Here is a 115075-nt window from a genome sequence, read left to right as displayed (position 1 = left end):
CACCGTGTCGCGGGTGGCCGACATTATTCGCGGAATGGGCATTCGCATTCAGGCCCGCGGTTCAGGGGTCGGGTCGGTGCTCAACTATGCGCTGCACACCTCCTCGGTCGAACCGATCGCGAACGGCCTGCTCTGGGAGCGTTTTCTCTCCCCCGAGCGCCAGACCCTGCCCGATATCGACATCGACGTCGAGTCAGCGAGGCGGCACGATATCTACCGCGAGGTCTTTCGCGCTTTCGGCAGCGACCGGGTCTCGCTCATGTCGATGACCAACGCCTACCGGGGCCGCGGCGCCGTGCGTGACGCCGGCCTCGCGCTCGGCCTGCCCGACGCCCAGATCAACGTGATCGCCAAGCAGATGTGGCGGTTCAACGCCCGCGACTTTCGCCGCGCCCTCGAGGAGAAACCCGAACTCGAGGCCCTCGCCACCGAGGTGCGCGAATCGCAGCAACTCGATCTGCTGGTGGACCTCACCGCGAAACTCGACCGGCTCCCCCGGCATATCTCGGTGCACCCCTGCGGCGTGATCCTCTCCGACGCGAGCCTGCTCGACCGCACCCCGGTGCAGGCGAGCGGCATGGGCCTGCCCATGTCGCAGTACGACAAGCACGACATGGACCCGATGGGCCTGATCAAGCTCGACATTCTCGGCGTGCGCATGCAGTCGGCCATGGCGCACGCTGTTGAAGAGCACCACCGGCTCACCGGCGAGAGTATCGACCTCGACCGGGTGCCGCTCGACGATGCGAAAACGTTCGAGCTGATTCGTTCCACCCGCACCCTCGGCATCTTTCAAATCGAATCCCCCGGCCAGATGGAGCTGGTCGGCAAGCTGCAACCCGAGGTGTTCAACGACCTCACCGTGGAGATCTCGCTGTTTCGACCCGGCCCGATGAAAAACAACATGCCGCTCAAATATTTGCAGGCCAGGCACGGCGAGGTCGCGCCCGATTACATTCACCCCCGGTTCGAGCCTATTTTGCGCGAAACCAAGGGCGTCGTGATCTTTCACGAACAGGTCATGCGGTTGTTCGACGAACTCACCGGCTGCGGCCTCGGCAAAGCGGATGTCTTTCGCCGCCACCTGGGGAAGCCGGAGCAACTCCCCCAGATCGAGGAGTATCTGCGCGAGAAAGCGCTCGCCCGCGGCTTCAGCGTGAAGGTGATCGACCAGATCTGGACGGTGCTTGCGGGGTTCGGTAGCTTCGGCTTCGCCAAGGCGCACGGCGCCGCCTTCGCCCTGCCCACCTACCAGTCGGCCTGGCTGAAAACCCACCATCCGGCCGCCTTCCTGGCCGGGCTGCTCACCCACGACCCCGGCATGTGGCCCAAAGACCTCATCGTGGCCGAAGCCCGGGTACTCGGGGTGCCGGTGCTCCCCCTCGACGTGCAGTCGAGCGCGCTGGATTACCGCGTGGAAGATCTCGCCGACGGGAGCCAGGGCATCCGTTTGGCGCTGCCTGAGCTGGTCGGCAGCACCGAAGCCGAGCGGGCGCGCATTGCCCAGCACCAGCCGTTTGGGTCGCTGCAGGACTTTCGTGACCGGGTGCACCCCCGCAGGCGCACGTTCGAAGCGCTGGCCCGGGTCGGCGCCCTCGACACGTTCATCGGCTACGACCGGGCCCGGCGGCACGAGCTACTCGCGCACATTCAGTCGTTGCGCGGCACGGCCGTGGTCATTCGTGCCGACCAGCTCGCGTTCGAGGTGGAGCTGCCGGTGCCGCGCTACTCCGGCGACCGTGCGGGTGCCATCACCTCGCTCGAGCTGCGCGGTCGAACCCAGACCGACCTGGAGCTGCTCGATCTGAACCTGGCCGTCGGATCACACCAGATGAAACGCTTTCACTCACTGTTCAAGGAGTTGGGGGTGACGCCGGCGAGCGAGCTCGGCAACCTGCCCGGCGGCACCGAGGTTCTGCTCGCCGGGGTGCGGCGGGCTACGAACACGCCGCCGATGCGCGGCGGCCGCCGCGTGGTGTTCATCAGCCTCGACGACGGCACCGGCCCGGTCGCGAACGTCGTGTTCTTTCACGACGCACAGGAACGGGTGGGCGGGCAGGTGTTCCAGACCAATTACATGCTCGTGCGCGGTCGAACACGGCGCTCCGGCGCCAAGGGAGTGTCGGTGACCGGGGAGAATCTGTGGAACCTGTTCGATGTGGCCCGCCAGGTGAAGGAACGCCACGCCGTTGAACGCGCCGCCGCGGAGGAAGCAGCCATTGCTGCCGCCTACGCCGCCGAACTTGCGGCGCATCCGTTGCTGCGCACCCCGGCGCAGCAGTCTTCGGGCGGCGGCACCCTGCACCAGCTCACTGCGGCGCAGAGTGCCTAGCCAACAAGCGGCCGGCACCGCTGGCCGGGCGCTACTGGCCCGGCGGCGCCGGAGCAGTCTCCGGCGGGGCGGGTGCGGCCGGCGGAGCCACCGGCGCCACGACCGGTGGCGCCACGACCACGGGCGGTGGAATGTACTTGGGGGCGAGTTCGTCGAAGGCATCACCGCCGTACTTGGCGTTGACGACCGACATCACGACCGGCCACATGCGGTGCCGCGCCGTCGCGATCTGGTCACGCCCAAAGAACTGCCGCCGCTGACTGAGTGATCCCGTCACACTCACCACGGCGACTACCGTGGCCACCTTGGTGCTTGCGCCGCTCATCCAGGTGTCTTTGGCACCATCCGTTGTTCCGGTCTTGCCGATCATCGGTACATTCGGTTTCGTATTCGAGTTGGATTGTTGTCCGGTGCCGCTCGTCATCACCCGGTGCATGGCGTAGGCCATGCCGGCGGCGACCGTCGAATCCACCGATTGCGTGCAGACCGACGGCGGCACCGCGACCTCCACGCCGCCGCGGTCGACGATACGGTCGATGGCGATCGGCGAACAGGTGACGCCCTTATTGGCGATGCCGGCGAAGGCGACGGCCATGGTCAGCGGCGCAACCTCATTGGTTCCGATCACGGTTGCTGCGGACTGCGACAGCGGGTTACCGTCGGCCCGGTGCACACCGAACGCCTCCGCAGTTTTGCGGATACCGCAGAGGTCCAGCCGCTTCGCCATGCCGATGAAGCCGGTGTTGATTGAGCCGACGGTGGCTTGCAGCGCACTGTAGTTGGCACCGGATTCGTTGGCGTCGTTGCGCGGGTTGAAGGGTGGTTTCTCCTTGTCGTAATTCTGGGTCCCGAGGCAGCTGTCTTGAAAGGTGCCCCAGTTGGACTTGCGCCGGGAGTCCACGCGTTCGTTGAGCGAGTGCCCTTCTTTGAGCCATTCGGCCAGGGTGAAGACCTTATAGGTCGACCCCGGCTGGAAACCGCTCGAACCGCCCTCGGCGAAGTCCGTGGCGTAGTTGATTCCGGTGTAGTTGGCACCGGTCGCCTGCACCGTGGGGTCCTGGCTGTAGTCCTTGTTCTGGGTCATGGCCAGCACCCGGCCGGTGCCGACCTGCACGCTCGTGATCACCGCGCCCACGTCCCCGCCGGCGTAGACCTTGGGAACCTGCTGATTCATGGTGGTCACGGCCGCGCCCTGCACGTCGAGGTCGAGGGTCGTGTAGACGTCATAGCCGCCTCGGCGAAAGTTGAGCATGCGGGTGGCAGCGTCGGCGCCGAAGGTGGGATCGGTCTGCAGAATCTTGGTCACATAGTCGCAGAAGAACGCGTTAGCTGCGGCGGTCTGGCAGCCGGTGCTGGGTTCGGTGATCACGGGTTCGACCGGTGCCGCCAGGGCCGCTTCGTAGTCGGCCTTGGCGATCTTTTTGTAGCGCAGCATCTCACGCAGAATGTAGTCGCGGCGCTGCTTGTTCGCGGCGTAACCGTTGGCGGCCCCATTGGTCTCGCTGGCCGGCTTGTCGAGCTGGAACTTGACCGGGTTGTTCACGATCGCCACCAAGCTGGCCGCCTGCGGCAGGGTGAGGTTGGCCGCGGTGCTGTTGAAGTAATAGTTGGCGGCGGCTTCGATGCCATAGACTGTGCCGCCGAAGCCGGTGATATTGAAATACTGCTGCAGGATGTCGCGCTTGCTGTACTTCTTCTCGACCCCGATGGCGAGCCGCATCTCTTTGAGCTTGCGGTCGGGCGTGGTCTCGGTCGCCGCGGTATAGCAGGCATCGTGCGCGCGCTTGTCGGTGATCACCTCGCACTTCTGCACCAGCACGTTCTTCACGTACTGCTGAGTAATGGATGACCCGCCCTGGGTGTCTCCCCCGGCCACCGTCGTTGCCGTGGCCCGCAGGGTGCCCTGCAAATCGACCCCGCCGTGCTCGTAGAACCGTGGGTCTTCTCCCGACACCGCGGCATCCTTCGCAAACTGGCTGATCGCATCCCACCCCACCTCGATGCGATTCTGATCGTAGAACGAGGCGAGCAGTTCGAAGGTTCCGTCACTGCGGGTCGCAAAAATGTCGCTCTTCTGCGAGAGGGGCTCGATGTTGATGTAGCCGGGCAGATTCTCGAACACCGAAATGGTATTGGTGGCAGCCATACCCGAGAGCGCAACGACAGGGGTTACCGACACGGTGACCAGAATGCCGGCCACCGCGCTCATCGCGACGAACCCGAGCATCCCGCCGAGAACGCCGTGCAGAGAACGCCGCCACGATTGGGCCGCGCCGGCTGGAACCTCGGTCACTTGCACCACGTTTACCCCAAACTGAGTCGATCAGTGCGAGAGCCAACGCCTGCACATCGGTTGCCAATTAATTGTCATGTTAGTCACCTGTGGGCTCGAATGTGACCGGCTGGCCGATCTGAGAATGTATCGGCTTGATACCGGTTTGTGAGTAGTATCCGGTGAAGGCTCGGGAGGTAAAGGAATGCGAACGTTCGGCATTGAAGAGGAATTCATCTTTCTGAAGCCGGCAACCCTGCAGCCGGCGAACGTCGGCGACGAGGTGCACGCCGAGCTCCTGGGCCGTTCACCGGTGTCCCGATTCATCAGCCACGAGTTTCTCGCCTCGCAGATCGAACGGTCGACGTCGGTGTTCGACCGCTTTGAACAAGCATCCGCTGACCTGCTCGCCTTTCGATCACGGCTGGCGCGCGCTGCCGTGGCCCGCGGGGTGCTCGCGGCCGGCGTGGGCGCGCCGTTCCAGACCGAGGGCTGGCCTGAGGTGACCGATGTGGAGCGCTACCACACCGTCGAGACCGAATTTCGGGGGTTGGTGCCGGATCACCTCATCAACGGGCTTCACGTGCACGTGGGCATTCCCAGCCGTGATGCCGGGGTGCAGGCGCTCAACCGGGTGCGCGTTTGGCTGCCGACGCTGCTCGCGCTGGCCGTGAATTCGCCGTTCTGGCACGGAGCCGATACCGACTTCTCCAGCTGGCGGAGCGTGCACATGCGCCGGTGGTCCACGATCGGAACCCTGGAGAGTGCGCTGATCGTGACGGACGAGCTGCTGCGCTATGCCGGCGATGCGATTGACGAGGTGGGCAATCGCGAGCGAATTGTGGGGCTGCTGGCGCGGGCGCGGCGACTCGGGACCGGAGCCGAACGCCAGCGGGCCGCCATGAGAAGCGGCGGGCAGCCGGCGCTGGCCGCCCTGCTCAGGCAGGCGCTGACCGCGCACGACTAGATCTTCAGCGACGGGTGCAGCTTGGCGATCGACCAGATCTTCATCGAACGACTGGCGAAGACCGAAACGGCGAACGCTCCGATTCCGAAAGCGATCAGGGCGAGAAGGTCAACCAGAATCGCGCTCGTGAAGCCCTCGGCGATGAGTCGTCGCACGCCGTCGACCGCGTAGGTCATCGGCAAGGCCGGGCTGATCCACTGGAAGAAGCCGGGCGACGTCTGAACCGGGTAGGTGCCTCCGGCCGAGGCCAACTGCAGAATCAGCAGTAACAAGGCCACCAGCCGACCGCGCCCGCCGAGCAGGGCGATCAGGCTGTGGTGAATGGCCGTGAACACGAGCGCGACAATCACCGTGAAGGCGGCGAGGGCCGCGAAATTGGCGGCTTCCAGCCCCACCAGAAAGTGCAGCACGGCGAGCAGAAGTCCGGCCTGCAGCAATCCAAACAGCAGCCCAGGGGCGAGGCCGGTCAGCGCCACCCGCACCGGCCGGGCAGTGGATGCGACGGCCTGCGGCGACAGCGGACGGAACAGAAAGTACATGCCGATTCCGCCGACCCAGAGCGCGAGCGGAATGAAGTACGCCGCGATGCCCTCGCCATAGAATCCGACGGCATTCTCGCGCACATGCTCCGCGGCAACTGGTTCGGAAGTCACCGCGGCGAGTTCGCTGGCCTGCGCGGACGTGTAGCTCGGCACCTGCGTCACGCCCGACTGCAGCGAGGTGCTCAGACTGTCGGCACCGGTCGCGAGCTGGCCGAGGCCGTCGGCGAGGGTGCTCGCGCCGGTGCTGGCGGTCGTCGCGCCGGCGGCCAGCGTGCTGGCGCCGGCCGCAGCGCTGTCGGCACCGATGGCGAGCGAGGCAGCACCCGCGGAGAGCGATGCCGCGCCGGTTGAGACGGATTGGGCTCCGACCGAGACGCTCGACGCTCCCGTGGCGAGGGTCGCGGCGCCGTCGGCGAGCGTGCCGATGCCGGCGACGAGTGGTGTCGCGCTCTGGTTCAGAATGTTGGCCCCGGCTACGACGGTCGCGGCGCCCGCCGCGAGATCCGCGATCGATCCGCCGCCGGTGGCGAGGGCCGCGTTCAGCTGGGTCAGGGTCCAGTCAGGGTGCGCAGCCGTGAGCGCGGCGATCGTGCCGAGAGTCGTGGAAACGGTTTGGGTACCCGCCGCCAGCCGGGCCGTGGCGGTCGGCAGTGTGCTCACGCTCGCGTCGAGGGTGGCCGCGCCCGTCGCGAGCGCTGCCGATCCGCTCGCGACCTCCGCCGCACCGTTCGCCACACTCGACGACCCGGTGGCCAGGGTGCTCGCGCCGGTGGCGAGGGTGTGGGTGCCGGCGTCCACTTGGGACACCCCGCTCGCGAGCGTGGCTGCGCCGTCGGAGAGGGTGCCGAGGCCGATCACGAGTTGCGCCGACCCGTCGCTCGCGCTCGTGGCGCCGTCGCTGAGGGTGAGTGCGCCGTTGGCGGCCTGAGCGAGGCTGTCGTGCACACTCGTGAACCCCAGGTAGACGTTGTCCAGGTAGGTCGCCGAGATGGACGTCGACAGCTCGGTGCGTATCGCGGCGGTGACCGATTTCGTGACCTGCCCCACGATGAAGTTCGAAGCGTCGTCGGTGTACACGCGCAGGCGGGCCTGCTCGGGGGCGAAAACGGATGCTGCGGTGCCGGTCGTCGTGGCGGCGGGGTTCACAGCGCCGGGGTTTGCAGCGGTCGAGGCCAGGGTGCTCGAGAAATCGGCGGGAACGACGAGCACGGCGAAATTCTGGTTATCGGCGAGCGAGCTGCGGGCATCCGCTTCGCTGGTGGCACTGCTCCAGGTGAAGCCAGCACTGTCGCTGCCCACGAGGGAGTCGACCAGGCCGGCGCCGGCGTCAATGGTCTGCTCGCGGCCGTCCGTGCCGGTGACGTTCGCGGCCATGTCGTTGTTGACGATGACGGCGTGTAGTTCGCCGATGTTGCCGCTCGTGTTCCAGTTGGCCGAGAGATAGACGCCGCCATAGATGGCGGGAACGGCGGCGATCATGAGCAGCGCCACGATGGCCAAGCGGGAAGACCGAAACCGGGACAGCTCGATGCTGGGCAGTGAAAACATCTTGGCCACGGTTCAGGCCTTCCGGGTGGACGCGGTCAGGGTGCGGGCTGTGAGGGTGCGGTCGGCGGAATCCAGGTCGAGCAGGTACACCGGGCGGGCTGGCGCGGGGTGGACGTCGGCGCCGACGCGTTCGAGCATCTCGACGAGCTCCTTGGGGTCCTGCCCGCTCGCCGCGATCGTGAGATCGTGCCAGCCCGCCATGCGCAGAACGAGCAGTGCGGCCCAGGCGCGGGTGCGGTCATCCGTGTCGCGCAGGGTGTCGACGTCATCGACGATCAGCAGGCGTGGCCGGCCGATCAGGGCCAGGACGACGCCGAGCACCGCACGATCGAGCGGTTGCAGGTCGACGATGCGATCGGTGCCGGTCAGTCGCGGCAGGCCGGCATGACGTTGCTCAAGGATTTCGCCGGCCCGCGCATCGACCTGACGCAGCAGCGCGTTCACCCGAACCAAGCAGAGTGCCACCGTTTTCTGGCTGACCAGCGGTTTCCACCACGGTTGACGGAGCACGAGGGCAGCCGCGATCTGGCGCTCAACCGTGAGATCGTCGTCGAGGCGGTTTACGATCGGCGTCTCGGCGAGGGCCGACAGGTGCCGCACCTGCCCGCCGCTCTGGCGCAGCGGATGTCCGAACACGGTCGCCGTTCCGGCGAACCCACGCAGGCGGCCGGCCAGAGCGAGCAGCAGCGCTGTCTTGCCCGAGGCGAACCGGCCCGACACGACGAAGAGTGCACCGACCGGAATAGCGAGGTTAGTGGCGCCGATCACGGTCTGGCCACCGTTTCGAATCGTGAAGTTGCTCGCTCGGATGGCGAGGGCGATTTCAGTCGAGTCGATAGCGGGGGTCGAAGCGGAGTCGAGGGTCATGCAGAGTTCCATCCAACGTTGGGTTGTGCGGGGCGCAATGCCGCCGTAGTATTTTCAATACCGAGAGTATCCAATACCCAAAGTATCCGCTTGTCAACGGCAATCCGAAAGGCACTCATGGACGAGACGCCAGGCACGACACCCGAGATGGCATCAGGAACGGCTCACGCTCGTGGCACCTCGCGCGTTCTCGCGGCCGACTCCGCGTTGGCACCCGAAACGTCGCCCAATCTCGCACCAGCCCTCGCGCGCGACGCCCCGCCACCGGCTCGCAAACGGCCCCTGCGCACCGACGTACGTGCGGATATTCTGCGGGCGGCGACCGAGCAATTCTTCGAATCCGGCTACCTCGGAACCAAACTCGACGACGTGGCGACGCGGGCCGGGTACACCAAGGGCGCCGTGTACTCCAATTTCGGCTCCAAGCAAGCCCTATTCGGATCGATCCTGAATGAGCGCTTGGCTACCCTGCTCAGCGGGCGGCTCGCGACCATTCTCGGCGACGAGATACGGCTCGACGACGCGGCGCTCGCCCGCATCGCCCGCCGTCTGGCCGAGACCCTGGTCGAAGATGGCCCCTGGCACCTGCTGCTCATGGAACTGGCCGTTCATTCGGCCCGCAACCCCCAGGCCGCGGATCTCTATCGCCAGAGTCGGCAGAGCGTGCGCCTCGCCCTCGGCGCGGTGATCCTTGAACGCGCCGACCAATTCGGCATCGACCCGGCTGCCCACCGGGTGGACGTGCTCGCTCCCCTCGTTATGTCGGCCACCAATATCTTGGCGCTCGAGCGCATTCTCGACCCGGACTACTTCACGAACGACGTGCAGTCGCGCATGATCGAGGCGCTCCTCGTGGGGACTCTGCGATAGTTTTTAGCGCAATTTGAGCCCCGCCACCAGCCTGTGGAGAACTTAAACGGGATTGTAGCAATCCGGTCTACTGTGGCCCCATGCGAAATCCGTCGCGCCGCCGCCCGATGCACACTGCTGTGCTCAACGCTCTCCTGCTGTCTGTGTCCGTTGTTTTCCTAAGCGGATGCATGGCCGCTCCCGCCCCGCCCGTCCCGGCAACGCCGGTCGCCGTGGCTAGTCCCGAGCCCACCGTGACTCCCCCGGTCTTCGCGTCGAACGACGAGGCGCTGGCGGCCGCGACCGCCGCCTTCGGCGAATATCAGTCGATGTCCAACACGATCGCCCACGAAGGCGGAGCAGATCCCGAGAGAATTTCCGATTTTGCAGTCGGGAAAGTTCTCGAGTCAGATCTGGAGACCTATGCCGAGTTCCGGGCTGGAGGACTCCGTATGGTTGGCGATCTTGCATTCGACTCGTTCTCCATCCAGAGTGCGGATCTGTTTTCAGGCGCAGTAACCGCCTATGTATGCCAAGACGTAAGAGAAACGGATGTGGTCGATCTGGGGGGCACAACTGTCACTGCCCCTGGTCGTCCTGATAGCTACCCATTGCAAGTTTCCTTAACTCACGCTGCCACCTCCAACCGACTCCTCGTCGAGAAATCAGACTTATGGTCCGGCAAAAACTTCTGCTAATTCTCCTGGTCGGTCTAACCACCATGTTTCTTCCGATACCAGGCGCCGTTGCCAGCCTGCGCACTGCCGCATGCACGTCACTTGAGAGCGTGCTCGCTACTTGTCCACCAAAGGCGGACGTCACGGGTCCAGGCGTTGACCTATCAGCCGGGTACGGAGGAAGTTCGGGTGACGGAGCGGGCGGCTCCGCCGGCCGCTCCGGGACAGGCTCAACGGTGGTCGAGATCTGCGCACATCCCACAGGGCAACTGACGTCCGAGCAGGAGTGGACGCTCTGTGGCTCCGGCGACTTCCCCGTTGTCTCACGGCACCCCGAGTGGCCCATCACCCTCGCCGCCCCGACAACGCCCTGCGCCATCTGCTCCGCCGCCACCATCGTCACGGTCACCGACCTGCAGAACTTCCCCGCGCCCGCTGCCCCAACCGGTATGGAACCCAACGGCTGGGCGATCGTTGGGCTGGCCGCGAATTTCTGGGCGACAGCCTCCGCTCAGATCGGCGACGGACTCCTGCTCGGCCAGCCAGCCCAGGTTCTATTCACACCGATCGGGTACCGCTGGAATTACGGCGACGGCAGCGCCGCATCGAGCCCCACCGGCGGAGCCAGCTGGGCCGACCTCGGCCTGGCCGAATTCTCCACCACTCCCACCAGCCACAAATACACCGCCAAGGGCACCTACACAACCACCCTCACCGTCGACTACCGAGCCGACTACAGCTTCGGCGACCAGGGCTGGCGACCCGTCGAGGGAATCGTCTCCGTGCCGTCAGCTCCGTTCACCGTCGTCGCGGCGAAGGAATCCACCGTGCTCGTGGCTGAAGACTGCAACGCCAACTCCCACGGCCCCGGCTGCTGACGCTCCGGCCCGCGTGGCGGCACCCCTTACAGATCAGGGCACCCCTACCCAAGGGTGCCCTCATCGGCAAGGAGTGCCGCGATTGGCGAGCCCGCCCGCCGTCTGCGGGTTCGACTCGAACCGGGGCCGCGGGCCACGTTGCCTACGGCAGCAGGCGGTCCGCGGCTTTTTTCGGCAGCCGGGCTGCCGCAGCGCGGGCGATTGCTGCCGCCGCTTCGTCGGCAACTGCGTCGAAGTCGACGCCGTTGATCGAATCAGAAACGGATGCTTCCGCTGCCGACCGTGCAGCTGCGGCAGCGGTCGCCGCCGAGGCTCCAACCGACGGTGACGACGCTACTGAAGGCGCTGCCACTGAAGGCGCGGTAGCCACCGAGGGCGACGCGGCGCCGGTCCCGGTCGAACGCGACGACGCACCAGCCGACGAAGCAGCGGGCGAAGCAGATCCGCCGGCGCGAGCGGGCGCGGCGTTCCGCAAAGCGGCTCCCGCCGTTCCGCCGAGCAGCCCACCGAGGAGGTCCTTGATGCCGATTCCCATGGTGGAGCCGAGCACGGCGTCGACCTCGCTGAAGCCCGACGCGACGTTCTTGGAGAGTTGGCTGGCACCATCCGTTGAAATGACGGTGAGCTGGTCGATGTTCCCCATTGGAGCGGCGAGCTCGTGTGCGATCTGCGGGAGCATTTCGACCAGACGCAGCTGGATGAGCGCCTCGGACTGCTGGGCGACGGCCTCGGCGGAGAGCCGGGTGGCCGTTGCCTCTGCGGTACCCCGGGCGAGGATGGCGTCGGCCTCGGCCTGGCCCTCCGCGCGAGTGGCGTCGGCGTTGGCGACACGGCTGTCGCGATCGGCGGTGGCCTTGGCGACGGACGCCTCGGCGGCCGCGATCGCGGTCACCCGAATTCGGTAGGCATCAGCGTCGGCAATGGCGTTGACCTCGGATTCCAGCTCGGCCTTGCGCAGGCTGGCGCGACGTTGAGCGGTGAGCTCCTGCTCTTGCACGATGGCCTGCTGTGCCTTGGCCTCGGCGAGAGGCTTGGATGCGGCGGCCTCAGCGGAGGCCTTATCGGTGTCGAGCTGCAGGGCGGCCTTGCGCAGGGCGAGCGTGTTCTGCGCTTCTGCGATGGCCTGCTCGGCGGTGATCAGGGCTTCCTGCGACTCTCGGTTGGCGACGTGCTCGGCAACCTCGGCCTGGCGGCGAACCTTGGCCTGCTCTGCACGACCGATGTCGCGAATGTAGTCGTTCTCGTCGGTAATACCCTTGATCTCGAAGGAGTCAACGTCGAGGCCCTGGTTGGCGAGCGACTCACGCGCGGTGGCAAGCACGGACGTGCCGAGCTCGTCGCGCTTCTGAATGACGGTCATCACGTCGGTCGCGCCGATCGAGGATCGCAGCGAACCGCTCAGTACCTCCTGCGCGAAGCCGTCGATGTTCTTGTCCTGCCCGAGGAACCGCTGGGCGGCGGCGCGGATCGCTGCCGGGTCGTCGCCGACCTTGACGATGGCGACGGCTTCAACCGAGAGCGTGATGCCGTTGCGATCCTGCGCCACGGCAGTGATCTCAATCGCCCGGCTGCGCAGGCTGATCTTGAACGCCTTCTGGAAGAACGGGGTGATGAACACACCCTGTCCGTGCACGACGCGCTGGCCGGATTCCTCGAGCGTGGCACCATCGACGATGGTCTTGCGGCTCTTCTTGCCGGTGATAATGAGGGCTTCGTCGGGCCCGGCATTCTTGTAGATGGTCTTGGCGTAGATCAGGCCGATGAGCAGAACCACAATGATCGTGAAAATGATCCCGGGGATCGGGCTGAACAGAAAATCGAGCATGGAGTCCTTCCGAGGCGCAAGCGCATACATCGTTTCGGCGATCCGGTCGAGCGACCTCGGCGCCGAGCTGTGCATCCAGTCTCGCAGGCCACGGCACCGGATGCGAAAGATGTCGACAATCCGAGTCTGCCGTTGTGCCCATTTCGGCCTGCCAATCGCCGTTTCACGGCGCCCGCGCGCGCCCAGTTCACGGCGCCGCGGGAGCTGCGCCACGACCCACGGCGACGCCCCCGAATCCCCCTGGCCTACCCGTCGATGAAGTCCGCAGCAGCGCGCAGGAACGCGGCAGCCGCGAGGGCGCGAGCGGCGGCATCCGTTTCGCGCGAGCCGGCGCTGCCCGCCATTCCTGCCGGGCCAGCGGATGCCGCGAGCGGGTCGATCCCGCCCGCGGCGACCCCGCCCGCGCCAATCCCGCCCGCGCCGACCCCGGCTCCGACCCCGGTTCCCACGCCGGCGGCCGCGTCAAGCAGAGCCGAAATAGCGCCCGGAATCGTTGCGGAGCCGGACCCAAAGCCCGAACCCGAGCCCGCACCGGCGGCGACCCCGCCCGCGGCCGAACCAGCACTAGTAACACCGGCAGCAGATACCGAACCAGCACCGCCAACCAGAGCCCCCAAAAACACCCGCGACTTCGCCGCCCGCGGACCATTGAAGTCCGGGTTCTGCCGCGGCTGGCTGGAGAATGCCTCACGCACCTTGGCCAGGAATTCGGCGTTGGTCAAACGATTCGCGCTCGGAACCGCGAGCAGGCTGGCCGCAACGGTGAAGTTCCCGTGCCCGCCAGTTTCATACGCGACCTCGGTGGGCTTGCACGCACTGAACAGCACTTCCCGGGTCAGCGCCCGCTTGCCGGCCCGAGCGGGCGCGCCGCGCTTGGCCCGATAGTTCCTGCTCGTCTGCTCATCGGGGATGATGAACCGCGCCCGCCGCCCGTGGGGAGCGGATGCCGCACTCAGGTCGGCCACATCGGCCGGCTGCAGCTGCAACCGGCGCTGACCATCACCGGAGTGGCAGGAATCGAAGAAGGCCGTGAGGCTGACGCCGTCGGGCAGCTGGTCGAAGATCTCGCCCAGGTCGTCATCGATGATCAGGTTGCCGTCGCGAAAGTCGATCGGGCAGAGCGCTTCGTCGTACTTCGTCTCCTCGTTGCCGGCCTCGGATTCGTCGCCGTCGAGATCGTCGACGTAGGTGCCGTGGCCGGCGTATTGAAAGACCAGCACATCGCCGGCGACGCTACTGGCGACCAGGTCGAGCAGCCCGAGCAGAATGTTCTGCCGGGTCGCCTCCGCGTCGAGCAGGGTGCGCACCGCGAACCCGGCGATGCTGAATTGCGCAGCCCAGGCCTCGGCATCGGCTACGCAGCCGTAGAGGGCATCGCCGCCCGGATAGGCGTTGATGCCCACACAGAGCGCCTGGTGAGTGCCGACCGGTCGTGGCGCTGCCGGGCCTGCCATAGGCCAAAGTTCGTCGCCGAGATCCCGAGTGGCTGGGAACGACTGGATGCGCGAGCTGCCGGTGACCCGGCGGGCGACGCTGTCCATAGTGGGAATGTCGTTGTCGAAACCGCCGTGACTGGTCGAGGTGCTGCGGCTGGTGAGCGGGCCGCTTGGCGTCTTCGACCAGATGATATCGGCCGCCCCACCGACCCCGGGCGACCCGCTCGCGCCGGACAGCCCGAACAGCCCAGCCAGCACGGGGTCGGCGCGCAGGCATTCCTCGAGTCCGAGGATGGGCGAAAACTCCTCGGGTTCGAACGACGCCCGCACTAGGTAGAGCAGGGACTTTCCGTGGGCGCCGAGGCAGGTGTCGTCGCGTTCGAGTTTCTCGGTCATGGTGAACATGGCGAGGGATTCCACGCCGTGGCCGACCAGGGGCACGATCTGCTTCTCGAAGACGTCGGTGCGCACGGCCGGCGCGAGCAGGCTGAGCGTTTCGATGGCCGGCACCCCGGCTTTCAACGCCGTCGGCAGAAAGAAGGAGTGAAAGATCGACCCGGCGCTGTGCCCGACGGCGTGCACGGTGATCGTGTCGGGATGCGCTGCGCAGTAGGCGCCAAGCGCTTCGGCCACGTAGCGGGCGCCGCCGTCACCGGCCGGGGCCGCCTCGGCCGAACGCTTCATCTGCCCCCAGATCGCCTGGCCCTGCCCGAATCGGGCCGCCAGTTCGAGTACCCGGTCCTTTGCATCGTCGAGCCAGCCGCGGCGACCCTGCGCCCAGTCTCCGACCGCGCTCGTGATGGCCCCGGCGAGGCTGGTCTCCCAGACGAAGTGAATCGGGTAGACGCCGTTCGATTTCCACCAGTCCACCTGGGTGGCCGCGATGCGCAGCCCGGATTGCTCATCGACGAGCCCGCCGTGCGCGTAGAACACCACGGGAACGACGCCGCCATGCTCGGCCACAAAGGCCGGCAGGTGGGTGGCGAAGATGGCGTCGACGTCTTTCTTGGTCGTTGTGAACGCCCCGGTCGACGAGAAAGTGCCGCCGCTGAGGTTGACGACGTGCGGCCGTAGTTTTCGGCTGGCCGCGCTGGCTTCCGATCCGGAGGAGATCGTGCGGTTTCTCTGGGAGAACCCCACCCTGCTCGCGGCGGCGAGAATCGATCCGACCCGGCCGATCGCGGTCGAACGGGTGCGCCCCACCCTGCGCGTCGGCCCCGACGGTTTCGTCGTGTCGGAGATCGGCGCCACCTTCACCCAGGAGTTTCGGCTGAGCGCCGCTGAAGCCCGCAGCCTGGGGCTCGCTACCCGGGCACCGGTGTTCATTCGCGGCGGCGGGCAACTGCGGTTCGACGAGGGCGGGCGCCTCAGCTTCGCCGCCCTCAAACCGATTCTCGATCCCGACCGCCAGCGCGCCAAGCTCGCCGCCGCGCAGCTCGCCACTCGCCCAGCGAATGCCGCCGCCCCGCCTGTACCGCCGCAGCCCAGCCCGCGAAAAATCGCCGCGCCGCCCTCCGAGGTCTCGGCCGACCGTCGGCCGACCTTTCATCCCTGAGGTTCAGAACGCCGTGCCCCACGCCGTCGACTTTCCCAAAGCGGATGCCTCCAGCTGCGCACGCTGCGCGAACTTGCGCGCCCGCAGCTTCGCGTTGACCTGTTTGATCACCTCACCACGGCTCGAACCGGACTGCAGCGCGTCCAGCAGAAAGTGCGTGAACGCGCCGTTGTACCGGCCGTCGAAGTTGGCGTCGGCGGCGGTCTGGTCGGCGCGGCAGGCGGCGAACAACACCGGTTTGGCCGCGGCCTTGGAGGTGCGAACCAGGTCCCGCAGGGTACGGGTGTCGGCGCCCTCGGCTTCGGCGCCGTCCCGACCGAGCGGTGTCGGCGGCGGCACGAAGCGCGGGCGCCGGTCGTCGACCGTGGGCACGAGGTCCATGGCGCGCAGCCTGCTGCCGCTGTGACAGGTGTCGAGGATCACATCGACCAGCACCCCCTTTGGCAGCCGGGCAAACAGGTCGTGCAGTTCATCGTCGACGATGAGAGAGCCCGGGTCCCACGCGGCACCGTTCTGCCGCAGGTCGTAGGTGGCGAAGGCTTCGTCGACCTGGTCGGCTTCGTCGCCGCTCGTGTCGGGCAGCTGCGTGCCGTGGCTCGACATGGTGAAAACGATGTGATCGAGGTGCTCCCCCGGCGCGTTCGCCCGGTCCAGCGCCTCGGTCATCGCGCCGAACGCAGCGTCCTTGGTCGCTGCCTGGTCGGTCAGCACGGTGATGCTCGCGTCGGCGAATCCGAAACCCGAGGCGAGCAGCTCCCTGACATCGTTGGCGTCGTTCACGCAGCCGTTCAGCCAGCTCGCCATCGGCAGATTCTCGAACTTGTTGATTCCCACGCAGAGAGCGAATTGAGTCATGATGGTCCAAATCTGACAGAGCCAACACAAGCGGATGCCGCGGGTGCCAGCTGCACACTCCGCGCGAACCGAGGGTAGCCGCAGGGGCGTTACCGGCGAGTTACTCGGGCGCCGCGCTCGCGGGTGCGAAAGCATCCGTTTTGGGGGTATCGGCATTGACAACCGAGCCGGTGCTGGCCATTCTGGGCGGTAGCAGCACCCGCTGTCTCGTTGCGGGTCCGCTGTGTATTCTTTCGCGGATCGAGCACTCATGGGATTTTCGGCGACACCCGGCTAGGATCTTCACGTGCTGGGCCACTGGCAGTTGCGCTACAACGGCCTTCCGGTCGAGGTCGGTGCACGTCAGAAGCGGCTGCTCGCTGCCCTCGCCCTGCTGCACCCCCAACCGCGACCCGTGCTGGCCGCCTTGCTCTGGCCCGACAGCCCCGAGCGTCAGTCGGCCGGAAACCTGCGGGCGAGCGTCTTTCGCATCTCGCATGAACTGCCCCGACTCTTGAGCGCGACTGATCCTCCGCAACTCGACGCCGCGGTGCGCGTTGACCTGCGCGAGGTACGGGAATTGATCACCGAGGTCACCCTGAACGGCGCACGATCGGTGACGCCCGAATCGATCGATTTGCTGCAGGAAGCCAACCTGCTGCCGGGCTGGTACGAGGAATGGGTGATCGACCAGCAGGATCACCTGCTGAACCAGCGGGTCGATGCGCTGGAAGCCCTGGCCCGCTGTTACCTGGTCGCCAGCAGTTTCAACCGCGCCCTGGGAGCGGCACGGGCAGCGGCGCTTGTCGCCCCGCTGCGGGAAAGCGCCCAGCACCTGCTCGTACGCTGCCACATCGCCGAAGACAACTACGCCTCGGCGGTGTGGGTGTACCGCAGTTTTCGGGCCCACCTGGGGCGGGAACTCGGGGTCGAACCGTCGGCCCATTTCGCCGAGCTGCTCGGGCTGGAACCTGCGATCGCCGACTCCCGCCTGCTGGTGCGGGCGATGAAAACCAGCTGAGCTCACAGGAGGTTCTCACTCGGGGCCAACTTATGATCGACCGGTGACTGAAACAGCCCTCCCCCGCCCCTTCCGCCCCCAGTCCCGCTGGGTACGCAGCGTCGGGCTCATGATCTTCTTCAGCCGCTGGCTGCAGGCACCCCTCTATATCGGCCTGATCATCGCGCAGATCATTTACGTGATCGTGTTCATGGTTGAGCTCATCAACCTCGGTGGTGACGTCTGGACGTCACTGACCGTTCCGAGTAACGACGGCGGCATCCACGTTGAAGAAGCCGCGATCATGCTCTCCGTGCTCGGCCTGATCGACGTCGTGATGATCGCGAACCTGCTGATCATGGTCATCATCGGCGGCTACGAAACGTTCGTCTCGCGCATCCGCTTAGAGGGTCACCCCGACCAGCCGGAATGGCTGTCGCACGTCAACGCGAACGTGCTCAAGGTGAAACTCGCTATGGCCATCGTGGGGATCTCGTCGATTCATCTGCTCAAGACGTTCATCGAGGTCGGCGATCTGGCCGCGCGCGGCACGCCGGTGGATTCGAACCCCACCGAGACCATCACCGGCAACGTCTACACCTGGGACGGCGTGCTCTGGCAGGTCATCATCCACATGGTGTTCATTCTCTCCGCCATCGCCCTGGCTTGGATCGACCGAATGTCGCAGGCCGGGCATGCTGCTCCGGCGTTTGCGCCGTCACCGGTGCACGGGCCCACCGTCGCCCCCGGGCCGATCACGGCTCTGACTGCCGCACCCATCCGGCGCGAACTCGCGCCCGCGGCATCCACCGGAATCGCCCTGCACCTGACCCAGCTGGGTCAGCTCCGCGACGCCGGCGTTGTAACGGATGCCGAATTCCTCGCCAAAAAGACGGAGTTGCTCGCCCGCTACTAGGAGGCTGATTCAGAAGGTCATGAGGCCGTGGGCGCGAAACTGGCCGCGCACCCGCTCCTGCAGGGCGGCGTCCGGCGGTTGCACGCCGTGCAGCGGATACGGGATGGCCAGGCGGTTCCACTTGTCCTCGCCCATCTGGTGGAATGGCAGCACCTCGACCCTGGAGACGTTGGGCCAGCGGGCCACGATCTCGGCGACGGCGTCAACGTTGTCGATCGCGTCGGTCAGCCCGGGAACGAGCACGAACCGAACCCAGACATTGGTGCCGCGCGCGCTCAGCCGGTCGCCGAACGCGATGGTCGGTGCCAACTCTCGCCCGGTCACTTCACGGTAGGTGTCGGGCAGGCCGGACTTCACGTCGAGCAGTACGAGGTCGGTGTGATCGAGCAACTCGTCCGACGCGCTTGTGCCGAGATACCCCGAGGTGTCGAGGGTCGTGTGCACGCCGAGCTCATGGCACTCGGCGAACACCCGTGCGACGAATGCCGGTTGCATGAGCGGCTCCCCGCCGGACAGCGTCAGACCGCCTCCGGTCGCCGCGAACACACCGAGGTAGCGACGGATACGGGTGAGCACATCCTCAATCGGCGTGATCACGCCGTCGTGCTTCTTCCAGGTGTCCGGGTTGTGGCAGTACTGGCAGCGCAGCAGGCAGCCGGAGAGAAAGTAGGTCAGCCTGGTGCCCGGCCCGTCGACGGCCGTGACGAGTTCCCAGGAGTGCACGCTCGCCACCCGACCGTCGCGGATCGCGGCCAGATTCTCGTGGTGCTTCTTGGTCGCCGGAGCGCCCGTCGCGCGGGTGGCGGTGTGGGCGAGGTCCAACTGGTGCAGGTCAGCAGTGGTGGAGGCGCGGGCCACGGATGCTGCGCGCACGGCCCGGCTCACGGCATCCGCTCGCGACGGCCCGTCTGAGGTTCTCTTTACCGGCACACCCAGGCGGTGTGGACCGACATTGACCGCGGCACCCACGACGTCAGACGCTCGTGTGGAAGGTGCGGCTGATTACGTCGAGCTGCTGCTCGCGGGTGAGGCGCACGAAGTTCACGGCGTAGCCCGACACCCTGATGGTCAGCTGCGGGTAGTTTTCGGGATGCAGCATGGCGTCTTCAAGGGTTTCGCGGTTGAGCACATTGATGTTGAGGTGATACCCGCTCGCGAGCGTGTAGGCGTCGATCAGGCCGACGAGGTTGGTGATCTGCTCCTCGGGCGTGTGGCCGAGACCGGTCGGCACGACCGTGTTGGTCAGGGAGATGCCGTCTTGCGCTTCGGAATAGGGCAGTTTTGCCACGCTCAGGGCCGAGGCGAGCATGCCGTGTGTGTCGCGGCCGTTCATCGGGTTGGCTCCGGGAGCGAAGGGCGCTCCGCCGCGGCGTCCGTCGGGCGTGTTTCCGGTCTTCTTACCGTAGACCACGTTCGAGGTGATGGTGAGCACCGACTGGGTATGTACGGCGTTCCGGTAGGTGGGGTGCTTGCGAATCATGGCCATAAAAGTCTCGACGATGGTGACCGCGATCTCGTCGACCCGGTCGTCATCGTTGCCGAACGAGGGGTACTCGCCGTCGATCGTGTAGTCCACGACGAGGCCGGTGTCGTCGCGCACCGGACGCACGGTGGCGTACTTGATCGCGGCGAGGGAGTCGGCGGCGACGCTGAGGCCGGCGATGCCGCAGGCCATCGTGCGCAGAATGGTGCCGTCGTGCAGGGCCATCTCGAGCCGTTCATAGGCATACTTGTCGTGCATGTAGTGGATGCAGTTGAGCGCGTCGACGTAGGTCTCGGCGAGCCATTCGAGGCTCGCGAGGTAGGCGGCCCAGACGGTGTCATAGTCGAGCACGTCCCCGGCCAGCGGGGCGGTGACCGGCGCGATCTGCTCGCCGGTCAGTTCGTCGCGACCGCCGTTGATGGCGTAGAGCAGCGCCTTGACGACGTTGACCCTGGCACCGAAGAATTGCATTTGCTTGCCGACCCCCATCGGCGAGACACAGCAGGCGATGGCGGCGTCGTCGCCCCAGGCCTCACGAATGATGTCGTCCGACTCGTACTGAATGGCCGAGGTGTCGATGGAGACCTGCGCGCAGAAGCGCTTGAATCCCTCGGGCAGAGCGTCGCTCCACAGCACCGTGAGGTTCGGCTCCGGCGCCGGGCCCAGGTTGTACAGGGTCTGCAGAAACCGGAACGCGGTCTTCACCACGAGGGTGCGCCCGTCGAGGCCGATGCCACCGAGCGACTCGGTGACCCAGGTGGGGTCGCCGGAGAACAGCTGGTCGTATTCCGGGGTGCGCAGAAATCGCACGATACGCAGCTTGATCACGAGGTCGTCAATGAGTTCCTGCGCCTGGCTCTCGGTCAACACTCCGGCCTGAAGGTCACGCTCGAGGTAGGCGTCGAGGAAGGCGCTGTTGCGGCCGAACGACATGGCGGCACCGTTCTGCTCCTTGACCGCGCCGAGGTAGGCGAAGTACAGCCACTGCACCGCTTCGGTCGCCGTTCGTGCCGGCCGGGCAATGTCGAACCCGTAACTGGCGGCCATCTGAACGAGTTCTTTCAGGGCCCGCACCTGCTCGGCGTTCTCCTCCCTTGCGCGGATGATCTCTTCCGTGCTCGGCTGCTCGTCCAGCGTCGCGCGTTCGATCTTCTTCGCCGCGATCAGCGCGGTCACGCCGTAGAGCGCGACGCGGCGGTAGTCTCCGATAATGCGGCCGCGACCGTAGGCGTCCGGCAGCCCCGTGATGAGGTGACTGTGCCTGGCCCGCTTGACGGCCGGCGGATACACGTCGAACACGCCGTCGTTGTGGGTCTTGCGGTACTTGGTGAAGATCGTTTCCAGCTCGGGCGAGACCGGGTAGCCGTAGGTCTCGAGGCTCGTCGCGACCATGCGCCAGCCGCCAAACGGCATGATGGCGCGCTTGAGCGGGGCATCCGTTTGTAATCCGACAATGATCTCGTTCGGTCGGTCGATGTAGCCGGGTGCGTGCGCGGTGATCGATGCCGGGGTCGTCGGGTCGACGTCGTAGACGCCGAGCGCCCGCTCCCGGGGAAACATCGCCGACAGGCGAGCCCACAGGCCCAGGGTGCGCTCGGTCGCCCCGGTCAGAAAGCTCGCGTCTTCGGTGAACGGCGTGTAGTTGCGCTGAATGAAATCGCGCACGTCAATTCCGTGCTGCCAGGGTCCGGCGGTGAAACCGGCCCAACCATCATCGATGCTGGGAGCGGCGGAACGCGGGCTGTCAAGGAGGGTCATACCTCCACGCTAGCGACGGGGCCGGCGGCTGTCTCGGGCCGTAAGTCCCGACTTTTCCGTCAGCGGATGCTTACCGTTTCAGCCCCGGAAACTGGTCGTCGCGCCATTCGTCGGGCAGCCGGGTGCCGGCGGCGGCCGCATCGTCTTCGCGCTCGCGCAGCTCGACCCGGCGAATCTTGCCAGAGATGGTCTTGGGCAGCTCGAAGAATTCCACCCGGCGCACCCGCATGTAGGCGGGCAGGCCGGTGCGGGCGTGTCGAAGTACGGCTTCGGCGGTCTCGGCGTTCGGTTCCCAGCCCGGGGCGAGGTGGATGTAGGCCTTGGGAATGTTCAGCCGGGTGGAGTCGGGCGCGGGAACGACGGCGGCTTCGGCAACTGCGGGGTGTTCGAGCAGCACGCTCTCCACCTCGAACGGTGACACCTTGTAGTCGCTCGATTTGAACACGTCGTCGGTGCGGCCGATGAAGGTGAGGTAGCCGTCGGCATCCACGTTGGCGACATCGCCGGTGTGAAAGAAGCCGCCGCGAATGGCGTGCGCGGTGAGGTCGGGTTCGCCGTGGTAGCCGCTCATGAGGTTGACCGGGCTCTGCGAGAGGTCGAGGCAGATCTCGCCCTCGTCGGCGGGCAGCTCGGTGATGGGGTCGAGCAGTTTGATCGAGACGCCGGGCAGGGGCAGCCCCATCGACCCGGCTTTCAGCACGGATCCGGGCCCGTTTCCGACGATGGCGGTGGTCTCGGTCTGGCCGAATCCGTCGCGGATCGTCAGTTTCCAGCCGTTGTCAATCTGCCGGATGACCTCGGGGTTCAGTGGTTCACCGGCCGAGAGCAGTTCCCGGAGGGCGGCGGGGCGGGCGCCAACATCCGTTTGGATGAGCATGCGCCAGACCGTGGGCGGCGCACAGAAGGTGCTGACCCTGGCGCGATGCAGCTGCGCAATGAGGGCGTTGGGATCGAACTTGGAGTAGTTGTAGACGAACACGGTGGCTTCGGCGATCCACGGGGCGAAGAAGCAGCTCCAGGCGTGTTTGCCCCAGCCGGGCGAGCTGATGGCGAGGTGCACGTCGCCGGGGCGGAGGCCCAGCCAGTACATGGTGGACAGGTGGCCGACCGGGTAGGAGGTCTGCGAGTGCAGCACCATCTTGGGTTTGCTGGTCGTGCCGGAGGTGAAGTAGATCAGCGAGGGGTCAGCGGATGCCACGACCGTCTCGATGGGCTCGGGCGTGACACTGTAGGCATCGGCGAAATCGGCCCAGCCGGGTTGCGGGGCACCGACGCCGATGCGTCCGTAGTCGCCGGGAACGTCGTCGAATTTGGCCGTGTCGGACGAGTTGGCGATGACGTGAGTGACGCCGCCGCGCTGCACCCGGTCGCTCAGGTCGTGCGAGGCGAGCACGGCGCTCGTGGGCATGATGACGGCGCCGACCTTCATGATGGCGAGCATGGCCTCCCAGATTTCGCGCTGGTTGCCAAGCATGAGCATGACGTGGTCGCCGCGCCGCACGCCCTGATGGCTGAGCCACGTGGCAACCTGGTCTGACCGGTGAGCCATCTCGTCGAACGTGAACTTCTGCTCGCTACCGTCTTCTTCGACGATCCACAGCGCTATCTTGTCGTTGCCGCGGGCGAGCACATCGAACCAGTCGGTGGCCCAGTTGAAGTGGTCTCCCACGTCGGGCCATTCAAATTCCTGCGCGGCGCGGGCGTGATCGTCGCGCAGGGCCAGAAGCTGGTCGCGGGCCGCGCGGTAGTTGCCGGTGCTCGTGTTGGTGTTCGTGCCCACCTGGTGAGTCATACGCCGTTGTCTCCTCGAACGAGTCGCCAGAGTGAAACGGCGACAGTCCATTCTGGCAGTGCTCGAGGTCGGACCGCACCGGGCCGATAGTCTGCGAGGGATGACATCTGAAAACGCGCCCGTCCTGCCCGCCATGATAACGGCCAACGAGATATTCGCTCGGGTCGACTACCGCGCCGCTGTTCGGGCGGTGCAGAACGCGCTCCTCGGCGAGCTCGACCCGGCACAGGATTTCGCCCGGCAGGTGCTGCCGGTCGCAAGCGGCCAGCTGCTGCTCATGCCCACCGAGGCGCCGGATTTCGTCGGTATCAAGGTGGCCTCGGTCGCTCCGGGTAACCCGGCGCTCGGCGTCGAGCGCATCCAGGGCGTCTACCTGCTGCTCGATGCCGCGACGCTGACCCCGGTCTGCCTGCTCGATGGCGCCGCGATCACGACCCTGCGCACCCCGGCCTTGTCGGCCGCCGCCGGCGATTACCTGGCTCCGGCTACCGTGGAACACCTGGTCGTGTTCGGATCGGGGCCGCAGGCCTGGGGCCACATCGAGGCGATGTGGGCCATCCGCTCGATCAATCGAGTCACTATCGTGGCCCGCGACCAGGCCCGTGCCGAGCTGTTCGCAGCTCGGGTGAGCGCGACCGGGCTGCCGGCCCGGGTCGGCATCGCGGCCGACGTCGCGACGGCGCAGCTCATCGTGTGCGCCACGACCGCCCGCACTCCCCTGTTCGATGGGTCGCTGGTGCCCGACGACTGCTGCGTTGTCGCGGTCGGTTCGCACGAAGCGGATGCCCGCGAGCTCGACTCCGCGCTCCTCTCCCGCGCCCAGGTTGTGGTCGAAGACCCGGCGACGGCGCTGCGCGAGGCCGGTGATGTGATCATGGCCCTGGCCGAGGGTGTGGTCCGGCCGGGAGACCTCGTGCCGCTGCGTGAACTGGTGATCGGTGCGATCGCCGTAGATCTGGGTCGGCCACGCATCTTCAAGAGCACGGGAATGTCTTGGGAAGACCTGGTCATCGCGACGGCGGTGCATCGGGCCGGCGAGCTGTGAAGTAGAGACACGGCTTATCGTTAGGGGTGACCTTCTCCATTCGTTCCTTCGTGCCCGCCGATCTGCCGCGCCTGCTCGCGCTCAACAATGAGGCCGTTCCCGCGGTCAACGAGCTGGATGCCGAGGCGCTGGCTTCGCTGGCGCTGCACAGCCACCTCGCGGTCGCCGTTGTCGACGACGATAATGTCGGCACGGTGCTCGGCTTCGCCATTCTGTTCGTCGCCGGAGCGGAGTACCAGAGCGAGAACTACCGCTGGTTCTCCGCCCGGTCCAGTGATTTTCTCTACGTCGACCGCATCGTCGTGGCCGACGGGTATCGCGGGCAGGGCCTCGGCCAGGTGCTTTACGACGCCATCTTCCGCGCTGCCCGCCGTTTGGAGCTCGCCGAAGTGCTCTGCGAGGTCAACCTGGAGCCGCGGAACCCGGGCTCCCTCGCCTTCCACGACCGGCTCGGCTTTGTGGAGGTCGGCCAGCTGTCGACAAAGGGCGACACCGTTGTCGTGAGCCTGCTGGCGGCGTCCGTTTAACCCACGATTAACCAGACGTTCGGGTGGCTGCTGTGAGCTGCAGGATGCGCTGCGCCCGACCACGCATGGCCCCATCGACCATCTCTCCAGACCGCAGGGTCGTCACACCACCGGCAGCAAGCGCCATCAGGACCTCATTCGCCCAGGCCAGATCGGTCGAGTTCGGCTGGAAGGCTGTGCGAATAACCGCGAGCTGCACCGGATGAATTGCCACTCGCCCCACGAGTCCAAGGGCCGCGCCGCGTTGCGTGTCGCTCAGGAGTCCCGGCAGGTCGGTGATGCCCGGCCACGCTGAAATCATGGGCGCGGGGAGCCCCGCTGCCCGCGCGGCCACCACCAGGCGAATGCGCGCAAACTCGAGCACCTGCGGCGAAGACGAACCCAGATCGCTTGCCAGGTCGGAATCGCCCAGCGCGAGCCCAGCCGTGACCGGATGCTCAGCCAGGGAGAACGCTCGTTCCAGCCCCAACGCTGTCTCGATCAGCGTGGTGACCTGATAAAACTGAGCGACGGCATCAAGTTGCGCAACGCTTTCAGTTTTGGGCAAGCGAAGCGAAAAGCGCTCCGCGACCGGCAGGAGCGCATCAAGGTCGTCGTCGCAGTCCGCAGTGACGCGCACTTGAATGCGCGGGCCACTCGACTCACCTCCCGAATCGTCCCGTGCCAGCAACCACTCGACCACATTGCGGCGGGCCTGCGCTTTGTCACCGTTCGGAACTGAATCTTCTAGGTCGAGAATGACCAGGTCGGCACCGCTCGCAACGGCCTTGTCAAACCGTTCCGGCCGGTTTCCGGGCACATACAGACCGGCAATGAACACCGACTGATCGTCGGCCACGGCACTCATATGATTCCCCGCTCACGGAGCTGTTCAAGCTGTTCGACGCTGACGCCGACCTCGGCGAGCACCTCGTCTGTGTTGCTGCCGTGGGCCCTGCCGGTCCAGCGGATGCTCCCCGGGGTCTCCGACAGGCGAAACAGCACGTTTTGCATCTTGATCGGTCCGAGCTCGTCGTCGTCGACCGATTGCACCGTGCCCAGAGCCTGATATTGCGGGTCCGCGATGACCCCGCGCACGTCGTAAACCGGGGCGATGGCAGCTTCGGCCTGCTCGAACGCGGCCAGGACCACTGTTGCCGGCCGTGCGGCGATCCAGGTTGACACGGCAAGATCGAGCTCCACCGCGTGCTCCGCGCGTTCGTGCCCCGAGCCGAACCAGGGTTTGGCGACCAGATCGGGGCGGCCCACGAGATGGAGAACGCGCTCCGCGATTGACTGCGAACTCGTGCTCACGGCCAGCCAGGTGCCATCGGCACTGCGATAGACGTTGCGCGGCGAATTATTTACCGACCGGTTTCCGGTGCGTTGCTGAACGGCGCCGAGCTGGTCGTAGGCGGTGATCTGGCCGCCCAGCAGCATGAGTATGGGTTCGATGATGGCCATGTCGATCACCTGACCGGCGCCAGACGTGGCGACACCGCGCAGCGCAACCATGATCGCGTAGCTCGTCGCCAAGGCGGCGACACCGTCGGCCAGGCCGAACGGCGGCAGCGTGGGTGGACCGTCTGGTTCACCGGTGAGGGCGGCGAACCCGCTCATCGCTTCGGCGAGCGACCCGAAACCGGGCCGGGCCGAATAGGGACCGAATTGACCGAACGCGGTAACGCGGGCGATCACGAGTTTGGGATTGGCCGCGAGCAGACGCTCCGGCCCCAGGCCCCAGCGTTCCAGGGTCCCGGGGCGAAAATTCTCAATGACAACGTCCGCGTCGGCAACGAGTCGCAGCAGCAGGTCGGCACCGTCCGGCTGGCCGAGATTCAGGGTAACGGTGCGTTTATTGCGGCCCAGAGTCTTCCACCATAGGTTGACGCCGTTCTTGGCCGGGCCATGCCCCCGCGCGGCATCCGGTTTCATCGGGTGTTCAATTTTGATCACGTCGGCGCCGAAGTCACCAAGGAATGTGGCCGCGAGCGGCCCGGCGAACAGGGTCGAGATGTCTAGTACCCGAATGCCGGTGAGGGGCGCGTTCATGATGTGCTCCCTGCGGCAAGGTCCCAGCACACGCGAAAGCCGATGTTCTCCGACCGATCCAGTCCCAGACCAGGGAGCAGAAACTTCGCCGTGAATTCCCGTTCGCGCGGTCCGCCGTCGAAATACCAGTCAGACCCAGCCGGTTCGTGCGAACTTCCGCCCTTCAGCATGACGAAACGGGTGATGCCGTCGCTGTGCTCGCTTTCCGTCCAGTTCCAGACAAGTGGGTGCAACCGGCCGAGCGCCGGATCGGCGGCCGCAACCTGCCACTCGAACTCGGACGGCAGCCGACCGCCAACCCAGTGGGCATAGGCCCGGGCATCGGCCAAGTTCACCAGCGTGACCGGATCGGTGCCAGTAGTTGGCCGTAGACCGGAATCCGGGTCGCCGAGAAAACGATTCGGAATTAGGGGACGATAGCCGGTGGCCTCGAGAAATGCCTCAAACTCGGCAACAGTGACCTCCGTGGTGGCGACGGCGACTGAGCTAAGCAGCACGGTCATCGTCTCCTCGCGGTCATCGTGCAGTCGCGGAGGGAGCGGCTTCCACTCGTCGACGTACGGTGCGCCCTGATAGAGACCGGTCTCTCGGCGGCGATAACGGATGCGTAGCGTCCGTTCGCCGGCACGGACCGACACCGTGTGAGCGGGTGCGAGGCCAACCGTCGCTGTAGCGGGCGGCGGTACGCGCACAGCGGCGCGGGCTGGAAAGCTGGAGGTGGGGGTCGGGTGCGCCGCAGAATCCGCATTCTCGGCCTGCAGCAGCGCGGCCAGCCACGACGGGTCGGGGCCGGTGACCGCCACGACAGCAGTAATGCCCCGCGCGGGCACGGTGACGGCGGTGCCCTCAGCGTCCAGGACCGCGCCGGTGCCAAGATCGATCAGCCGTTCCGGCAGCACCGTGGCGGGCCCGGTGCCGCTGAGAACGGGGCCGTGGTAGTCAGTGCCAGAGCGGTTGACAATGGTCCACAGCGTCAGTTCAGGGGTGCGAAACCGGCTGACGTAGACCCGGGCGGCCAGCGCCGGCTCGGCTGCGTCGATCAACGGCATCCACTCGCCGTCGACGAGCACATCGCTGAGCGCGCGTTGCAGCCTCAGCATGCGGCGCAGGGTGGCCTTGTCGCGCTCGTTCCAGCCGACCCAGACGCCGAAGACTGCATCCCAGATGAGCATGCCCGTGCCGTTCATGAAGCTGGACTGCAGCTCGGCAGCGTGGTCGCGGTTCCAGCGACGGGTGTGATGCATCATGTGGCGCCGCTCGTACCAGTGCGCGCGCAGAACGCCGGGCGCTTCACTGTCGGCGAACCACTGGGCCCAGCTCAGGTGATGATCTTCGATGCGTGAAAGCTGGATGCGCGATTCGCCCTCGAGTACCTGCGGCGGGTCCGCTGAAATCAGGGCGTTGATCAGGTCGGTACCGCCCTCCTTCATCGTGTCAAGGAAGACGCCGTCGACGACGAGTTCGCCGACCAGGCGCGCGAGCTCTGCGGGGTCGTCTCCGGGGGCGCGACGGGTTCCCGTGTCCCACGGGTTGTAGTTGATGAATACTTTGAGGCCGTTTCGATGAAACTCGGAAACGAGGTCGGCTATGCCCACAACATCACGGTAGAAGTCGAACTGGTTGCGGTCATCGATGCCGATGATCGGATACGCATGCCAGAGCACGATGCCGTCGAATCCGCCGTACTCGGTTGCGCCGGCCAGGAAGGCGTCCACCGTGAATTGACCGGTCGTGTGGTCGTAGAGTCGTTCGTCCCAGAGCCAAACGAGGGCGACGCTGAAGCAGGTGCGCGCCCAGCGGGAATTATCATCGTCGTAGGCCGCGCCGCTGTAGGCGAGACGGGTACGCGCGGTCGCACGCCATTGGGTGAGGCGTTCCCGCCAGGCCGGCCACTCGGCCGCGTCGTCCGGTGCCGAGAAGATCTTGACCACGTCACCGGCCGCATCATCGATTCCGTCGGGGCCGAGCATGGTGGGCAAGTCGATTCCACGTGCGACCAACGGGTTGAATTCGTTGGTGTTCGCCTCATCGGCGTCAAAGACAACGCTCATGACCGGGTCACCTTTGTGGACGCCGACTGCGCCGTGCGGGCCACTGCCAGGGTGCGTGTGGCGAGTTCGTCGAATCCGATCTGGTTGAATCCGGGCAGGCTCGTGCTGAGCCGGTTCTTTAGGGGGGCGATCCAGCGTTTCGACAGACCGCCCGCACCGGTGAGCGCGCCGGTGATCGACCCAGCGGTGGCACCAGTCGAGTCGGTGTCCCAGCCGCCGGTGACCGCGAGGGTGATGGTGGTCTCAAAATCGCCGGCCCCGCGCACGAGGGCGAAGGCCAACAAGGCCGCATTGTTGAGCACGTGCACCCAGTGCAGCTGACCGTACTCGGCGTAGAGCAGATCGAGGGCCGCTTCGGTGTCGAGCTCGGAATGGGCGAGATCGATGCCAAACCTGATCGCCGCGGCGTAGCGGCTGCCGGGCGGGACGACGCCGAGCGCGGCGGCAAGTACCTCATCGACTGTGGAAGCCACGAGCGCCGTGGCCGAGGCGGCCGCCACAAACATGGCGCCATACACGCCGTTGCGGCGGTGGCTCAGTCGTGCATCGCGCCAGGCGAGCTCGGCGGCAAGTAACGGGGCTCCGGGATTGACCCAGCCGTAGACATCCGTTCGAATCTGGGCACCGATCCAGTCGCGGAACGGATTCTGCACCGCACCGGCCACCTCAGGCTCGTAACCGTCGAGCAAATTTCGGTAGGTGATGCGTTCGGCCGTGAAGACACGGCCACCGGGCAGGTTGGCCAGCCAGCTTTCGGCGACGTCGCGGGTGGTGAAGCCGCGGCCGACCTGCTCGAGCAGGTTGAGGGCAATGAGCGGAAAGTTGAGGTCGTCGTCTTCGGGCATGCCGTCGATGTTCTCGGCCAGGCTGGTTGGCTGGCTGCGGCGGTTCCACGGATACTGTTCGGCGATCGCCGGGTCAAGGCCGACCTCTGTGAAGTAGGAGGCGATCGGCCAGTTCGCGGTCGACTCAGCGATTAACCGGATGCCGTGCCGCGGGATCTTCTCGACCGGCTTACCGAGCAGACAGCCAGCTGCCCGACCAAGCCAGGCACCATGAATACGGTCGTACAGGATGTCGGAATCGACACTTGCCGCCGGACTGGGCGTGCGGGCGTCGGTTGCCGGGAGAAGGGCACGTATTGCCGTGAGATCGTCGGGCTCGGCTGCGGCGAGGCGTTCAGGAAGGGCCAGTTCGTCGATTTCTTGCAGAAGCTGCCGTGCCAGCCGGCGTAACTCGGGGCTCGCCGCATGGGGGGTGGCGCCGGTTACGGCGGCCAGTCGGGAACCGCCGGCTCGGCTCCACCGCTTACCGAGGTCGCCGACGGTACGACCCTCCTCGACGGCGGCGTTCAGGGCGTGGGCGACGAGGTCCTCCGGCTGTGACCAGCTGAGCCGAAGCGGACGGGTCTGGGCCTCGGGAGTCAGCCCGGCTGGCGTGGGCACGGTCATCGAGTAACGGCGCCGTGCAAGTCAGGCGTGGCCGGTGCCGGAGCCATCAGCGCGGTCATCGTCGCACCGCGGCGGGCCACTCGTTCCTGGTCGCGTGCCCAGATCTCCCTGCTGACCGCGGCCATAGTGGCCGCCGGAGCCGCGAGGTCGATGCGACTGGCCGTGGCGATGGTCTCCCGCCACTCCAGGGGTACGTTGTCGACGCCGTTCAGAGCCCCGCAGATGGCGCCGGCCATGGTGGCGATGGAGTCGGAATCGCGTCCGTAGTTGACTGCGCCTAGAACCGCATCGGAGTAGTTTCCCGCCCCGACGACGAGCATGCCGAGCGCGATCGGAAGTTCTTCGATCGATTTCGTGCGGTTGGGGATGCGGGCGTCGCGGGCTGGTTTGCGATAGTCGTCGCCGACGGTGTCGAACGGGGTGACCGCGCGGCGGAGCGGGCCAATGGCCTCACGCCAGTCAGTGATTCCGTCGGCCTCGGTGACGACGGCGTCAATCGCATCGCGGGTGCCGTCCTTGGCCAGACGCAACGCTGTGTCAATAACCGAGCTGACGGATGCCTCAGGGCGCATGGCCTCGGCCACTGCGGCCGCAAAGACCCCCGCGGCTTCCCGACCGTAGCTGGACTGGTGTGCTCCGGCAACGTCGATACCCTCCGCGTAGGCGGTGTCGGGCGAGCCGGCATTGGCGATGCCGATCGGGGCAACGTACATGGTGGCACCGCAGTTGACGATGTTTCCGACGCCGGCCTCGCGCGGGTCAATGTGTCCGTAGTGCAATCGGGCGACGAGCCACTTCTCGGCCAGGAAGATACGGTGCAGGAGCAGAGCCTCGGACTCCAGTTCCGGAATCCAACGCTTCTCGCCGAGCAGAAGCGGAACAAGGTGATCGGCGATGGAAAAGGCGTCGAGGTGGTCCCGCACGGTGGCGTAAACATCTACCAGGGCAGTGGTCATGAGGGTGTCGTCGGTGATGTGACCATCGCCCTTGTGGTACGGCGCGATGGGGCGTGCATTGCGCCAATCTTCGAGGAAAGGCCCAACAATGCCGCCAATGTAGCCGCCGTAGCGCTTCTGGATGGCCTCCGGAGTGTTGCCCTCAGCGGCACCACCGAGGGCATCGCCCACGGCCGCGCCAGCCAGTACGCCGGTCGCTTTGTCCTGCAACAGATCCATCGAATTCTCCAAGCTTGTGAACGAAAGATTACAATTCTTGGGATGTCGGCGGCTCGTCACACAGTCTGTAACGAGCCACCGACATACCCGGTCAGGGCGCTATGCCCTACCGTTGGTACTGGTCAGCCGGGAATTAGCCGATGCTGGCGAATCCGTCCTGCAATTGCGCTTGCAATTCCTCGGTCGTGATGGCGTTCGCGAAGTACTGCTGAAGCGCTGGAGTGGCGATCTGGTCCTTCCACTGCACGTAACCCACAGCCGACTGGAACGGGGCCATCGCAAGCGCCTCGCCCGACTTAAGGATCTCAGCCCAGCCGCCATCGCCGCCGGTCTCGCTGAGTAATGCGGCGCGGCCGTCTTCGGTCGTCGGAACCAGCCAGTCGCCCTGGCCAAGAGCAGAGAGGTTCTCCGCGTCGGCGAAGAACTCCACGAACGCCGCAGCCTCCTCGACGTGCTCGCTCTCGGCTGCCACCGACATTGTCTGCGGGTTGGCGGCCTGAGCGGTGCCAGCGGAGCCGGCGAGCGGCGGCAGCACGACCCAGTTGAAGCCTTCCGGCGCCGACTCCGTCATCTGCTGCGAGTAGAAGTTGCCACCGAAGAACATTGCGTAGTCACCGCCGAAGAATCCGGGCAGTGCGTCGGTCCCGCTGAGGGTCATCGAGACCGGCTCGATCGACTTGTCGTCGTAGGCCATGGCATGGATGCGCTCTGGTACCTCGAGCTCGGCATCGCCAACCGCTATGGTCGATGCGCCATCTTTCGTCTCGAAAAAGGTTCCGTCGAAGCCGAGGCCCATGTTCATGACCGTAGCGGTCGGCGATTTCAGTCCCCAGCCGACGCCGTAGGTGCCGTCGGCGGTTAGCTCACTGGATACCGTGGCGAAATCGTCCCAGGTCATTTCGTCGCCGACAGGCAGTTCAACGCCGGCCGTGGCGAAAGCATCCGCGTTGGCGAACACGACGTAGGACTGCAGTAGTGTCGGCACGCCCACGATCGAGCCGTCGCTGGACGTGACGGTCTTCCAAATGTCATCGGTGATGCCGTTTTTGAGGTCATCTCCGAGGTACGGGCTGAGGTCGGCCAGGTATCCCTGCTCGGCGAACCCGGCGATCGCGGCGGACTCGTAGTGGATGATGTCCGGGGCGGTGCCGCCCTGGAACTGGGTCACAAGCTGGTCCTGCACGTTGTCCCAACTCCCCTGGGTGATGTCGACCTGCACATCCGGGTTTGCGGCGTTCCAATCAGCGACGATGCTGTCCGTGGCGGCGATGGTGGTTTCTTGCCAGGCGAGACTCTGAAACGTCAGAGTAATCGGTTCCCCGCTACTGTCGGCGGAATCCGTGGCTCCGCTGCAGCCGGCCAGAAGGCCGGTGACGGCCAGGAGGCCGACGCCGACGGTGATGGCTTTCTTCATGGACTTTCTCCTTGTGTGTGAGTGCCGCAGCGCACATCACTGTGTGCCGCGTTGAAACGGGTGACTTTCGGTGCAGGGTGGTTATCCCTTGACGGCCCCGCTGAGCAGCCCAGAGGTGAGTCGTTTCTGGATGAGAGCGAAGAACGCAAGACTGGGGATGGTCGCCAAGAGTGAGGCGGCGGCGAGCTGGCCTAGCTGAACCTGTCCTTCGGCGCCGACAAACCGGGCGAGGGTGAGGGGCAGGGTTTGCAGGGCTGGATCTTGGATGAGGACGAGCGCGAAAAAGAACTCGTTCCACGACGAGATAAAGGTGAACATGCTCGTGGCGACGAGACCAGGCATGAGCAGAGGAAAGACGATCGAACGCAGGATACGAAACTTGGACGCACCGTCCATCGCTCCCGCTTCTTCGAGTTCCACGGGGATGCCGGCCACGTAGCCCTGCAACATCCAGAGCGCAAAAGGCAAGGACCAGACCGCGTACACGATAATGAGGCCGAGATGCGAGTTGAGCAGATTAATCTCGCGCAGTACGAGGAACAACGGGATGATGATCAGGATGAAAGGGAAGACTTGGCTGAGCAGGATCCATCCGGTCGCGATGCCACGCAGCTTGGTGCGAAACCGAGCAAGGGCGTAGGCCGCCGGAAGCGACATCAGCGTGACGACAATAGTCGTCGACAGCGCGACGAACAGGCTGTTGCCGGCGGCCGTGAACAGGTCGGCTTTCTGCACGGCCGCGACGAAGTTGTCGAGGGCGAACGATTCCGGCAGAAAGGACTGGGTCGGAGAGCTGAGTTCCCGCGGCGTCTTGAACGATGCCGTGAGCAGCCACAACAGCGGGAAACCGAGAAAAATGATGTAGCCCGTGAGTGCGAGGTACTGCAGGGTGCGGGCGGGCCAGCGAGTTCTGGTGGATTTCATTTGCTTTCTCGCATCTGCGACCGAAGGTAGAAGAACAGGAAGAACGCGATCACGATCACCATGACGTTGCCCATCGCCGAGGCCAACCCAAAGTTTCCGTACCGGAACGCCTCGTTGTAGGCGAAGAGCATTGGAAGCATGGTTTCACCGCCAGGCCCGCCGGCCGTGAGCACAAAGACCAGGGCGAAGGAGTTGAAGTTCCAGATGAGGTCGAGCGTCGTGATCGCGATGATCACCGGCTTGAGGGCGGGCAAGGTCACATGGATGAACCGTTTCCAGGCCCCGGCCCCGTCAATGGATGCCGCTTCATGCAGTTCGGTCGACACCGATTGCAGCCCGGCGAGGAGAACGATGGTGGTCTGTGGCATGCCTGCCCAGACCGCGACGACGATCACTGCGGGGAGGGCTGTGGCGAAGTTGCCGAGCCAGTTGATTTCACCGGGCAGGCCGACCGAGCTGAGCATGTCGTTTATCGGCCCATACGTCGGATTCAGCATGAGACGCCACATGATCGCGATAATCACCGGAGGCATAGCCCACGGCACGAGCACGAGGGTACGGGCGAGCCAGCGCATCTTGATGTCGAGGTTGAGAAGGGTCGCGAGGCCGAGGGAGGCCAGAAATTGCAGCACGGTGACGGACACCGCCCAGATCATTCCGATACGGAAGGATTTCCAGAACAGCTCGTAGCTGAGCAACTTGATGTAGTTGTCGAGTCCATTGACTGACGTCGTAGCGTTCAGGCCGGCCTTGGCGTCGGTGAACCCGAGCAGAATGCCCTGAACGAGCGGATAGACGCTGAAGATGACCACCGGGATCAACGCGGGCAACACCAGCAGCCAGGCATCGCGGTTCTTACCGCGGTGAGAGGGAGAGCCCTTGGGACGTTTGCTGGTGGCCCGAGCTTTGATGAGCGTCATCCGGCCACCACCGAGGACTCACGCACGACCAGCGTCGGCGAGACGACGACGCTCTGCACCGGGCGATCCGGGTCGTCGATGCGTGCGAGGAGTAGCTTCGCCGCTTTGCGGGCACGTCGTGCCGATCCGAGATCGACACTGGTCAGTGCCGGGTTTGCGAGTTCGGTAATGTCCGTGTTGTCCATGCCGACCAGGGCTATGTCCTGCGGAACCCGAAGTCCACGCCCGACAATGATTTTCATTGCCGCCACGGCGAGCAGGTCGTTGGAACAAACAATGGCGTCTGGACTGGACTGGTTGAGCAGTGCTGTCGTCGCAGCGAGTCCTGCATGATAGGTGAAGTCGGTGGCTTCGACCTGCAGGTCGCTGGTGACGGGCAAGGCAAGGTTGGTCATGGCTTTGAGATACCCGGCGAGGCGGGCTGTCCCGGGCACCGTGTCGAGTGGACCGTTGAGGAAGGCGATGTGACGGCGACCTTGCTCATACAGGTGTTTGACGGCGAGTCCGACGCCCTTGCGAGAGTTGGCCCGCACATTATCGACCGCGACGCCCTCCGGAAGTGAACCGATAATGACCAGCGGAAGGCGACTGGCGCGCACCTCCTCGATCAGATCAGGAGTGACTCGCAGGGGGCTGAGGATGAGCCCGTCAGCGAAGCCACGATTGAGGTTCTTGAGCAGGTTGATTTGGTCGGCGGGGTCACTGCCGGTGGACGAAAGCACGAGCCGAAACCCAGCGGAGGCCACGACCTCGTTGACTGCGTGCATCATGGACACGTAGACCGGATTACCGACGTCAGCGACGGCCAATGCGATCTGCTCGGTGCGACCGACCTTGAGGGATCGGGCGGTGGCGTTGGGGACGTAGCCTAATTCTTCGGCCGCTGCGCGAACGCGCTCGGTGATCGATTCCGATGCCGGTAGCCCGTTGAGTACCCGGGACACAGAGGCGATCGACACCCCAGCGCGTTCGGCGACGCGCACGAGGGTTGACTTGCCAGTACTCACTTGAAATCCCGATCTTCGTTGAAGGGTGCGTGCCTGCACGCTAACCGCCGTGGCCATAGTTCTCAGGGGTGTTAGCCCGGAAACCCGCCACGACGGTAAACGTTTACAAGAACGATTACACGGACACTATCACTCTCGATGCGGTCGACGCAAGAACTCGCCCAACTAGCCCGCAAATTTCCCCTTCGAAGCCCGTAGCCGACCCAAGTCACACCCATCAGCAGGAGCAGCGCCGACAAAGCTGCCCACCGAGCGGCGTCGACGCTGGCAATAACCAGACTGCCTATTGTGACGGTGGGTGCTGGTACGGGCGGTGCCGTACCGTCTGGCACAACGGCTGCGATATCAGCAGGGGCGCTGACCGACGCGGTCACGACCGCATCGAAGGGAATCGTAGTGAGGAACACGTCACCGGCCCCGGCGTTCTGCACGCCTGACACACTGCCGAAGGTCACGCCCTGGATCCAGGTCGATCCGCCCCCGGCGATGAACAGGTTCGCCTCGTCATAATCATCGGCCCCGTCTCGCTGGGCCGAGCCCAATTGGGTGCGCTCGACTATCGCCCCGGTCGGGTCGAGCATGAGAGCGAAGACATCAGTCCCGCCGGCGATCGGTCCGGTTCCGAGATTCCCATTCGTGTGGCCGACAACGAGGAGCCGACCGGCGGCATCCGTGGTGATCGCCGCACCGCGGTCGTCCGCGGCTGATCCGTCTTGTGTCGTACACTCACCGATTCCGTCGTCGGCCACGGCGGTCACGAAGATATCTGCTTCTCCGGCCGATCCAGCGGCCAGCGAGCCCTGCGTGAAGCCCGTCGCGGCTACACCGGTGACGGTCGTGACCAGACCGGAAACCTGGTCATTCTCTACGGTCCCAAATTGATTGGTCCAAACTAGTGTGCCGGCGCTGTCGAATTTTGCAACCCAGCCGTCATAGCGCCATCACTAGATTGTCCCGGTAGGACGTTGCCTGCCGTGCCTCCGACGTACACGCCGCTGTCTGCCGCCGCTGAGACCGCGAATCCCTTGTCCTCGCTGGTACTGCCGAACTGGGTGGACCACAACACGGCACCGGCCGTATGGATGCGAGCCAGAATTGCATCCTTATCGCCCGCGTTGGTGCGCTCGCCGACCAGAACTCCACATGTGTAGCCCGTCACGAAAGCTCCACCGGCGCCGTCGGATGCGACGCCGTAGATCCGATCTGCGGGCGCGTCCGAACCGAACGTCGTGCGCCAGAGCTCAGTGCCGTCGGCATCGATCTTCACCACAAGGCCGTCGTCGTTCTCACCCGCATCGTGTCCCTGCCTCATGAAGCCGGCCACGATGACCGCTCCGTCCTAACCATCCACGACACCGTAAGCACGTTCGTTGAAAGCAGACGCAATGGGGGTGAACCACACCTGGGCCCCATTCGCATCGTGTTTCTGCACGAGCACGTCGAGCCCGCCCTGTCCGGTCGAACCGAGCATTGCATCCGCTGCGTTAATTGCCTGGATCACACTGCCGTCGCTGCGTCCGAGAACGCCACCGGCACGATCACCACCGACCGACCCGAACTGGAGGCCGTCGGATTCCGGCCGTTCCTCGGTGCGCAGGTGTGCGGCTATGTCGACCAGACCCTCACGAAAACCTTGCTTCCATACTTCCCAGTCATGACCTCCGTCGTAGACGCGCAGTTCGGCGGTGATTCCCGCGACCCGATTGGCTTGGTTATACAGGGTCGCCGCCTCGTAGTCGAGGTCGTGGATGGCATCTTCCGGCAGCGGGTTAGCATATTCATCGTCACCCACGGCGATGAACAGGTGCACCGGCATCGCCGGATCGAATGCGGACAACGTTTCCGGGTAGTTGAGAGCCTGATATCGGTCCTCGTCGTAGAGGGTTGTCCCCACGCCGTAGGCGCCGAGCACCCGAGTCGAGGAATCGACCGGCGTCGACGGTACGTACACGGCTGGACTCAGGATGATTCCCACCGAAAACAGATCCTGGTGAGCGGTGGCAAACCGCAAGGCGCCGGCACCCCCCATGGAGTAGCCACCCACAGCGCGGGCCGCGCGGTCGGGTAAGGTACGGAAACTCGCATCAATGTGCTCGAGCAGGTCGCCGGTAAAGGCCGTTTCGACCGCCACGCCCGGAGTCGATCCGTCGGCGGTCCCAGTGTGCTGCGAATCAACATAATAGTTGCCGCCATTGCTCCACGGCGCGTCGGGCATGATGACGATCATCGCCGGAATACTTCCCGCCGCTGTCAACTCGTCGATGTCGCCGATTTCCTGCTGCCAGGCGGCCTGGGTGTCACCTCGCCCATGCAGCAGGTAGAGCGACGGATATCGTATCGAGCTGTCGGCGTCATATCCGGCGGGTAAATAGACCGTGTAGTCGATGGGGCCACCAATGGCCGCGCTGGCGACCGACCCGGTTGTCAGCCGGCCGTCTACGGCCTGCGCTTCACCTGTCGTCGACAGGACCGATGCCGCAACCAGGCCCGACGTCACGAGCTCGCCCATTCCCTTTTTCCACTCCATTGTGGTTCCTTTCGATGACCCTGCGACCTGGATCGCACAGTTGCCGGACAGGTGTATCCCGAGCCCGGCCATACGCACGAGGCGTGATCGCACAGGCGTGCACGCGCGGGGTCGCACATGAATTTTTAGTAAACATTTACGACAACGTTTACAGGAACTGTAGTATGCCGCGACGCGCCCGACAAGCATGAAGAATGATTGCAGCGACGCTGGTCGCTTCCAGATCAGCCCTCAGTTTGCGAGGAAGTCTGACGGGGCAGCTCGAGGCGTTCGAGAATAGCCTGCAGATCGCCGATCATGGCGAGCTGACGATTGTTGATCTCCAGCAGCGCTTCGATGTCGGTCTTGGCCGCGATGTTCGTATCGAAGTCGTGCTGGGCCAGCGCCGCGGCGATCGCATCCTGCCGCTTGGCCGAGATGAGCAGAATCGCGCCCTGCAGACCGGCGAGCATGCTCAGGAACAGATTGAGCAGAATGAACGGGTACGGATCCCAGCCGGACGCGAACGAATTCGCCACGGCCCAGAGGATCATGAACAGCACGAAGCCGCCGACGAACCGCCAGCTGCCCATGGAGTTGCGCATGGTGTCGGCGGCCCGCTCCCCCGTGGTCAGGGATTTCTTGTGCTGCTGGTGCCAGGTGACGGTGAGTCCGCGGCGGGCACTCGCGGTCTTCGGTGCAAGGGGCGGCGCCGAGGCAAGACTCGGCTCGGCCGCGGCCGGCCCGGGGGTGCCGGGCGCGGCATTTGTTGACACAGTATTCATGGGCACAGTGTATGTCTGCGGGCTTCAAGCGCTCTCGTGGGGGCTGACACGGCAGCGAATGCACAGCCCGCAACAAATCTCTGTATACACAAATCCTTCTCGTTGAGAACACCATTCGGGCTCGCCTTGAGTCTTCTGCGATAGAGTCCGTCGAAACGGGGACAGACGAACTGCTCTGTATACATACTTTGTCTAGAAGTTCAAGGGGGAGCGGAAAAATGCTATCGCCCCCTATGGTCAATCTGACGCGAGTTATCGCTTGCGCAGAACCAAGCCAAGGGACAACCCTCGATGCGAATTACCTGCCCGTTTTGCAAGTCTCAGGCCGACCTGAAACCCAACCCCGCGCAGGCCCTGCGCATTACCCTTCCCCTTTACGTTCTCAAGTGCACCGGTTGCGAACGCACCAGCATTCGCGTTGAACCCGTGCGTCGGGCGCACACCCTCGCCTCGGCCTAACTGCTCGCTGGTAGGCGATTTCTTCGTCCAGGGTTCAGGTTGAGCCTGGGATGCCGGCAAAGGTTGCCGGCGGTGTCACGTCGTCGTGGGTGCCCCGGTTGTCTACGAGCCAACTCAGCGGGGTCGACTATCGCTGTCGGGCACCGCTGTCGGGCACGGGCGGCGCGGAACTGGCGCAACAGTGTTGCGTCGGGCAATGGGTAAGTGCGAATGCTTGGGGCGCATTCGCGAAGGAGAATCGCTCATTACTTCGACATTGCACGGCTGACGCCAAGACGGTACTGCGGTGAAACACGAATGATCGTCCTTGTGCTGCCTGATGGCGGTCGCAGTAATGTTGACGAAATTGGATCGGTCGGGCAACTTTGGTGCCTGGAGCATTTGTGAGATTCTATCGCTTTTGCGTTCGATTCTTGGTAGAATTGGCGTGAAGGAGGCAATGGCGCCCATGTTCATGGAAAACCCGAGTGAGTCCAGTTCGAACCCCGTCGTTGCGGCGGTAGAGCAAGCTCGGGAGATTCTGTTGGCGGCGTTGGGTGGGGTGTCGTTCGGGCTGCTGGGTGATGAAGAATCGTTGACCATGTTGCTAGCGTTAGAGAGCGTGGGCCGGGTCGTCGACGGAGCCCGGGTGCTCTCCACGTCGGACGTGCTGCGTCGCTCCGAATACTTCGATGCTGACGCAGCGAAAGCCGCCGCCCAAGCTGCTATTGATCAGAGTGCGGCCGCTCCAAGCGTGGCGGGTGCGGCCGCGGCTCTGGCTGCGCCGACGCTGGCCCGTCGGCTCGGCTGTCGCAGCGGCGTCGAGCTGGTCTGCGCCCTCGCCCGGCTATCCCGCAGCGAAGTGCGTCAGCGGTCAGCGCTCGGCGAGAAAGCCGGCCAGCGGATGCTCCTCGGCCGCCCGCTCGCTCCCACCTACCCCGTGCTCGGCGGCGCCCTGCAGAGCGGGGAGCTCGGGCTGGAGCAGGCCCGGGTGATCGTGCAGGTGCTTGACGGTCTGCGCTCCTCCGTGCTGGTGGAGGACCTCGACCGGGTCGAGCGCTCCCTGGTCGCCAGCGGCTCCGGGGCGATCACCCCGGAGACTGAGGGGCTGCCCGGTGCGGGCATCGCGTTCGCGCCGGAGTGGCTGCGGCAGCAGGGCATCCAGTGGAAGGCACGCCTCGCCCCCGATGGCACTGCGCCCGGTGAGACTGCGCCGGAGCGGCGCAGCTGGCTCACCTTCGGCACCCTCAATAACGGCGGCTACAGCCTCAACGGCTGGTTCACCACCCTCGACCGTGCCATCATCGGCAACGTTTTCGACGCGTATCTGTCCGCCGCGGCGGCCAACCCGGTCCCCGGGAACGATACCCCCACGGCCACCCCTGCCACCGATGTCATACCCCGCACCACGGTTGAGTTCCGGGGGACCGAACCCTCCGACGCCAGCACCAACGGCACCAGCAACGAGGCCGAAACCCAAGCAGAAGCAGAAACCGGGGTCGAAGTCGAGGTCGAGGCTAACCCCCCACCTGGCCCGCACGGTCCGTGCCCGCAGCAACCCGACGACACCCGCTCCCGCGGTGAGAAGCAAGCCGGCATTCTCCGCGCCGTGTTCGAAGCCGCCGCCCGGCAGCCGGGCACCCCGACCATGGGCGGTGCCGCCCCGACCGTGCTCGTGCACATCAACATCAACGACCTCCTCGACGGGCGCGGCGCCGGGTGGATCGACGGCATCGACGGCCCGCTCACCCCCAGCCAAGTCGACGAACTGATCTGCGCCGGCGGCTACCAACCTGTGCTGTTCGGCCACACCGGCACGATCCTGCACTTGGGCACCAGCAACCGATTCTTCAGCGCCCAACAGCGCCGAGCCCTCGCCGCCCGCGATGGTGGCTGTGTCATCCCCGGCTGCACCGTGCCACCCCATCTCACCCAGGTTCACCACGTCGTCCCCTGGCGCCAGGGCGGCCCGACCGATATAGATAACGCCGTGCTGCTCTGCAACGCCGGCCATGCCAGCATCGATACCTCCGGCTGGGACATCGAGATGCGAGACGGCCGCCCCTGGGTGCGCGGACCGTTCGTGTTCGACCCTACCCAAACATGGCGCCCCGCCGGCCAAAACCGCGCCGCCACCCCCGCCGAGAAACCCAACTGGGACAAGTAAGCCCGAGCGGCCCGAGGCACTCGACCGACGGAATGGCTGGGCGGCGCAGACCGCCACCGCAAGACCGTGGCGGTCTCGGCAGGCTCGACCAACGGGTGGTGGCGTTTTCGGAGACTGGGTGCGGCGATTACTATGGCGGTTGCGACGGGCATCCGTTTAATGCGTCCCGGTCAGCCCAACCGGGCTACCGGCATACTGAGTCTCATGGCCAACTCTCCATCGGGCGATTCAATGCTGACGCGACTCGTGAGCATCTCGGCGCCTTCGACGCCACACGCACCGCGATGACAGTTTCGACCCTGGCCCGGCGGGTCGACATTCCGTTGGCGACCACGCACCGGCTCGTTGCACAGCTGGTCGAGCAGCGACTGCTTGAACGTGCCGACACCGGCGAGGTGCGGCTCGGCATTCACCGCCCGGGAAACATACCGGGTACCGACCGATCAACTCGGTGCGGTGGCGCTTCACACTGTGCCGATCAAAGTCATCCGCTAACGCGACAACGGATAAGCGGATGCGCGGCACCGGCGCATCCGCTTATTTCGTTGTCGACTAGTCCTCGAACCGGGCGTAGGTGAGGGTCTCGCCGCGGGCGCCGCCCATCCAGACGTCCTGGCAGGCGGCCTTCATTTCGGGCAGGCCCTCGATGATGGTCGCGAACACGTTGCCGGGAACCCAGCCGCTGTCGCCGTTGATGAGCAGGTTGTTGCGGTCGTAGAACACGGCGAGGTCGACGATGGTGCTGAGCTCCTTGGGACCGCCGCCCACCTCGTAGCCGTGCGAGGGGGTCTGCAGGTCGTTCGCCGAGAAGGTGAAATAGCAGACGTCGCCGGGGATCGGAGTGATCGTGGTGTTCTCAGGCCCGGGTTCGGCGGGAGCGAAGGCCGGCACCAGGTTGTAGATCTCGTTGCGGGCGTACTTGCCGTGAAAGACCTGGCCGGAGAGGGGCAGGGCGTCCCAGACAGCATTGCTCGTGCGGGGCGCCTCGTCGTCGAGGAGAATGGCCTTGCAGCTGACGCCGCGCTGTTCCAGGGTGATGGTGATGTAGCGAGCCACGGGGGTCCTTATCTGTTGGGGTTGATACCGGCCGGCCACTGCGCGGCCTGTTCGTAGGCGGCGGCGACCCGCAGGATGCGCGCATCCGCGTGGCGTGGCCCGACGATCTGCAGGCCCACCGGCAGGTTCTCGCCGGTCACGCCGCAGGGCACCGTGATCGCGGGCTGCTGGGTGAGGTTGAACGGGTAAGAGTACGGGGTCCACGAGGTCCAGTCCGGCGAGGATGAACCGGCCGGAACATCCACACCGGCTTCGAACGCGGTGATCGGCAGGGTCGGGGTGAGCAGCACGTCGTACTGTTCGTGCAGCAAGCCCATGTCGTGACCGAGTTTCATGCGCACCGCGGTCGCATCGAGAAAGTCGCTCGCCGAGAAATCGTGGTGGCGTTCGAGCGCGGCGAGCAGGCCGGGATCGATGCTCTCGCGTGCTTGGGGCCCGAACGGCTCGAGCACCTTGGCCGCGCCGGCGAACCAGAGCACGTGGTAGGCGTCAACGGGGTCGCTCCAGCCGAGGTCGAGCTCGGTCACCTCTGCGCCAAGGCCCTGCAGCACGGCAACGGCGGTGCGCACGGCAGCCTCAACCTCGGGATCGTTGCTGCCGTAGCCGAGGTTGGAGCTGAACGCGATGCGCATTCCCTGTACTCCGCCATCAAGGCCCGCGCTGAACGAGTCGCGCGGAGCCGCGAGCGACGACCAGTCGCGCGGGTCGGGGCCGGCGAGCACGTCCAGCATGAGGGCGGCGTCCGCGACCGAGCGGGCGAGCGGGCCGGCGTGGGCGAGGGTTCCGAACGGGCTGGCCGGGTACAGCGGAATGACCCCGTAGGTGGGTTTGAGGCCGACCACGCCGGTGAAGCTGGCCGGGATGCGTACCGAGCCGCCGCCATCCGTCCCCACCGACCACGCACCCATGCCGGCGGCGACCGCAGCCGCGCTGCCGCCGCTCGATCCGCCGGAGGTTTTGGACGTGTCCCAGGGATTGCGTGTCACGTCGGTGAGCGGGCTGTGGGTGACGCCCTTCCAGCCGAATTCCGGGGTCGTCACCTTGCCGAGCAGCACCGCACCGTTCTCCCGCAGTCTGGCGACGGCGGGCGCGTCTTCGGTCCATTCGTTGCTGCCCGGTGTGATCAGCCGGGAGCCACGCAGGGTGGGCCAGCCACGGGTGAGCATGAGGTCCTTGATCGAGGTGGGCACGCCGTCGGCGAGCCCGCGGGGTGTTCCCGCCTGCCAGCGCGCTTCGGATGCCCGCGCGTCGCTGAGTGCGGATTCGGCGTCGACCAGACACCAGGCATTGATCGCCGCGTTGCACGTCTCGATCGCGTCAAGGGCAGCCTGCGTCACCTCCACCGGCGAGACCTCGCGGGCACGGTAGGCGGCGACCAGCTCGGTCGCGGTGGCCCATTCGAGTGAATCCATGAGTGGCTGCTCCTTCTGGAAGCGCGGATCGAACCTGAAAACGACCCGTGCGCGAGATTGTCGACAATCCTCAAACTATCACAGTGGGGTCGATTCTTGTAGTATTGTCTACATTCTAATGATGATTTACGCAGGGAGATCCAGATGAGCGTCACCGTCGGCATGCTTTACCCCGGCTTCGGAGCCGAAGATGACTACCCCTTTCTGGAGCAGGTGCTCGGCGGGTACGCCCGGCTTCCGCTCGTGCACACCTCGGTCGGCGTCGATGCCCACGAGGTTAATGCCCTGCTCGACCTCGGCAAGAGCGCACGCTTGCTCGAGGGGTCTGCCGCGCTGCGGGCATACGCTCCCGACGCCGTGATGTGGGCCTGCACCTCCGGCAGCTTCGTGTTCGGCTGGGAGGGCGCCCACCAGCAGGTCGCCGAGGTCAAGGCGGCGCTCGGCGTGCCGGTGTCGTCGACCTCGCTCGCCTTCGTCGAGGCGGTGCGCGCCCTCGGCCTCACCACGGTTGCCGTCGCCGCGACCTACCCCCACGATGTGGCGCAACACTTTGCCCGCCTGCTCGGTGACGCCGGAATCACGGTGCTTGAACTGGTCAGCCACGACATCAAGACGGCCGCCCTGGCCGGCGAGCTCGACCACGACGGCGTGCTGGCGCTCGCCCGCAGCAACGACAGCCCGGCGGCGCAGGCCATTCTCATTCCGGACACCGCCCTGCACTCCGCCCGCTGGATCAACGAACTCGAAGCCGCGCTCGGCAAGCCCGTACTCACCGCCAACCAGGTCACGGTGTGGCAGGGACTGCGTCTGGCCGGCGAAATCCACCCGACCGACGACCTTGGCACGCTGTTTCGCGACGCGGCGGTCCTCCCGGCCTAGCGGAGCACACCTTCGTTGGATGGGCGCACGATCAAGACTGCGCCTGGCCAGCAAACTTGCACCCGGAACGCAAATAGGCGGATGCGCCGCCCTACGCGAGCAGGCGCTGCCCGGGCCCGACCGCAGCCAGTCCCAGTGCTCGCAGCGCGGCCCACGCGGTGACCTGGTTGGCCGAGATGATGGGTTTGCCGAGCTCGAGTTCGAGCGGCGCCAGAATGTCGTAGGTGGGCAGGTTGGTGCAGCTCACGAAAATCGCTTCTGCCTCGGGCACATCGGCATTGCGGATGAGCTCGATCGCCGTGGCGTAGGGCACCTGCCAGATGTTCTCGCCGAGGCCGAGCGAGGACTGCGCGACCACCAGGCGGCCGCTCTCGGCCAGGTACACGTCGAGCAGCGAGGCCAGGTCGGCGACATACGGCGTGACGACCACGAGGCGATGCACGGCCAGATAGTCGAGGGCGTCAACGAGGGCCCCCGACGTGGTGATTCCACGGGGCGCTCCCCCGCATTCCATCGCGGCCGAGATTCGGTCGGAGCCGGCCACCCCGTTGACGAAGCTGCCCGAAGTGCAGGCGTACGCCATGACTTCGGGGCTGACACCGCTGAGGTTGCGAGCCGCCGCCAGGATATCGGCCGTGTCGCTGACCTCGAGGGCGAGCTCGACGCTGACCGGCTCGTCGACGAAAACCGTGCGGGTGAAAAACAGTGAGACTTCGGGCGGCATCCACCGCCACAGCTCACGGTCCAGGGCCATGTCGAACGGGCAGATGACGCCGATTCCGCGTTGGCGCAACGGACCGACGGTGGGCGGGCGGTCGCCCGGGGCCACCGCCGGTGACAGTGACACGGGGGTCGGCGGTCGGTAGATCTCGCCGGCGTCGGCGCGAGGGAAGTCCATCAGTGCTTGAGTACGGCCTGGAGGAAGGCGCGGGTGCGCTCTTCCTGCGGGTTCTTGAAGATCTGCTCGGGCGGTCCGCTTTCCACCGCCGAGCCGTGGTCGAACATGACGACCCGGTCGCTGATCTCCTCGGCGAAGCGCATCTCGTGGGTGACCATGAGCATGGTCATGTCGGTGCTGTTGGCGAGATTGCGAATGACGTTGAGCACCTCGCCGATCAGCTCCGGGTCGAGGGCAGAGGTCGGTTCGTCGAACAGGAGCACCTTGGGGCGCATGGCTAGGGCGCGGGCGATGGCGACGCGCTGCTGTTGGCCACCGCTCAGTTGCGGCGGGGTGTGGTTCATATGCGCGCCGAGGCCCACGAGCTGCAGCAGTTCGGCGGCCCGATCGCGCGCCTCGGCCTTATTCATGCCGAGCACGTGCACCGGCGCCTCGATGATGTTCTCGAGGGCCGTCATGTGCGGAAACAGGTTGAAGCCCTGAAAAACCATGCCGATTTTGCGGCGGGTGGCGCGCATCACCTTGGTCTCCCGAATCTTGTCGCCGTGCTTCACATTCCACAGCACATCCCCGTCAACGTGAACCTGGCCATCGGTGGGCGACTCGAGCGTCATGAGAATGCGCAGGATGGTGGTCTTGCCCGACCCGGACGGGCCGATGATCGACACCTTCTCCCCCGGGTTCACGTTGAAGTTCAGGGCCTTGAGTACCTGGTTCTCGCCCCAGTTCTTGCTGACGTTGTCGAACGCCACGATCGGCCCGCCGGCCACGATCGGTGCCGATCCGGTGGGCAGCCCGGTGATGCGGTCGGTGCGCGGCCCGCCGGGAAAGGCAGCATCGGGCCGGGCGGCATCCGCTGAATATGAATCATTGCTTGGGTGCATAGCGTCGCTCCATTTTGTTGACGAGCCGTGAGGCCGGGTAGCTGACCAGGAGGAAGAGGGCGCCGGCCATGGTGAGCGGCTCGAGGTAGCGGTAGGTGGACGTGCCGATGGACTGCGCGGTCGCCATGAGTTCGACCACGGTGATGGCCGAGAGCACGGCCGAGTCCTTGAACATCTGAATGAGATAGTTGCCGAGCATGGGGATGACGGTGCGCACGGCCTGCGGCAGAATGACCCGGCACCAGGTGCGCACAGGCGGCAGACTCAGTGCTGTCGCGGCCTCCCACTGGCCGGCTGGCACGCCCTGGATTCCACTGCGGTAGACCTCCGCCATGTAGGCGCTGTAATTGATGCCGATGATCACGACACCGGTCGTGAAGGCGTTGAAGCTGATGCCGTAGATCGGCAGCACGAAGAACGCCACGTAGGCCTGAATCAGCAGCGGTGTGCCCCGAATGAAGATGACCATGAACGAGACGAGCGGCGACAGCACCGGAATATTCAGGCGACGGATGACCGCGGCTACGAGTCCGAGTACGGCGGCGATGAGCGTGCCGAGCAGGGTGAGCTGGATAGTCACCCAGAGTCCCTTGAGCAGCATCGGGATGATGGAGATCGCGAACGCGTTGTCCCAGATCACAGTGCACCCACCTTGTCCTTGAGCGAGGCTTCACGCAGAGCCTTGCGCTGCACCGCGAGAGCTCTGCGGTCGAGGGCGTAGCGCTTCTCCATCCACTGCGTGAGCATGGTCAGCAGCACGGAAAGCAGGAAGTACATCACGAGGATGGTCAAAAACACCGCGGCGGTTTCGCCGGTGGTGCTGCGAATCATCTGCGCTCGAAAGGTGAGGTCGGTGACGGTGACGAGCGAGACCAGCGAGGTGTTCTTCAGCAGGTCGACCATCACGTTGCCAAACGGCGGCAGCATCGCCGGGATCGACTGCGGAATCAGGATGCGGCGTAGGCGCAGCGCTGGCGACATGCCGAGGGCGATGCCGGCCTCGGTCTGGCCCTTCGCCCGGGAGCTGATCGCGCCGCGCACGACCTCGGCGGCGTAGGCACCTTCGTTGAGGCCGAGGGCGAGCACCGCAGCGGTCAGCGGATGCAGTTGGATACCGAAGAAGGGCAGCGCGTAGAAGAACCAGAACATCTGCACGATGAGCGAGGTGCCACGAAACACTTCAACGAACACTCCCGCCGGCCAGCGGATGATCCAGTGCGGCGACAGCCGGGCCAGGCCCATGCTGAAGGCGACCAATAAACACAAGGCGCCGCTGAGGACGGCGACCAGAATCGTCGTCATCAGTCCCTGCCACAGCAGTGGCGTGTACTCGATTATGGCGGACATCACTCATTCCAATTCAACGAGGTCGAGACGTATGGTCCGATACGACTGGTCCGGATCGTGCGCCCGCCGCGGGCACCAGACCCGCGGCGGCAGAAGCGCTTAGCCCTCGGTCTGGCAGAGTTCGTCGGCGGTGGCACCCTCGACGGCCGCGGCGTCGAAGCCCCAGAGGTCCAGAATTTCCTTGAACTCAGGGGTCTTCTTGAAGGCTTCGAGCTCCACGTTGTAGGCCGTGTGGAACGCGGTGTCTGTGGTGCGGAAGGCCGCGCCGGAGCCGGTGCGCGGGGCATCCGGAACCTGCTCGGTCACTTCGAAGCTCGTGTCTGTCTCGGCAAGGGCCCGCAGCGACAGGGTCGGCAGGAAGAAGGCGTCGGCCCGGTCGGCGGCGAGGGCTTCGATGCCGCTGCGGCCGTCGTTGACCTTGATCTGCTGGGAGGCCGGAACCTTGGCCGTGTTCAGGATTCCCTCTTCGAAGCCGCCGGGCAGCACGGCGATGCGCAGGCTGGAGTCGGCGAGCACGTCGGCGACGGTGAGGATGTTCTTCGGATTGCCGACTGGCACGCCGAACGACTCGGTCGAAACGATGACCGGCTCGGAGTAAAGCACCTCGGCGCAGCGCGACTGCTTCATAAACAGGCCGGCCGCAACGGCGTCCCAGCGATTGGCCTGCAGGCCGGGAATCATGGATTCGTAGGGGGTGATGATGCCCTGCACGTCGTCAATGCCGAGGCGCTTGCAGACGGCCTTGAGAACGTCGGGCTCGCAGCCGGTGACGGTTCCGTCGCTGTTCACCTGCGTGTATGGCGGCTCGTTGGCGATGCCCACGCGCAGGTAGCCCTGCTTTTTGGCCAGGGCGAGCAGGTCGGTGCCGCCGTCGACGGCCTCGCCGGCCGGGGTGACGGTGGCGCAGCCGGTGGCGACGACCGCGAAGACGGCGCCGAGCGCGGCAACGCCGGCCCCCTGCAGAACATTACGCCGAGTGAGATTGGCAATCATGATTACTCCGATCTGGGTCACCTGGCCGAGAACGCCGCGTGGAGCGCTTCGGGAACGGCCAGGTGAATGAGTTCTACGTGTAAGTCGAAGCTACGCAGTCACCCCAATGATTGTCAACAATCTGATTGTAAAGTTCTTGTTTCGTGATCATCAGCGAGTCGGCGAGCACTGTGCGCGGGCCACATAACCGAGCTGCTTGTCGACGACATTGACCAGGGGCTCCCCGGCCAGCCAACGGGTCACGTTGCCGGTGAATTGAGCGGCCAGGCCGTCGCGCCACCCCACAACATCGCCCGACATGTGGGCCGAGACGGTAACCCCCGGGGCGTCCCAGAGCGAGCTGTGGACCGGCAGCGGCTCCGTCACGAAGACGTCGAGCGACGCCGCCGCGATCGAGCCGGTTTCAAGCGCCTGCAGCAGGGCCGCCTCGTCGATCAGTGGGCCGCGGCCGACGCTCACCAGATGAGCGGATGCCTTCATCGCGTCGAAGACGTCGGCATCGATCAGGCCGCGGGTCTCATTCGTCAGCGGCGCGACCACGACCACGTTGTCGGCCCAGCCGACGTGTTCGGCGAGCGCCGCCGACGAGACTATGGCGCCAAAGTCCGGGTCGTTCTCGCTCGCTCGTCGACCGGCGCCCCGCACCTCGAGGCCGACGGCACGCAGCAGCCGCGCGATCTGCCGACCGATGCCGCCGGTGCCGACCACCAGGACCGTACTCCCGGCGGTGCGCCGGGTCTCCCGGTGCTTCCACTCGTGAGCCTGCTGCAAAGCGCGGTTCTCGTGCAGTTGTTTGTCGTGGGCGAGAATGTTCGCCAGCACGAATTCCGCGATCGGACCGTCGAAGAAGCCGTGGGCGTTGGTGAGCACGACGTCGGAGGCGCGGAGTTCATCGAACAGCACGGTGTCCACTCCAGCCGCGGCCACGTGCACCCACTTCAGCGCCCGAGCCCGGGGCCAGGCGTCCCTAAGCGCGGTCGAGAAGAAGTCCCAGAGCAGCAGAATCTCGGCGTGCTCGATGGCGTCGGGCAGGCCGGCCGCATCGCTGTACCTGACGTCAGCGACGCGCTCGATAGCGTCCATCCCAGCGGGCCGCGCCGCGTCCAGCGGTTCGCACAGCACGACGAGGATCGGGCGGTTTGGAGTTGTCGTTTGCATTCTGCCAGCACAGTGCAGAAACGGATGATTGTCAACAATGGCTCTGCTGGCCAGCCTCGGCAGTCGGCTCGCGACATCCGTTCACCCTGAAAGGATTGTTGACAATCCGAGCATCCACTCGCATGATGGACACATGACGATTCTCAGCCCCGCCCTCAAGCAAGCCACACCCGTCGTTGTCGACCACGCGATCGGTTCCTACATCTTCGGCACGGACGGCGAGAAGTACCTCGACTTCACGAGCGGCATTGGCGTCACGAGCACCGGTCATTGCCACCCGCGCGTCGTCGCCGCCGCCCGCGAACAGGCCGGCAAGATCATCCATGCCCAGTTCACCACGGTTATGCACACTCCGCTGCTGGAGCTCACCGACAAGCTCGGTGAGGTATTGCCGGAGGGCATGGACAGCGTCTTCTACCTCAACTCGGGCTCCGAAGCGGTCGAAGCCGCCATTCGTCAGGCTCGCATGGCCACCGGCCGGCCCAACATCATCGCCTTCCACGGTGGGTTCCACGGGCGCACCGTGGCCGCTGCGAGCCTCACCACCGCCGGCACCAAGTTTCGCTCCGGATTCTCGCCGATCATGGGCGGGGTACACATCTCCCCGTTCCCCTACGCCTTTCGCTATGGCTGGGACGAACAGACCGCCGTCACCTTCGCGCTCAAGGAGCTCGACTACCTGCTGGCCACCATCTCGAGCCCGGCCGACACCGCTGCCTTCATCATTGAACCGGCCCTCGGCGACGGCGGCTACCTGCCCACCCCGCCCGCGTTCCTCGAAGGACTGCGCGAACGCGCCACCCACCACGGAATCATTTTGATTCTCGACGAGGTGCAGGCCGGCGTCGGCCGTACCGGCAAGTTCTGGGGTCACCAGTACTCAAGCATCACCCCAGACATCCTCATCACCGCCAAGGGCTTGGCCAGCGGGTTTCCGCTCTCGGCCATCGCGGCACCACTCGATCTTATGAAGAAGGCTTGGGCAGGTTCGCAGGGCGGCACCTACGGCGGTAACGCGGTGTCCTGCGCCGCCGCCGTGGCCACACTCGACGTGGTGCGCGAGGAAGGCCTGGTGGAGAACGCCCGGGTGCGCGGTCTGCAACTGCAGGCCGGCCTGAAGCGTCTCGCCGCCACCCGACCGGTGATCGGCGATGTGCGCGGCCTCGGCCTCATGCAGGGCCTCGAGTTCGTCGACGGCGACGGGGAGCCGAACCCCGAGGCGGCTGCCGCCGTGCAGCAGGCCGCCATCAAGCAAAATTTGCTGCTGCTGACCTGCGGAACGCGCGGCAACGTCGTGCGCGTCATTCCCGCTCTCATCGTGAGCGATGCCGAAATCGAGCAGGGACTCAGCGCGTTCGAAGCTGCCCTGAACGATTCCGGCGCCGTTCCCGTGCTCGAGCCCACCGGCGCAACCGCCTGAACGCCCGCACAAACCCACCCGATAGCCTCGCCCAATGCCCCAGATGCCACTCACGCTGACTTCCGATCGATTCCGCTCGCTGCGGGACGGCGGAATCGAGGTGGACACGGCGCCCCGCCGCCTGAGCGAGTACAGCTACGACGCCAGCAACTATCGGGTCGCGCCGGTCGCCGTGATCTTTCCGCGCAGTGTGGCTGACGTGGTGGCGGTCGCCCGGTTCGCAAGTGAGCAGGGCATTCCGCTGGTCAGCCGCGGCGGCGGCACCTCGATGGCCGGAAATGCCGTCGGGGCGGGAATCGTGCTCGACTTCTCCCGCTACCTCAACAGCATTCACTCCATCGACCTGGCCGCGCGGACGGCCGTGGTCGACGCCGGAGTCATCCTTTCCACCCTGCAACGCGAGGTCACGGCCTCATCCAACGGCACGCTGACTTTCGCGCCCGACCCGTCCAGTCGCACCCGCGCCACGATCGGCGGAGCGATCGGCAACGACGCCTGCGGCAATCACTCGGTACGGCACGGGCGCACCTCCGACCACGTGCTCGCGCTCGACTTGGTGACGACAGCCGGCATCCGCTTGACCGCCACGCGCACCGGCCTGCAGGCCACCGATCAAGCGGATGCCGCCGCCGTCACGCTCGCCTCGACCCTCACCGCTGGGCTGCGGCAGTTGGCCGCCGACCATCTGACGGAATTTCGGCTCGAACTCGGCCAGATCGCCCGGCAGGTGTCGGGCTATCACCTCTCGCATCTGCTGCCCGAGCACGGCTTCGACGTGGCCCGCTCCCTCGTCGGCAGCGAGGGAACCTGCGCCATCGTCGTCGCAGCGACCGTGCAGCTCGTACCCCAACCGCAGGCCGCCCTGCTGCTGAGCCTCGGCTACGACGATGTCGTCGACGCCGCCCGCGACGTGCCCACCATTCTCGCGTTCTCCCCCGCCGCCATCGAGGGCATCGACGAGGCGATCGTGCAGACCATGCAGGCCCGTCGGGGCCTGGACTCGGTGCAGGGACTGCCGGCTGGCAAGGCCTGGCTCTACATCGATATCGACGGCGACGACCCGGTCGCCGTCGCGGCCGAGGGCGAGAAGTTGCTGGCACGACTGCGGGAAAATGGGCGGATGCGGGCCGGCCGCGCCGTGCCGGACCTCGCCGAACGTGCCTCCCTCTGGCGGGTACGTGAAGACGGCGCCGGCCTGTCGGCCCGGCTCGCGAGCGGCGGGGAATCCTGGCCCGGCTGGGAAGACTCCGCCGTCGCCCCGGAGAATCTCGCCGCATACCTGGAAGACTTTCGCAACCTGATGGCGCAGTTCGACCTGACCGGCGTCATCTACGGGCACTTCGGCGCCGGCTGCATGCACGTGCGCCTCACCTTCGACCTGCGCAGCGCCGAAGGTCGCCAGATCATGGACGACTTCACCCGCGCCGCCGCCGAACTCGTGGTGCGGCACGGCGGCTCCATCTCGGGCGAGCACGGCGACGGGCGTTCCCGCTCGGCTCTGCTGCCACTGATGTACTCCCCGGCCATGATGGGCGCGTTTGCCCAATTCAAGGCACTCTGGGACCCGAACCAGCTGCTCAACCCCGGCTCAATCGTCGCCCCGGAACCAACGGTTGAGCACCTGGCCCTCACGGACGTGCCGAACCGGGCCTGGCGTACGAGCTTCGATCTCACCCCGGTCGGTCAGCACGGATCTGAGGCCGGCTCTGGGCTCGACCCGTTCAGTCACGCCGTGCAGAGCTGCGTCGGCATCGGTCGCTGCCGGAGCGACGCCGGCGGAGTCATGTGCCCGAGCTACCGGGCCACCGGCGACGAGAAGGATTCCACCCGCGGCCGGGCCCGCGTGCTCCAGGATATGATTCGCGGCGCCGACACCGTGCAGGCGGGCTGGCGTTCCGAGGACGTGCGCGAGGCTCTCGACCTCTGCCTGTCGTGCAAGGCCTGCTCGAGCGACTGCCCGGCCGGCGTCGACATGGCCACCTACAAATCCGAGTTCTTCGACCACTACTACGAGGGACGGCTGCGGCCCATCTCGCACTACTCGCTCGGCTGGCTGCCGCGTTGGCTGAAACTGACCGGGCTGATGGCGCCGCTGGTGAACCTCGTGCTGAGCAGTCCGCTCGGCACGCTCATTGCCCGACTCGGCGGCGTCACGACCAAGCGGCGCCTGCCGCGGTTCCACGCGGCATCCGCCTGGCGCCGCACGCTTTCACCGTCCCTGTCACGGCAGGCCAGCACGGGCCCGGCCGACGTCGTGCTGTTCGTCGACACCTTCACCCGCGGTTTTCGCCCCGACGTCGCCGGCTCAGCCCAGCGGGTGCTGCAATCGGCCGGCAAAACCGTTGAGTGCTCGGCCGAGGCCTGCTGCGGCCTCACCTGGATCTCCACCGGCCAGTTGTCCACCGCCCGCCGCCTGCTCACCAACGTCGCCGCCGCGCTCGACGATGGCACCGACCGGCCGATCGTCGTGCTCGAGCCCAGCTGCGCGGCCGCCCTGCGCAAGGACCTGCCCGAACTCGTGCCCACCGCCGCCGCCCGCCGGGTGTCGAAGCGCATCCGCAGTTTCGCCGGCGCCGTGACCGAACTGGCCGCCGGCGGCTGGCAGCCCACCTGGGCTGGCGGCCAGGCTCCGAACAGCGTCACCGTGCAGGCACACTGCCACGAGTACTCGGTCTTCGGCGCGAACGCTCAGAAAGCGGCCCTGACCGCGGTCGGTATTCGTGACGTGCTGGAGGCGACCGGATGCTGCGGCGTGGCCGGCAACTTCGGCTTCGAGAAGGATCACTACGAGCTCAGCATGACCGTCGCCGAGCAGGCCCTGGCGCCAGCGCTACGCGCACTGCCGCCGCAACAGGCCGTGCTGACCGACGGGTTCAGCTGCCACATGCAGGTGCAGCAGCTCGACCCAAATCGTCAGACCCACCATCTCGCCCAACTCCTTGACCCCGCACGCACTGCTAGCACTCGACCAAAGGACACCCCATGACCCCCACCGCAACACTCCCGGTCGCTCTCGACGCGGCCACGATCATCGCCACGATCAACACGGGGTTGTTCATCGACGGTGCCTGGAGGCCCGCTCTGTCCGGGGCGACCTTCGCCGTCGAAAACCCTGCCACCAGCGTCGTGCTAGCCCACGTCGCTGACGGCGGCCCAGCGGATGCTGATCTCGCCATCCAGGCGGCCGGTCGCGCCCAGAAGGCCTGGGGCAAGACCTCGCCGCGTTCGCGCAGCGAGATTCTGCGCCGCGCCTACGACCTGCTGATGAGCCGGCAGGAAGAGCTCGCCCTCGTCATCACCTCCGAGATGGGCAAGCCGCTCGCCGACGCACGCGGCGAGGTCGCCTACGCTGCGGAGTTCTTTCGCTGGTTCTCCGAGGAAGCCGTGCGCGTCGGCGGCGACCACACGATCACCGGCGACGGCAAGCACCGCATCCTGGTGACCCGCGAACCGGTCGGGCCCTGCGTACTCGTCACCCCGTGGAACTTTCCGCTCGCCATGGGCACCCGCAAGATCGGCCCGGCCATCGCCGCCGGCTGCACGATCGTGTTCAAGCCGGCCGAACTCACACCGCTCACCTCGCTCGCTCTCGTTGACATTCTGGTGGAGGCCGGCCTTCCGGCCGGGGTACTGAACGTCGTCACCACGTCGAAGGCCGGCAGCGTCGTCGAACCGTGGATGGACAGCGGCATCGCCCGCAAGGTGAGCTTCACCGGCTCCACCGCCGTCGGCAAGCTGCTGCTGGAGCAGGCCAGCCGCAACGTCATGCGCTCCTCGATGGAGCTCGGCGGAAACGCCCCGTTTATCGTCTGCGCCGACGCCGACCTCGACCGGGCCGTCGATGGAGCGATGGTCGCCAAGATGCGCAACATGGGTGAGGCCTGCACCGCCGCGAACCGCATGTTCGTGCACCGGTCCGTGGCGACCGAGTTCGCCGCGAAACTGGCCCAGCGCATGAGCGAGCTCAGCGTCGGTGATGGCGCTGCCGACGGCGTGAACGTCGGCCCACTGATCGAGGAGAAGGCACTGCTGAAGGTGCAGGGCCTGGTCGATGACGCGGTGGCGCGCGGGGCATCCGTTGTGGTCGGCGGCTCGCGTGAGGGCGGCGCCGGCTATTTCTACCAGCCCACCGTGCTCGGAAACGTCAGCCCCGACTCGCTCCTCATGAACACCGAGATCTTCGGCCCGGTTGCCCCGGTGGTGCCGTTCGACACCGAAGATGAGGCGGTAGAACTCGCCAACAACACGCCCTGGGGCCTGGTGGGCTACCTCTATACTCAGGACATCGACCGGGCCTTTCGCCTCGGCGAAGACCTCGAGGTGGGAATGCTCGGGCTCAACACCGGCATGGTGTCCAACCCGTTCGCCCCGTTCGGCGGGGTCAAGCAATCCGGCCTGGGCCGCGAGGGCGGCAAGCTTGGCATCGACGAGTACCTCGAGTACAAGTACCTCGCGATCCCGCGCTGACCGGCCTCCCTGGGCCTTGCCCCCAGCACTCCCAGGCTGTAGATTGTAAACAATAGGCAATACCGATGTAAGGGATCCCGTGCTCTTCACCAGCAGCGAGTATGCCGAACGACTAGCCAATGTGCGCCGCCGAATGGAGGCCCAGGGGCTCTCCAGCCTGTTGGTCACCGACCCGGCCAACCTGAACTATCTCACCGGCTACAACGCCTGGTCGTTTTACACCCCGCAGGTACTATTTGTTCCGCTGACCGGCGACCTGCTGTTCTTTCTGCGGGCGATGGATGCCCAGGGCGCCTTTCGCACCGCGTGGCTGCCGCCGGGCAACATGATCGGCTACCCCGAAAGTTTCGTGCACCGCCCGCACCTACACCCCTTCGACTGGGTCGCGGACGCCCTGCGCGCGCGCGGCCTGGTCGAACCGAACCGGGTCGGCCTCGAGATGGACTCGCAGTTCTTCTCTCCCAAGGCGTATCGCGCCCTCGAAACCGGTCTGCCCGAATGGACCTTCGTCGATGCGGTCGAGTTGGTCAACTGGGTGCGCGTCATCAAAACGGATGCCGAGATCGCGCAGATGAGGCTCGCCGCGAGAGTCGCCGAGTCGGCCATGACCGCAGCGGTGGAACACGTAAGAGTCGGCGTGCGCCAGTGCGATGCCGCCGCCGCCATCTCCCAGGCTCAGATCGCGGGCACCCCCGAAATCGGCGGGGACTACACCGCGATCGTGCCGATGCTCCCCACCGGGGTGGAGGCCGACACGCCCCACCTCACCTGGAACGACCAGCCGTTTGAGGACGGCCAGGCCGTGATCGTTGAGCTGGCCGGTGCCCATCACCGCTACCACGTGCCGATGGCGCGCACGATCGTTCTTGGGCAGCCGAGTGACCAACTCGCCCGGCTCGCCGACGCCATCAACGACGGACTCAGCTCCGTGCTCGACCTCGTACGCCCCGGCGTCGGTACCCGCGACCTTGCCGAGGCGTGGAATGTGACGCTCGCTCGGTATGGACTCGAGAAACCCTCCCGGATCGGCTATTCCATCGGCCTGGCCTACCCGCCGGACTGGGGCGAACGCACCGTGAGCCTGCGCGGCGAAGACGACACCGTGCTGCAGGAGAACATGACCTTCCATCTGATCGGCGGCATGTGGATGGAGAACTTCGGCTGCGAGCTCAGCGAATCCATTCGGGTCACCGCGACCGGCGTGGAGACCTTCACCAGCTTTCCCCGGCGCCTTCTCACTTCCCATTCCTAACCCCGAACACGCAACACCGACGCTCGATGAACTGCGATATCCGATGAAAAGTTCCACCATGCCCCTCGCCCGCCGTGCCGAAAACCTGATCGGGTCGGTGATCGACTCCAGCACCTCGCTGCTCGCCGCCCAGGAACACGACATCGTGCGCTTTGCCATGGGCTCCCCCGCCGACGATGCAGTACCCCTTGAGGCGTTCCGTGAGATCGCCGCGAGCCGCTTCGATCACAGTTCCTTCACCTATGGCGCCACCGAGGGTGAGCCCGGTCTGCTGTCGAACCTCGTCGACTACCTGTCGACCACGCCTGACCCGACCAGCGCCGAGCGCATCACCATCACCACCGGCGGAATGCAGGGCCTCGACCTGGCCTGCAAGATTTTCGTCGACCCGGGTGACCTCGTGATCGTCGAGTCCCCCACCTATACCAACGGGTCGGCGACCGCGCTGAGCTACGGCGCCGAACTGCTCGAAGCGCCGATCGACGAGAACGGTCTTATCGTCGAGGCGCTGCCCGAGCTGGTCGCCCGGGCCGGTGGCACGCCCAAGGCCATCTACGTCATCCCCAACTTTCAAAACCCGTCTGGCACCACCCTGTCGCTGGCCCGCCGTGAACTCTTGATCGAGCTCGCGCACCAGTGGAATGCCGTCATCATCGACGACGACCCCTACGGCCTGCTCCGCTTTGCTGGCACCGACATTCCTAACTTTCAGACGCTCAGCCCGAACGACCCGCTGCTGTTCTCGGTGCGCACCTTCTCCAAGATTCTCGCGCCCGGTCTGCGGGTGGGCTGGGTCGACACCGACCCCGCCGTGCGCCAGCTGGTCATCAACGCCAAGCAGACCATGGATACCTGCACCAACATTCCCGGCCAGCACATTCTCACCGAGTTCATCCGCCGCGGCAGCCTCGATGCCCACCTCGATTTTCTGCGCATCGAATACCGCGCCCGTAAGGAGGCGATGCAGGCCAGCCTGCGCCGCCACCTCGGCGATCGCGTCACGATGACCGACCCCGAGGGCGGCTTCTTTCTCTGGCTCACCCTGCAGGGAGCGGATGCCGCCACCTCCACCCAGGCGCTGTTCAAAACGGCCCTGGCCGAGGGCGTCGCCTTCATTCCGGGGCCGGCCCTGTCGCCGAGCGGCCGGTTCGATGACGCCCTGCGCCTGTGCTTCGCGTCGACCAGCCCCGAGCGCACCGAGGAAGGCGTCATTCGCCTCACCCGGGCCCTCGACCGTGCCAGCGCCGCGCGCGAGACCGATCTACTCTGAGAACCGATGATGACCACAACGACCACTGAAGGCGTGCTCAGCGACACCGAGTCCCGTGTACTCGACCTCATCACCGAGCAGAGCATTGTCGATCTCGCCTCCGCGCTCATCGCTGCGGCCGGGGAGAACCCAGGCGGCACCGAGAACGACACGGTGAGCGTGCTGCGCGCCGCCTGCGCGGCGCACGGTCTCAGCACGAGGGTGACCGAGGTCGCCCCCGGGCGCCCCAACCTCGTGGCCACCCTGACGGGAGGAACAGCGCCCGGCCTCATGTTTCTCGGCCACTCCGACGTCGTCCCGGCCGGCGAGGGCTGGAGCCGCGACCCCTTCGTGCCGATGCGACACGGCGACCGGCTGATCGGGCGTGGGTCCACCGACATGAAGGGCGGCCTGGCCGCCATCGTGCTGGCCCTGGCCGCCATCAAGCGCGCCGACGTGACCCTGGCCGGCCCGGCCGCCCTGTTCTGCACGGTCGATGAGGAAGATCTGGGGCTCGGCATCCGCTCCCTGACTGCGGCCGCGTCAGCCGCCGGTGGTATCGGCCACTACAGGGCCTGCGTGGTCGCCGAACCGACCGACCTGCACACCGTCATCGCCTGCCGCGGCGACGCCTACATTGAGCTGACCGTGCAGGGTAAGTCCGCGCACTCCGGTCGCCCGGCCGATGGGCGCAATGCCATCAGCGCCGCCTCGAAGATCATTGCGCTCATTCTGGCCGATCACGCACGGCTGCAGGCGAACCAGGATGACCTGCTCGGCGCGGGCAGTTGGAACGTCGGCCGCATCGAGGGTGGTGACGGCACCTCGATGGTCGCGGCCGACTGCCGGGTCTGGCTCGATCGGCGTCTCATGCCGGGCGAAGACCCGCAGCAGATCGTGGCGGCCCTCTCCGCCCAGGTCACGGCGGCCGGCATCGACCGTGCTGGCATCACCGTGACCTTCGAGGTGACCATGGAGATGCCCGGCTTTCGCACCAGCGCCCAGAGTCCGATCGTAATCCAGACCGTCGCTGCAGCGGCAGACGCGGGAGGCGGGGAAAGCCCGATCGGCGGGTGGAGCGCCGCCTGCGACGGCGGCTTCATCGACCGCGAGTTCGGCATTCCGACGATCGTGTTCGGGCCTGGCGACCTCAACCACCAGGCCCACCAGATCGATGAATCGGTGAGCGTCACCGAACTGGTCTGCGCCGCCCGCGCCTATGCTCTGCTCTGCCTGCGGCTGGTCGGCGAGGTCACCCCGTAGCAGCGCCGGTTTCGGACTCAACCGACCGAAACAGATGCCGGTGCGGTAGTCAGTCGCGCCAGCGCGTCGTCTTCGTGGTCACTCAACCGGCTTTCGGCCAACGGACCATCCCCGCCCAGCACAGCCTCGGCGATGCCGCGATGCTCAGCGATCCACTCCTCGGTGACCCGGTACGAGTCCTGCAGCACGGTCAGGCACATGCGCGTCTCGGTCATGAGCGTGCTGTGGATACGTGCGAGGCTGCGGCTGCCGCTCAACGCGACGAGGTGTTCGTGGAAGGCCATGTCGGCGTCGCTCATGGCGGCGCGGTCGCCGGAGGCGGCCGCATTCTCCATCTCGGATACCTTGGCCAGCAGGTCTTCACCGGCGGCGACGTGGTCGGCGCGCACGAGCAGCTTGCAGGCGGCCGATTCGATGGCGGTGCGCAGCACGTACATGTCGCGAATCTCAGCATCCGTCATTTCGATGACAAACAAGCCCCGGTTGCGAATACTGACCAGCAGGCCCTCCTGGGTCAGCCGTTGCATCGCTTCGCGCAGCGGACCCCGGCTGACGCCGAGCTCGCGGGCGAGTTCGGCCTCGCCCAGTTGAGCCCCGGGAGCCACCTCGCCGTGTGCGATCGCGTACCGAAGCTTGCGGGCGATGATCGACGGGGTGGATTCCTGGATGACGGGTTCCAATGAATATCGCTGGGGCATACCCTTCACAGTTCTTCCTTGGGTGAATGTCTGAATTGCATGGAATGAGAATTTCATTGACGATGTGACGCAGTTCAGCGGTCTGTCAATTGTTTACAATTCTAGCGCAAGCTCTCGAAAATGTCGTCGGATTCGAGAAATCCCGTTTGGGGGGCTTGACGAACGGTCGTCCATCGAATATCGCCGGCCGAGAATCCGCTGGGGCGTCGGCGTGACGACCCACACGCATCCTCGGGCGTAATCCGGGAGAGGAGGCTACGCTGGCGGCATGATCGATGGAGAGCGCGCCCAGAATGCACACGGCTCCAGCAATCCCGACCTCGCCCCGAACCATCGGGGTACTCCGCTGCCCGACTATGTGAACGCATGGGTCGCGGGGCAGCGCTGGTTCGGCAATAAAGGGCAGGTACCGGCCCTGCGCAGCATCGGCCATTTCTCGCTGGACTCGCTCGAGGCCGGAGTGAGCATCCGCGTTGACCTCATGTTGGATACCGCGAGCCTGGGAATCACTCTGTACCAACTGCCCACAACTGAGCGCGTCTCTGAACTGCCCGGTGCGGCCAATGCCCTGATCACCGTGCGCCAGCCCGGTTCTGATCACGCACGCTTCATCTACGACGCGGCCTACGATCCGGCCTTCGCTGCCGCCGTACTCACATTCATGGAGCTGCAGGGCGTATCGGTCTCCAGCCTGCCCTCAACCGATCGTGCCGCCGCCAGTGCGCGCGGCGACGATCTGCGATCGGGTTCAGCGGCCCCGTCGCAGACCGTGGTGACCTCCAGCCGCGTACTCCGCGGTGAGCAATCCAATACCTCGATCATCGTGGAGCGCACGGACGCTGCCGGAGCGCCGACGATGCCGATCATCTGCAAGGTGTTTCGTATCATTCATGCCGGCGAGAATCCGGACGTGACGGTGCAGGCTGCCTTGGCGAGCGCCGGATCAGCGCGGATCCCGCTGCCGTTCGGCGCCATCCTCGGCCAGTGGGATGACCCCGCCGAACCGGGCGGCCGTGCCGTCGGACACCTGGCCTTCGCCCAGGAGTTTTTACCCGATGCTCCGGATGCCTGGCGCACCGCCCTGGTCGCCGCTGCCGCCGGCACCGACTTCACGGGCCCATCTTTTCGACTGGGGCAGGCCACCGCTGATGTGCACGCCGACCTCGCCCGAACCCTTCCGACCCTGGATGCCACCCCCACCGTGATCGCGGACGAAATGGCGAAGATGCGCCTGCGCTGCAGCCAGACCTTGGACGAAGTGCCGGTTCTGGCCGCCTACCGCGATGCCATCGAGGCGGTGTTCGTCCGGGCCGAGGCGGCAGCTTGGCCGCGGCTGCAACGCATTCACGGTGATTTCCATCTCGGCCAGGTGCTCGATGTCAACGGCCGTGGCTGGGTGCTCCTGGACTTTGAGGGGGAGCCGCTGCGTACCCTGCGCGAGCGCACGCAACCCGACATTCCGCTGCGCGACGTTGCGGGCATGCTGCGTTCGTTCTCGTATGTGGCGGGGGCGATGGCCGAAACAACGGATGCCCTGCCCACTTTTTTTGAGTGGGCCACGGCCTGCCGCAACGCCTTCCTCGACGGTTACTCCGAACGGTCCGGCATCAAGCTGGCCGAACAGAGCGCGCTCCTCGATGCGTTCGAACTCGACAAAGCACTCTACGAAGCAGTGTACGAGATTCGCAATCGCCCCACCTGGCTGCCCATCCCCCTCGCCGCGATCGAACGGCTGGTCGCGCCGTCGCACATCGAGTAACGCTCCGATAACGCCTGCCGGCGTAGCTTGACCGCCAGTGGGCACTGGTACCACTTGCGGCACAGCGCTCATTCCGGCACCGCCAATTCCGGCCCGTGCCAGGAGGGAACAGAGGACACAAGGAGCAGTTCCATGGCAGTAAACAATTCCGGCCCTGGCGGGGACCAGAAATTCGTCAGTGAGGGTGAATTTCAGGCAGGAGAGTCGGCCTCCGGTATCATCTCCGGCGTCACCTTCGGACCGACGGAAGTGGTCTACTACAAGGTCAACAGCCTGGCGGTCTTCGAGGGTGACATTGTGCTGGGCACCGTCGCCGAACTGGAGCAGAGCAAGGATCAGGCGAACCAGGACGACGGTCCCGCCCGGGCCGTCATCATCACCGGCGCGCGGTTTCGCTGGCCGAACGCGCAGGTTCCGTTTCAGATCAACGCCGCCCTCCCCTACCAGCAGCGGGTGCGGGACGCGATCACGCACTGGGAGGCGCGCACGCCCATCCGTTTTTCGGAACGCACCCCGGCCAATGCCGCTCAATTTCCCAACTTCGTCGAGTTCAGCGATGCCGGCGGATGCTGGTCGATGCTCGGTATGCAGGGTAACGGCCTGCAGACCATCAGTTTGGGTACCGGCTGCACGAACGGCAACGCCATCCACGAGATCGGCCACGCGGTCGGTCTCTGGCACGAACAGAGCCGCGAAGACCGCAACACCTTCGTGACCATCAACGCGGCCAACATCTCACCAGGTATGGAGAGCCAGTTCGACCAGCACATCGTCGACGGTGATGACGTCGGCGGCTATGACTACGGCTCGATCATGCATTACCCGCGCACCGCGTTTTCAAAGAATGGGCTAGAGACCATCACCCCGGTGCAGGCCGAAGCCCAGATCGGCCAGCGCACGGCCCTGTCGGCCGGTGACATCGCGGCGGTCAACTTCATGTACCCACAAACGCCCAGGGCAAGTTCGAGCCCGGTCGTGTCGTGGGGACCGAACCGGCTCGACGCCTTCGTGCTCGGCACCAATCGTGCGGTGTTCCACAAGTGGTTCAGCGGAGCCTGGGGGCCGTCGGTCACCGGCTACGAGAACATGGGCGGCATCGCGACCTCACAGCCGCGCGTGGTGTCCTGGGCACCCGGGCGGCTCGACGTGTTCCTGACCGGAACCAACAGCACGCTGTTCCACAAGTGGTTCAACGGAGCAGCGTGGGGTCCGTCGCTCACCGGCTACGAGAGTCTCGGCGGCGTGATCACGTCGTTCGACGAGGCTGAGGCGCGTGCCGTTGCCGAGGGTTCAGACTCGCAGAACCGGGACACGAACTGACGCGAGGCCGGGCAGAACCGGGTCAGGCAGCACCGGGTGGGACTGCGTTGAGACGAAGTCCCCCTCGGTGATGTCCGGCCGTTCGGTCACGTCCGGTTCCCGCCGCATCCGCGCGCTCACGTGCACCCGCACGTTCAGCCGCCGCACGGAGTCGAGCGCATCGGCGGGTACGGTCACGGCAAAGTTCACGTCGCGATCGGACAGTTCGCTGCGGGGCGGCGCGGGAATCTGAAACCGGGACCGGCCCACGATCGTGCTGGGGGCATCCGCTTTCGACACGTCTTCCACCAGCACCGTGACCGTGCACGGCGATTGCGGTCGTTGCTCGGGTGCGAACTCGACGACGCCGTGCAGGGTCGCGCTCTCACCCCGGGCGCTTGCCGATTCGGTCATGCCGCACAGCATACCCGGAGCCGAGCTATTTGGCGGTGATGGAGAGAAAGGTGATGGGCAGCTCGAGCAGTTGCAGCGGGCCGTGCGGGCCCTCGCCGTCGAGCAGCAGCGAGTCGCCGGGCACCATGGTGTTTTTGTAGGGGCCGTGGCCGTAGACCATTTTGCCGGTCAGCATGTAGAGAAACTCCGTGCCGGCGTGCTGGAACAGCGGAAAGATGTCCGAGGCGTCGGTGAGCGTGACGAGGGTGGGCTCGATGGCGTCCGTGAGCCCCTTGAGCGAGCCGAGCACGCGGTATTCGTGGCCGTGCTGGGTGCCGCTGCGCACGCTCAGGCTGCCCTCGCCGCTCTTGGCGTGCTGCACACGATGTTCGTGTACAAAGCCAAGGCGTACCCGTTCTGGTATCTCATTCCGGAGTGAGTCGCACGCATCCACTTTGCCACCGAGTTAGAAGGAAGAACACCATGGACACCGCCCAAGCCCACATCGACGTCGCGCCGCTGCCGAGCGCCCGCGAACTGAGACGACGCAGCAACGTGCTGGTTCAGCTCGTGCGCTTTCTGCAGCTCAACGTAAAGATGTACCTGCTCGCCAAGCGCCACCACTGAGGTTCGCCTCGCGCGAACCGTGAAGCTGCCCGATCAGGAGGCGGAACGGGCCCGCTTCGCCTTCTCGTGCGGCTTGGGCTTGGCCCGATCGCGGCTGGCCTCGACGCTGCGCCGCAGGGCCTCCATTAGGTCGAGTACCTCGCCGCCCTCGCCCTCATCCTCGGTTTCACCGAAGGTGACCTCGGTCGACACAGCCTCGCCGCTTTTCAGTTTGGCCTCGATCAGCGCCCGCAACTCGTCCTGGTAGTCGTCGGTGAAGGCATCCGGTGCGAAGTCGGCCGCGAACGACTCGACCAGCGCGGCCGACATGTCCAGTTCCTTGGCGCTGATGTTCACCAGCTCGTCGAGGGACGCGAACTTGGCCTCGCGCACCTCGTCGTCCCACAGCAGGGATTGCAGCATGAGCACGTCGCCGTGCACACGCAGCGCTCCGAGCCGGGTCTTCTGCCGCAGCGCGAAGTGCACGATGGCCGTCCGATCGGTGGCTTCAAGCGTGCGACGCAGCAGCACATAGGCCTTCGACGACTTGCCGTCGGGTTCGAGAAAGTAGCTCTTGTCGAGCATGATCGGGTCGATCTGGTCGCTCGGCACGAATTCGACCACGTCGATCTCCTTGCTGCGCTCGGAGGGGAGCGTGGCGAAATCGTCCGCCGTGAGCACCACGGCCTGCTCACCGTCCTCGAAAGCCTTGTCGATGTGGTCGCATGGAACGACCTTGGCGCAGATCTCGCACCGGCGTTGATAGCGGATGCGCCCCCCATCGGCATCGTGCACCTGGTGTAGCGACACGTCGTGGTCTTCAGTTGCGCTATACACCTTGACGGGCACATTGACGAGCCCGAAGGTGATCGCACCGGTCCAGATGCTTCTCATTCGACCAGTACACACCCGAATGAGACATTTTTCGCCTAGTAGACCCGCGGTTTCTGCGGCACAGTTGATGCATGAACGCCAGCAGTCAGGTGGTTTCCGTTGAGGGGCACCGCATTTCGCTCACCCACCTCGACAAGGTGCTGTACCCGGAGACCGGCACCACCAAGGCTGACGTGCTGGCCTACTACGCGGCCGTCGCCGACGTGCTCATTGGCCACGCGGCGAACCGACCGGCCACCCGAAAACGCTGGGTGCACGGCGTCGGCACGAATGAGAGCCCCGGCCCGATGTTCTTCCAGAAGAATCTGGAACCCGGGGCGCCGAGCTGGGTGAAACGGCGTGAGATTCAGCACAAGGACCACGTGAACATCTACCCGCTGGTGAACGACCTCGCCACCCTCACCTGGCTCGGGCAGATGAGCGCCCTTGAAATTCACGTGCCGCAGTGGCAGTTCGGCCGCACCGGCACCCAGCGCAATCCCGACCGGCTCGTGCTCGACCTCGACCCGGGTGAGGGCATCGGACTCGCCGAATGCGCGGAGGTGGCGCGGATGGCCCGCACGATTCTGCAGGACATGGGGCTGGAACCGATGCCCGTGACCAGCGGAAGCAAGGGCATCCACTTGTATGCGGCCCTCGACCTGTCGTACACCTCCGATCAGGTGTCGGCGGTGGCGCACGAACTGGCACGAGCCCTCGAAGCCGACCACCGCGACCTCGTCGTGAGCGACATGAAGAAGAGCCTGCGGCCCGGCAAGGTGCTGGTGGACTGGAGCCAGAACAACGCCGCGAAAACCACCATCACCCCGTATTCGCTGCGGGGGCGGAGCCACCCGATGGTCGCGACCCCGCGCACCTGGAAGGAACTGGCCTCGGCCGACCTCGAACAGTTCGACTACAAGCAGGTGCTCGCTCGTCTAAAACGGCGGGAGGATCCGCTCGCACAGCTGTCGGCCGGGTCGTTCGAGCACGCCGCCGCCGAGGTCGATTCGGCGTCCGCCCTGGTCACACCGGACCGCCTCACGGTGTACCGCGATAAGCGCGATGCGTCGAAGACCCCCGAGCCGGTTCCCGAGGCACCGGCCCTGGCCTCCACTGGCCAATCTTTCGTCATTCAGGAACACCACGCCCGCAGCCTGCACTGGGATTTTCGGCTGGAACACGACGGCGTACTGGTGTCCTGGGCGTTGCCGCGTGGCGTGCCGGTGTCGACCGCCCAGAACCGGCTTGCGGTGCACGTGGAGGATCATCCGCTCGAATACGGCAGTTTCGAGGGAAATATTCCAGTCGGAGAATATGGCGCCGGCGATGTATCCATCTGGGACCGCGGCGACTACGAACTCGAAAAATGGCGCGACGACGAGGTGATCGTGACCCTGCACGGTGAACCCGACGCCGGGCTCGGCGGCTCAGCCCGGTTTGCCCTGATTCGCACGAGCGACGGCCACGGCAGCAAACCAGCGAACAACTGGCTGATCCACCGCATGAAGCCACTCACCGGTGGCGCCGGCTCCCGCACGAATGCCCGCCCGCACAGCGCATCGGCGGCGAGCATCGCACCCGCACCGACGAAGCACACCTACTCCCCCATGTTGGCCGCTGCCGGTTCCGAAACCGACCTCGGCGGCGACGGCTGGGCCTTCGAAATGAAGTGGGACGGCATGCGTGCGCTCGCCTACGTGTCGCTGGCCGAGCAAAGCGTGCGCCTGGTCACCCGCAACGGGCACGACGTGACGGCGTCCTATCCCGATCTCGTCGCCGATCTGCTCGCCGGACTGGCGACCCAACCAGAAACGGATGCCGCGGTGCTCGGCGGCGAGATCGTGGCCGTCGACAAACGCGGCCGACCGAACTTCGGGCTATTGCAGACCCGCATGAAACTCACCGAGGAACGGGAAGTGGCGGCTGCCTCGAAACGTGCCCCGGTGCAGTTCATGCTCTTCGACCTGCTCGAACAAAACGGCCGCTCCCTGACCGGGCTCACCTACAGCGCGCGCCGGGACCGGCTGGAGAACGCGGTCACCGCGACCGGCTCCACGCAGGTGCCGCCACGGTTCGACGGTGATTTCTCCGAGGCGTTTCAGACCAGCCGTCAGCTCGGGCTCGAAGGGGTTATGGCCAAGCGGCTCGACGGCCGGTACACGGGCGGGCGCCGCTCCCACGACTGGGTGAAAATCAAACACTTTCGTACCCAGGAGGTCGTCGTGGGCGGCTGGCGGCCCGGCCGCGGCAACCGCACCGGCGCGATCGGGTCGCTGCTGCTCGGGGTGCCGGCCGATGCGGGCCTCCGCTACGTCGGGCGCGTCGGCACGGGGTTTGGGGAACGCGACCTCACCGACATCCGTTCTCGACTGACCCGGCTGGTGCGAAAAACCACACCGTTCAGTGACATTCCGCCAACGGATGCCCAGAGCGCCGTCTGGGTGCGCCCCACCCTCGTCGCCGAGGTGGAGTTCGCCGAATGGACAGCGACCGGTCGGCTGCGCCAGCCCTCGTGGCGGGGCTGGCGCCCCGACAAGTCACCGGGTGACGTCGTCGCGGACTGACTTCGTGCCGCTCGAGGAGGCCGCATCCGCCGTGGTCCCCGCGATGTTCACCATCCAGCTGGTGCCGAACTTGTCGACCAGCATGCCGAAGCTGTCACCCCACGGTGCCTTGCTGAGCGACCTGGTCGCGGTGCCGCCTTCGAGCAATTTCTCCCAGTACCCGGTCAGTTCGGCTTCGTCGTCGCCGCTGAGGGACACGGTGACGCTGCTGCTGGTGGGGAGTTCCATACTGCTGGGGGTGTCAGAAGCCATGAGCGAGAAACCGCTCGTAGTGGTCAGTTCCGAGTGCATGATCTTGTCCTTCTCGGCCGGATCGTCGCTCGCGTTGAATTCACCGAAGGTGCTGCGCGTAATCTCTCCGCCGAAGACACTCTGGTAGAAGTCCATGGCTTCGCGCGCGGTGTCGCGAAAACCGAGATACGGGTTGAGTCGACTGCTCATGGTCGTTCTCCTTATGTTGTCGGGGTGATGCTGTGATCATCGCCCGGATCAGTCGATCGCACGCAGCTCGGGGCACAGATTTTTCCGACAGCGTCGCCGTATTGCTCGGCGTGCTCACGGTGCGGAGGCGGGTACAGTGTGGGCATGAAGCTGATTGCCATCGACCCGCCCACCCGCAGTTTTTCGCGCTGGCTGACCGACGAAGAGATCGGACGGGTGATCGCCGCCAAGCGAGGCTGGCGTCAGTCGCCCGACGGCAGCGTGCTGGCCGGCAAGATTCGCAAGAACCGCGTCGCGGCTTCGCTCGCGCAACTCGGTGCTGCCGCCGTCTCCCGCGGCTGGGCCAGCCGGCCGCGGGTGGAACCGAGCGATAGCAGCGGCCCCACCCACATGATGTGGGGCATCATCGACGCACGCACCGACGCGGAGATCACGGCCGAACTCACGGCCGAACTTACAGCGGAGCCCGGCAGCGCGTAGCGTGGACGCATGAGCCTCGACCCCAGTTACATCACGCCCGGCCTGGATTTCAACCGCGACACCAATTACATCGAAGACCGCATCACCCAGGACGGCCGGGACGGCTGGCCGGTCGAACCGGGCCGGTACCGCCTGGTCGCGGCCCGCGCCTGTCCCTGGGCGAACCGCACCACCATCGTGCGCCGCCTGCTCGGCCTTGAGGGTGTGATCTCGCTCGGTCTGCCCGGCCCCACGCACGACAAGAACAGCTGGACCTTCGACCTCGACCCCGGCGGCCTCGACCCGGTGCTCGGCATCGAACGCCTGCAGCAGGCCTTCTTCGCCCGCTTTCCCGACTATCCCCGCGGCATCACCGTGCCGGCGATCGTCGATGTGCCAAGCGGTAAGGTCGTCGCCAACAACTACCCGCAGATCACCCTCGATTTCGAGACGCAGTGGACGCAGTACCACCGTCCCGGCGCCCCCGACCTCTACCCCGAGGTGCTGCGGGCCGAGATCGACGAGGTCGCCAACCTGATCTTTCACGACGTGAACAACGGCGTCTACAAGTGCGGTTTCGCCGGCAGCCAGAAGTCCTACGAGCGGGCTTACGACGCCCTGTTCGCGCGGCTCGACTGGCTCGAACAGCGCCTGGCCGGGCAGCGGTATCTCGTGGGCGACACGATAACCGAGGCGGACATCCGTTTGTTCACCACCCTGGCCCGGTTCGACTCGGTCTATCACGGGCATTTCAAGTGCAATCGCAACAAGCTCAGCGAGATGCCGGTGCTGTGGGCCTACGCCCGCGACCTGTTCCAGACCCCCGGGTTCGGCGACACCATCGACTTCGACCAGATCAAAAAACACTATTACGTGACCCACGTGGACATCAACCCGAGCGGCATCGTGCCTAAGGGACCGGATGCCGCAGCCTGGCTGGCCCCGCACGCTCGCGCCGACCTCGGCGGGCACCCGTTCGGCACTGGCACCCCGCCGGAGCCGCCCCTGCCATTCGAGCGCATAGCGAACTGACCGCGGGCTCGGGCGGCGGGCTAGCCGGGCTTCCTGGCGCGACTGGGCTGCACGCGCGGCGGCTCCCCCGGCATCTTCGGAAAGTCCGGCGGAAAGGGCAGTTCGCCGAGCCCGTTGGACAGATCGCGTTCCCACCACGAATACAGGGTGTCGATGGTGCCGGGGTGCCCATGCATCGTCGCCCACGGGTCGCCCTGGCTCCGCAGTCGATCCGGAACCGTCAGAATCGTGAATGCACGCGGGTCGGCCCCGGCGAGTTCGCTCCACTCCAGCGGGCAGGAGACCGGAGCGTGCGGCAGCGGCCGGGGGCTGTACGCGCCGGCCATGGTGCGATCGCGGTTGGCCTGGTTATAGTCGATGAAGATGCGCTCGCCCCGCTCTTCCTTCCACCAGTTCGTGGTGACCGTCTCGGGCATCCGTCGTTCCAGTTCGCGCGCGGCCGCAATGACCGCGTGCCGCACGTCGAGAAATTCGCGGGTGGGTTCGATCGGCGCGAAGACGTGCAGCCCGCGATTACCGGATGTCTTCACAAACGCCGTCAGGCCGGCTTCGGCGAGCAGGTTCTTCAGTTCCACGGCGACGGGAATGGTATCGGCGAAATCGGTTCCCGGCTGCGGATCCAGGTCGATGCGGAGTTCGTCGGGATTATCGGGGAGTTCGGCCCGGGACGGCCAGGGGTGGAACACGATCGTGTTCATCTGCACCGCCCACACCACGGCGGCCGGTTCGTCGAGCACGAGCTGCGGATGCGTGCGCCCGCTCGGGTAGACCACGGGTACGGCCCGCACATAGTCCGGTGCGCCCTTCGGCGGGTTCTTGGAGAAGAACTGCTCCCCGTCGATGCCGCCACTGAAGCGCTGCAGCGACACCGGACGGTCACCGTTGGCCCCAACAAACGCCTCCCCCACGTCGATGAAGTACTGGGCGAGGTCGAGTTTGGTGATTCCCGGCTCGGGCCAGAGCACCCGGGCCGGGCTCGACAGGCGCACCTCGCGCGCACCGTGCGGGCCGTCAACCGTCAGATTTACCGCATCAGGACTCATGCGCACACTGTAGCCAGATTCGTCACGGTGGGTGCGGCGCAGCCGGGTACTCTGAACGAGTGCCCCCAGTCCTGACCACCCGCAGATGACGCCCGCGCACCCGGGCCGGGCGGCGTCATCCTCGAGCTGGAACGGGCACTCGCACGGCAGCTCCGACTACCGCAAACTGCTCGCCGGACTGTTCTTCGCCGGCATCGCCACGTTCGCCCAGCTCTACTCGCCCCAGGCTGTGCTCGTCCAGATCGCCGGCGACGTGGGGGTCAGCGCAGCGGATGCCGCCCTCGTCATCTCCGCATCGACACTCGGCCTGGCCATCGGCGTGATTCCCTGGTCGCTCGTAGCCGACCGGCTCGGCCGGGTGCGGGCCATGTCGATCGCGGTGATCGCCGCCACGGTGTTCGGGCTGCTGGTGCCGTTCGCGCCCACCTTCTCGCTGTTGCTCACCGGCCGTTTCGTCGAAGGGTTGATGCTCGGCGGGGTGCCGGCGATCGCGATCGCCTACCTGAGCGAGGAGATCGAACCAAGGCACGCCGCCCGTGCGGCGGGCACCTACGTGGCCGGCACCTCGATCGGTGGACTGCTCGGGCGTCTCGTGGCCGGGCCGGTCACCGAACTGACCAACTGGCGGGTCGGCGTTTTCACCGTCGGCGTGCTCTGCGCGGTGTCGGCCGTGCTGTTCATCAGTCTGATTCCGGCGCCTCGCGGTTTTGTGCCGCGCCGGGCACGCGAACGCGGCACGGATCTCAGCCTGGTCAGGCTACTCGGCGCCAACCTCAAGTCACCGCGCCTGCTCGCGCTCTATGCCCAGGGGTTTCTGCTGATGGGCGGGTTCGTTGCCCTCTACAACTACCTCGGTTTTCGCCTAGCCCACGACCCTTTCAACCTTCCACAAGCCCTGATCAGTCTCGTCTTCGTGGCCTACCTCGCCGGCACCTGGTCGTCGGCCCAGGCCGGCATCCTGGCTGCCCGATTCGGACGCTGGTCGATTCTGCTCGGCTCGCTCGCCTGCATGACAGTGGGCGTACTTCTAACCCTGTCGAGCGTGCTCGTGGTCGTTCTGCTCGGCCTCGTGCTGGCCACGGCCGGCTTCTTTGCCGCGCACGCCGTGGCCTCCGGGTGGACCGGCGCCGAGGCCATGGTCGGTCGCGCTCAGGCATCATCGCTGTACAACCTGTCCTACTACGCCGGATCGAGCCTGTTCGGCTGGCTGGGCGGCGTGTTCTTCGTGCAGTGGGGCTGGGGCGGCACGGTCGGCATGGTCGCCGGTCTCGCGGTGCTGGCCGCCGCGCTGACCGTGGTCGCTCTGCGTCCCCGAAACCTGCGCCCCCACAGAACTGACAGCTGACTTCGCAGGTTACCGTTCTAGCATCGGGTCATGAATGAGCGAGTGAAACGCGATCCCCTCCGCCCGGGCCAGGAATCCGTCTGGGACTACCCGCGACCGCCGCGCGTCGAACACACCGGTGAGCACGTCACGATCGAACTCGACGGCGTGACGATCGCCGACACAACCGACGTGGTGCGGGTGCTGGAAACCAGCCATCCCCCGGTGTACTACCTGCCGCGCACGGCGTTCGACCCTGGCCTGCTGCAACCCGCACCGGGCCACAGCTACTGCGAATACAAGGGCGTCGCCGGCTACCTCACCGTCGGTTCAAGCGCCCGGGCCGCCTGGTTCTATCCCACGCCGACCGCAGGCTTCGAAACGCTGGCGGACCGGGTGGCTATCTACCCGGGAGCCATGGCGCGCTGCACCGTTGACGGTGAAACCGTGCGCGCGCAGGAGGGTGACTACTACGGCGGCTGGATCACGGCAAAAATCGCCGGACCGTTCAAGGGGGCCGCGGGCACGATGGGTTGGTAACGCGCGGTCGGCACTATTTCGTTGCACAGAATTCTCCGGCGAGGGTACCCTCAGATCAGCTAAGCATCCGATGCATCCGACACGTGAGACCCGACAACTCAAGGAGCTGCTGTGACGCATAACGCCGTAGACGAAAAGATCCTCCAGCAGTGGACCCGCCGGCTCAGCCAGGCCCTGCAGATTCTGGACCTGGAACTGGACAACCACCTCATTCTCAACGTCGCCGATGAGGCTGCTCACGCTGTCAGCCCCATGGCCGCCCCGATCACCACCTTCGTCGTCGGCTACGCCGCAGGCCTCGCCGCAGCCAACTCGACGATAGCCTCGCAGTTAGCGATCGCCCGGGCAGCGGAGATCGTGCTCGACGTCTGCCGGCAGCCCGCGGAGGAGAACCCCGACGAGGCCGGCTGGGTCAATACTGCTCAGTAACCATGGGCACACTAGCTTTCACGACTGGGCAGCAGGCTCCAATCGAATGATGACGGCCTTCGACACCGGCGTGTTACTGCCGTCGGCAACGCTGTCGAGCGGCACCAGCACGTTCGCCTCCGGATAGTACGCGGCAGCGCAGCCGCGCGGCGTCGGGTAGGCGACCAGCCGGTAGCCGCGCAGCACCCGGTCGACGTTGTCGCTGAACTCGCTGTGCACGTCGACCAGGTCGCCGTCACTGAAGCCGAGATTGATCAGGTCTTTCTTGTTGATGAAGACCACGTGCCGACCCTTCTTGATGCCACGGTAGCGATCGTCCAGGCCGTAGATGGTGGTGTTGAACTGGTCGTGGCTGCGCAGCGTCTGCAGCACGAGACGCCCGGGCGGCACCTCGAGGTGCTCCAGCGTGTTCGTGGTCAGCATGGCCTTGCCGGTGGGAGTGTTGAAGGTGCGGGAGTCGCGCGGGCCGTTCGGCAGCACGAAACCGCCCTCCTGACGGATGCGCTCGTTGTAGTTTTCGCAGCCGCCCACGACGTGCGAGATATGCTCGCGAATCAGGTCGTAGTCGGCCTCGAAACCGGCCCAGTCCACCGCCACCTTGTCGCTGAGTACCGCCCGGGCCAGGCGCGAGATGATCGCGACCTCGGAGAGCAGGTTCGTCGAGACCGGCTTGAGCTTGCCCCAGGACGGATGCACCGCGCAGACCGAATCTTCGACCGAGACGAACTGCTCCCCAGTGGCCTGCTCGTCAATCTCGGTGCGGCCCATGGTCGGCAAAATCAGAGCCTCCTCGCCGGTCACGGCGTGCGACCGGTTGAGCTTGGTGGAAATCTGCACGCTCATCTCCGTGCGCGCCATGGCAGCCTCGGCAATGCCGGTGTCGCTCATGGCTGCGACGAAATTGCCGCCAAGGCCCATCCACACCTTCATCTTTCCGTCCCGCATGGCGCGAACCCCGTCGACGGAGTCCACACCGTGCTTGCGCGGCGGATTGAAGCCGAACTCTTTTTCCAGTGCGTCGAGGAAGGCCGGCGGCATCTGCTCCCAGATGCCCATGGTGCGGTCGCCCTGCACGTTGCTGTGGCCGCGAATCGGCGAGGCGCCGGCACCGGGCTTGCCGATGTTGCCACGCAACAGCAGCAGGTTGATGATCTCCTTGATGGTCACGACGCCCTTTTTCTGCTGGGTGAGCCCCATCGCCCAGGTGATGATCACCCGATCGGCGCTGATATACCGCTTCGCCAGTTCATCGATTTGGGCCGCGCGCAGGCCCGTCGAGGCCAGCACCATCCGCTCGTCCAGCTGGGCGAGATGCTCGCGCAATTCGGCCAGTCCGTGACAGTGTTCATCGAGGAAGGCCTGGTCGAGCACGGTTCCGGGGCTGGCATCTTCGGCGTCGAGCACCCGTTTGGAGACGGCCTGCAGCAGCGCCATGTCACCGCCGATGCGGATCTGCAGAAACTGGTCGGCGATGTCGGTGCCGTGGCCGATGACCCCGCGCACTCGTTGTGGGTTCTTGTAGCGGCGAAGGCCCGCCTCGGGCAGCGGGTTGACCGCGACGATCTGGGCGCCAGCGTCCTTCGCCTCTTCGAGCGCGGTGAGCATGCGCGGGTGGTTGGTGCCGGGGTTCTGCCCCATGATGATGATCAGGTCGGACTTGGCGAAGTCGTCATAGCTGATCGTGCTCTTGCCGATACCGACGGTCTGACCCATGGCCCAGCCGGTGGACTCGTGACACATGTTGGAACAGTCGGGCAGATTGTTGGTGCCGTACGCGCGAGCGAACAGTTGGTAGGCGAACGCGGCCTCGTTGGAGGCGCGGCCGCTGGTATAGAACGCGGCCTGGTCGGGTGAGTCCAGGGCATTGAGCTTGGCGGAGATCACCCGAAAGGCTTCGGGCCAGCTGACCGGGCGGTAGTGGTCGCTGCCGGCCGGTTTGTAGACCGGTTCGACCAGCCGGCCCTGCATTCCGAGCCAGTATTCGCTCTTCTCACGCAGGTCGGCGAGCGAGTGCTCTGCCCAGAAGCTGGTCGGGATGGTGATCGGCGTCGCCTCCCAGGTGACCGCTTTGGCGCCGTTCTCGCAGAATTCGAAGGCCTTACGATGGTCAGGGTCTGGCCAAGCACAACTCATGCAGTCGAACCCGTCTTTCTGGTTCATCGACAGCAGCGCCCGCATGCCCCGCACAGCGCCCATCTGGGTGATCGCCGGCTCCATCGAGTGCAGCACGCCGGGTACGCCAGCGGCCCAGGATTTGGAGTGTGTGACCTCGATGTCGTCGTCGGTGACGTCGTTGATAGGAGGTTCACTACTCATGCTGCGCCGCTCTCGATCTGTTCAGCCGGCCACGTGGTCGATGCTCGAACGATACACCGACCGGGGCGGGAGCATTCGTTCGTCAGGTGTGAATTCTCTGTATACCCCCAAGGGTATAGTGTAGAGATACTTCCCCAACGAAAGGCACCCACCATGTGCAGAGCAGTCACCTGCAAGACCTGTCAGAAGACCACCTGGGCCGGCTGCGGCCAGCACGTCGACCAGGTTATGAAGGGCGTGCCCCGCAACCAGCGCTGCGAGGGACACGTGAAGGTGAAGTCCACCGGCGGCTTCTTCGCTCGCCTGATAGGTCGGTAGCCACCGGCTAACTGCTGAGGGTGATATCGGTGCACATGCTGTCTCCACGATTGCCAGATGCCTCGGGCACGGTGGACCCGATCGAAGCGCAACTCGTGGACGCGCGGGTTGGTTCCCGCATGACGTGACTGACCAACTTTACCTGCGTCGCCGTGGGCCGGTTGACGGTCGAACAATTACACTCAATGCAATGACCCCTTCTCAGCTTCTTGAAGCAGGCCCGCGCTCGCGTCGTTCGTGGCCACGACTGTTGGGCCAGCTGGCCCTCGGCACCCTACTCCTGCTGGCCGGAGTCAGCCATCTCACCTTCAATCGTGACGCTTTTCAGGCGCAGGTTCCCTCCTGGGTTCCCCTCGGCCCCGACCTCGTCGTTGTACTCTCCGGAATCGTCGAGATCGCCTTGGGACTCGCACTACTCGCGCTGCACCGTTGGCGCGTGGCTGTCGGCTGGACCGTGGCCGCGTTCTTTGTGGCCATCTTTCCCGGCAACATCTCGCAATTCGTCACGGCCACGGACTCGTTCGGGCTGAATTCGGATCTGTCGCGGGGCATCCGCCTCGCCTTTCAACCCCTGCTCGTCCTGTGGGCACTGTGGGCCACCGGTGCCTGGCGCGACAGCCGGCACCGTGACTCGGGTGCGCCACCTAGGTCGAGCTAGTGATGGGGTGTGAACGCAACCACACACCCGAGGCGGGGTGAAACGGCAGCAGCAGGTGCAGGAGGAGCCCGGACAATGCCGTGACGGTGACCGCTCCAATGGCGCCGAAATTCGTGAACTGCGCCTCGACGTTGCCGCCGACCAGCGTCGTCACGGTCCAGCCAAGCGCCCACAGCGCGGCCATACCGAGGGCCCACAGCCAGCGTCGACGCGTGCGTGGCGGCAACCCCACGGCCTGCGCCGCGCCGAGCACGATCCCGGTGATCGCTCCCATCAGGGCCAGCTCGGCCAACGTTGTGCGATAGTTGACGACGGTCGAGCCGAGCAGCAGCCCGACGCCCATGCCGATCCCAGTCAAGGGAATCCAGATCAACGGATCGAGGCGACGCCGACTGACCAACACCTGACCGACTCCGATGACAACCCCACAGACCGCGCCGCCGATCAGGGCCGCGACGGGATTACTGACCCGACCGCCCACCGCCGTGCCCGCCAGACCCGCGATCGGAAAAGCCAGGAACCCGACCAGCCAGATCAGCCAGGTAGAGAAAAAGGTGGGGTTACGAAAGCTGGGATTCCGACGGAGCCGCCGCGTGCTGGTCACGATTGCCTCCAGTCCTAAGCGCCGGTCGATGGGTGTGCTCCAGTCAGAAGAACGCATGACCGACACGCAAACATGTTACGCCTCGGCCGGTGCACCCTGACGGCCGGAAGGCTCACCAGAGGTCGCCAAGGTAACTGGAGCCGGAACTGCGCTATTGGGCCGGAGTGCCCATGTCTTCGGACCACACGGCAGTCGCCCCGCTGTGACCGATCAAAATGGCCTGCACCACTGTGCCCGACGAAGCCCCAAGCGCAGCAACGGCGATGGCGATGGCGACCCACTTCGGCGCGCGGGTCGTGGGTGCCTTCTTGAGGTTCCACCAGAACAGCACGGCGGCGATGAGGACCATTCCGATCACCCAGGGCAGCAAGCCCTCGGCCAGGTCTGCGTGAGTATCGATGAGGGCGCTCTCGGAAACCCGCTCCTCCAGGGCTTCCCCCGATTCAGTCGACAACGGCACGAGTACGAGCGCGGCCAGGGTCAGCCCGAGCGGCAGCAGCTTGGCCCAGCGGCGAAAACGCGGCCAGATTGCTGCCAGAAGCAGGACCAGCGCTGCGATCGGAACCACGACCTCGGTCGCGTGCACGATGAGCGGATGCATGGGCAGTCCGAAAAAGGTGTCAAACATGATTATCCCCACAGGTGAATCGTCTCGGCGCAGGTTCTTCCGATTGAACGTGCGTCTCTACGTCGATGCTAGGGACGGCCTTCTGCCACCGCCACGAAGGACAGCCTGCGCTAAGTGGATGCGGCGGTCCGGCCGAGGGCGAAACACGCCACCGTCTATTCCCGCTATTCCAGCTAGGCCGCGGCTTGCGGCGACGCCAGCGGCGTGATGTAGGAATAGCCGGTGGCCGTGTTCTTGGTGATCGACAGCACCAGCTGCATGTGCGGTTCCAGGGCGGTGACCTTGTCGAGCGGGGCTCCGATGATGAGCTGAAAGCCGAGGCCCTTCCACGCGGCCACGGCCCGGCCTGCGAATTCGGCGTCGGATTTGACAAATCCCTCGTCGAGGAACACCGGGGCGAAGCGCGGCCGGGTACGGCTCTCGTCGCCGAGCTGAAAGCGCAGGGCGGCGCCGACGACGAAGGCCACGAGTTCCTGCGACTCGCCGCCGCTCTTGCCGCCGAGCGACGAGTAGGTACTGACCCGGGCTCCCTCCGGTGTGACGCGCACGGCGGTGATCTCCACGTGCTGCCGAACGTCGAGCAGCAGGTCCCGCTGCGAAGGCGTCTCAGCGGTACCAGGGCGGATCAGGCTCATGAACTGCTGCAGCCGGGTGAATCGGTCTTCGGTCTCGTCATCGGTGAATTGCTCGGTCGCACCCGAGGAAAGCACCTTGAGCTCCTTGCGAAAGGCCGTCGCATCGTCCCGGTGCAGCCGCCGCAGCGCGATCTGCAACCGGTCGCGGGTCGCACCGAACGGCAGGGTCGCGAGAATCTCGTTGATCGGCCGCAGCCGGTCTTCGATTTCTTCGATCGCGGTGTTGAAGGCGCCGGTGAGCGGCACGAGGTCCTGGCCGCTCCACGCCGACAGCCGCCGCTTCCATTCCTGACGACGCTCGGAGAGGCCGAGGGTGCGGATGGCGTCGAGGATGTCGGTGTAGCTCGTGACCGATTCGAGCGCGACACCGATATTCGGGTCGGGCCAGCGGGCCTGGTAGGTCGAGAAGATGCCGATCATGGTGGCCCGGTCACGGGCTGCGCGGTCACGATCCTGCGCCGACTGGTCGATCAACCGCTCGCGCAGGCGCTTCAGGCCGCCAGGGAAACCGGCGAGGTCGTTCCGGTCGGTAACCAGCGCGAACTGTTCGTTCAGGTGTGCGGCGTGCTCCTCTGACAGGGTCAGGGCCTCGCCCCGTTCGATCTGCTCGAGTCGGTCGTTCACCGTGTCCTGCGCGTCGACGATGCTGCCCTGCTCCTCGCCCAGCACCGAACCGACCCCGTCGGTGGTGTGCTTGAGTTTCTGGGCAGCGTCGAGTTCGAGGGTGAGCCGGCCCTCTTCGTCGCTCAGGGCGCGCAGGATATCGCTGCCGGAGCGCATCCGCTCGTATTCGGACTTCTTATCGGCAATGCGCGCGGTGGCCGCAGCGACGTCGATCGACGACCAGTCCGTGTCGAGAATGTGCTGGTGAGCGGCCTGCTGTTCCCGCAGCTCACCCAGTTGCCCCGACACAGCGGATGCCCGCCCCGCGACAGCGTCGGCCGCCAGCCCCTGCGCGGCCAGCTCCACCGCAATGTCGTCCAGCCGAGCCCGGCTGGAAAAACCGATGATCGATTTCTGGCCGCTGTTCGCGCCATGGGCTCCGCGGGAACCGTTGCGGGTCTGCCCGCTCGGGGTCACCCGTGCACCCCCGCCACCCAGCTCGGACGGGTCGGCCACGCACAGAGCGTCGAGGTTCGACGAGCGAAGGCGCGTCTGAACCCAGCTGCTGAACGGGCAATCCTTCACGTCGAGCTTGCCCGACATGTACCGGGCGTCGCCGGCCACGGCCTCGTGCGGCTTCAGCGCCACCCCCTCAAAGTGGATGCGCAGCGGCAGCTGCAACGGGTCGATCGCCGCGCTCAGGTGCGCCAGCCGCGTCTCGTCAACGAGCAGCACGCGCACGACCGACGATAGGATCACCTCGGCGGCCTGCCGCCACGCTTCTTCACCGGCGGCGAGGTCGATGAGTTCGGCCACGAACGGCAACTCCTCGGCGCCAATGCCGGCAGCCTCGGCGATCAGCAGCCGAGCCTTGTCTAGCGACTGGGGCACGAGGCTTTCGCGCCCGGTCAAAAACGCCCGCTCCTGCTTGAGTGAGCGGATGCCCTCCTCCACCGGGTACGACTCGCGTTGTAGTGCCGAGCGGGTCGCCTCCAGGGCGGCCTCGGCGTCGGCGAAACCAGCGGCAAACCGGTCAGCGCCCTGCTGGGCGGCCGCGAAGCCGGCGGCGGAATCGATCGGCACGGCCAAAACCTTGACCCGGTCGTCGAAGCCGGCGCGCTCACGAGCCACGTCGTCGTGCTGGTTGCCGAGGTGCACGAGTTCGGTCTGCAGGCGTTCGAGCACGTCGCCGCCGTTGTCGCGCTGCTGCTGTTGCAGCTCGGCTAAGCGGGTCTTGAGCGCGGTCTCCGCGTCGCGGGCCTGAATCTGGGCGGACTGGTTGTCACGGCGGGCGGCCCGGTTGGTATCGGCGGCGGCCTCGAGCAGGGTCTGCTCGGTGAGCAGCTGCCAGAGCACGAACGGGGTGTCCCCGGCGCGGTGCACGCCAAAGGTGTCGACCAGGTCGGCCTTAGCGGTGGCCGTTTCGTAGGCCTGGTGCAGGTCGGGCAGGCGTTCGAGCACCTGGGCTTTCTGGGCCTCGGTGACCATGGCGCCGTAGGAGCGTTCGAGGTCTTCGAAGTGGTCGACCGCTTTGTCGGCGGCGGCAAAGGTCGCCGGCTCTTCGAGCACCATCGACTTGTAGAGTCCGTCGACCGTTTTCACCTGCTGGCCGGCCTGGATGCGGGCGAGCAGGCGCAGTGCTTTGCCACCCTCGCCGTTCGCGCCGATTCCGAGCCGGGTGTACAGGGTCTGGGCGAACGCCGCATAGGTGTCGAACACGTCGAAGCCCTCGAAGCGGGCCTTGAGCACGCGCTTGTCGAACCGACTTTCGGCGCAGGAGGCGAGGTCGCGCAGGTCGAGGGATCCGTCTGTGGTGGCCATTTTCATGGTGACGTCGGCGAATTTGTGGGCGCCGCGCGGCACGAAGTAGGCCCGCAGCACGGTGAATCGGCGCTGGTTGTCGTCGATCAGGGTCAGTGCGATGGCGCCCCAGGTGGCCTCGTGTGCGCCGCGCAGCACCTGGTCGGTGAGCTCCCCGGTGGTGACTTCCCGGTTGGCGTCGGTCTTGCCGCGCAGGTAGGTCATCAGGTTGCGCTGGTCAACGCTGCGCGCGCGGCCGGAACCGGCGTCGTTCGAGGCACCGTTGAACGGGGTGTCCGAGGGCATCATCAGTGCCAGATAGGCGTCGAGCAGGCTGCTCTTTCCGGTTCCCGACGCACCGGAGACGAGCGTGGACTGCACCGCGAAATCTATCTCGTGATGGCCGTGAAAACCGCCCCAGTTCACCAGTTGCATCGATTCGGCCCGCCACTGGGTGGTGCCCTCGGTGGCACCGTCAATGTAGAACAGCGGGGAATCGTTCATACGAGCAGCTCCTGGTGCGAGGCGGTGAGCGATGGGTCGTCGTTGGTGGCGTCGCCGTTCTCTTCGCGCAACCAGTCGAGCAGTTCGCCGAGACGTTCCACCGACAAAAGCACCTCGATCACCGCCGAAACGCGAAACCGGTCAGGGTCGCTGGTCTTCAGCAGCACCCGCGCCTTGGCGAGACTGTCGACCGCGGCCGACGCCTTGCGGGCGTCGCCGGAGAGGTCGGTGGCGTAGTCCGGGCGAAAGTGCGCGACGTTCTCGACCAGGTTCTCCCGGTCGACGAGCACGATCTCCTGGCCGCCTGCCCGTTCGCTGCGAAACCGCTGGCGCAGCAGCACGAGCAGAATGGTCTCTTCGCGGGTGTACGCGACGTCGTGCAGCAGCGTGGGAAACCGTTCGCCGCCCTCGGCAACCGCCTGCCGCTTGAACGCGACCTCGTAGTGCAGGTCGACGTGCAGGTCTAGGAAAACGTCGTTGAGGCGCGACTTGAGCAGGCTCTGCGAGGCGAGCAGCGTCTGCCATTCGACCGGCTGCAGGGCCGCCGAGATGTAGCGGTGCTTCAGCAGCAACACAAGGGTGCGGCGCTGCTCCACGCTGAGTCCGCCCTCATCGCCCTCGAACAGCGACAGGCTCCGCGGGTCGCTGTCGATCCCGGTGTTTTCCAGGTCGCGCGCCAGGTCGTCCGACAATTCGTCATTCATGCTGGTATCCCAAATTCTGAGCGGCCAGGGCCGCCGTGTCGTCGTCGGTCAGAATACGGCGGGGCACGTCGAAGAGCCGCACCGAGCCATCCGGTCGCACCGTTTCGAAGCTTTCCAGGCCGGTCGAATCGGTTGTCTGGCTGAGCTGGGCGGCGAGCTGCAGCAGGCCGAGAATCTCCACCGGCCGGCGCAGACTCACGTCGAATCCGTTGAACAAGCCACCAACGGATGCCGCCTCCCCCGCACCGGAACCCGCGCCGAAAGCCGCCACGAGAGCGTCACGCAGTTCTTCGAGCAGCGGACCGCCCTGCTGGCGCAGGTCACCGAGGCTCGGGGCTGCGGGCGCCGCGGCGGACACGTCGATCAGCGCCGGCGGGGCCCGATGGGCGACCGGATCGTAGAACCGCTCCCGCAGATGTTCGACGTCGAGGCTGCCGGGCATGAGCTCGGCGGTGACGGTAGAGCGGGGACCTGCGGTCTGCATCCAGGTCGCGAGTTCACGGTTGATGTCCCGCAGCACTCGTTCGAGCTCGCGGTCTTTCACGACGTCGTGGTTGACGATGTGCTCGCGCAGGGTGGTGGTGAGTCCCTTGCGCTGGGTGAGCACGTCGTCGATGCCCTTGCGCAGCAGCGTCACCGTGCTCATGAAGCTACGACGTTCGGCAGAACTCAGTTCGAGGGCGAACGGATGCAGCAGAATCGTTTCGAGGTCGGCTTTCAGCCCCTGCATGAGAGTGTCGTTGCGCAGCAGGGTAAAGGCGCCCTCGAAGGCCCGACCCTCCGCGGTTGACGACATGAGGGCATCCGTTTTGGCGAGGTAGCCGTCGAGGACCTCGCTGATCGGGCGTTCCTCGCCGCGAAAGTCGCTGACGATCTGCCGGTGCATGGCCGCGACGGATTCTTCGACCCGTTTGAAGTCGCTCGGCAGCTGCTGAATGAGGTCGATGAGGTCGGCGTAGCCCTCGTGCATCTGCTCGTTCGAGGCGGCTGCAATGTCGCCGCCTCCGGCCAGGCGATCGCGCTCGCTGGTCAGCTCGTCGATCTGCTGGTCGAGGCGGCGCACCCGCTCTTCACGATCGGGGTTGGCCTCCGTGGCCCGGTGGCGCACCGTGTCGACGATAGTGCTGAGTCGGGATTCGCTGATCAGCGCCCGATCCCGGGCGAGACCGTCAACGAGCAGCAGGGCTTCGAGGGCGTGGCTGGTGAGCGAGTAGTGCTCCTGGTTGCCGTCAGCAGTGTCGCGCACTTCGCGGTACAGCCAGAGGTCGTTCATCCACTGCACGCACAGGGCCCGGCCGGTTTTCTCTGGGGCGCCGATGCCGATGCTGCGGAGGTCGGCGAGGTAGGCATCCACCTGGGTGTGCAGCAGTTCGCACGGCACGCTGCGTCGGTCCCGGCTGAACGAGCTCTTGAACACGGCGAGCACGAATGGCGCCCACTTGCGGTCGAGCAGGCGCAGGGTGGGTTTGTCGAAGGCTTCGCGCACCCGCGCCAATTCGCTCGCAATATCACTCAATAGCCGGTTCCTCTCCAGCTCTCCACTTTAACCGAAACTCCCGGCCGGGTCGTACGCTCAGCCGAGCAGGCGCGGCCGCTTCCAGTTGGCGCCGTGCACGTGCTGGTCGAGAAACGCGAACACGGTCTCGTACCAGATCACCGCGTGCTGCGGCTTCAACACCCAGTGGTTCTCATCGGGAAAGAAGAGGAACTTGTGCTGGGTACTGCCGTCGGCAGTGGCGTGGTGCTCGGCCAGTTCCGACCACAGCCGCAGGCTCTCGCCGATCGGCACCCGGTAGTCGTGGTCGCCGTGAATGACGAGCATCGGCGTGACAATGTCGCGCACCGCCTGGTGCGGCGAGTTGTCGATCATGCCCTGTGCCGAGAAGATGCTCTGCCAGTACTCGGAGTTATCAGTCGTACCGTTGAACTGGTCGAGCGACCACAGGCTCGCGTGGCTCACGATGGCGCGGAACCGCTCGGTGTGGCCGGCCACCCAGTTGGCCATGTAGCCGCCGAATGATCCGCCCATCGCCGCGGTCAGAGACTCATCGATCTCGGGGAGCGCTTCGGCGGCATCCGTAATCGCGAGCAGGTCGGTGTACGGCTTGGCACCCCAGGAGTTCCAGCCACGCGCGATGAAATCCAGGCCATAGCCGGTCGAGAGCGCCGGGTCGGGCAGCAGCACCGCGTAGCCGCGAGCCACGGCGAGCAGCGGGCTCCACCGCCAGCTCCACGCGTTCCAGCTGTTCAGCGGGCCGCCGTGAATCCAGAGCAACAGCGGTGCCGGATGCTGCATCGAGGCTCCCGCAGGCAGCAGCAGCCACGCGCGCACTCGCACTCCGTCCCCCGCCACGGTCTCCACCTCCGTGATCGTGCCCGGAACCACAGGCAGCGCGGCCGGGGTAGCGAGCGTGGTGATGACACCGGACCGGCTGATCCGCACCGGATGCGCCGGCGTGATCCACGAGGAACGCAACGCGACTATGGCGCCGGTCTGGGCGTCGACAGAGACATTGGTATAGCTGAAGTCGTCGGTCGTGAGCTGTTCGGGCGTGCCGCCATCGAGCGGCACCCGAAAGATCGGTCCGCGGCCGTCGTGGTCGGCGGTGACGATGAGGGCCTGGCTCGAGTCGGCCGGCGATTCTGCCGGCGAGTCGAAGACCAAGCTCGACGGCCAACGGTCCCACTCGGCGGCGAGGCGGCGCGGGTGGCCGCCGTCGAGGTCGGCGACCCAGATCTCCTGGTCGGCCGGGCCGTCCGGCGTACTGACGGCGGAACGTACGAAGGCGACCTGACGGCCGTCGATGCTCACGGTTGGCGATTCGAAGTCGACCTTCGGCTCGTCGAACAGGGTGGTCTGGGTGCCGGTCGCGACGTCGATGGACACCAGAACGTACCGGCCGGAGCGCTGCTCGGCCACCCGCAGCGCCACGATGAGCGTGGATCCGTCGGGGGTCAGGGCCTGGCCGGCGGTATCCATGGTGCGGCCGGGGGTGGGCGTGAGGTCTCGGGGACGTGGGAGGTCGGCGGGGTACGGGGCAGGGGCATCCGCTTCGCTGTTGATTGTGGGGGCCGCGATCGTGTCGTGCAGGTCGGCGAGGCTGACCGCGAGCAGGTGGGGTTCTGCGGGGCCGAGGTCGTGGTCCCAGAAGCGCACCGGATAGCTCTCGTGCAGAATGGCCGCGACCTTTTTCTCGGTGCGTTCCTTGCGGGCGGCGCCCTCAGCTTCGAGGTCGGCGGCGCTCGGTAGCAGGTCGGCCGCGATCACGAGGGACCGCGCGGCAGTCGCCACCGCTGCGATGCCGGACACTCCCCCGGTGAGCCGGGTGATCGCGCGGGCCTCGCCGCCGGCGGCGGGCAGCAGCCAGAGCTGGGCGGCCTCGGTGTCCTTCTCTGCAACGGCCGCGTCGGGCCGGCCGGAGACGAACAGCACATCACCGGCGGCCGTGAACGCCGCCTGCGATTCGCCCTTCGCCGACCGGGTCAGACGGGTGGGAACACCACTGCCGTCGGCGGCCACCGACCAGAGTGCGCGCTCATAGCTCGTCTGATCGCGGGTGAGGGTGGCGACGGTGAGCACGACGCGTTGCCCGTCGGGCGAGAGCGCGAGACCCTCCACGCGGGGCAGCGCGATGTAGTCGTCGAGGCTGGAAAAGGGTGTGGGCTGAGACTCCAATGTCATGCTTCCACGGTAGCCGACTGGGTAGGCGGCCCACGGCTCCCGCGTTACCCGTGGCTAATTCAGGAAATCCGTGCGGCCGGTGGCCCGGTCCCGCACTGCTCCGCGGGCAAGAAGCGCTACGCCCCACGGATTTCCTAATTAAGCCACGGAGGAAGTCTGTGTATCGCCCAGCGGCGCGTCCCCCACGAGGTACAGCCGCTGCGTGGCCCGGGTCATCGCTACGTAGAGTGCGCCAGCGCCACGCTCGGAGGCCGCGAGAATGGCCGCCGGGTCGACGACGATCACCGCGTCGAACTCCAGCCCCTTCGCGTCTCGCGGCGTGAGCAGCGCAATCTCCCGGCTCAGGCCGAGTGCTCCGACGCCGAGCAGATCGCCGAATTCGGCGCGCAGGGTGGCTTCGAGCTCATCGAGCCCGGCGTCGACGACGATCACGGCGAGGGTGCCACCTGCGCCGAGCGCGCGGTCGCTGCGGACCGCCACCGCGGCATCCGCTACCGTTTCGACCGGCCACTCACTCGACCGCACCGTGCGCGACGGCGTGATCGACAGACCGTGTGAGAGCGCCACCGTTTCGGCCGCCGTGGCGATCTGGCTGGGGGTGCGGTAGTTCACGGTGAGCTCTTCGAGTCGCCAACGGTCCGCTTCGGGCGAGCCGTCGAGCACCGGCTGCAACGCTTCTTTCCAGGTAGCGGATGCCGCGGCGCTGGCCGCCTGCGCAATGTCACCCACGATCGTGAACGACCGGCGCGGACCACGCCGCAGCACCAGGCGCCACTGCATCGGCGACAATTCCTGAGCCTCGTCGATGACGACGTGGCCGTAGGTCCAGCTGCGATCCCGGGCGGCGCGCTCACTCGTCGTCGAGCGCTCATCGAGTTCACCGGCTCGGGCGGCGAGGTCTTTTGCGTTGACCAAGCCCTTCACCTGCATGTTCTCGATGGCCGTCTCGGCGTTCTCCACATCGCGCCCCCGTTGTTCCTTGAGCGCGCGCTTCTTGGCCTGGTCCACCGCGTTGTACTCACCGAGCAGTTCGGCGGCTTCGTCGAGCAGCGGAATGTCGGCGATCGTGAACTCGGCGTCGCGCGGGCGTGCCAGCAGCTTGCGCTGGGCGAAACGCCAGCGGGGGGTGAGTTCCTCCAGCCATTGCGGCCGCGCATAGAGATCCTGCAGCAGTTTCTCCGGGGTCAGCGGCAGCCAGGCGGTGTTCAGTGCGACCCGCACATCGTCGGCCAGGCGCAGGTCATCGCGCAGCATCGGCAGGTCGGTGTCGTCCATCGACCGGCCCTGCTTCTGCAGCTGCTCGAGCCAGACCCGAGAGAGCGCGTTAATGGCGGTCTTCACGAACGTCACGCGGGCCTCGTTGTGAGTCTTATTGGTGCCGCGGGCACGCGCGATCGCGTGGGCCACGAGTTCGGGCTGCAGCACGATGCGATCACCGTTCACGACCAGCACCTGCGGTGCGGCAGGGGTGCGTTGCCGGGAATGCACAGCCCGCGCGATGAGGTCGGCCATGAAGGTCTGGCCTTTGAGGGCCGCGACGGCGGGGGCATCCGTTTTGGTCGCTTCGATGCCGGGGAAAAGCTGGCCGACGGTGTTGAGCACGACGCCGGTCTCGCCGAGCGAGGGCAGCACGGCCTCGATGTACTGCAGGAACGACGGTGTCGGGCCGATGATGAGCACACCGCTGTCCCGCAGGCGATCCCGGTGCGTGTAAAGCAGGTAGGCGGCGCGGTGCAGTGCCACGGCGGTCTTGCCGGTGCCCGGGCCACCCTGCACGACCAGAACACCGGCCAGCTCAGAGCGGATGATGCGGTCCTGCTCCGCCTGAATGGTCGAGACGATGTCGGACATGTGCCCGGTGCGCTGCGCGGTGAGGGCGGCGAGCAGGGCGCCTTCGCCCTGGTGCGCGCTCGCCGAAGGATCAGCGAGCAGGGCGGCATCGAGGATCTCATCTTCGATGCGGATGATGCTGCGCCCCTTGGACAGCAGGTGGCGGCGAGCCCGGGTGCCGAGCGGTGTGGCGGCGGTGGCTTGGTAGAACGCGCTCGCCTGCGGCACCCGCCAGTCCAGCAACAAAGGTTTGTGGTCTTCATCGCGCAGGCCGACCCGGCCGATGTAGCGGTAGACCGACTCGCCGGAGTCGTCGGGCATGGTTTCGAGTCGGCCGAAGGCGAGCCGGTCGTCGACCTCGCGCAGTTGCACGATGCGGTCCTCGTAGAGGCGGGCAAAGGTGTCGCGTTCGCTGCGCGATTGGTGGTTGCCACCGACATCGAGGCGGCGCACCGCTTTCAGCTGACCTTCGGCCTCTTTCGCCAGCGCGTCCAGCCGCGCATACAGGCCCTGGACAAAGTTCTGTTCCCGAACAAGCTCCTGGTCGATCACGAACACCCCTTAAACCGAAGTATTTAGTTTAGTCGCGGTCAGTGTGGGCCTTGCTGTGTATATCGAGCCGCTCGGCAAGGCCGGGACGGCCACGCTTCACACTTGCGCAAAAGGAAAGTCAGCTCGGGGGACGGGACCTCGTGCGGGTTGCTTTCGGCTCCCGCGCATTTGCGTGCACGAGGCAGCCGTCATCTTCTTGTCACGGGCGCCACGCTCACCGCGACCCCGACCGGGTGTCGTTCGTTGCCGCACTCCGAATCGCCCGCCGCTCCGTGGCACAGGGCGTTTTTTCCCCCTCCGCAACCTGACCACGCCACAGCGGTCTGGCGTCATGCGGTTCGCGCCCTTGTCCGGAGGCTGAACCCCGCCCGCCGACGACGATCAAACACTCGCGTCATCAAACGCAAGGTCTCGAAATGGCCCGCCAAACGCTTCCACCACGCCCACTGGCCACAACCCATTCACGAGCCAGAAATCACCATTCAGGTGCTTAACTGAACGGTATTGCGGCTAAGGGGTTCGCAATGAACGCGAAAAACCGACGCTTCGGCAATCTTGCGCTGGTAGACCACCATAACCACCGTGTACGCGACCACCAGGCACCAGACGAGTGCGACAGTCGCGCGGCTGGCCGGCAAATGCATGGGTATTGGGCAAGATCAGCCCAGGCAGTGAGCAGCGATGTGCGGCATCGCGACCCGGTAGGACAAGCGCGCCGTCATCCACCGCGGCGGAGTCCTCATCCGGGCCATCACGATCTGATTGAAGCCGTTAGGAGACACGCCCGCGGGGTGCCCCGCTTGCCAGGTGTCGTACGGCCGGGTTACCAGCGGCGGGCTGAGGAGGCAGAGATGATCGTGAGCAGTGCGTCACGCATCGCGTCCGCGTTCTCGAGCTCGGGAAAGAGGTCGGCCTCGAGCGTGCGGGACTGCTCCCAGACGGCGGTGCCGGCATCCGTTCTGACCACGGAGTGTCGCCGGGCGTCGTGCTCGTCCCGGGTTCGCACCACGTAGCCCTCGCGCTCGAGTCGTTCGAGGGTGCGGGACATGGTCTGCGTCTGCACGCGGGCGGCATGAGCGAGTTCGGTCTGGCTGAGCGGCCCCGAGCCGAGCAGGTGCAGTGCGACCATGCCGGCGTGGGTAAGTCCCAGCTGGTCCAGCGCCTCCACCCAGGCGTGTTCGACCAGCCGCGCGGCGGTCGAAAGCAGGCGTCCGGTCGGCCAGCAGGCCATGGACTCCTGCACTGGCGCCGGTCTCGGCTTCTGGTCCGCCGGGGGTTTCGGATCAGGTGTGGTCATGCCCCCTAATCTAGTGCTAGCGTCAACTAATCAGCTAGCTGATTACTAGGAGACTGAGATGAAACTGAGCAACGATCGTCTGCGCCAGACCGTGGTGCTGGTCAGTGCGATCCTGGCCATCGTGGGATCGTTCATCGGTTCGGGCGCCGCCGGCGGAACCCCGATCCAGAACGCGTCGGGCGGGGCCCTGGCCGCCGACGCGACCCCGATCGCCCCCGACGGCCCGGCATTCGGCATCTGGACGCCGATCTACCTCGGCCTGATCGCCTACGCTATCTGGCAGTTCCTGCCTGCGCAGACAACGGATGCCCGGCAGCGCACCCTCGGCTACCCGGTCGCCGCGTCGCTGGTCCTGAACGCGGCTTGGATCCTCAGCATCCAGTTCGACCTGCTCGCACTCAGCGTCCCCGTGATCGTGCTGCTTCTGGCCGTGCTTATCCGGGCGTTCCTGCTCACCCTCGCCTCGCGGCCGAAGAACCTGGTCGAGACGATCGTCGCCGACGGCACGATCGGCCTGTACCTGGGCTGGGTCAGCATCGCTACCGCGGCGAACGTGACGGCCGTGCTCGTCGCCGCCGGCTTCGGCGGCTTCGGTATCAGCCCGGACGTCTGGGCAGTCGCGGTGATCGCGGTGGCCGGTCTGGTCGGCGTGCTGATCGCCCTCTCCGGACGTGGCCGGCTCGCCCCCTCCGCATCCCTCTGCTGGGGACTCGCCTGGATCGCCGTCGCCCGCCTCACTGGCACTCTTCTTTCCACCCCGGCCGCGATCGCGGCCCTCGTCGCGGTGGTCGTCATTCTCACGGTCACCGTCACCATTCGCATCCGAAGCTCCTCTTCCACGTCAACGCGAGGATTGGTACCCGCATGACCAGCACCGCCCCCACCGCACCCTCGGCCCGCCGTCGCTGGGCCGGCCTCGTCTTCATCAGCATCGCGGTCGCCCTGATCATCGTCGACTCCACGATCATCAACGTTGCCATTCCCTCGATCGTGGAAGACCTGGGCATCACGTCGACCCAGGTGCAGTGGGTGCAGGAGAGCTACACGCTCGTCTTCGCCGCGCTCCTGCTTGTGTTCGGCACGCTCGCTGACCGCTTCGGGCGCCGCCGCATCCTGGTGCTCGGCGTGATCGTCTTCGCCACGGCATCCGTCTTCGCCGCGTTCTCCCAGTCGGGTGACCTGCTGATCCTGTCCCGGCTGATCCAGGGTGTCGGCGGCGCGATGGTGCTGCCGACCACCCTGTCGATCATCAACGCCACGTTCCGTGGCCGGGACCGCGGCATCGCGTTCGCGATCTGGGGCTCGACCATCGGCGGCATGGTGGCCGTCGGCCCGCTGCTCGGCGGCTGGCTCACCACCTACTTCTCCTGGCGCTGGGCGTTCGGCATCAACGTGCCCCTCGGCATCGTCATCATCATCGGCGTGCTGGTCTTCGTGGTCGAATCCCGGGATGCCGGGGAGCCCCGCCGCGTCGACGTGGTCGGTGCCATCCTCTCGGTCATCACCAGCGCCTCGCTCGTCTTCGGGTTGATCGAGGGCCGTACCTACGGCTGGTGGCTCACCAACAACGCCCCGACTTTCGGCGACTGGACCTGGCCGTACTCCTGGTCGATCATCCCGTTCGTCTTCCTGCTCACCATCGTTTCCGGGATCGCCTTCGTCGCCTGGGGGCGCTACCGGCAGCGGGCCGGGCAGACCACCCTGCTCGCCTTCTCCCTGTTCGCGATCCCCTCGTTCCGCAACGGCAATATCGCCGCCATGATCGTGTCGCTCGGCGAATTCGGCATCATCCTCTCGCTGCCGCTCTGGTTGCAGAACGTGCTCGGCTATGACGCCCTGCAGACCGGTTTCGTGCTGCTCGCCCTCGCGCTGGGCTCGTTCGTGGCCAGCGGGCTGTCGGGCGCGTTCGGAAACAAGACCTCGCCGGAGACGATCGTGCGCATGGGCATCGTCGCGGAGATCATCGGTGTCACCGGGCTCGGGATTGTCATTACCGCGGAAGCCACCTGGCTGGTGGTCGTGCCGTTCCTGTTCGTCTACGGGATCGGCGTCGGCCTGGCCACCGCGCAGCTGACCGGCGTGGTGCTCAAGGACGTCCCTGTGGCGCAGAGCGGCCAGGGCTCCGGCACCTCCAGCACCGCCCGGCAGATCGGGTCCGCGCTCGGAATCGCGGTTCTCGGCACTGTGCTGTTCACCGCGGTCGGCGCATCGCTCGACGCGAAGTTGTCCTCCGTGCCGGGCCTGCCGACCCAGACCCAGACGCAAATCGTAGACGCGGTCGTGAACAGTGCCGGCTCCGCGATCCCGGCTCTCGAGGCGCAGAGCCCGGCTGTAGCGGATGCCGCGCGGGAGGCCTTCAGCGACGGCACCCGGTGCTCGGCCTTCGCCGCTGCCGGGTTCCTCGTGCTCGGCTTCCTGGCGACGCTGCGGCTCTCGGGAACGGCGCCGCACCATGAGCAGAGCGAAGAGGAAGCTGCCGGCGAGAGCGTCACCGCGGCCCAGACGTCGGGAGAGCCGATCTAAGGCGTACCTCCTAAGGCCTGGTGAGGGTTTAAGCAGAATTTGCACCTGCCTCGTATTGCCGTGCTGTCTGACTCTGAGTGGTCTCGGATTGACTCGCGCTGAAGTGGCACGTAAACCCGCGAAGGAAGTGCAACCTAGTTTTTACCGTCTATCTGGGCTCTTATTTTTGAATGACTGGGTGCAGCCCAAATTCCGAGAAACGGGTTTCGGGCCCATCCCCAGGTGTTAAATTGCGCACGACATGCAATCGACTGGTGAGCCAGATAATCGAAGCGAAAACGACCGTTGCGACAGCAATGGCCAGAGCGTAGAGCCCGACGACGCCGTAGCCCTGTGCCGGATCTAGGAATGGGTAGGGTACCCATCCGTCGGTCGCCCCACGGATAGTGACGACGATGATCCACACGATTGGGTAGACAAGCGCGACCCATATCTTGTTCAGCGGCAGGGCACTGCGGTCGCTGAAGATCACCCAATCAAGCGCGGCATAGAGGGGCAGGACTATGTGTAACACGGAGTTAGCCCACGCGAGGGACACGCCACCTTCAAGTCCGGCCAACAACACGTTGTACACGACGCCAGTGATGACAATGTAAGTTGTTGCACATCCTCGCGCCAACATCAACGACCGCGACTGGCGTCGTCCGGAGAGGGACACGACCGCGGCCACCAGCAGCACAACAACCAGAATAATGTTGCTTTGCATGGTGAAAAACCCGAAGAAGTTGAACGGGTTAATCGTCGCCCGCGTGGCCGTGTCGAAAAATGTCGACAGAATCGCCACAGTGCCCAGTATCGCGACAGATAGTCGGACTGCAGCTACGAAATATTTCACGGTCCGCCTTTGATTAGTGGTGCCAGTCTCGGGTAATGCGTCACCCGCACAAATTTTATGGGCCCAACCTGTTTTTATGTGGAAGATTCCACGCCATGGAATCTGACACCCCCGATACCGGGAAAACGGCCAGCGTTTGCTCCCACTTAGGGCAGGGAAATGCTGTCCTACCTCCCGGGAACCGTCGGCAACTACCCATTGCCAGGCTGGATGTGGTCGCCGACGATCCTGCACGAGGCTGGATCTTTGCTCCGACGGATTCATGGCGCCGACGTGCCACTCGCGCAACTGGCCGCCACGTGGCAGCTTCCGGCGCACGAGCCAATCGAGGCGGCGTGCCTGAACGACGTCGCTCCCTACAATATGGTCTTCCAAGACGGGCACCTCACGGGTCTTATCGATGTCGACATGGCTTCCCCTGGGCCTCGGATTTGGGATCTTGCGTACCTCGCTTATCGGCTCGTACCGCTCGGCGAGTACGCAGACCGTGACGTTCCGGGAGAGGATGCTCGCCCCGGTCGGCTCGATGCCCTAATTCGCTCCTACGGCTATGACTTCGACCAGGACCGTGACGCCCTGCTCGCGCAGGACGCCACACGTCAACTCGACTCCATGGCCGTTCGCCTTCATCTGGACGATGAAAGCGACTATGGACGGTTGCGAGGGTCGAGCTCCCTCGCTAAGAAAGACGCCGCTGCTTTGAGGATGTCGTTCGTCTCGCGCAGGTCACGGTTTTCGCGCTTGAGGCGTTTGATTTCCTCGAGCTCCTCGCTCGTGGGCCCGGTGCGTTCGCCGGCGTTGGCCTGTGCCTGGGATGACCCACTTTCGGAGCGTCTCGGCGCCGATGTTGAGCTTGGGGCTAGGTCGCGGCACGCGGCCCACATTGACGGGTAATCCTTCAAACGATCAAGAGTCATACGGACCGCTCGTTCGCGAACCTCTGTTGGGTGTTTCTTGGGCATATCCGAATCCTTTCACCAGAAAGAAAGCGGCAGGAAATCAGGGACGGTTCATCCTGCTTCCCGCCGGACTCTTGGACGGGGTGTTATCAGGCACCGCGCATGTGCTCTTGCTCTTGCTCTTGCTCTTGCTCTTGCTCTTGCTCTTAGCCCGATTTGGTCATACGCCCGATGGTCAACCAAAGCAGATTTTCTGATTGTCGGCCCGGGCTGCACCGCCGAAGGTCTTGAGAATAGGTAGTGCGACTGTCCGTCCCGTAGGGAGTCCCGCTTGCGACGCGGCCGGCCGCGCTCACGATGCAGTCGGCAGGAAGACTATGCGTGCGCAGTGCACGAGGCGCTTTCCCGGTCACGCCTTGCAAAGCGCGCCCTCCACCACACCTTTAGTGGTACGCTATCAAGTACAACTCACAGGAGGCGATCATGTCGGCGATCACCGCGAGCGAAGCACGCAAGAGTCTGTTCGGGCTCATCCAACAGGTCAACGACGACCACACCGCTATCGAGGTCGTATCCCGGCACGGAAACGCGGTCATCCTGTCGAAGGAGGACTACGACGCGATGACCGAGACGGCCTACCTGCTGCGGAACCCCGCGAACGCCGAGCGGTTGCTCGCGGCGATAGAGCGGGCCCGGCGCGGCGAGTTCGAGCAGCACGACCTCCTGGACGCGTGACGCGGACGATCGCCTTCGACCCCAATGGGTGGGAGGATTACGTCTACTGGCAGACCCAGGACCGCAAGACTCTCAAACGCATCAACCAGCTGATCACCAACGCGCTGCGCGATCCGTTCGCTGGTATCGGCAAACCCGAGCCCCTCAGGCACATCCTCTCCGGCGCGTGGTCCCGCCGCATCGACGACACGAACCGCCTCGTCTACTACGTCACGGACGACCACATCGTCATCCTGCAAGCCCGAGAACACTACTGACCCGAGATCCGCACTGCCCGCATAGGGTTCCTGCTACGGACGCTTGGAATCTTTAGGTCCTCCAGGCGTCAGAGTTAGCGCGCCGATCGTCGACGTCACGAGCGTTCGTGCCGATTCTTCGTCCATGGGGTCGTAAAGAAGCTGGGAGGCAAGCCCCGCAGCGAAAGCAAGCACAGCGCGGGCGAGCTGAGTGGCGTCTCGCGCACGAGCGATTCTGGGAGGGCGAACAATTGCGAGCCTTTCTGAGGGACCCCGAATTTCGTCGTGGATGACAACACGCTCGTGGTGCTTGAGCGGTTCAGAGTCGTCGACTGATCCCCGCAGAGCGCCCCGCGATGGGAAGAATCCGGTCGTCCTTCATCTGCACTGCGCTAAGGATCTATCCAGTGATTACTGGAAGTCTTCGTGCCTCTTGCTGACGTAGTGATGCGTGTGAATGAAATTCGGTCGTCATTTCTGTTGGCCGCTCGCGCTGCCGTCGAACTACTCGCGGAAGAGCCGACGACGAAAGCGTAGAATCTGCCATCCGTTCTTGAGGGGATGAGCGTCGGCGTATTGGCTGCGCACCGCCCCGGTGAGAAACTGCTGCTGGACGAATATCTGGCGACTCGCTTCGTTGAGTTGCCTGTGCACAGTGAGGACCTCAGTTTGAGTGCGGGTTCGACGGCGGAGGCGCCTCTAGCTGCTATTACCCGCGCCGTCGACGTGCTCGTGGCGGCCGCGCGTGAGCGTCATGGAGACAGGGAGGTCCTCCATGCACTCAGCCGCCGAGAACGAGATGAACGTTCAGCACTTCGCGTCCTATAGCCGTCCATCGGCACAGACTTCGCTGCCCGTTTAGGGTTCGAAGCGAGCCAACAGCGGCAAGGTGCTCCGGATGGGCCGCCCAGCAGCGATTCCGCATTAAACAGGCGAAGTACGCGAATATCGCACATGCATGTAAACATCGTTTACAACGAGTACATGAGTGATTCAGCGCCACTGGGACGCCCCATGTCAGTACGGCTTCCTGACGACCTGCGCGCGCGCGTCGAAGCGCTCGCCAAAGCGACCCGGCGAAGCCAGGGCGATGTTGTGCGCGAAGTATTGGAGCGCGACCTGGCGGAGTTGGAATGGGAGCACGGCATCATCGCCCGCGCTGCGGATCTTCGCTCGGGTCGGGTGCAGGCCGTGCCGCTAGCCGTCGTCGAGCGCGAGCTGGGGCTCAGCGATGCCCCGGTCGATGCCAGCATCCTGGATAAGATCGAGTGAGTTTGGAAGTTGACCTGTCACCCGACGCGGCGAAGTGGCTTCGGAAAGCTGATCCACAGACCGCTCACCGTATAAGCGCCGCACTTCGAGCAATCGCGACACTCGATCATCCCCGGGATCAAGGCAAAGCCCTCACCGGAATTCTCTCAGGTCTGTGGCGGTATCGCGTCGGAGACTATCGCGTTGTATGCGACCTCCAAGACGCACGCCTGATCGTTTTGGTGATCGACATTGATCACCGCAACAGCATCTATGAATGACCGAAGATCGCTGGCTTGCGGGCGCTCTCGGGTGCGTCGCGCCGCCCGCCATGGCAGTATTTCGGGAGCCTGAAGGCGTCCGTCAGGGGGTGATAACGCCCGTGACCGGGGCTGATACCCGGTTCCGCGCTCGCGCGCTGCGGATGAATTCCCGAGTCAACCCCGGAGGTGGACGTGATGACTTCGCACGTGGTCAAACCGCTGACTCCCGAGACCTTTTCGGCGTGGCTGGCGCTCGCGCAGAAGCACAACGGGGTCTGGGGCGGGTGCTACTGCACGTATTTCCACGGCGACACGGAGTGCACCGTCAAGAGCGAGTACGACGGGCCGATGTTCAAGCAGAGACTCGTGGCGGAGGCCTCGCCCACGCCGCTCTCGTCTTCGACGGCGACGCGGCGATCGCGTGGTGCGAGTTTGGCAGCCCAGTTGAACTGCCGCGCATCTACCACCGCAAGGGCACAAGGGCCATGTTCGAGAAAGCGGGATTCACGTTCGAGCGTCACATCGGCAAGAGCAAGACCGTGATGCGCAAGACGATCCCGCCGGCCCGCGGCTAACGCCGGGTGCGCGAACTCATGTAAACAACACCCGTGACCGCTGCGACCGGCAAGCCGGCGACATCCGCTCATGTGTCGAATGTTTACGTGCCTGTTCGCTTATTCGCGCTCGCGGCCACAAGCTGTGGTCATGTCAGTCATCAAGGTCGCACCGCTGGAGCATATCCGGCGCGAGCGCAGCAGCATCAAGTGGACTCGGTTTCCCGCCGACGTACTTCCCTTGTTTGTTGCCGAGATGGATTACCCCCTGGCGCCGGAGATCATCGCGACCCTAGTCGAGCGGGTGCAGGCGTCGGATACCGGCTACCTGGACGGCCCCGGCCCGCTCGCCCCGGCCTTCGCCACGTTCGCCCGTGACCGGTGGGGCTGGGTCGTCGACCCGAGCCACGTGCACCTCGCTACCGATGTGAGCGTCGGCATCGTCGAAGCGCTGCGCCTGGCCGTACCACCCGGTGGGCGGGTGGCGATCACGCCGCCGGTCTATCCGCCGTTCTACGAACTCGTCGAAGAGGCCCTGGCTACCGTCATCGAGACCCCGCTGATCGAGCACGGTGACACCTGGCTGTTCGACTTCGCCGCCCTGGAGCGCAGTTTCGCGTTCGGCATCGATGCCTTCCTGCTCTGCAACCCGCACAACCCACACGGGATCGTCTGGGCCCCGGGCACCCTCGAAGAACTCGCCCAACTCGCGGCCCGCTACGACGTCTTCGTGATCTCCGATGAGATCCACGCGCCGCTCACCTACCCCGGCGCTACCTTCACTCCGTTCGCGCCGGTCGCCCTCGCCGCCGGCGCCCGCGCGGTCACCGTGACCAGCGCGAGCAAAGGCTGGAACATCGCCGGGCTCAAGTGCGCCATCGTGGTCGCGGCCGATGACGCGACCAACGAGCTGCTCGGCCGCCTGCCCGAAGAGGTCGCCTGTCGCACCAGCATCCTCGGCCTGCACGCGAACATCGCCGCGTTCGGTTGTACCGACTGGCTCGACAATGCCATCGATCAAATTGTCGCCAACGATCTGCTGCTGTCTGAACTGCTCCGCGAACACCTGCCCGCCGTGGTCTATCACCGGCCGCGCGCCAGCTATCTTGCCTGGATGGATCTTCGCCATGTCGGTCTCGGCGACAACCCGTACCAGCGCATTCTCGACGATGCCCGCGTCGCTCTCAATAGCGGTGAGTCCTTCGGGCTCGGCGGCCAGGGCTTCGCGCGGCTCAACCTGGCTTGCTCGCCCGACACCCTGCGCGAGGCCGTCGCCCGCATCGCGGCACTCGTGGCGCGGGTGGCCGCCGACCCCACGGTCACGGCCGCCTGATGGCGCCGACAACGGATGCCCCGCTCCAGTTCCACACCGACGCAACAGGAAGTTCCATGGCCACGCCAGCACCAGCATCCGCTTCGCTACTGAACTCCGACGCCACCGAGGTCGTGGAGCCGATCACCGACTGGGATGGCTTCAGCTTCGACACCCGCCAGGTGCACGTCGGCGAATACGCCGACGCGAACTGTGGTGCCCGCATTCCGCCGCTCACCCTGAGCGCCGGGTACGTCTTCGACAGCTTCGACGACGGGGCCGCCCGGTTCAACGGGGGTTCGCGGGAGCCTATCTACTCTCGGCAGGGCAACCCCACCAACGCGGTCGCCGAGCAGCGCCTTGCGTCGCTCGAGGGCGGCACTGCCTGTGTCGCCGTGTCGAGCGGGCAGGCCGCGATCAGTTCGGCCCTGTTCGCCCTCGCTGAAGCGGGCGAGCACATCGTCTCGACCGCGAGCATCTACGGCGGCACCCGCATTCTGCTCGGCCGCAGCTTTCGCCGCATGGGCATCGAGGTCGACTACGTCTGGGACACCGATTCCGACGCCGCCTGGGACGCCGTGATTCGCCCGGAAACCAAGGCCATCTTCACCGAGACCATCCCGAACCCGCGCAACGACGTCGTCGACATCGCTCGCATCGCCGCCGTCGCCCGCCGCCACGGCATTCCGCTCGTCGTTGACAACACCGTGGCCACGCCGTACCTGATTCGTCCGTTCGAGCACGGCGCCGACATCGTCGTGCACTCGACCACCAAGTTCCTCAGCGGCCACGGCGCCGGGGTGTCGGGCGCGATCGTCGACGGCGGCACCTTCGACTGGGCGGCGAGCTCGCGTCGCTACCCGCTGCTGACCGACTCTCTGCGCCCCGGCCTGCCCTCCCTGCTCGACCGGTTCGGTCCGGCCGCCTTCGCCCAGTATGTGCGCGAGGCCGTCGTGAACGATGTCGGGCCGTCGCTCTCGCCGTTCAACGGATTTTTGCTGCACCAGGGCATCGAAACCCTGTCGCTGCGCATGGAACGCCACGTCGACAACTCCATCGCCATCGCGCACTGGCTAGAGGAACAGCCCGAGGTGGAGGTCGTCGACTACGCCGGCCTGTCGAGCAGCCCACTGCACGAAATCGCGCAGAAGTATTACAACGGCCGCACCGGGTCTGTCTTCGCCGTCACCGTCAAGGGCGGCATCGAGGGTGCCCGAGCCTTCACCAACGGCCTGCGCGTGTTCAGCCGCATGACCGGAATCGGCGACACCCGCTCGATGGTGCTGCACCCGCTCACCACCACCCACGCCTCGTTCGCCCCCGACCTCAACGCCCGCCTCGGCATCACCGCCGGAATGTTGCGCCTGTCGGTGGGCATCGAAGCACTCGATGACCTTCTGCTCGACCTCCGCGGCGGGCTCGACCGAGTCGCCGGCATCCTCTAAACGCTAGGTATTCTGAAGTAATGATCCTCACCGCACCGCCTGTCACCGCGCCCACTCGAACCTTTGCCGCGCTGGGCGCGCTCGTTCTGCTCGCCGCCCTGAGCGGATGCGCCACCACCGATTCCGGCTCCGGCTCGGGCTCGGGCGCATCCGCTGCCGCCACCGCCACCGCACCGGCCGAAGCGGATGTCTCTGCCTCCGAGTGTGCCGGGGTCAACGTCGTCGTCGATTTCGGCACGCTCGACGCCGACACGGTCACGGATTGTGTCGACGCGACAGCGGCTATCGCCGCCAGCGCGGCACTCACGACGACCGGCATCACTACCGAGGGCAGTGTGGAATACGGCGACGCCATCGTCTGCCGCGTCAATGACCGCCCGGCCGCGGACGAAACCGTCGTGGTCGACGGGCAGGAGTCGTTCACCGAGACCTGCGCGTCGATGCCGCCCGCCTACGCCTACTGGGCTCTCTGGGTGAAAGCCACCCCCGACGCCGACTGGGACTACGCCATGGAGGGTCTCGGCACGCTCGAGGTCGAGCCCGGCCAGTCCCTCGGCCTCGTGTACACCACTGGCACCGAGACGCCCACGCCCGGCAGCTAGTGTTTCGCCGGCGCCTCGCCCCGCTCCGCGCGGCAGTCGTGCTCGCTGTCGGCTTCGTGCTGCTGCGAGTCGTCTACCGGGTGGTGTTCGGCGGCGCCGACGTTGGCCTCGACCCGGTGCTTCTGGATCTTCCGCGGCTGCGGCTCGACGGACCGTTCAGCCACATGACGCTGTTCGGCCCGATCACCCTGCTCGGACTCGGTAACGCCGCGCTCAGCGCGCTGCCGGTCGCGGCCGTCATCGTGTTCTTCGGCCTGCTCAACGCCGTCATCAACGTGCAGTCCCTGTTCGCGCGCGGTGCGGGCCGAGGGCCGCTGCGCGCTATTTCGCGCTCCCTCGTGATCGCTTGGGCCACCTTTCCAGCGCTCCTGGAGTCGGTGCGGCGGGTTCGGGTGGCCCGTGCCCTGCGCGGTGAACGGTCGATCGCGTCGCTGCTCGTGCCCGTGTTCGAGCAGACCATCGAGCGGGCCCTCGCACTGGCCGCGTCGATGGAGACGCGCGGTTTCGCGGCGACCCGCGCTGTCCCCGGCGTGTGCGAGGCACCCGTGGTGCTCACCGGTGCCGGTTTGAGTTTCGGAGCCGGCTGGCACCTCGACGACCTCAACGTGACCCTGGAACCCGGCACCCTGACCGTGATCGTCGGCGCGACCGGGTCCGGCAAAACCAGCCTGCTTCACAGCCTCAGCGGGCTGTTCCAGCATTTCTACGACGGAGTCCAGACCGGGCGCATCGACATTGCCGGAGCCGACCGCGCCTCGACTCCCCCACGCGACACCGCCGGATTCGTCGGACTCGTCGCCCAGAATGTGCGGCTCGGGTTCGCGGCCGAAACGGTGCACGACGAGATCGGGTTCACCCTCGCGGTGCGAGGCGTGGCCCCGCCCATCGTGCACGCCCGCGTGCTCGAGGTCGCCGCCCGGCTGAAAATCGAGCACCTCATATCTCGCCCGATCGAGCAGCTCTCGGCCGGAGAGGCCAGCCTCGTCGCCATTGCCGCCGCCCTGGTGAACCACCCCATCTTGCTGCTCGTCGATGAGCCGCTCGCCGACCTCGACCAGTCCGCGCGCGCGCGCGTCTGCACGGTACTCGGCCAGCTCGCCCACGAGGCTGGTGTGTGCGTCGTTCTCGCCGAACACAACACCCACGAATTCGCCGGAACAGCGGATTCCTGGCTGCAGATTCGAGGCAGCCGCCTGCACCAGCTCTCCCCCGCCGAGTTCCAGTTCGCGGACGTCCTCGAGATTCCTGCACTGAAGCCGATCGCGACCCTACCTGCAGTGCCGTTGGCGAGCATCCGTCGTCTCAGCGTTCGGCACGCCGCCGATCTGGCCGTCGACGACGTATCGTTCGAGGTGCGAGCTGGCGAACTCATCGCGCTGCGCGGCAGCAACGGTGCCGGCAAGAGCAGCCTGCTGCGCGCGATCGCGCTGCCGACGGCTGCCGACACCGTGATTGTCGCCGGGCACGATGTCCAGACCCTCAAACGGCGCGGGCGGCGTCGGGCTGTGGCGCTCGTGCCCGAGAACTTCGACGACCTGTTGTTCGCGATCACGGTGGCAGAGGAATGCCGGCGGGCCGACCGTGGTCTTCAGCTCCCAAAGTTCGCAGGCACCGCAACGCTGTTCGCGCAGCTGCTCGGCTTCGACGCCACAACGGATGCCGCGCACCTGCTCGAGCGTCACCCGCGCGACCTCTCCGCCGGCGAACGACTCTGCCTCGTGATCGCAATTCAGCTCGCGGCCCGGCCGGCCCTACTGCTCGTCGACGAACCCACCCGCGGACTCGACCAGGCGGCGCGTGCCCTGGTCAGCGCGGCGCTCCTCACGGCCGCCGGTCACAGCGCCGCGGTCATCTTCGCCACCCACGACAATAACTTTGCGCGGGGTCTCGCCACGCGAACCCTACGCATGGCGGCGGCCCGGCTATCCGCGCCGATCGAGGTGCTCACGTGACGGTTATTGTCAGCGCGCGCCGCAGCATCCGCTGGAAGTCGTGGATTCTCGGTGGCGGTAACACTCTCGCGGCAGCCGCTTTCGCCTGGCCGTTCTTCGTCGGGGCGGTGCCGGCCGACGCGCAAATGGCGGTGCCGATCGTGGCGTTCGCGCTCATACCGGCGCTCATCGTGGCCCTCGCGCTCACCCTCGACCGGGAGATGTACACGGCGAAAACAGTGGCGCTGCTCGGTGTGCTCTCGGCAGTCGGTGCCGCGGTGCGCATCGCGGGTGCCGGTGTCGGCGGGGTCGAGGCGGTGTTCGTGCTGCTGATTCTGGCCGGACGGGTCTACGGCGCCCGGTTCGGTTTTCTGCTCGGACTGCTCACCATCGCGGTGTCCTCCCTGCTCTGGGGTGGTTTCGGGCCGTGGACTCCGTTCCAAATGTTTGCCTGCGGCTGGGTCGGAGCGGGTGCTGGGCTGCTGCAGCGCTGGCCGAAAGCGACTCCGCCGACCGAACCCGCGCGGCGTGCAACCGCGCAGCGCTGGCGTGCGAGCCTCGAAATCGCCCTGCTGGCCGCCTACGGCGTGGTCGCCTCGTACCTCTTCGGGCTTCTGATGAACCTCTGGTTCTGGCCGTTCGCCGTGGGCAGCGGCACCGGAATCTCCTATGAAGCCGCCGCCGACCCCGGCCAGAACCTTGCCTCGTTCGCGCTCTACTCGCTCGTCACGTCGACCCTCACCTGGGACACCGTGCGCGCCATCACCACGGTCGTCGGCATCGCCCTCGTCGGCCCTGCCGTACTCGCGGCCCTGCGTCGTGCCCGTCTGAACCCCCGCCGCTGACCGCACCCGTTTTCACGCTTCGCGGGACTTGCGCAGCTGCGCGGGAGGCGCAACTCGCGCGCACGAGCGCAGCTCCCGCGCGACGAGTTACGCTGGAGCTCCGGCCAGAACCTATCTCCCGCGTACTGGCGCAAGTCCCGCGTAACGTATGCCTTCGAGGCCACCCCGCCGCCGTAACTCCCGCGCACCGGCGCAGCTCCCGCGCGACGTACGGGAGCTGCGCGGCCCGACGCGCGCCTACGCGAGGGCGACGCGGCCGCGGCCCACGGCCGGGCAGCTCTCGAGGCGGCGCTGGGCGGCGCTGAGGGCGTCGAGAAGGCCTTTCGCGGGCGCCCAAGTTTGGCGAGTGAACAGAAAGCTCGTGGGTACCAGTCGCCCAAACGAACCTTTCGCCTGACGGAAGAACTCGACCATCAGCTCGCGACCTTTGTCACGGCGGCGCAGCGACCGCAAAGCGACATCATGCGGGACGCCCTCTCGGAGTACTTCGAGCGCCACGCGGGGTGATTCGGGAGGAACGACCCGTTACACCGAGAAGTACTTCGCTTCCGGGTGGTGGAACACGAACGCGTCGGTCGACTGCTCCGGGTGCAGCTGCAGCTCCTCCGACAAGACGACGCCCATGCGCTCCGGTTTCAGCAGCTCAACAACCTTGCGGCGGTCCTCCATCTCGGGGCAGGCCGGGTAGCCGAGCGAGAAGCGGGCGCCGCGATACTCCAGCTTGAACATGCCGGCGATATCGGTCGGGTCTTCGCCGCCCACACCGAATTCCGAGCGGATGCGCGAGTGCCAGTACTCGGCCAGCGCCTCGGTCAGCTGCATGGTCAGCCCATTGAGTTCCATGTAGTCGCGGTACTGGTTCGCAGCGAACATCTTGGCCGTCACCGAGTCCACGTTCGAGCCGGCCGTGACCAGCTGGAGGGCCACGACATCCATTTGGCCGGTGTCCCTGGAGCGCACGAAGTCGGCCAGGCACAGGTGCTTGTCACGGCGCTGCCTCGGGAAATTGAAGCGCAGGCGGTCGGTGCCGAGCACGCCGCCGGAACCGCCGTCGGGCGCGAGAAGTCCGGCCTGGCCCACCAGCCCGGTGGGGTCGTCGCCGTGGTGCAGCACGACCATGTCGTCACCCTCGGCGACGACCGGAAAGTAGCCGTAGGCCACGGAAGCGTCGAGCATGCCCTCGCTCAGGATGCGATCGAGCCAGTAGCGCAGGCGCGGCCGGCCGACGGTGTCGACCAGTTCCTGGTAGCTGGCGCCGTCTTCGGCGCGGCTCGGTTTGAGCCCCCACTGGCCCATGAAGGTGGCGCGTTCATCGAGAAAGGCCGAGAAATCGGCGAGAGCGACGCCCTTGACGATGCGGGTACCCCAGAACGGCGGCACCGGAATGGGGTTGTCGGCAGCGACCTCGGAGCGGGCGGGCATCTCCTCCGGCTCGGTCAGGGTGAGCAGGCTCTTCTTGTGGATGCGCTTCTTGAGCGGCGGCAGCCCGACGGACAAGGGGTCGGCGCCTCGGGAGATGGCCACGAGCGGTTCCATCAGGGCGAGGCCCTCGAAGGCATCGCGGGCGTAGCGCACCTGTCCGGCGAAGACGCTGTCGAGATCGTCCTCCACGTAGGAGCGGGTGAGGGCGGCGCCGCCGAGCAAAATCGGCCACTTATCGGCGAGCCCGCGGGACTCGAGTTCGAGCAGGTTCTCCTTCATCACGACCGTGGATTTCACGAGGAGGCCGCTCATACCGATGACGTCAGCATTGTTCTCTTCGGCGACGCGAATAAATTCAGCGATCGATTGTTTGATGCCAATGTTGATCACGTCGTAGCCGTTGTTGGTGAGGATGATGTCGACCAGGTTCTTACCGATATCGTGCACGTCGCCGCGAACTGTGCCGAGCACGATCGTGCCCTTGCCGGCCGCTTCGGATTTCTCCATGTGCGGCTCCAGCAGCGCGACCGCGGCCTTCATGACCTCGGCGGACTGCAGGACGAACGGCAGCTGCATCTCGCCGCTGCCGAAGCGGGCGCCGACGACCTGCATGCCCACCAGCAGGTGCACGTTGACGATGTCGAGGGCGCTCAGGCCCCCGGCCCGGGCGAGGTCGAGGTCGGCTTCGAGGCCCTTGGCCTCGCCGTCGATGATGCGGCGCTCGAGCCGTTCGCCCACCGGCAGGGCGGCCAGTTCGGCGGCACGTTCGTCCTTCAATGCGGCGGAGTCGACGCCGGCGAACAGGTCGAGCAGGGCCACCAGAGGGTCATAGGTGAGGGTGCCTTCGGCGTCGTATTCGCGGCGGTCCCAGACCAGGTCGAGGGCCACCTTGCGGCGGTCATCGGGCACCGAGGCGAGCGGCACGATCTTGGCCGAGTTGACAATGGCGGAGTCGAGGCCGGCCGCGGTCGCCTCGTGCAGGAACACCGAGTTGAGCACCGAGCGAGCCGCCGGGTTGAGCCCGAACGACACGTTCGAGACGCCGAGGGTGGTGTGGATGCCGGGGTACTTCGCCTTGATCTGGCGGATCGCCTCGATGGTTTCGATGCCGTCGCGACGGGTTTCCTCCTGGCCGGTCGCGATCGGAAAGGTGAGGGCGTCGACGATGATGTCCTCGACCCGCATGCCCCACACGTTGACGAGCGTCTCGACCAGCCGGGTGGCGATGCGCACCTTGTGCTCGGCGGTGCGGGCCTGGCCCTCTTCGTCGATGGTGAGGGCGATCACGGCGGCGCCGTGCTCCTTCACGAGCGGCATGATGCGGCCGAACCGCGAGGTCGGCCCCTCGCCGTCTTCGAAGTTGACCGAGTTCACCACCGGGCGGCCACCGATGAGCTCCATGCCGGCCTGCAGCACGGCCGGCTCGGTGGAGTCCACGACGAGCGGCAGGGTCGACGCGCTCGCGAGCCGGGAGACGACCTGCTTCATGTCGGCGACGCCGTCACGGCCGACGTAGTCGATGCAGACGTCGAGCAGGTGGGCGCCGTCCCGCACCTGGCTGCGGGCGATGTCGACGCAGTCGTCCCAGTTCTCGGCGAGCATCGCATCCCGAAAGGCTCGGGAGCCGTTGGCGTTGGTGCGCTCCCCGATGGCCAGAAAGGCACTGTCCTGGTCAAAACTGACGTGCTGGTACAGGCTGGCGACGCCGGGATCCGCTTCGAGCGTGCGCGGCTTCACTGTGACGCCGCGCAACCGCTCAACCACCTTGCGCATGTGTGCGGGAGTCGTGCCGCAGCATCCGCCGACCAGCCCCAGCCCGAACTCCTTCACGAACTGTTCGTGCGCCGTGGCGAGCTGGTCGGGGGTCAGCGGGTAGCTCGCGCCGGTCTTGGTGAGCTGGGGCAGACCGGCGTTCGGCATACAGATCACGGGTACGCGCGAGAACTTCGAGAGGTGGCGCAGGTGCTCGCTCATCTCGGTGGGCCCGGTGGCACAGTTCAGGCCGATCGCGTCTATACCGAGCGGTTCGAGCGCGGTCAGCGCCGCGCCGATCTCGCTGCCCATCAGCATGGTTCCCGTGGTTTCCACCGTCACCTCGACGAAAATCGGCAAGCGGATGCCGGTCTCGCTTACGGCCTGCTTGCATCCGTTCACCGCGCTTTTTGTCTGCAGCAGGTCCTGCGAGGTCTCGATCAGGAAGGCGTCAGCGCCGCCGCGAATAAGGCCGAGCGCCTGCTCGGCGAAGGTGGCCTTGAGGTTTGAGTAAGTGGTGTGGCCGAGGCTGGGCAGCTTGGTTCCGGGGCCCATCGAGCCGAGCACCCAGCGCACGCGGCCGTCGCGGGCTTCGAACATCTCGGCACTGGTGCGGGCGATCTCGGCGCCGAGCCGGGCGAGTTCCTCGATGCGGTCTTCGATGCCGTAGTCGGAGAGGTTCGACCAGTTGGCGCCGAAGGTGTTGGTCTCGATGGCGTCGATGCCGGTCTCGAGATAGACGTCGTGGATGGCCGCGATGATGTCGGGGCGGCTCACATTGAGGATCTCGTTGCAGCCCTCGAGCTGCTGGTAGTCGTCGAGGGTGGGGTTGTGCTCCTGCAGCATGGTGCCCATGGCGCCGTCGGCGATAACGACACTTGACCTGACGGCGTTCAACAGGGCCTGCGATCGGGCTGGGCGCGCCTGGGCGACGGAAGTTTCGGTGTCAGTCGTTCGCTCGGGCTCTCGGTCGGTGTTCATTGGATCAGCCTAACGGCGGCCCCGAACGGTGCGCGGCCCCGAAGTAACGTTTCTTAGCGTGCGCGCCCACGAGTACGGTGCGCCCCGCCGGGTTCCCCGGTCACGATCCACCCGGTCTCGAATCGTGCTGCCGCACGCGGAGCTTGCACGGGGAGCAAGCCCCGCCGGTTCTGCTCGAGGGTAGCTGCGTCGATGGCTTTGGCCTCGTTTCGATTGCACACCCATACCCGAATCGTGGGGAGGGTTTCTTCCGATGGGTCAGGAATAGAACAGACCTGCACCACCACGCTGTTTCCGGCATCAATGATTTTCAGTGCCGCACGCACAGTAGCCAGGTTCGCGATGGTCACGGTTCCGAGGGCGTCCCTGGATATTTCCGTGCTCGTTCGTGCGTTGTGCCAGCTGTCGAAGGTGAGGATGACGCGCGGGCTGACCCCCGCTGGAACCAAGCCAAGCAACCACGACTGCACGAGACGGTCGGATCGGGCTCCAGAGTGAGATCTTTGGGAACGTAGCCAGAGGTCGAACACGCCGGTTCCCCCATGACGGAACGGCTTGGCTTGGGAAATCTGCCGCTCGGCGCCCCCAATAAGAGGGCGCCGATCGCGCAAATTCCACGTGGAGCGCAGTGCCCGCTCGACCGTTGGCCGCCTATACCACGTGTTAGACACCGATATCAGAGCCCCCGCATTGCCGCCATTGTCGAGCGATGCCATTGCTGATCCTCCCCCACAGACCCCCGTTAGACATGTCTATCGTAACCCATTGGAGGGCCGCGGCGCGCGCCGAGGCTGGCCGCACCCGGCGAAGGGTAGGCTGGTTGGGCAAACAGGGGGCATCCGATGAACTACGAGTCGCGACAGAAGCGGGCGCACACGATGGTGTCCGACCTTGGTTTGCCCCGGCCGCTCACGGCCGAATTGTTGCACCGGCACATGGAAACAGTGCGCGGAAAAAAAATCGTGGTGCAGAGGGCGACTCCGCGCATGCTCGAGGCCGGTCTCTGCGGGCTATGGATTGCCGTATCGGGCGAGAATTTTGAACGGATCTACCACGCGCCGACCTCCTCTATGGTGCACCGGCAGCAGTTCATCAATCACGAATTCGGCCATATGATTCTGAACCAGGAACAGGAGTTGCTGTCCGCAGACCGAATCGCCCTGCTGGCGCCGCTCATTCCCCTTGACGCAATCGTCCACGCACTGGCCCGCAGCCGATTCACCGATGAGCAGGAGGCACTGGCGGAGGCCATCGGCGATCGGCTGGCGCTCATCATGCTGCACGATGGGCCGTTGGCCGCCCACGGCACCTTAACCGGATTCGGACGAGTTCTCTGATGCAAACAGTTCTCTTCATCCTGTCAGCCGTCTTTTGGGTCGCCGCGGCGGTGTGCGTGCCGTCGGCCATTCGGGGACGCCGACGGCCACTCCTGCTGTTTCTCGCGGTCTTCGCTCTGACCATGACGCTTATGCCCCAGCCGGTGTACCGTCCGGTCGATGCGCTGCTCGGGAACGGCAATGTGACCTATTTCATCTTCCACGCTCTGACGATCGTTGCCATTGCTCTGCTCGACGTCATCGTGCAGGAAGCCATGTCGCCGCGCGGCCTCACCCGGGCGCGCAAGCGTGCGACCTCCCTGGTCACCAGCGGGATCATCGTCGCGCAGGCCATCTTGTTCTTCGGAAGCGATTGGCGGGTGACCGACGATATCGCCGCCTCGTTCATTCCTCGCTGGGATTTCACCGCGTACGCGGCCACGACCTGGATCGCGATGGGAATCTTTGCGGTGTCCTTCGCTATAGCCTGCCTGGCTGACCTGCGGCGGCAACGCCGCCCGGTCACGCTGATCTCACTGAGCTTGGTGCTACTCGCCTGCCTGGGCGTTCTCACCTACGCGGTCATCAGCCTGACCAGTGCCGTGCTTGCCGTTTTTTACGCGGACTATCTCCTGGTCGGCTGGGCGCGTACTGCCTACACGCTGACCCTGCTGCTTTCCCCCATCAGTCTCGTCATCGGCCTCGGGTTGACGGCGGCCGTCGATGCGCTGGCCGCCGGCCGAGAGAACTACCGCGACCGCGTGCTGCTCTGGCGCATCACACCGCTGTGGCGGCGGCTTTTGAGCGACACTCCGCACCTCAGCATCGAGCGGCAGCTCTCACCGCGGCAGCTGCTCACGGTCAGTGGACCCGGTGCGCACCTGTATCGACGACACGTCGAGATTCGCGACAGCCTGCTGCTTCGCCCCGAGCAGGCCGTCACCCCGGCCGAGCTGGCCATTATCGAACTGGCCGAACAGCGAACCCAGGTGGGTCTGCCAGCGACCCCCGCCGCCCTCGTCGGGCCGACACGATGAGCGCGCCGCAGAATTGTGGGGACGTGAGCCCGCAGCTGGAGCTGGCGCGCAAACTCAACCTGCTGCTCGATGTCGTCGTGGCCGAGGGCAATACCCCGTACACCTTCCGCCAAATCGAGGCGGGACTGAAGGAACGCGGACTCACGCTCTCCCGGGCACGCTGGGCCTACATGATCACCGGCGACGGCCCCCTCGTCACCGATCCGGCGCTCCTAACCGGCATCGCCGAGTTCTTCCGCATCCCTCCGGAATACATGCTCGGCGCCGCCGGCGACCTGCCCGACCGGGTCGACGCCCAGCTCGAATTTGTCAAGAGCCTGCGCGTTGCCCGAGTCGTGAGCTTTGCGGCGCGGATGCTCGGCGACGTTTCCCCCGAAACCCTGCGGTCGATCACCAAACTGCTTCAAGAGGACGGCGCCGAGGCAGGCCCGCCCGCGTAGGGCGGCAGGACCGCCTTCGCGGGAAGCCGGCAGCCCGGATGCTTTAGCTGGCGGTCCCGCCGGCGATCGCATAGGACCACAGCTCACTGCTCACACCGACGGGGCGCGCTTTCGGCTCGCCCTCCTTCGGGGTTTCGCTGCGGTGGCCGTGGGCAAAGGACGGGGAGGTCAGCCAGGCCTGGAACGACTCCTCGTCGGCCCAGCGCGTGACGACGAGCCAGGTCAGGCGGTCGTCGGTCGGCTTGAGCAGCTCGAAACCCTCGAAACCGGGGCGGTCGTCGACGGCCCCGGCGCGGGCCGCGAAGCGTTGGGCGAGTTCGTCGCCGCCGTCGCTCGGTACGGTGATGGCATTGATCTTGATGATCGTCATAAAACTGCTTCCTATTCGAACGCTCGAAGGTATTTCCTCCATGCTGCCACTCTCCGCTGCGAGACCGCGCCGTATCGCCCCGTGCCGCAGCCGTCGGCGCATCCGTCTCCCACCGCCCAGCAAGGTTCCCTATGCTGGAACAGACATGCGACTACTCCTGATCCGCCACGGCCAGACTCCCGGCAACGTTCTCGGACGCCTCGATACCGAGCGTCCCGGCCCGGGTTTGACCGATCTCGGCCTGCGCCAGGCCGCCGCGATACCCGATGCCCTGCGCTCCGACCCGATCGACGCCATTTTTGTGTCGACGCTGCTGCGCACGCATCTGACCGCGCATCCGCTCGCCGCCGATCGCGGCCTCGAGCTGCAGGTCGCGTCCGGACTACACGAGATCGAAGCCGGGTCGCTCGAGGGGCTGCGCGATCGGGCATCCGTTCGCACCTATCTGGAAACCGCGGTGGCCTGGGGCTCCGGCGACCTCGACAAGCGGATGCCGGGCGCTCACGACGGTCACGACTTCTTCCGTCGGTTCGACACCGACATCGCGCGGGCCGCTGCCGGTTCTGAGGTCGCCGCGGTGTTCAGCCACGGCGCCGCCATTCGCGTGTGGACCGCAGCCCGCGCGCAGAACGTGCCCGCGACGTTCGCGGGCGAAAACGAGCTCGACAACACCGGTGTTGTCGAGCTGACCGGCTCGCCCGAAGAAGGCTGGACCCTGCTGTCCTGGGCCGGCCTGCCCGTGGGCGGCATGGCACTGGCCGACCTCAGCGCTGCCGATCCCCTGGGCGAGCCGCTGTCTGAGGCGTGAGGCGGCGCCGCACGAGCGCGTGGCTGTCGCGCAGCAGCTGCTCCACGAGCTCGGCGGGCACGTGGCCGTCCAGCACGATCGTGATCCAGTGCTTCTTGTTGAGGTGGTATCCCGGGGTGATCCACTGCGGAAACTCTTCACGGAGCGCCCGGCTCTCCTCCGGATCAACTTTGAGCGAGACCGTGAACGGCTCGCCACCGAGGGCGGAGAGCGCGAAGATCTTGCCGTTGCCGCTGGTCTTGAACACGCTCGTCTCCTCGCCGAACGGAAAGGTCTCGATCGCCTGGGGCAGGCTCAGGCAGAGATCGACGAGCGTGTCCGGAGTCATGCTAGAAACCTACGCCGATACGAGATTCATGGCATCGGCGGTCAATTCGACCGAACGCAGGCGGCCCTCGATGAGCGGCGACTGGTGCGCGAGAATGAGCTCGTCAGCTCCGGTTCCCTCGGCGAATTCCTCGAGATAGGCGCGTACCTCGTCGGCGGTGCCGACCGCTGAATACCGCATCATGTTGGCGATATTGCGGCCCTCCGGCGTGGTCAGGAACAGGTCGATCTGGTCGTCGCTGTACTCAGGCGTCGCCGGCCCGCGGGAGAGCATGCCGCGCACCCTGGTGCGGCGGGTCGTCTCGAACTGGGCCACGGCATCCGCTTTATCGTCGGCCGCGATCACGTTGGCGGCAACGATGAGGTGCGGCGTGGCAAGCTGCTCCGACGGCGTGAAATCGCGGCGGTAGAGCGCGATGGCGTCGTGCAGCGCATCGGGTGCGAAGTGTGACGCGAAGGCGTAGGGCAAACCGAGGGCGGCGGCCAGACCTGCGCCGAACAGTGAGGATCCGAGAATGTACAGCGGCACGTTGGTGCCGGCACCGGGAACCGCCTGCACGCCGGGCACGATCGATTGGCCGCGCAGGTAGGCCTGCAGTTCCATGACGTCCTGCGGAAACTGGTCGGAGGCGCGCGGGTCGCGGCGCATCGCTCTGGCGGTGTTCTGATCGCTGCCGGGGGCCCGGCCGAGGCCGAGGTCGATGCGGTCAGGGTAGAGCTCGGCGAGCGTGCCGTACTGCTCGGCGATCACGAGCGGGGAGTGGTTGGGCAGCATGACGCCGCCGGATCCCAGCCGAATGGTGCTGGTCTGCCCGGCGACGTGGCCGATCAGGATGCTCGTCGCCGACGATCCGATGGTCGGCATGTTGTGGTGCTCGGCATACCAGACGCGCTCGTACCCGTGTTTTTCGGCCCTCTGGGCGAGCGCGACACTCGCCGCGAAGCTCTCCCGAGCGGTCTGCCCGGGGGCAATCGGAGCGAGATCAAGAATGGAGAGCGGAATGGTCATACTGGGGCCAACACTCGGGCGGCAAAATCGTTACCCGACACCCGAAACCAGCATGAAAGGGCATCAGCCGCGCTCGGCCAGCCGACCGATGCCCGGAAAGAATCGCCCGACCCGCGCGCCGTAAGAGAGGTAATCGGGGTGCTCGGCCACGAGCATCCGCTCTTCCCACCGCGTCTTCGCTGAAAGCAGGCCGACCAGGGCGAGCCACGCCACGACGTGCCAAGCGGATGCCCCCACCAGCACGAGTGCGACACCGCCGGTCATGAGTCCCGCGTAAATCGGGCTGCGCATGAGCCCATAGACACCTCCGGTGACCAGCGGGGCGTCCTCCCGCGGAATCGGACTCGCGGTCAACGCTGGCCCCAGGCCGACGACGCCGAGCACCGCGAGGGCGGCGCCGACCAGACCGAACGTGATGGCCGCCACGATGATGCCGATGGCGGGCGACCACAGCGAGCCATGGGGCAGAAAGGCCAGAGCCCCCAGCAGCAGAAATTGCACGGTGACCAGGCTCAGCGCGAGCGCACGTTTCATAATTCGAGGGTACGCCCGGGCGGCGAGCCGGCCGATCGACGTTAACTCCAGATCACCACCGTGTAACGAAATGAAACATTTTCGCTTTCTTGCAGACAATCCGCACCGCGGCGACTTACCCTCGAACGCAGAGACCGGCTCCGCCGATGCTGCCGGAGAGTGACATCGGGCCTCAGATCGGGTCGTGTACTGCACGATCGGTTCGAGGCAAGCGCTGTGATCCGGCATCTGCATTCGCCGGGACACCTCACCTCGGGGTGCCTCCGCTGAACTGGAACTTCAACCATGACTGACGACAAACTCCTCCTTGAAATCGACTACACCGGCTACGACAACTCGTGCCGCGACCCGCACATCACGCCGGCCGAGGACCTGGTCGAGTGTCGTCGCCGGCGCGGCCACGATGACAACATGCACGGCACCCGGTCCGGCGTACGCGCCATCCGCTGGCAGGCAGGAGCCGCTCCCCTGGCCGCGTAGCTCACCGTGGTGCGCTCACCCCCGGACGGCGCGGTGGATGCCGCCTCGCTGGGATGGTCATTGTGTGCGTGGCTGTGTCGACGGCTCGCCAGGGGCAGACGCTGCGCCTGCGTCTCGCCGGGGGCCACCGTGCCTGCAGTCGAGGCCTAGGCCCGGAACGAGGGCAAGATTTGGATGCTGCGCCCAGCGAAGATGGGTTCAGCATCACAGATCGCCGCGTGCATCGATCAAAAGGAGCCCTGACGTGTACGTTTCGTGACAGGAATCCGCTGTTGAATTCGATATTATCCCGTCGTAAAGGCAAACCGTCACGCGACTAGTACACCCCGAACGGCTTGCAAACAAGCATTCTGGGGTACCGAGGCTAAAGCTATCCGCGTCGACCTTCCAAATTGCTTCCAGAAATGTTTCTGAGATTCTATCGTTTTTGTGTTCGATTTGCGGTAGAATGGGTGTCAAGGAGGCAATGGCGCCCATGTTCATGGAAAACCCGAACGAGGCCAGTTCGAACCCGGTCATTGTGGCGGTGGAGCAGGCCCGGGAGATTCTGTTGGCGGCACTGGGCGGGGTGTCGTTCGGGCTGCTGGGTGATGAAGAATCACTGACCCTGCTGCTGGCGGTGGAGAGCGTGGGCCGGGTGGTCGACGGGGCCCGGGTGCTCTCCACGTCGGATGTGCTGCGCCGCTCCGAATACTTTGATGCTGCCGCAGCGAAAGCCGCCGCCCAGGCTGCTGTTGATCAGAGCGCCGCCGCCGCGCAGAATGCCGCCCGGGAGAATGCTGGTTCGGGCAAGGCTGGTTCGGGCAAGGCTGCTGCGGAATCCGTGATCCCGGAGGGTGCTGCGGCTGATGCGGCTTCTCCGAGCGTGGCGCGTGCGGCGGCGTCTCTGGCTGCGCCGACGCTGGCCCGGCGGCTCGGCTGCCGCAGCGGCGTCGAGCTGGTCTGCACCCTCGCCCGCCTCTCTCGCTCCGAAGTACGTCAGCGGGCCGTGCTCGGTGAGAAGGCTGGGCAGCGGATGCTGCTCGGCCGCCCGCTGGCCCCCACCTACCCGGTGCTCGGGGAGGCCCTGCAGGGCGGGGAGCTCGGCCTGGAACAGTCCCGGGTGATCGTGCAGGTGCTCGACGGCCTGCGCTCCTCCGTGCTGGTGGAAGACCTCGACCGGGTCGAACGCTCTCTGGTGGCCAGCGGCTCCGGGGCGATCATCCCCGAAACCGAGGGGCTCCCCGGTGCCGGCATCGCGTTTGCGCCGGAGTTGCTGCGGCAACAGGGCATCCAGTGGAAAGCACGCCTCGCCCCCGACGGCAGCGCGCCCGGCGAGGCCCCG

Annotated in this window: 101 protein-coding genes and 1 pseudogene (1 of these 102 cut by a window edge); 49 read left to right on the top strand and 53 right to left on the bottom strand. The window is 65.9% G+C overall.

Going from position 1 to position 115075, the window contains the following annotated elements; all coding sequences use genetic code 11:
* Positions 1-2332, top strand: partial view of a DNA polymerase III subunit alpha gene (gene dnaE, locus CXY78_RS18670; protein WP_104090651.1) — the 3' portion only. It extends 1163 nt beyond the left edge of the window; only the last 2332 of its 3495 coding nucleotides appear in the window; its start codon lies off the left edge, out of view; its stop codon occupies positions 2330-2332.
* Between the two features lie 31 nt (positions 2333-2363).
* Here dnaE and CXY78_RS18665 read toward each other — a convergent pair whose 3' ends face one another.
* Positions 2364-4625: a transglycosylase domain-containing protein gene (locus CXY78_RS18665; protein WP_140425740.1), complete on the bottom strand. Its 2262-nt coding sequence runs from the start codon at positions 4623-4625 to the stop codon at positions 2364-2366.
* Positions 4626-4809: 184 nt separating this feature from the next.
* Between CXY78_RS18665 and CXY78_RS18660 the strand changes: the two genes are divergently transcribed.
* The gene (locus CXY78_RS18660) at positions 4810-5571 is read left to right on the top strand and encodes a glutamate-cysteine ligase family protein (RefSeq protein ID WP_104090648.1); all 762 of its coding nucleotides are present in this window, start codon (positions 4810-4812) and stop codon (positions 5569-5571) included.
* On the opposite strand, the gene CXY78_RS18655 is transcribed toward CXY78_RS18660, so the two are convergent.
* Positions 5568-7661 (bottom strand): YhgE/Pip domain-containing protein, encoded by a 2094-nt coding sequence (locus tag CXY78_RS18655; RefSeq protein ID WP_233206263.1) that lies wholly within the window; start codon positions 7659-7661, stop codon positions 5568-5570. The genes CXY78_RS18660 and CXY78_RS18655 overlap by 4 nt on opposite strands.
* A gap of 12 nt (positions 7662-7673) precedes the next feature.
* Entirely contained in the window at positions 7674-8528 is an 855-nt protein-coding gene (locus tag CXY78_RS21130) for a hypothetical protein (RefSeq protein ID WP_158253355.1), read from the bottom strand.
* A gap of 117 nt (positions 8529-8645) precedes the next feature.
* Between CXY78_RS21130 and CXY78_RS21125 the strand changes: the two genes are divergently transcribed.
* The 3 genes from CXY78_RS21125 (at position 8646) to CXY78_RS18635 (ending at position 10932) form a co-directional block, all read left to right on the top strand.
* Positions 8646-9398 (top strand): TetR/AcrR family transcriptional regulator, encoded by a 753-nt coding sequence (locus CXY78_RS21125; RefSeq protein ID WP_158253354.1) that lies wholly within the window; start codon positions 8646-8648, stop codon positions 9396-9398.
* A gap of 80 nt (positions 9399-9478) precedes the next feature.
* Entirely contained in the window at positions 9479-10075 is a 597-nt protein-coding gene (locus CXY78_RS18640; RefSeq protein ID WP_158253353.1) for a hypothetical protein, read from the top strand.
* A 215-nt stretch (positions 10076-10290) separates the two neighbouring features.
* Positions 10291-10932, top strand: a complete 642-nt coding sequence (locus tag CXY78_RS18635) for a PKD domain-containing protein (protein WP_104090640.1) — start codon at positions 10291-10293, stop codon at positions 10930-10932.
* 142 nt (positions 10933-11074) lie between these two features.
* On the opposite strand, the gene CXY78_RS18630 is transcribed toward CXY78_RS18635, so the two are convergent.
* Both CXY78_RS18630 and CXY78_RS18625 read right to left on the bottom strand, forming a co-directional pair.
* Complete coding sequence (locus CXY78_RS18630) at positions 11075-12757, bottom strand: flotillin family protein (protein WP_158253352.1); 1683 nt, start codon at positions 12755-12757, stop codon at positions 11075-11077.
* A 245-nt stretch (positions 12758-13002) separates the two neighbouring features.
* Entirely contained in the window at positions 13003-15333 is a 2331-nt protein-coding gene (locus tag CXY78_RS18625) for a caspase family protein (protein WP_158253351.1), read from the bottom strand.
* On the opposite strand from CXY78_RS18625, the gene CXY78_RS21120 reads away from it, so the two are divergent.
* Entirely contained in the window at positions 15308-15748 is a 441-nt protein-coding gene (locus CXY78_RS21120) for a hypothetical protein (RefSeq protein WP_158253350.1), read from the top strand. The two genes, CXY78_RS18625 and CXY78_RS21120, sit on opposite strands and share 26 nt — an antisense overlap.
* A gap of 3 nt (positions 15749-15751) precedes the next feature.
* Here the strand turns inward: CXY78_RS21120 and CXY78_RS18620 are convergent, their stop codons facing one another.
* Positions 15752-16603, bottom strand: a complete 852-nt coding sequence (locus CXY78_RS18620) for a caspase family protein (protein ID WP_104090635.1) — start codon at positions 16601-16603, stop codon at positions 15752-15754.
* Between the two features lie 286 nt (positions 16604-16889).
* On the opposite strand from CXY78_RS18620, the gene CXY78_RS18615 reads away from it, so the two are divergent.
* On the top strand, positions 16890-17603 hold the full coding sequence (locus CXY78_RS18615; protein ID WP_092339667.1) for a bacterial transcriptional activator domain-containing protein: 714 nt from the start codon (positions 16890-16892) through the stop codon (positions 17601-17603).
* Between the two features lie 43 nt (positions 17604-17646).
* Complete coding sequence (locus CXY78_RS18610) at positions 17647-18498, top strand: TIGR00645 family protein (RefSeq protein ID WP_139165809.1); 852 nt, start codon at positions 17647-17649, stop codon at positions 18496-18498.
* Between the two features lie 9 nt (positions 18499-18507).
* Here the strand turns inward: CXY78_RS18610 and pflA are convergent, their stop codons facing one another.
* The 3 genes from pflA to CXY78_RS18595 form a co-directional block, all read right to left on the bottom strand.
* Positions 18508-19320 (bottom strand): pyruvate formate-lyase-activating protein, encoded by an 813-nt coding sequence (gene pflA, locus CXY78_RS18605; RefSeq protein ID WP_233197544.1) that lies wholly within the window; start codon positions 19318-19320, stop codon positions 18508-18510.
* Positions 19321-19471: 151 nt separating this feature from the next.
* Positions 19472-21739, bottom strand: coding sequence for a formate C-acetyltransferase (pflB, locus tag CXY78_RS18600; protein WP_104090634.1), 2268 nt, complete (start codon positions 21737-21739; stop codon positions 19472-19474).
* 70 nt (positions 21740-21809) lie between these two features.
* Positions 21810-23531, bottom strand: coding sequence for an AMP-binding protein (locus CXY78_RS18595; RefSeq protein ID WP_104090633.1), 1722 nt, complete (start codon positions 23529-23531; stop codon positions 21810-21812).
* A 100-nt stretch (positions 23532-23631) separates the two neighbouring features.
* On the opposite strand from CXY78_RS18595, the gene CXY78_RS18590 reads away from it, so the two are divergent.
* Both CXY78_RS18590 and CXY78_RS18585 read left to right on the top strand, forming a co-directional pair.
* On the top strand, positions 23632-24576 hold the full coding sequence (locus CXY78_RS18590; protein ID WP_199182641.1) for an ornithine cyclodeaminase family protein: 945 nt from the start codon (positions 23632-23634) through the stop codon (positions 24574-24576).
* Positions 24577-24602: 26 nt separating this feature from the next.
* Positions 24603-25103, top strand: coding sequence for a GNAT family N-acetyltransferase (locus CXY78_RS18585; RefSeq protein ID WP_092339662.1), 501 nt, complete (start codon positions 24603-24605; stop codon positions 25101-25103).
* A gap of 7 nt (positions 25104-25110) precedes the next feature.
* Here CXY78_RS18585 and CXY78_RS18580 read toward each other — a convergent pair whose 3' ends face one another.
* From CXY78_RS18580 to CXY78_RS18520, 13 genes are all read right to left on the bottom strand, one after another.
* The gene (locus CXY78_RS18580; RefSeq protein ID WP_199182640.1) at positions 25111-25941 is read right to left on the bottom strand and encodes a CoA ester lyase; all 831 of its coding nucleotides are present in this window, start codon (positions 25939-25941) and stop codon (positions 25111-25113) included.
* Positions 25942-25946: 5 nt separating this feature from the next.
* The gene (locus CXY78_RS18575; RefSeq protein WP_104090629.1) at positions 25947-27134 is read right to left on the bottom strand and encodes a CaiB/BaiF CoA-transferase family protein; all 1188 of its coding nucleotides are present in this window, start codon (positions 27132-27134) and stop codon (positions 25947-25949) included.
* Positions 27131-29185 carry an SUMF1/EgtB/PvdO family nonheme iron enzyme gene (locus CXY78_RS18570; protein ID WP_104090627.1) on the bottom strand — a complete coding sequence of 685 codons (2055 nt, stop codon included), beginning with the start codon at positions 29183-29185 and terminating at the stop codon, positions 27131-27133. Before CXY78_RS18570 ends, CXY78_RS18575 begins: the two co-directional genes overlap by 4 nt.
* A complete protein-coding gene (locus CXY78_RS18565; RefSeq protein ID WP_104090626.1) occupies positions 29182-30636 on the bottom strand; it encodes an ADP-ribosylglycohydrolase family protein in 1455 nt (484 codons plus the stop codon). The genes CXY78_RS18570 and CXY78_RS18565 overlap by 4 nt, the downstream gene beginning before the upstream one ends.
* Entirely contained in the window at positions 30633-31811 is a 1179-nt protein-coding gene (locus CXY78_RS18560; protein WP_104090624.1) for an ADP-ribosylglycohydrolase family protein, read from the bottom strand. Before CXY78_RS18560 ends, CXY78_RS18565 begins: the two co-directional genes overlap by 4 nt.
* A gap of 133 nt (positions 31812-31944) precedes the next feature.
* Positions 31945-33225, bottom strand: coding sequence for an ABC transporter substrate-binding protein (locus CXY78_RS18555; RefSeq protein ID WP_104090623.1), 1281 nt, complete (start codon positions 33223-33225; stop codon positions 31945-31947).
* An 81-nt stretch (positions 33226-33306) separates the two neighbouring features.
* A complete protein-coding gene (locus tag CXY78_RS18550; RefSeq protein ID WP_104090621.1) occupies positions 33307-34149 on the bottom strand; it encodes a carbohydrate ABC transporter permease in 843 nt (280 codons plus the stop codon).
* Positions 34146-35069, bottom strand: a complete 924-nt coding sequence (locus tag CXY78_RS18545) for a carbohydrate ABC transporter permease (protein WP_104090620.1) — start codon at positions 35067-35069, stop codon at positions 34146-34148. The genes CXY78_RS18550 and CXY78_RS18545 overlap by 4 nt, the downstream gene beginning before the upstream one ends.
* Positions 35066-36076, bottom strand: coding sequence for a LacI family DNA-binding transcriptional regulator (locus tag CXY78_RS18540; RefSeq protein WP_233206239.1), 1011 nt, complete (start codon positions 36074-36076; stop codon positions 35066-35068). Before CXY78_RS18540 ends, CXY78_RS18545 begins: the two co-directional genes overlap by 4 nt.
* Positions 36077-36147: 71 nt before the next feature.
* Positions 36148-36834, bottom strand: a complete 687-nt coding sequence (locus CXY78_RS18535) for a hypothetical protein (RefSeq protein ID WP_104090617.1) — start codon at positions 36832-36834, stop codon at positions 36148-36150.
* A 134-nt stretch (positions 36835-36968) separates the two neighbouring features.
* On the bottom strand, positions 36969-37388 hold the full coding sequence (locus CXY78_RS18530) for a hypothetical protein (RefSeq protein ID WP_158253349.1): 420 nt from the start codon (positions 37386-37388) through the stop codon (positions 36969-36971).
* Between the two features lie 27 nt (positions 37389-37415).
* Entirely contained in the window at positions 37416-38603 is a 1188-nt protein-coding gene (locus CXY78_RS18525; protein ID WP_158253348.1) for an esterase family protein, read from the bottom strand.
* A gap of 224 nt (positions 38604-38827) precedes the next feature.
* Positions 38828-39367 (bottom strand): DUF1003 domain-containing protein, encoded by a 540-nt coding sequence (locus CXY78_RS18520; protein WP_369827356.1) that lies wholly within the window; start codon positions 39365-39367, stop codon positions 38828-38830.
* An 898-nt stretch (positions 39368-40265) separates the two neighbouring features.
* Between CXY78_RS18520 and CXY78_RS18515 the strand changes: the two genes are divergently transcribed.
* Together CXY78_RS18515 and CXY78_RS22215 are read left to right on the top strand one after the other, a co-directional pair.
* Positions 40266-41972, top strand: a complete 1707-nt coding sequence (locus CXY78_RS18515; RefSeq protein ID WP_158253347.1) for an HNH endonuclease signature motif containing protein — start codon at positions 40266-40268, stop codon at positions 41970-41972.
* Positions 41909-42550 carry a helix-turn-helix domain-containing protein gene (locus tag CXY78_RS22215; RefSeq protein ID WP_369827355.1) on the top strand — a complete coding sequence of 214 codons (642 nt, stop codon included), beginning with the start codon at positions 41909-41911 and terminating at the stop codon, positions 42548-42550. The genes CXY78_RS18515 and CXY78_RS22215 overlap by 64 nt, the downstream gene beginning before the upstream one ends.
* On the opposite strand, the gene CXY78_RS18505 is transcribed toward CXY78_RS22215, so the two are convergent.
* On the bottom strand, positions 42525-43028 hold the full coding sequence (locus CXY78_RS18505; RefSeq protein ID WP_092339660.1) for a DUF3830 family protein: 504 nt from the start codon (positions 43026-43028) through the stop codon (positions 42525-42527). The genes CXY78_RS22215 and CXY78_RS18505 overlap by 26 nt on opposite strands.
* An 8-nt stretch (positions 43029-43036) precedes the next feature.
* Complete coding sequence (locus tag CXY78_RS18500; protein WP_104090610.1) at positions 43037-44440, bottom strand: amidase; 1404 nt, start codon at positions 44438-44440, stop codon at positions 43037-43039.
* A 144-nt stretch (positions 44441-44584) separates the two neighbouring features.
* Between CXY78_RS18500 and CXY78_RS18495 the strand changes: the two genes are divergently transcribed.
* Positions 44585-45319 carry a maleate cis-trans isomerase gene (locus tag CXY78_RS18495; RefSeq protein ID WP_104090609.1) on the top strand — a complete coding sequence of 245 codons (735 nt, stop codon included), beginning with the start codon at positions 44585-44587 and terminating at the stop codon, positions 45317-45319.
* A 91-nt stretch (positions 45320-45410) separates the two neighbouring features.
* On the opposite strand, the gene CXY78_RS18490 is transcribed toward CXY78_RS18495, so the two are convergent.
* From CXY78_RS18490 to CXY78_RS18465, 6 genes are all read right to left on the bottom strand, one after another.
* The gene (locus CXY78_RS18490; protein ID WP_158253346.1) at positions 45411-46217 is read right to left on the bottom strand and encodes a hypothetical protein; all 807 of its coding nucleotides are present in this window, start codon (positions 46215-46217) and stop codon (positions 45411-45413) included.
* Positions 46217-47101 carry an ectoine/hydroxyectoine ABC transporter ATP-binding protein EhuA gene (gene ehuA, locus CXY78_RS18485; protein WP_104090607.1) on the bottom strand — a complete coding sequence of 295 codons (885 nt, stop codon included), beginning with the start codon at positions 47099-47101 and terminating at the stop codon, positions 46217-46219. Before ehuA ends, CXY78_RS18490 begins: the two co-directional genes overlap by 1 nt.
* Entirely contained in the window at positions 47085-47741 is a 657-nt protein-coding gene (gene ehuD / locus CXY78_RS18480) for an ectoine/hydroxyectoine ABC transporter permease subunit EhuD (RefSeq protein ID WP_092339656.1), read from the bottom strand. The genes ehuA and ehuD overlap by 17 nt, the downstream gene beginning before the upstream one ends.
* Positions 47738-48448, bottom strand: a complete 711-nt coding sequence (ehuC, locus tag CXY78_RS18475; protein WP_104090606.1) for an ectoine/hydroxyectoine ABC transporter permease subunit EhuC — start codon at positions 48446-48448, stop codon at positions 47738-47740. Before ehuC ends, ehuD begins: the two co-directional genes overlap by 4 nt.
* Before the next feature lie 99 nt (positions 48449-48547).
* A complete protein-coding gene (gene ehuB, locus CXY78_RS18470) occupies positions 48548-49441 on the bottom strand; it encodes an ectoine/hydroxyectoine ABC transporter substrate-binding protein EhuB (protein WP_104091008.1) in 894 nt (297 codons plus the stop codon).
* Between the two features lie 150 nt (positions 49442-49591).
* On the bottom strand, positions 49592-50599 hold the full coding sequence (locus tag CXY78_RS18465) for a D-2-hydroxyacid dehydrogenase (protein WP_104090604.1): 1008 nt from the start codon (positions 50597-50599) through the stop codon (positions 49592-49594).
* Between the two features lie 133 nt (positions 50600-50732).
* Between CXY78_RS18465 and CXY78_RS18460 the strand changes: the two genes are divergently transcribed.
* The 6 genes from CXY78_RS18460 to CXY78_RS18435 all read left to right on the top strand — a co-directional run bounded on the left by CXY78_RS18460 (position 50733) and on the right by CXY78_RS18435 (position 60250).
* Positions 50733-52019 (top strand): aspartate aminotransferase family protein, encoded by a 1287-nt coding sequence (locus CXY78_RS18460; protein ID WP_104091007.1) that lies wholly within the window; start codon positions 50733-50735, stop codon positions 52017-52019.
* Positions 52020-52053: 34 nt separating this feature from the next.
* The gene (locus tag CXY78_RS18455) at positions 52054-55005 is read left to right on the top strand and encodes an FAD-binding and (Fe-S)-binding domain-containing protein (protein WP_199182638.1); all 2952 of its coding nucleotides are present in this window, start codon (positions 52054-52056) and stop codon (positions 55003-55005) included.
* Positions 55002-56486 (top strand): NAD-dependent succinate-semialdehyde dehydrogenase, encoded by a 1485-nt coding sequence (locus CXY78_RS18450; protein WP_104090603.1) that lies wholly within the window; start codon positions 55002-55004, stop codon positions 56484-56486. Before CXY78_RS18455 ends, CXY78_RS18450 begins: the two co-directional genes overlap by 4 nt.
* 79 nt (positions 56487-56565) lie before the next feature.
* Positions 56566-57738, top strand: a complete 1173-nt coding sequence (locus CXY78_RS18445; RefSeq protein ID WP_104090601.1) for a M24 family metallopeptidase — start codon at positions 56566-56568, stop codon at positions 57736-57738.
* Between the two features lie 58 nt (positions 57739-57796).
* Positions 57797-59008, top strand: a complete 1212-nt coding sequence (locus CXY78_RS18440) for a PLP-dependent aminotransferase family protein (RefSeq protein ID WP_233197500.1) — start codon at positions 57797-57799, stop codon at positions 59006-59008.
* A gap of 6 nt (positions 59009-59014) precedes the next feature.
* Positions 59015-60250 (top strand): M20 family metallopeptidase, encoded by a 1236-nt coding sequence (locus CXY78_RS18435; protein ID WP_233206238.1) that lies wholly within the window; start codon positions 59015-59017, stop codon positions 60248-60250.
* A 17-nt stretch (positions 60251-60267) separates the two neighbouring features.
* Here CXY78_RS18435 and CXY78_RS18430 read toward each other — a convergent pair whose 3' ends face one another.
* Positions 60268-60948 carry a GntR family transcriptional regulator gene (locus CXY78_RS18430; protein ID WP_104090597.1) on the bottom strand — a complete coding sequence of 227 codons (681 nt, stop codon included), beginning with the start codon at positions 60946-60948 and terminating at the stop codon, positions 60268-60270.
* 268 nt (positions 60949-61216) lie between these two features.
* Between CXY78_RS18430 and CXY78_RS18425 the strand changes: the two genes are divergently transcribed.
* Positions 61217-62707 carry a phosphotransferase gene (locus CXY78_RS18425; protein WP_104090595.1) on the top strand — a complete coding sequence of 497 codons (1491 nt, stop codon included), beginning with the start codon at positions 61217-61219 and terminating at the stop codon, positions 62705-62707.
* A gap of 132 nt (positions 62708-62839) precedes the next feature.
* On the top strand, positions 62840-64027 hold the full coding sequence (locus CXY78_RS18420) for a M12 family metallopeptidase (protein ID WP_199182637.1): 1188 nt from the start codon (positions 62840-62842) through the stop codon (positions 64025-64027).
* Here CXY78_RS18420 and CXY78_RS18415 read toward each other — a convergent pair.
* Together CXY78_RS18415 and CXY78_RS18410 are read right to left on the bottom strand one after the other, a co-directional pair.
* Positions 63998-64420 (bottom strand): YbaY family lipoprotein, encoded by a 423-nt coding sequence (locus tag CXY78_RS18415; RefSeq protein ID WP_140425736.1) that lies wholly within the window; start codon positions 64418-64420, stop codon positions 63998-64000. The genes CXY78_RS18420 and CXY78_RS18415 overlap by 30 nt on opposite strands.
* A gap of 25 nt (positions 64421-64445) precedes the next feature.
* A complete protein-coding gene (locus tag CXY78_RS18410; RefSeq protein ID WP_233206237.1) occupies positions 64446-64781 on the bottom strand; it encodes a cupin domain-containing protein in 336 nt (111 codons plus the stop codon).
* A gap of 101 nt (positions 64782-64882) precedes the next feature.
* On the opposite strand from CXY78_RS18410, the gene CXY78_RS21290 reads away from it, so the two are divergent.
* A complete protein-coding gene (locus tag CXY78_RS21290; protein WP_166792444.1) occupies positions 64883-65026 on the top strand; it encodes a hypothetical protein in 144 nt (47 codons plus the stop codon).
* A 33-nt stretch (positions 65027-65059) separates the two neighbouring features.
* On the opposite strand, the gene CXY78_RS18405 is transcribed toward CXY78_RS21290, so the two are convergent.
* Positions 65060-65899: a Ku protein gene (locus CXY78_RS18405; RefSeq protein ID WP_104090592.1), complete on the bottom strand. Its 840-nt coding sequence runs from the start codon at positions 65897-65899 to the stop codon at positions 65060-65062.
* Between the two features lie 71 nt (positions 65900-65970).
* Between CXY78_RS18405 and CXY78_RS18400 the strand changes: the two genes are divergently transcribed.
* Positions 65971-68445, top strand: coding sequence for an ATP-dependent DNA ligase (locus tag CXY78_RS18400; RefSeq protein WP_104090591.1), 2475 nt, complete (start codon positions 65971-65973; stop codon positions 68443-68445).
* On the opposite strand, the gene CXY78_RS18395 is transcribed toward CXY78_RS18400, so the two are convergent.
* The gene (locus tag CXY78_RS18395; protein WP_104090589.1) at positions 68419-68886 is read right to left on the bottom strand and encodes a VOC family protein; all 468 of its coding nucleotides are present in this window, start codon (positions 68884-68886) and stop codon (positions 68419-68421) included. The genes CXY78_RS18400 and CXY78_RS18395 overlap by 27 nt on opposite strands.
* Positions 68887-69030: 144 nt before the next feature.
* Between CXY78_RS18395 and CXY78_RS18390 the strand changes: the two genes are divergently transcribed.
* Both CXY78_RS18390 and CXY78_RS18385 read left to right on the top strand, forming a co-directional pair.
* Positions 69031-69366: a hypothetical protein gene (locus CXY78_RS18390; RefSeq protein ID WP_104090587.1), complete on the top strand. Its 336-nt coding sequence runs from the start codon at positions 69031-69033 to the stop codon at positions 69364-69366.
* 9 nt (positions 69367-69375) lie between these two features.
* Positions 69376-70377 carry a glutathione S-transferase family protein gene (locus CXY78_RS18385; RefSeq protein WP_104090585.1) on the top strand — a complete coding sequence of 334 codons (1002 nt, stop codon included), beginning with the start codon at positions 69376-69378 and terminating at the stop codon, positions 70375-70377.
* Between the two features lie 20 nt (positions 70378-70397).
* On the opposite strand, the gene ligD is transcribed toward CXY78_RS18385, so the two are convergent.
* Positions 70398-71420, bottom strand: a complete 1023-nt coding sequence (gene ligD / locus CXY78_RS18380; RefSeq protein ID WP_104090584.1) for a non-homologous end-joining DNA ligase — start codon at positions 71418-71420, stop codon at positions 70398-70400.
* 85 nt (positions 71421-71505) lie between these two features.
* Between ligD and CXY78_RS18375 the strand changes: the two genes are divergently transcribed.
* The 3 genes from CXY78_RS18375 to CXY78_RS18365 all read left to right on the top strand — a co-directional run bounded on the left by CXY78_RS18375 (position 71506) and on the right by CXY78_RS18365 (position 73713).
* Complete coding sequence (locus CXY78_RS18375; RefSeq protein WP_104090582.1) at positions 71506-72765, top strand: MFS transporter; 1260 nt, start codon at positions 71506-71508, stop codon at positions 72763-72765.
* Between the two features lie 30 nt (positions 72766-72795).
* Positions 72796-73284 carry a DUF427 domain-containing protein gene (locus CXY78_RS18370; protein WP_092339640.1) on the top strand — a complete coding sequence of 163 codons (489 nt, stop codon included), beginning with the start codon at positions 72796-72798 and terminating at the stop codon, positions 73282-73284.
* Positions 73285-73395: 111 nt separating this feature from the next.
* Positions 73396-73713 carry a DUF6457 domain-containing protein gene (locus CXY78_RS18365; protein WP_092339639.1) on the top strand — a complete coding sequence of 106 codons (318 nt, stop codon included), beginning with the start codon at positions 73396-73398 and terminating at the stop codon, positions 73711-73713.
* Positions 73714-73731: 18 nt separating this feature from the next.
* Here the strand turns inward: CXY78_RS18365 and CXY78_RS18360 are convergent, their stop codons facing one another.
* Positions 73732-76029 carry an FdhF/YdeP family oxidoreductase gene (locus CXY78_RS18360; protein ID WP_104090581.1) on the bottom strand — a complete coding sequence of 766 codons (2298 nt, stop codon included), beginning with the start codon at positions 76027-76029 and terminating at the stop codon, positions 73732-73734.
* Positions 76030-76182: 153 nt separating this feature from the next.
* On the opposite strand from CXY78_RS18360, the gene CXY78_RS21285 reads away from it, so the two are divergent.
* Positions 76183-76347: a hypothetical protein gene (locus tag CXY78_RS21285; RefSeq protein ID WP_092339637.1), complete on the top strand. Its 165-nt coding sequence runs from the start codon at positions 76183-76185 to the stop codon at positions 76345-76347.
* A 190-nt stretch (positions 76348-76537) separates the two neighbouring features.
* Positions 76538-77005: a hypothetical protein gene (locus CXY78_RS18355; protein WP_092339636.1), complete on the top strand. Its 468-nt coding sequence runs from the start codon at positions 76538-76540 to the stop codon at positions 77003-77005.
* On the opposite strand, the gene CXY78_RS18350 is transcribed toward CXY78_RS18355, so the two are convergent.
* The 8 genes from CXY78_RS18350 to CXY78_RS18305 form a co-directional block, all read right to left on the bottom strand.
* Positions 76992-77666, bottom strand: a complete 675-nt coding sequence (locus CXY78_RS18350; protein WP_134505354.1) for a hypothetical protein — start codon at positions 77664-77666, stop codon at positions 76992-76994. The genes CXY78_RS18355 and CXY78_RS18350 overlap by 14 nt on opposite strands.
* Positions 77667-77760: 94 nt before the next feature.
* The gene (locus CXY78_RS18345; protein ID WP_104090579.1) at positions 77761-78237 is read right to left on the bottom strand and encodes a DUF2231 domain-containing protein; all 477 of its coding nucleotides are present in this window, start codon (positions 78235-78237) and stop codon (positions 77761-77763) included.
* 173 nt (positions 78238-78410) lie between these two features.
* Positions 78411-81779 (bottom strand): ATP-binding protein, encoded by a 3369-nt coding sequence (locus CXY78_RS21920; protein WP_104090578.1) that lies wholly within the window; start codon positions 81777-81779, stop codon positions 78411-78413.
* Positions 81776-82483 carry a DUF4194 domain-containing protein gene (locus CXY78_RS18335; RefSeq protein WP_092339632.1) on the bottom strand — a complete coding sequence of 236 codons (708 nt, stop codon included), beginning with the start codon at positions 82481-82483 and terminating at the stop codon, positions 81776-81778. Before CXY78_RS18335 ends, CXY78_RS21920 begins: the two co-directional genes overlap by 4 nt.
* Positions 82476-83999: a DUF3375 family protein gene (locus CXY78_RS18330; protein ID WP_158253345.1), complete on the bottom strand. Its 1524-nt coding sequence runs from the start codon at positions 83997-83999 to the stop codon at positions 82476-82478. Before CXY78_RS18330 ends, CXY78_RS18335 begins: the two co-directional genes overlap by 8 nt.
* Positions 84000-84056: 57 nt before the next feature.
* Positions 84057-86165 carry a prolyl oligopeptidase family serine peptidase gene (locus CXY78_RS18325; RefSeq protein WP_092339630.1) on the bottom strand — a complete coding sequence of 703 codons (2109 nt, stop codon included), beginning with the start codon at positions 86163-86165 and terminating at the stop codon, positions 84057-84059.
* 138 nt (positions 86166-86303) lie between these two features.
* Positions 86304-88547 carry a UvrD-helicase domain-containing protein gene (locus tag CXY78_RS18320; RefSeq protein ID WP_199182636.1) on the bottom strand — a complete coding sequence of 748 codons (2244 nt, stop codon included), beginning with the start codon at positions 88545-88547 and terminating at the stop codon, positions 86304-86306.
* 823 nt (positions 88548-89370) lie between these two features.
* Positions 89371-89844 (bottom strand): MarR family winged helix-turn-helix transcriptional regulator, encoded by a 474-nt coding sequence (locus tag CXY78_RS18305; protein WP_233197496.1) that lies wholly within the window; start codon positions 89842-89844, stop codon positions 89371-89373.
* A gap of 58 nt (positions 89845-89902) precedes the next feature.
* On the opposite strand from CXY78_RS18305, the gene CXY78_RS18300 reads away from it, so the two are divergent.
* A complete protein-coding gene (locus CXY78_RS18300; RefSeq protein ID WP_092339626.1) occupies positions 89903-90712 on the top strand; it encodes a tryptophan-rich sensory protein in 810 nt (269 codons plus the stop codon).
* Positions 90709-92367 carry an MFS transporter gene (locus tag CXY78_RS18295; protein WP_104090571.1) on the top strand — a complete coding sequence of 553 codons (1659 nt, stop codon included), beginning with the start codon at positions 90709-90711 and terminating at the stop codon, positions 92365-92367. The genes CXY78_RS18300 and CXY78_RS18295 overlap by 4 nt, the downstream gene beginning before the upstream one ends.
* A 160-nt stretch (positions 92368-92527) precedes the next feature.
* Here the strand turns inward: CXY78_RS18295 and CXY78_RS18290 are convergent, their stop codons facing one another.
* On the bottom strand, positions 92528-93151 hold the full coding sequence (locus tag CXY78_RS18290; protein ID WP_104090569.1) for a Pr6Pr family membrane protein: 624 nt from the start codon (positions 93149-93151) through the stop codon (positions 92528-92530).
* A gap of 210 nt (positions 93152-93361) precedes the next feature.
* Between CXY78_RS18290 and CXY78_RS18285 the strand changes: the two genes are divergently transcribed.
* The 11 genes from CXY78_RS18285 (at position 93362) to CXY78_RS18225 (ending at position 103275) form a co-directional block, all read left to right on the top strand.
* Positions 93362-94096, top strand: a complete 735-nt coding sequence (locus tag CXY78_RS18285) for a phosphotransferase (RefSeq protein ID WP_104090568.1) — start codon at positions 93362-93364, stop codon at positions 94094-94096.
* A gap of 488 nt (positions 94097-94584) precedes the next feature.
* On the top strand, positions 94585-94836 hold the full coding sequence (locus CXY78_RS18280) for a type II toxin-antitoxin system Phd/YefM family antitoxin (protein WP_092339622.1): 252 nt from the start codon (positions 94585-94587) through the stop codon (positions 94834-94836).
* Positions 94833-95093, top strand: coding sequence for a Txe/YoeB family addiction module toxin (locus CXY78_RS18275; protein ID WP_092339621.1), 261 nt, complete (start codon positions 94833-94835; stop codon positions 95091-95093). The genes CXY78_RS18280 and CXY78_RS18275 overlap by 4 nt, the downstream gene beginning before the upstream one ends.
* A 993-nt stretch (positions 95094-96086) precedes the next feature.
* Positions 96087-96344, top strand: a complete 258-nt coding sequence (locus tag CXY78_RS18260) for a ribbon-helix-helix protein, CopG family (RefSeq protein WP_158253344.1) — start codon at positions 96087-96089, stop codon at positions 96342-96344.
* The gene (locus tag CXY78_RS18255; protein WP_092339619.1) at positions 96341-96604 is read left to right on the top strand and encodes a type II toxin-antitoxin system RelE/ParE family toxin; all 264 of its coding nucleotides are present in this window, start codon (positions 96341-96343) and stop codon (positions 96602-96604) included. Before CXY78_RS18260 ends, CXY78_RS18255 begins: the two co-directional genes overlap by 4 nt.
* A 299-nt stretch (positions 96605-96903) precedes the next feature.
* On the top strand, positions 96904-97161 hold the full coding sequence (locus CXY78_RS18250; RefSeq protein WP_369827352.1) for a hypothetical protein: 258 nt from the start codon (positions 96904-96906) through the stop codon (positions 97159-97161).
* Positions 97162-97291: 130 nt separating this feature from the next.
* Positions 97292-98473 (top strand): MalY/PatB family protein, encoded by a 1182-nt coding sequence (locus tag CXY78_RS18245; protein WP_104091001.1) that lies wholly within the window; start codon positions 97292-97294, stop codon positions 98471-98473.
* A gap of 56 nt (positions 98474-98529) precedes the next feature.
* A complete protein-coding gene (locus tag CXY78_RS18240) occupies positions 98530-99897 on the top strand; it encodes an O-acetylhomoserine aminocarboxypropyltransferase/cysteine synthase family protein (protein ID WP_092339617.1) in 1368 nt (455 codons plus the stop codon).
* A 20-nt stretch (positions 99898-99917) separates the two neighbouring features.
* The gene (locus tag CXY78_RS18235) at positions 99918-100499 is read left to right on the top strand and encodes a hypothetical protein (RefSeq protein ID WP_104090566.1); all 582 of its coding nucleotides are present in this window, start codon (positions 99918-99920) and stop codon (positions 100497-100499) included.
* Positions 100499-102451 (top strand): ATP-binding cassette domain-containing protein, encoded by a 1953-nt coding sequence (locus CXY78_RS18230; RefSeq protein WP_104090565.1) that lies wholly within the window; start codon positions 100499-100501, stop codon positions 102449-102451. The genes CXY78_RS18235 and CXY78_RS18230 overlap by 1 nt, the downstream gene beginning before the upstream one ends.
* On the top strand, positions 102448-103275 hold the full coding sequence (locus tag CXY78_RS18225) for an ECF transporter S component (protein WP_092339614.1): 828 nt from the start codon (positions 102448-102450) through the stop codon (positions 103273-103275). Before CXY78_RS18230 ends, CXY78_RS18225 begins: the two co-directional genes overlap by 4 nt.
* Positions 103276-103512: 237 nt before the next feature.
* On the opposite strand, the gene CXY78_RS21115 is transcribed toward CXY78_RS18225, so the two are convergent.
* The 3 genes from CXY78_RS21115 to CXY78_RS18210 all read right to left on the bottom strand — a co-directional run bounded on the left by CXY78_RS21115 (position 103513) and on the right by CXY78_RS18210 (position 107888).
* Entirely contained in the window at positions 103513-103689 is a 177-nt protein-coding gene (locus CXY78_RS21115; protein ID WP_158252869.1) for a hypothetical protein, read from the bottom strand.
* Between the two features lie 111 nt (positions 103690-103800).
* Positions 103801-107430, bottom strand: coding sequence for a methionine synthase (metH, locus tag CXY78_RS18215; protein ID WP_104090563.1), 3630 nt, complete (start codon positions 107428-107430; stop codon positions 103801-103803).
* Between the two features lie 53 nt (positions 107431-107483).
* On the bottom strand, positions 107484-107888 hold the full coding sequence (locus CXY78_RS18210) for a hypothetical protein (protein WP_158253343.1): 405 nt from the start codon (positions 107886-107888) through the stop codon (positions 107484-107486).
* Positions 107889-108272: 384 nt separating this feature from the next.
* Between CXY78_RS18210 and CXY78_RS18205 the strand changes: the two genes are divergently transcribed.
* From CXY78_RS18205 to CXY78_RS18195, 3 genes are read left to right on the top strand one after another with little or no spacing between them, the layout of a single operon-like run.
* Positions 108273-108767 carry a hypothetical protein gene (locus tag CXY78_RS18205; protein WP_104090562.1) on the top strand — a complete coding sequence of 165 codons (495 nt, stop codon included), beginning with the start codon at positions 108273-108275 and terminating at the stop codon, positions 108765-108767.
* Positions 108767-109783 carry a DUF6545 domain-containing protein gene (locus CXY78_RS18200; protein WP_104090560.1) on the top strand — a complete coding sequence of 339 codons (1017 nt, stop codon included), beginning with the start codon at positions 108767-108769 and terminating at the stop codon, positions 109781-109783. The genes CXY78_RS18205 and CXY78_RS18200 overlap by 1 nt, the downstream gene beginning before the upstream one ends.
* 23 nt (positions 109784-109806) lie before the next feature.
* Positions 109807-110223, top strand: a complete 417-nt coding sequence (locus CXY78_RS18195) for a hypothetical protein (protein ID WP_233197494.1) — start codon at positions 109807-109809, stop codon at positions 110221-110223.
* Between the two features lie 43 nt (positions 110224-110266).
* Here the strand turns inward: CXY78_RS18195 and CXY78_RS18190 are convergent, their stop codons facing one another.
* The gene (locus tag CXY78_RS18190) at positions 110267-110593 is read right to left on the bottom strand and encodes an antibiotic biosynthesis monooxygenase (protein ID WP_092339607.1); all 327 of its coding nucleotides are present in this window, start codon (positions 110591-110593) and stop codon (positions 110267-110269) included.
* 145 nt (positions 110594-110738) lie between these two features.
* On the opposite strand from CXY78_RS18190, the gene CXY78_RS18185 reads away from it, so the two are divergent.
* Positions 110739-111401, top strand: coding sequence for a histidine phosphatase family protein (locus CXY78_RS18185; protein WP_104090558.1), 663 nt, complete (start codon positions 110739-110741; stop codon positions 111399-111401).
* Here CXY78_RS18185 and CXY78_RS18180 read toward each other — a convergent pair.
* The 3 genes from CXY78_RS18180 to CXY78_RS18170 form a co-directional block, all read right to left on the bottom strand.
* Positions 111358-111729, bottom strand: a complete 372-nt coding sequence (locus CXY78_RS18180; protein WP_104090556.1) for an MmcQ/YjbR family DNA-binding protein — start codon at positions 111727-111729, stop codon at positions 111358-111360. The two genes, CXY78_RS18185 and CXY78_RS18180, sit on opposite strands and share 44 nt — an antisense overlap.
* Before the next feature lie 9 nt (positions 111730-111738).
* A complete protein-coding gene (locus tag CXY78_RS18175) occupies positions 111739-112737 on the bottom strand; it encodes an LLM class flavin-dependent oxidoreductase (protein ID WP_104090554.1) in 999 nt (332 codons plus the stop codon).
* Between the two features lie 63 nt (positions 112738-112800).
* The gene (locus CXY78_RS18170; RefSeq protein ID WP_158253342.1) at positions 112801-113271 is read right to left on the bottom strand and encodes an isoprenylcysteine carboxylmethyltransferase family protein; all 471 of its coding nucleotides are present in this window, start codon (positions 113269-113271) and stop codon (positions 112801-112803) included.
* A 285-nt stretch (positions 113272-113556) separates the two neighbouring features.
* Between CXY78_RS18170 and CXY78_RS18165 the strand changes: the two genes are divergently transcribed.
* Both CXY78_RS18165 and CXY78_RS18160 read left to right on the top strand, forming a co-directional pair.
* Positions 113557-113751: a hypothetical protein gene (locus tag CXY78_RS18165; protein WP_104090551.1), complete on the top strand. Its 195-nt coding sequence runs from the start codon at positions 113557-113559 to the stop codon at positions 113749-113751.
* 466 nt (positions 113752-114217) lie between these two features.
* A pseudogene (locus CXY78_RS18160) lies at positions 114218-115075 on the top strand (hypothetical protein); the annotation flags it as partial.

The sequence above is a fragment of the Cryobacterium sp. N19 genome (assembly GCF_002929595.1).
GTDB classification, from domain to species: Bacteria; Actinomycetota; Actinomycetes; order Actinomycetales; family Microbacteriaceae; genus Cryobacterium; species Cryobacterium flavum.
The sequence above is the reverse complement of the archived record's forward strand: the minus strand, read 5'-3'. Positions and strand labels throughout refer to the sequence as shown.

What these genes read in the sequence shown, in the direction of transcription:
- CXY78_RS18190 (WP_092339607.1), bottom strand. Translation starts at nt 110,593, where the DNA reads ATGACGATCATCAAGATCAATGCCATCACCGTACCGAGCGACGGCGGC.
- CXY78_RS18435 (WP_233206238.1), top strand. Translation starts at nt 59,015, where the DNA reads ATGATGACCACAACGACCACTGAAGGCGTGCTCAGCGACACCGAGTCC.
- CXY78_RS18245 (WP_104091001.1), top strand. Translation starts at nt 97,292, where the DNA reads ATGTCAGTCATCAAGGTCGCACCGCTGGAGCATATCCGGCGCGAGCGC.
- CXY78_RS18565 (WP_104090626.1), bottom strand. Translation starts at nt 30,636, where the DNA reads ATGACCGTGCCCACGCCAGCCGGGCTGACTCCCGAGGCCCAGACCCGT.
- CXY78_RS21290 (WP_166792444.1), top strand. Translation starts at nt 64,883, where the DNA reads ATGGACACCGCCCAAGCCCACATCGACGTCGCGCCGCTGCCGAGCGCC.
- CXY78_RS18515 (WP_158253347.1), top strand. Translation starts at nt 40,266, where the DNA reads ATGGCGCCCATGTTCATGGAAAACCCGAGTGAGTCCAGTTCGAACCCC.
- pflB (WP_104090634.1), bottom strand. Translation starts at nt 21,739, where the DNA reads ATGACCCTCCTTGACAGCCCGCGTTCCGCCGCTCCCAGCATCGATGAT.
- CXY78_RS21115 (WP_158252869.1), bottom strand. Translation starts at nt 103,689, where the DNA reads ATGGTCGAGTTCTTCCGTCAGGCGAAAGGTTCGTTTGGGCGACTGGTA.
- CXY78_RS18660 (WP_104090648.1), top strand. Translation starts at nt 4,810, where the DNA reads ATGCGAACGTTCGGCATTGAAGAGGAATTCATCTTTCTGAAGCCGGCA.
- CXY78_RS18405 (WP_104090592.1), bottom strand. Translation starts at nt 65,899, where the DNA reads ATGAGAAGCATCTGGACCGGTGCGATCACCTTCGGGCTCGTCAATGTG.
- CXY78_RS18345 (WP_104090579.1), bottom strand. Translation starts at nt 78,237, where the DNA reads ATGTTTGACACCTTTTTCGGACTGCCCATGCATCCGCTCATCGTGCAC.
- CXY78_RS18465 (WP_104090604.1), bottom strand. Translation starts at nt 50,599, where the DNA reads ATGCAAACGACAACTCCAAACCGCCCGATCCTCGTCGTGCTGTGCGAA.
- metH (WP_104090563.1), bottom strand. Translation starts at nt 107,430, where the DNA reads ATGAACACCGACCGAGAGCCCGAGCGAACGACTGACACCGAAACTTCC.
- CXY78_RS18370 (WP_092339640.1), top strand. Translation starts at nt 72,796, where the DNA reads ATGAATGAGCGAGTGAAACGCGATCCCCTCCGCCCGGGCCAGGAATCC.
- CXY78_RS18450 (WP_104090603.1), top strand. Translation starts at nt 55,002, where the DNA reads ATGACCCCCACCGCAACACTCCCGGTCGCTCTCGACGCGGCCACGATC.
- CXY78_RS18235 (WP_104090566.1), top strand. Translation starts at nt 99,918, where the DNA reads ATGATCCTCACCGCACCGCCTGTCACCGCGCCCACTCGAACCTTTGCC.
- CXY78_RS18640 (WP_158253353.1), top strand. Translation starts at nt 9,479, where the DNA reads ATGCGAAATCCGTCGCGCCGCCGCCCGATGCACACTGCTGTGCTCAAC.
- CXY78_RS21285 (WP_092339637.1), top strand. Translation starts at nt 76,183, where the DNA reads ATGTGCAGAGCAGTCACCTGCAAGACCTGTCAGAAGACCACCTGGGCC.
- CXY78_RS18655 (WP_233206263.1), bottom strand. Translation starts at nt 7,661, where the DNA reads ATGTTTTCACTGCCCAGCATCGAGCTGTCCCGGTTTCGGTCTTCCCGC.
- CXY78_RS18185 (WP_104090558.1), top strand. Translation starts at nt 110,739, where the DNA reads ATGCGACTACTCCTGATCCGCCACGGCCAGACTCCCGGCAACGTTCTC.
- CXY78_RS21130 (WP_158253355.1), bottom strand. Translation starts at nt 8,528, where the DNA reads ATGACCCTCGACTCCGCTTCGACCCCCGCTATCGACTCGACTGAAATC.
- CXY78_RS18385 (WP_104090585.1), top strand. Translation starts at nt 69,376, where the DNA reads ATGAGCCTCGACCCCAGTTACATCACGCCCGGCCTGGATTTCAACCGC.
- CXY78_RS18360 (WP_104090581.1), bottom strand. Translation starts at nt 76,029, where the DNA reads ATGAGTAGTGAACCTCCTATCAACGACGTCACCGACGACGACATCGAG.
- CXY78_RS18415 (WP_140425736.1), bottom strand. Translation starts at nt 64,420, where the DNA reads ATGACCGAATCGGCAAGCGCCCGGGGTGAGAGCGCGACCCTGCACGGC.
- CXY78_RS18595 (WP_104090633.1), bottom strand. Translation starts at nt 23,531, where the DNA reads ATGACTCACCAGGTGGGCACGAACACCAACACGAGCACCGGCAACTAC.
- CXY78_RS18390 (WP_104090587.1), top strand. Translation starts at nt 69,031, where the DNA reads ATGAAGCTGATTGCCATCGACCCGCCCACCCGCAGTTTTTCGCGCTGG.
- CXY78_RS18165 (WP_104090551.1), top strand. Translation starts at nt 113,557, where the DNA reads ATGACTGACGACAAACTCCTCCTTGAAATCGACTACACCGGCTACGAC.
- CXY78_RS18440 (WP_233197500.1), top strand. Translation starts at nt 57,797, where the DNA reads ATGCCCCTCGCCCGCCGTGCCGAAAACCTGATCGGGTCGGTGATCGAC.
- CXY78_RS21920 (WP_104090578.1), bottom strand. Translation starts at nt 81,779, where the DNA reads ATGAACGATTCCCCGCTGTTCTACATTGACGGTGCCACCGAGGGCACC.
- CXY78_RS18425 (WP_104090595.1), top strand. Translation starts at nt 61,217, where the DNA reads ATGATCGATGGAGAGCGCGCCCAGAATGCACACGGCTCCAGCAATCCC.
- CXY78_RS18570 (WP_104090627.1), bottom strand. Translation starts at nt 29,185, where the DNA reads ATGAGCGTTGTCTTTGACGCCGATGAGGCGAACACCAACGAATTCAAC.
- CXY78_RS18295 (WP_104090571.1), top strand. Translation starts at nt 90,709, where the DNA reads ATGACCAGCACCGCCCCCACCGCACCCTCGGCCCGCCGTCGCTGGGCC.
- CXY78_RS18495 (WP_104090609.1), top strand. Translation starts at nt 44,585, where the DNA reads ATGAGCGTCACCGTCGGCATGCTTTACCCCGGCTTCGGAGCCGAAGAT.
- CXY78_RS18170 (WP_158253342.1), bottom strand. Translation starts at nt 113,271, where the DNA reads ATGAAACGTGCGCTCGCGCTGAGCCTGGTCACCGTGCAATTTCTGCTG.
- CXY78_RS18455 (WP_199182638.1), top strand. Translation starts at nt 52,054, where the DNA reads ATGCCCCAGATGCCACTCACGCTGACTTCCGATCGATTCCGCTCGCTG.
- CXY78_RS21125 (WP_158253354.1), top strand. Translation starts at nt 8,646, where the DNA reads ATGGACGAGACGCCAGGCACGACACCCGAGATGGCATCAGGAACGGCT.
- CXY78_RS18180 (WP_104090556.1), bottom strand. Translation starts at nt 111,729, where the DNA reads ATGACTCCGGACACGCTCGTCGATCTCTGCCTGAGCCTGCCCCAGGCG.
- CXY78_RS18430 (WP_104090597.1), bottom strand. Translation starts at nt 60,948, where the DNA reads ATGCCCCAGCGATATTCATTGGAACCCGTCATCCAGGAATCCACCCCG.
- CXY78_RS18280 (WP_092339622.1), top strand. Translation starts at nt 94,585, where the DNA reads ATGTCGGCGATCACCGCGAGCGAAGCACGCAAGAGTCTGTTCGGGCTC.
- CXY78_RS18285 (WP_104090568.1), top strand. Translation starts at nt 93,362, where the DNA reads ATGCTGTCCTACCTCCCGGGAACCGTCGGCAACTACCCATTGCCAGGC.
- CXY78_RS18325 (WP_092339630.1), bottom strand. Translation starts at nt 86,165, where the DNA reads ATGACATTGGAGTCTCAGCCCACACCCTTTTCCAGCCTCGACGACTAC.
- CXY78_RS18420 (WP_199182637.1), top strand. Translation starts at nt 62,840, where the DNA reads ATGGCAGTAAACAATTCCGGCCCTGGCGGGGACCAGAAATTCGTCAGT.
- CXY78_RS18530 (WP_158253349.1), bottom strand. Translation starts at nt 37,388, where the DNA reads ATGAGGCAGGGACACGATGCGGGTGAGAACGACGACGGCCTTGTGGTG.
- CXY78_RS18520 (WP_369827356.1), bottom strand. Translation starts at nt 39,367, where the DNA reads ATGAATACTGTGTCAACAAATGCCGCGCCCGGCACCCCCGGGCCGGCC.
- CXY78_RS18240 (WP_092339617.1), top strand. Translation starts at nt 98,530, where the DNA reads ATGGCCACGCCAGCACCAGCATCCGCTTCGCTACTGAACTCCGACGCC.
- CXY78_RS18350 (WP_134505354.1), bottom strand. Translation starts at nt 77,666, where the DNA reads ATGCGTTCTTCTGACTGGAGCACACCCATCGACCGGCGCTTAGGACTG.
- CXY78_RS18560 (WP_104090624.1), bottom strand. Translation starts at nt 31,811, where the DNA reads ATGGATCTGTTGCAGGACAAAGCGACCGGCGTACTGGCTGGCGCGGCC.
- ligD (WP_104090584.1), bottom strand. Translation starts at nt 71,420, where the DNA reads ATGAGTCCTGATGCGGTAAATCTGACGGTTGACGGCCCGCACGGTGCG.
- CXY78_RS18175 (WP_104090554.1), bottom strand. Translation starts at nt 112,737, where the DNA reads ATGACCATTCCGCTCTCCATTCTTGATCTCGCTCCGATTGCCCCCGGG.
- CXY78_RS18555 (WP_104090623.1), bottom strand. Translation starts at nt 33,225, where the DNA reads ATGAAGAAAGCCATCACCGTCGGCGTCGGCCTCCTGGCCGTCACCGGC.
- CXY78_RS18590 (WP_199182641.1), top strand. Translation starts at nt 23,632, where the DNA reads ATGACATCTGAAAACGCGCCCGTCCTGCCCGCCATGATAACGGCCAAC.
- CXY78_RS18490 (WP_158253346.1), bottom strand. Translation starts at nt 46,217, where the DNA reads ATGGACTTCCCTCGCGCCGACGCCGGCGAGATCTACCGACCGCCGACC.
- CXY78_RS18355 (WP_092339636.1), top strand. Translation starts at nt 76,538, where the DNA reads ATGACCCCTTCTCAGCTTCTTGAAGCAGGCCCGCGCTCGCGTCGTTCG.
- CXY78_RS18305 (WP_233197496.1), bottom strand. Translation starts at nt 89,844, where the DNA reads ATGACCACACCTGATCCGAAACCCCCGGCGGACCAGAAGCCGAGACCG.
- CXY78_RS18550 (WP_104090621.1), bottom strand. Translation starts at nt 34,149, where the DNA reads ATGAAATCCACCAGAACTCGCTGGCCCGCCCGCACCCTGCAGTACCTC.
- ehuC (WP_104090606.1), bottom strand. Translation starts at nt 48,448, where the DNA reads ATGTCCGCCATAATCGAGTACACGCCACTGCTGTGGCAGGGACTGATG.
- CXY78_RS18525 (WP_158253348.1), bottom strand. Translation starts at nt 38,603, where the DNA reads ATGGAGTGGAAAAAGGGAATGGGCGAGCTCGTGACGTCGGGCCTGGTT.
- CXY78_RS18200 (WP_104090560.1), top strand. Translation starts at nt 108,767, where the DNA reads ATGCAAACAGTTCTCTTCATCCTGTCAGCCGTCTTTTGGGTCGCCGCG.
- ehuB (WP_104091008.1), bottom strand. Translation starts at nt 49,441, where the DNA reads ATGATTGCCAATCTCACTCGGCGTAATGTTCTGCAGGGGGCCGGCGTT.
- CXY78_RS18620 (WP_104090635.1), bottom strand. Translation starts at nt 16,603, where the DNA reads ATGACTCAATTCGCTCTCTGCGTGGGAATCAACAAGTTCGAGAATCTG.
- CXY78_RS18400 (WP_104090591.1), top strand. Translation starts at nt 65,971, where the DNA reads ATGAACGCCAGCAGTCAGGTGGTTTCCGTTGAGGGGCACCGCATTTCG.
- ehuA (WP_104090607.1), bottom strand. Translation starts at nt 47,101, where the DNA reads ATGCACCCAAGCAATGATTCATATTCAGCGGATGCCGCCCGGCCCGAT.
- CXY78_RS18630 (WP_158253352.1), bottom strand. Translation starts at nt 12,757, where the DNA reads ATGCTCGATTTTCTGTTCAGCCCGATCCCCGGGATCATTTTCACGATC.
- CXY78_RS18395 (WP_104090589.1), bottom strand. Translation starts at nt 68,886, where the DNA reads ATGAGCAGTCGACTCAACCCGTATCTCGGTTTTCGCGACACCGCGCGC.
- CXY78_RS22215 (WP_369827355.1), top strand. Translation starts at nt 41,909, where the DNA reads ATGGCGCCCCGCCGGCCAAAACCGCGCCGCCACCCCCGCCGAGAAACC.
- CXY78_RS18300 (WP_092339626.1), top strand. Translation starts at nt 89,903, where the DNA reads ATGAAACTGAGCAACGATCGTCTGCGCCAGACCGTGGTGCTGGTCAGT.
- CXY78_RS18460 (WP_104091007.1), top strand. Translation starts at nt 50,733, where the DNA reads ATGACGATTCTCAGCCCCGCCCTCAAGCAAGCCACACCCGTCGTTGTC.
- CXY78_RS18500 (WP_104090610.1), bottom strand. Translation starts at nt 44,440, where the DNA reads ATGGATTCACTCGAATGGGCCACCGCGACCGAGCTGGTCGCCGCCTAC.
- CXY78_RS18335 (WP_092339632.1), bottom strand. Translation starts at nt 82,483, where the DNA reads ATGAATGACGAATTGTCGGACGACCTGGCGCGCGACCTGGAAAACACC.
- CXY78_RS18545 (WP_104090620.1), bottom strand. Translation starts at nt 35,069, where the DNA reads ATGACGCTCATCAAAGCTCGGGCCACCAGCAAACGTCCCAAGGGCTCT.
- CXY78_RS18205 (WP_104090562.1), top strand. Translation starts at nt 108,273, where the DNA reads ATGAACTACGAGTCGCGACAGAAGCGGGCGCACACGATGGTGTCCGAC.
- CXY78_RS18375 (WP_104090582.1), top strand. Translation starts at nt 71,506, where the DNA reads ATGACGCCCGCGCACCCGGGCCGGGCGGCGTCATCCTCGAGCTGGAAC.
- CXY78_RS18260 (WP_158253344.1), top strand. Translation starts at nt 96,087, where the DNA reads ATGTCAGTACGGCTTCCTGACGACCTGCGCGCGCGCGTCGAAGCGCTC.
- CXY78_RS18575 (WP_104090629.1), bottom strand. Translation starts at nt 27,134, where the DNA reads ATGAACGCGCCCCTCACCGGCATTCGGGTACTAGACATCTCGACCCTG.